Raw genomic sequence first — 114,970 nt, 5'->3', positions numbered from 1 at the left:
TGGGCCTGCTGTCGGTGCCCGTGCCCGCGATCCACTGCCAGTTGAGCTGGTTGTTGGCGACATCGGCGTCCACCAGCAGATCGAGGAAGTGCCGCGCGCCGCAGCGCCAGTCGAGGTACAGCGTCTTGGTGAGGAAGCTGCCCACGATCAGGCGGGCCCGGTTGTGCATCCAGCCCTCCCGCTGGAGCTGGCGCATCCCGGCGTCGACGATGGGATAGCCCGTGCGCCCTTCCCGCCACGCCGTGAGGTCCGCCGGTGAGCGGCGCCAGTCGTCGTGGTGGGTGCGGTAGTCCTCGGTGACCGCGCGCGGGCGGGCGGCGAGCACCTGGTGGTGGAAGTCCCGCCACGCCACCTGGCGCACGAAGTCCCGCGCGCCGGACGAATCCGCGCCCGCGCGCTGCACGAGCTCGGTGGCCGAGAGCGAGCCGAAGTGCAGGTGCGGGGAGAGCCGCGAGGTGCCGCCCGCGGCGAGGTCGTCGTGCCGCCTGCCGTAGTCGCGCACCGGGCCGTTCAGCCAGTCCCGGAGCAGTTGCCTGCCGGCACGCTCGCCACCGGCAGGCAGCTCGGGCGCGGTGGCGCCACGGCAGATGTCGGCCTGCCCCGGCACGGTGCCCGCGTCCAGCCGGGGCATCGAGAGGCGTGCGGGCGTGCCGAGCACCCCGCGTTTCGGCGCCGCCGACCACTGGCGGAAGTAGGGCGTGTAGACGGCGAAGTGATCGCGCCCGCTCGGGGTGATCGCGCCGGGCGGTACCACGGTGATCACCGTCTCGTGCACGTGCAGCGCCCGGCGCTCGGCCTCCAGCCGGTCGCGCAGGGCGTTCTCCCGCCGGTGGGAGTAGGCGCTGACGTCGGCGGCGATGTGCACCTCGGCGGCGCCGTGCTCGGCGGCGAGGAGCGCGACCTCCTCGGTCACGTCGCCGCGGCGGATCACCAGTCGCACCCCGAGTTCACGCAGGCCCTCGTCGAGGTCACGCAGGCACTCGGCCAGGAACGCCGCGCGATTCGGCCGGTTGTAGCGGCTGCCGATGATGGCGTCGTCCAGCACGAACAGCGGGATCACCCGGTCGGCGGAGGTCGCGGCCGCGTGCAGTACCGGGTTGTCGTGGACACGCAGGTCGCGGGTGAACAGGACGATCGCGACGCTCATGCCTCACAGCCCCGCCATCAGGTCGGTCTCCGTGATACCGGGACCCTGGCCCTCGCGGATGAACCACTCGGTGCCGAAGGCGACGCGGAAACCGTCGTCGGGCATGGCGAGGAAGAACGACTGCTCGCTGATCTGGCTCGCGTGCGCCCGCATGGCGCGGCGCTTGTGGTCGACGAACGCGGACACGTCGACGGCGGCCGTGATCACCGCTTCCGGCTTGCCGAATCCGGTCTCGTTCTCGATGTCGGGCAGCTCGAAGCCGGGATCCTCGTTCGCCGCGGCGAACTCGCGCATGCCACGCAGCATGTGGTCGCGGTTGATGGTGTGCTGGTAGACGCGGGGTGTTCCGGCCAGCTCGGCCGCGCGCATCCCCACCCGGTGCACCTGAATGTGGTCGGGGTGGCCGTAGCCGCCGTTGTCGTCGTAGACGGTGAGCACGTCGGCGGACTCGTCCCGGAGGATCGCCGCGAGCTTCTGCGCGGCGTCCTCGACCGGCGCGGTCCAGAACGAGCCGGGCGCGTCGTTGGCGGGCGTGCCCATCATCCCCGAGTCGACGTAGCCGAGGAACTCCACGCGCTCGGCGCCGAGAATCTCGGCGGCCGCGTGCGTCTCGGCGACCCGCCGCCGCCACAGCGGTTCGTCCTCGGCCAGGAACCCGTCCGGGACCTCGCCGTTCTCCCCGCGCGTGGCCACCACGAGCACCACGCGGTGTCCTTCGTCGGCGGCCTTTCGCATGACGCCGCCGCAGGCGATGCACTCGTCGTCGGGGTGGGCATGGAACGTGACAAGGGTGGCCATGCTGCGACCGTACCCACCCCGCCCTCGTGAGTGCCTACCCGCGTTCTAACTCGCGTGCGCACTCACGAGGGGATCAGATGGGGCGGGCCGGTTTCAGCGGGTCATGGCCCATCGACATCAGGCGGTGCCGCCACCTCGGCTCGCCCGCGGCGGGCTCTAGGTCGTCCCGGCGCTCCTGGTACACGCGGTCGACGACCTTCTCCATCACCTCGCGGTCGTCGCGGTCGAGGTCGGTCTTGCGCTTGCCGAGGATCTCCAGTACCCGCCGCCCGGTCTCCGGACCGGCCTGGTCGGGCAGGGCCTCCTCGTCCTGCGTGGCCGCCTCGGTGCGCAGCCACTCGCTCAGCTCACGCGAGCTCATGTTGACCACGCGGTGGAAGGCGTCCCACAGTTCGTCCGTCTCTTGATCCGCCATCTCCGATCACCTCCTCCGAACGTCAGCCCGGCAACGTCTCGCCGCCGAGCGCCGCGATGACCTCGCCGGTGTAGTACGACGACAGCCGCTCGGCCGCCAGGAAGACGAACGAGGGTGCCAGCTCGTCCGGTTCGGCCGGACGGCCGAGCGGGACGTGCTGGCCGAACTTCTCGACGTGCTCCGCCGACATCGTCGCCGGGATCAGCGGTGTCCACACCGGACCGGGCGCTACGCAGTTCACCCTGATCCCGCGCGGGGCGAGCACCTGTGCCATCGCGTAGGTCCACGCGTGGACCGCTCCCTTGGTCGCCGAGTAGTCGATGAGCTTCTTGTTGCCGCGCAACCCGTTCACCGATCCGGTGTTCACGATCGCGCTGCCCTCCGGCATGTGCTCCAGCGCCGCGGCGGTCACCCGGAAGTAGCTGTGGATGTTGACGTCGAACGTCCGGATCCACTGCTCCTCGGTGAGCTCCTCGAAGGACTCCAGTTCCTGCTGCGTCGCGACGTTGTTCACCAGGAGGTCGAGGCCGCCGAGCATCCGGACGGTGTCGTCGACGACCTGCCGGCAGTGCGCGCTGTCGCCGAGGTCACCGGGCAGCAGCACGCACCGGCGGCCCTCCTTGCGGACGAGCTCCGCCGTGTCCTCGGCGTCGGAATGCTCGCTCAGGTAGGCGATCGCGACATCCGCGCCCTCCTTGGCGAAGGCCACGGCGACGGCCCGCCCGATGCCCGAGTCGCCGCCGGTGACCAGTGCGCGCCTGCCGCGCAGCAGGTCACGGCCGGGGTAGTCGGCCATCGAGTCACGCGGCTGTGGCCGCATCTGCCCGGTCTCACCGGGCGGTTGCTGCTCCTGCGGTGGCTGGTTCACTCGCGTCGTCCTCCTTGTCCGGGCTGTTCAGTCCAGGAACTTGTCCGCCGTCACCGGCAGGTCGCGGATCCGCACACCAGTCGCGTGGTAGGCCGCGTTCGCGATCGCCGCCGCGGTTCCGACGATGCCGATCTCGCCGATTCCCTTGGTACCCATGGGATTCACGTAAGGGTCGTGCTCGTCGAGCCATTGGGCCTCGATCGACTCCACATCGGCGCAGGCCGCGATGTGGTACTCGGCGAGGTCGTGGTTCACGACGAAGCCGAACCGTTCGTCGAAGACGCTGTCCTCGTGCAGCGCCATCGACAGTCCCATCGTCATCCCGCCGATGAACTGGGACCGCGCGGTGCGCGGGTTCACGATCCGGCCCGCGGCGAACACGCCCAGCAGCCGCGGCACCCGGACCTCACCGGTGGCCGCGTGGACCCGCACCTCGGCGAACTGCGCACCGAAGGCACGCATCGCGAACCGGTCCGAGTGGGGATTGGCCGGCACGGTGGCGATTAACTCGTCGCCCGGCCCGGCATCGGCCCCGTACTTCTCCCGGAACGAGCGTGCCGCCTCGACGATCGCGGTTCCCCAGTTGGTGGTGCCGGACGAGCCGCCCGCCACCGGAGCCTGCGGCAGATCCGTGTCCCCGAGATGGAGGTGCACGTCCTCGGCCGGGACGCCCAGCGCGTCGGCGGCGATCTGGGTCAGGATCGTCCAGGCCCCGGTCCCGATGTCGACGGCGCCGATCAGCACCTCGAAGCTCCCGTCGCGGCCGAGCCGGACGGTGGCGGAGGTGCCGGGCGCCGAATGCACCGGATAGGTCGAGCTCGCGACGCCGGTGCCGGTCCACCAGCCGTCCTCGATGCGGGATCGTGGAGCCCGTTCGCGGCGCTGCCAGCCGAAGCGGCGGGCGCCTTCGTGCAGGCAGCCGACGAGGTCGCGGCTGGAGAACGGCAGCCCGGTGTCCGGATCGGTCTCCGGTTCGTTGCGGACGCGCAGCTCGACGGGGTCCAGCCCGCAGTCCTCGGCGAGCTCGTCCATCGCGACCTCGGGACCGAACATGCCCGGGCATTCGCCTGGGGCCCGCATCCACGACGGCACCGGCACGTCGAGTGCCGCCAGCCGGTGGGTGGTGCGCCGGTTGGGCGCGGCGTACGTCGTCCGCGCGGGCACGCCGGTCTGCTCGGCGAACTCCTTGATCCGCGAGGTCTGCTCCACCACGTCGTTGCCGATGGCGGTGAGCCTGCCGGCCGCGTCCGCGGCGAGCCGGACCCGCTGGATCGTCGGGGTGCGGTAGCCGGCGAGGGAGAACATCTGCTGCCGCGTCAGTGCCAGCTTCACGGGACGGCCGGGCATCCGCTTGGCGGCAAGCGCGGCCAGCACGATGTGCGCGTGCGCCGTGCCCTTGGAGCCGAAACCGCCGCCGACGTAGCGGGCGATCACCCGGATCCGTTCCTTGTCCAGGCCGAGCACGGGGGCCACCGCCTCCCGCATCGCGTGCACGCCCTGCGTCGAGTCGTGCAGCGTCAGGCCGCCCTCGTCCCACAGCGCGACCGTGGCGTGCGGCTCCATCGGGTTGTTGTGGTACATCGCGGTGGTGTAGGTGGCCGCCACGGTGTGCTCCGCCGCGCGCAGCGCCGCGTCGACATCGCCCTGGCCGGTGTCGGTCGGCAGGCTCGGGTTCACCACGTCCGGCCGGTAGAGGTCGTCGCGCTCCGGCGAGAGCGTGACGTCGTGCGGCTGCCGCTCGTAGTCGGCGCGCACGAGGCCGGCCGCCTGCCGCGCCGTCTCCGGCGTCTCGGCGATCACCGCGCCGATCAGCTGCCCGCGGAAGGCGACCTCGGGGGACTGCAGGATCTCCAGCTCGGGGTCGTGGCCGGTGGCCAGCAGGGGCGCGTTGTCCGGGGTGAGCACCGTGAGCACCCCGTCGAGGGCGGCCGCGTCGCCGGTGTGCATGGTCCTGACCCGGCCGCGCGCGATCGTGGCCTGCACCGGATGCACGTAGGCGGGCCGCTCGACCGGCTGCTCGAAGGCGTAGCGGGCGCGGCCGGTGACCTTCGCCGCGCCGTCCACACGCTCCCGGGCCTGCCCCATCGACCGCGGTCGCAGCAGCTCGGTCATCGCAGCTCCTCCCCGGCGAGCTCGGACAGCACCGACACCAGCGTGTTGCGCGCCATCGGCACCTTGAAACCGTTGTCCCGCAACGGCTGTGCGTCGGCCAGCTCGGCCTCGGCTGCGGCCCGGAACTCGTCGGCCGCGGGCGGGGCTCCGCGCAGCGCGGCCTCGGCGAGGGTGGCGCGCCACGGTTTGTGCGCGACCCCGCCGAGGGCGATCCGGACATCGCGGATCGTGCCGCCGGAGAGGTCGAGTGCCGCGGCCACGGAGACGAGGGCGAAGGCGTACGACGCGCGGTCACGCACCTTGCGGTAGCGGGAGCGGGCGGCCATCGGCAGCTCCGGCAGCTCGACGGCGGTGATCAGCTCACCGTGGTTCAGCACGGTGTCCCATTCGGGATGCTCGCCGGGCAGCCGGTGCAGGTCGGCCACCGCGACGGTGCGCTCGCCGTCCGGTCCCTGCACCCGCACGCCGGCGTCGAGCGCGGTGAGCGCCACGGCCATGTCCGAGGGGTGCACCGCGACGCAGTGCCGGGACGCGCCGAGGACGGCGTGGTAACGGCTGTAGCCCTCCAGTGCGGAGCAGCCCTGCCCCGGCTCGCGCTTGTTGCACGGTGTCGTGACGTCCTGGAAGTACACGCAACGGGTGCGCTGCAACAGGTTGCCGCCGGTCGTCGCGAGGTTGCGCAGCTGCCCCGACGCCCCGGCCAGCAGTGCCTGGGACAGCACGGGGTAGCGCTCGCGGACGTCGTGGTCGGCGGCCAGGTCGCTGTTGCGCACGGCCGCGCCGATCCGGAGACCGCCGCCGGGCAGCCGGTCGACCCGGTCCAGCGGCAGCCGCGTGACGTCGACGAGCAGCTCCGGCTCGGCTACGCCGAGCTTCATGTGGTCCACCAGGTTCGTGCCGCCGCCGAGGAAGGCCGCGCGGGGGTTCCCCGCGACGGTGGCGACGGCGCCGTCCGTGTCTTCGGCGCGGCGGTAGTCGAACGGGATCACCGTGACCTCCCCTCGGCGACGGCGGCGACGGCGGCGACGATGTTGGGATAGGCACCGCAGCGGCACAGGTTGCCGCTCATCCGTTCGCGGATCTCCCCGGCGTCGAGCGCGGGTGCGCCGGCGGTGTCGGTGATGTCGGTGATGTTGGCGGTGACCGCGCTGGGCCAGCCCCGCTCCGCCTCGTCGAGCACACCGGCGGCCGAGCAGATCTGGCCGGGCGTGCAGTAGCCGCACTGGAATCCGTCGTGGTCCAGAAACGCCTGGTGCAGCGGATGCAGCTCGTCCGTGCCTGCCAGGCCCGCGCTCGTGGTGATCCGCGCGCCGTCGTGCGCGACCGCGAGGGCCAGGCAGGTCGTCGCGCGCCGCCCGTCGAGCAGCACGGTGCAGGCGCCGCACTGGCCGTGGCCGCAGCCCTTCTTGGGCGAGGTCACGCCGAGCCGCTCGCGCAGGGCGTCGAGCAGGGTGACCCTGGTGTCGACGGCGAGCGTCCGGCGCGCACCGTCCACGGTGAGAGTGATCTCGGCTTCCATGGTGGCCCTCGCTAGTCGACGGGGACGTGTGGCAGGACGTGCTCGGCCCAGGCGTCGAAGAACTTGTCCTGCTCCTCGCCCATCTGCTGGACGTAGATCTCGTCGAAGCCGGCGTCGACGTACTGCCGGACCTGTTCGAGATGCCGCGCCGGGTCGGGACCGCAGGTGAACTTCTCCCGCACCATGTCCTCGCTGACGACGCCCGCCGCCATCTCGAAGTCGCGCGGCCGCGGCAGGATCGAGGGCAACGTGCCGGGCAGCAGCTCGGTCGGCCAGAGCCGGTGGGCCGTGCGGACGCCCTCCTCCTCGGTGTCTGCCCAGCAGACCTTCGTTCCGCCCTGGGCGGGGCCGGTGCCGCCGGCCTCGCGGTACTCCCGGACGAGGTCGGCGTTCGGGACGACGGTGCAGAAGCCGTCACCGAACCGGCCGGCGATCCGGGCGGCGCGCGGCCCGAACGCCGCGACGTTGATCGGCACCGGCTCGTCCGGGCGGGTGAACACGCGGGCGTTCTCGACCGTGAAGTGCTCGCCGCGGTGGGTCACCTCCTTGCCCTCGTGCAGTGCCCGGATGATCTCGATCGCCTCGGTCAGCATGTCGATCCGGACCGGGGGCGGGGGCCAGCGATCACCGGTGATGTGCTCGTTGATCGCCTCGCCGGTGCCGACGCCGAGCGTGAAACCGCCCCGGCACTGCACGCCCGCGGTCGCCGCGGCCTGTGCGATCACGGCGGGATGGGTCCGGATGAGCGGGCACGTCACGGCGGTGGTGATCGGCAGGTCGGTCGCCTCGGAGAGCGCACCGATGACCGACCAGACGAACGGGCTGTGGCCCTGCTCCCTGATCCAGGGATGGAAGTGGTCGGAGATCCACAACCGCCGAAAGCCCGCCTGTTCGGCCTTCTTCGCCTGCCGGACGAGTTCGTGTGGCCCGAACGTCTCGGTGGCGAGGAAGTAACCCATGCTCACCATGAGCCGTGCTTACCCGGCGGCCGGTCCGGTCAAACGGCGCCGGGCCGTGCTGCCCGGTGCTACTCGGTGAGCTCCGAGCGCAGGAAGCTCAGCGTCCTGGCGAGCAGTCGGGACACGTGCATCTGCGATATCCCGACCCGCTCGGCGATCTGCGTCTGGGTCATGTTCCCGAAGAACCGCAGCATCAGCACGCGACGCTCCCGCTCCGGGAGGCCGGCCAGCAGCGGTTGCAGCGACTCGTGGTAGTCGACGTGCTCGAGTTCCGCGTCGTACTCGCCCACGGTCTCGGCCAGCGGCAGTGTGCCGCCCTCGTCGTAGGCCGCGTCCATCGACACCGACTGGTATGCGTTGCCGGCCAGCAGTCCGTCCGAGACGTCCTCGGTCGTCAGGTCCAACTCGGCCGCCAGCTCGCTCGGCGTCGGCGCCCTGCCGAGCCGCTGGGCGAGCTTGCCGCTCGTCTGGCTGAGGGCGAGGTGAAGCTCTTTCAGCCTGCGCGGCACGCGTACCGCCCAGCTGGAGTCCCGGAAGTGCCTGCGGACCTCGCCCATGATCGTCGGTACCGCGAAGGCGACGAACTCCGTGCCGCGGTCCGGATCGAACCGGTCGATCGCGTTGAGCAGGCCCAGTCTGGCCACCTGCACGAGGTCGTCCCGTGCCTCGCCCCGGCCGACGAAGCGGCGGGCGATGTGCTCGGCCAGCGGCAGGCACCGCGTGACGATCTCCGCGCGTAGTTCCTCGTATCGGGGTGTCCTCGGCGTCAGGGTGGCCAGTTCGGCGAAGAGCGGCGCCACGTTCTCGTAGCCACCGTCTTGCTCGCTGTCCCCGGTACGCGGTTGCTCGTGCGGCGTCACGGCAACGGTTACCCGCCGATGTGCGGGCTCACACCACCGGCTCCCGTCGAGGGGCTAGCGCGCGTCGAGCGCGGCCACCGTGTCGCGGACCGCGGTCGCCACCTCCGGATGCCCCAGCGGCAACGGAGGATCGATCCGGTCCCGGTCGCCCCGGAAGCTCCGGGCGACGACCTCGACGGTGACACCGGCCGCTTCGAGCTCCCGCCTCCGGGTGGCCTCCTCCGGTTCGTGCCGGTTGCCGGGAGGGGCCGAGTTCCGCCCGTGGTCGACATCGGTGGCCTCCGGATCGACCAGCAGCAGCGAGCGAACCGTGTCGGGGTGCCGGCAGGCCAGGTCGAGCACCTCCAGGCTCGCCGGCCCGCTCGTGACGAGGTCGATCGGCGCACCGAGCGCACCGGGGTCGGAGAGCAGTTCCTCCGCTTCGGTGAGCGCGCCCTCGGTGGCCACCCGGCACCAGCCGATCTGCCGGTTCCGGCTCAGCTCCGCCCAGGTCGGCGGCACATCTTCGTGCTTGGCCTCCCCTGCCGGGTCGAGCACGAGAACCACCGGCGCCCCGGTCTCGCCCTGCCACACGAGGGCGGGGCCCTCAGCGCGCGGATCGGCCTGCTGGCCCGGCGCTCCGTGTGCGACCATCGTTGCTCCTCTCATCCCTCGTGGTCACTGGCTACCCATGGGGCGGGCGGTCATGCATGCCACGGCGAATCACCTCACTTCACGTCTACAAAGGACTTAACAGGAACTGAACACGTTCGGGGAGCACGCGGGGTGCTCTTGCGATGACCTCGCCGGGGCGCGTACCGTTGGGGCAGTGGTTGAGCAGACAGCCGCACCGGGGAGTGTCGGCCAAATTCTCTGGCGGGGCCTCCGGGGCATATCTGTACGCTCGACCCCTCGGTGTCCCAGCCGACTTCTCCGGGGAACCTCCGCGTAGACCGGAAGGCGGCAGCACTATGCAGAACCTGACGAGCACGGACATGGTGATCCAGGTCGAGCAGCGGCCGGCCGGGCTTGAGGTCACGCATGTGATCGGAGAGGTCGACATCGTCGCCGCGCCGGCCCTGCAGAGTTGCGTCGACGAGCAACTTCAGCGCGTCCGATCGCTGGTGCTCGATCTGGGGGAGACCCGCTTCTTCGGCGCCGCCGGCCTTTCGGTACTGGTGCACACGTCGACGGCCGCGCAGCGCAACGCCGTGAGCTGGGCTGTGACCGGCCCGCATTCGGTGCTGCGCCCGCTGCACGTCACCGGGCTCGACCGGTCACTTCCCGTGTTCCCGGACCTGGAGGATGCGATCGCGTCCGTCGGGGAGCAGTGTGCGGCCGTCCCGGCACAGCGCTGAGCAGGACGGCGCCTGAATCGATCAAGCGCATCGTCGGCCGTGGCACGGTCAGCCTCCCGGCCGGACGGCAACGTGCACGGCGCTCTCGCCGGGCACATCCCCCGCCAGCGTCTCGATGGCCCGCGCGGTCTCGGCGAGCTCGAAGGTGCGGGTGTGCATCTTCTCCAGGGGAAAGCGGCCGGACTCGATGATCCGGATCGCCTCGCCGTAGGCACGTGCGTCGACCCCGTAGGCGCCGACGAGCGTGATCGCCTTGTTGACGAGCAGGTCGGTGTCCATCGGCACGGTCCGGTCGCCCTTGAGGCCCGCCAGCACGACGCGGCCCCCGTGGCGTACGGCGCGCAGCGCGTCGATGACGGGCTCCGCGGCCAGCGGGGTGAGCTCGAGCACGACATCGGCGCCCGCGCCGCCGGTGAGGTCGGCGACCCGTTCCACGACGTCCTCGGCATCCGCCACGATCGTGTGATCGGCGCCGAAGTCGCGCGCCAGGTCGAGCTTCGCCCGGTCGCGTTCGAGCCCGGTCACGATGACGGTCCCGGCCCCGGCCGCTCTGGCGGCGATCAGCGAAGTGAGCCCGCGCTGCCCGCAGCCGAGGATCAGTACCGTGTCGCCGAGCCGGGTTCCGCCGAGCTCGCACGCCCAGCGCACGCCCGCGCCCAGCGGGTTGAACAGCACGGCCAGCTCGGCCGGGATGTCCCCGCGCACCTTGTGCAGGATCGAGTTCGGGTGCAGGTACACGTACTCGGCCAGGCCGCCCCAGAGACCCGGCTCCCGCTCCACCGGCGTGTAGCCGTGGCTGGCTTGCCGGTCGCCACAGGAAAGGTACTGCCCGCTCAGGCACCGCTCGCACGAGTGGCAGGGGACCATGATCTCCAGCGCGACCCGGTCGCCCGGCCGGACGCCCCACCGCCTCGCGGCGTTCTCGCCGACCTCCTCGACGATCCCGAGCGGTTCGTGGCCGGGGATCAGCGGGAACGTGAAGCGGTCGCCGAGGTGCCCCTTGTACTGCTCCACGTCGCTGCCGCAGATGCCGCACGCCTCGACCCGCAGCAGCCCGTCGTCGGCGCCGATGCGCGGGCGCGGGAACTCGCGGATCTCCAGGGCACGCGGTCCGGTCTGGACGGCGGCCCGCACCATCGGAGGCATCACACGCCGCCGTCGATCACGATGCTGTTCACCCTTGTGTAATCCACAATAGACTCCACAGACTCCACGTTCACCGCGCTGCCGAACCCGCTACCCACCGCGCCCACTGCGCCCACTGCATCGTCCCCTTCTCGCTCGTCGCTCCACGTCTGTCTAGTGCAATCCCACTGCGGCGGACCCGTGGTTTCCGGGAGGGGGAAACATTGCTGCGGCCGGGCGTGCGGCCCGGGTAGAAACGCCGGTGTCCAGTCCGACGCGCGCCAGCAGAGTGCCGTGTATCCGAAACGATGGGGTTTCCTCGTGGACGCAGCCGGCTTCGTTCCCGCCTCCGACCGCGGCCGGGTGCTCGCAGCCCTCCGCCGTCAGCTCGGGTACGTGCTCGCCCGCTCCCCGTTCTACGCGAGCCTGTTCGGTGCGCACGGCCTCGGCGCCCCGGCTCTCGCGGATCTGGGTGATCTCGGCCGTTTCCCGTTCACCACGAAGTCGATGCTGCGGCAGAGCCAGGCCGACGCGCCGCCGCTGGGCCGGCACGCCGCCGCGCCGCTGTCCGAGGTGATCCGGGTGCACGCCTCGACGGGCACCACGGGCACGCCGAGCTGGGTCGGTGTCACGGCCGCCGACTCCCGTTCGTGGACGGCGACGACCGCGGCGGCGCTGCGTGCCCAGGGGCTGTGCCGGGACGACGTCCTGGTGCACGGCGCCGGGCTCACGATGTTCGTCGGCGGCCTGCCGGTCCGGGACGCGGTCGAGGACATCGGCGCGACGATGATCCCGGTCGGCACGGGTGCCTCGGCGAAGGCGCTCCTCGCGATGGACTCCTTCGACGTGACCGTGCTGCACTCCACGCCGTCCTACGCCCGCTACCTCGCCGAGTACCTGCGCGAGAGCGGCCGCGACCCGAAGGACTTCGGGCTGCGCAGGCTGATGGTCGGTGGCGAGCCGGGCGGTGGCGAGCCTGCGTTTCGCGAGCACATCGAGCGGGAGTGGGGCGCCCGTGTCACCGAGGGGCTCGGCAACGCGGACATGGCGCCGATCCTGTTCGCCGAGCGGCCGGGCGCCGCGGGGATGCGGCTGACCGGCGGCGACCACGTGTTCGTCGAGCTCATCGACCCGGACACCGGTACGGTCCTGCCGCCAGAGCCCGGCGTGAGCGGCGAGCTCGTCTACACCGCGCTCGCGCGTGAATGCTGCCCGCTCGTGCGTTTTCGTACCCGCGACCGCGTGCACGTGACCGGGCTCGACAGCGACGGTGCCCCGCTCATCCGCTGCGTCGGCCGCACCGACGACATGCTGATCGTGCTCGGCGTCAACGTCTTTCCCGCCGCGGTGCGGGATGTCGTGCAGACCCTGCATCCGCGCACCTCGGGGGCGATGCAGGTGGTGCTGGAGCGGGCGGGCCCCCGGGTAGAGCCGCCGCTGCGCCTCGACGTGGAGTGGGGCGCCGCGCCCGGCGACCACGACACCCTGCGCCGCCTGCTGGAGAGCCTGATCAGGAACCGCCTCTCGGTCCCGGCGGAGGTCAACCTGGTGCCGCCGGGTTCGCTGGAGCGCTCCGAGATGAAGACACGGCTGACGCGAGTGAGCCGGGTGAGCACAGGAGGTTGAGGATGCTGACGACGAAGGCGGCGGTGCTCCGCGAGGCCGGCCCCGACAGGTGGTGGCGGGTGGAGGAGATCGAACTCGACGAGCCGAAGGCCGGTGAGGTCCTGGTCCGGTTCCTGGCCGCCGGCATGTGCCACTCCGACGACCACATCCGGTCGGGCGACTCGCCGGGACGCCTGCCGCTGGTCGGCGGGCACGAGGGAGCCGGGGTGGTCGAGGCGGTCGGCGCCGGTGTCACCCGGGTGGGTGTCGGCGACCACGTGATCTGCTCCTTCATCCCGGTGTGCGGCACCTGCCGGTACTGCTCGACCGGCAGGCAGAACCTGTGCGACGCGGGCGCGAACGCGATGACTGGCTGCCTGCCGGACGGCACGTTCCGGTTCCACTCCGGCGGCGAGGACCTGGGTGGGATGTGCGTGCTGGGCACGTTCTCCGAGCGCGCGGTGCTGTCGGAGACCTCGTGCGTGCCCTACGAGCCGGACCTGCCGCCGGAGCTGGCGGCGCTCGTCGGCTGCGGGGTCACGACCGGCTGGGGATCGGCCGTCTACGCCGCGGGTGTCCGTGCCGGGCAGACCGTGGTGATCTTCGGCATCGGCGGCGTCGGGATCAACGCCGTGCAGGGCGCCCGCTATGCCGGTGCGAAGCACGTGATCGCGATCGACCCAGTGCCGTTCAAGTTGGAGATGGCCAAGAAGTTCGGCGCCACGCACGCCCTCTCCGACCCGGCGCAGGCGCGGGAGCTGGTCGTGGAGCTGACCAGGGGGCAACTCGCCGAGCACGCGATCCTGACCGTCGGCGTGATGAACACCGAGGTCGTGCGGCAGGGGGCCGAGATGGTCGGCAAGGACGGCCAGGTGACCGTCACCGGCGTCGGCGACTACGAGCTGGGCGTGCCCGGCGGCCTCATGACGTTGTACCAGCGGCGTTTCCACGGAGCACTGTTCGGCAACGCCAACCCGCTCCACGACATCCCGCGGCTGCTCGGGCTGTACCGCTCGGGTGACCTGCGGCTCGACGAGCTGGTGACGCACCGCTACCGGCTCGACGAGGTCAACGACGGTTACCGCGACATGCTCGCCGGCAAGAACATCCGCGGCGTGATCATCCACGGGGAGTCCTGATGGTGAACTCGATTCTCGACCCGACCGGCGGCGCCGCGAAGGCCTCCGAGAACGCCGTGCTCGCCTCGCCGCGCGCGACGCTGCGGGGTGCGACGGTCGGCCTGCTGGAGAACACCAAGCAGAACGCGGCGCTGTTCCTCGACGAGGTGGGCAGGCTGCTCACCGACGAGTACGGCGTGGCCGCGGTGGTGGCCAGGACCAAGACGGCGTTCGCCCTTCCGGTGCCCGACGCGCTGCTCGACGAGCTCGCGACCAGCTGCGACGCCGTGATCACCGGTGTCGGCGACTGCGGCTCGTGCAGTGCCTCGGCCGTGGCCGACGGTGTCGCCTTCGAGCGGCGGGGCATCCCCGCCGCGGTCGTCTGCAGCGATGCGTTCGCCGTGACGGCCGACACGATGGCCGAGCTCAAGGGGGCGGCAGGCTACCGCTACACGACGACCGCCCACCCGGTGGCGGTGCTGACACCCGGGCAGGTGCGCGAGCGCGCGCGCCAGGCGCTGCCGGACATCGTGGCCGTCCTCACCGGGGGTGTCGCGTGAGCCCCGACCCCGACGTCGCCCAGGAGGCCATCGAGTACTGCTACGAGCGGGACTGGACGGACGGGCTGCCGGTGGTGCCCGCGTCCCGGCCGCGGGTGGACGCCTTCCTCGCCACCACCGGGCGCGCTCCCGGGGAGGTCATCGGCCGCAGCGAGCAGTTCGACCGGGAGTGCACCGTCGAGCAGGCGGCGATCAGCGCGGTCATGGCCGGCTGCCTTCCCGAGTACTTCCCGGTCGTGCTGGCCGCGTGGGAGGCGCTCATGCGCGACCGGGCGGCACGCGGCGGTGGCTGGCAGAGCACCAGCGGTCCCGCCCCGCTGCTCGTGGTCAACGGGCCCGTGCGGGCGGAACTCGGGTTCAACTGCGGCGGTGGTGTCTTCGGGCCCGGATTCCGTCCGAACGCGACGGTCGCAAGGGCGATCGGGCTCATCGTCCGCAATGCCTTCGGCATCCGGCCGGGCGTGCTGGAACAGGCCACCCAGGGCCTGCCAGGGCGGTGGTCGATCTGCCTCGGCGAGAATGAGGAGGAGAGCCCCTGGGCGCCGCTGGCCACCGAGGCGGGGCAGCCGCCGGACACCAGCGCGGTGTCGGCGATGCTGCTGCGCACGTGCGAGTTCGTCGACAACCGGCACACCCAGGACCCCGAGCAGATCCTGCACGACTTCGCGGACACCATCTCGCGTACCGGCTCGCTCATCTTCCGTGACACCTCGGTGGGCGTGGTGTTCAGCCCGGAACACGCCCAGCTGCTCGCCAAGGCCGGCTACGACAGGGCCGACGTGCAGGCGTGGTTCCTCGAGCACTGTGGACGGACTCGCGCGGACCTGCGCCGTGCCGGCAAGGACGGCGTCGGCGAGAACGGTGTCCGGCACGCCGGCGAGCCCGGCGGTCCCGGGGACGAGGAGTTCGAACGGTTCCTGCCGTCGACCCGGCACGTGCCGGTGCTCGTGGCCGGCTCACGGAACGCGGCGATGTCGATGGTCGTGCGGGTGTTCGGCGTGTGGTCCGGCGAGGCGGTTCCGGTGGGAGGCGCGAGATGATCGATGAGAACGGGCTGCGGGAGATGCGGGCGACGCTGCACAGGCGGCTCGGCGTCCTGGAGGCGGCGGCCGAGCTCAGCTCTCCTGGAGCGGGCTCATGACCGACCTGGACACCGATCCGTACTCCAAATCTGGTCCACTGTGGATGGAGGGGCGGACCGCGATCGTCACCGGCGGAGGGCTGTCCGGCTCCGCGGGCGGTGTCGGGTACGCGACGAGCTGCGTACTCGCCCGGCACGGTGCCCGCGTCGCCGTGGTCGACCGCGACCCCGAGGCCGCCGAGCGCACCGTGTCGGCGATCGAGGCGGCCGGCGGCGAGTCCGTGGTCGTCAAGGCCGACCTGACCCGTGACGGGGACTGCGAGAGCGCCGTCGCCGCTGCGGTCGGCCGGTTCGGCTGCGTGGACACGCTCGTCAACAACGCGGCGTCCGGCGACCGGGCGGGCCTGTTCGACACGACGCCGGAGCGCTGGGACGAGCTGATCGATCTCAACCTCAAGACGGCCTGGATGATGACCCGGCACGCGGCACCGGCGATGACCGGCGGCGGTGCGGTCGTCAACGTGTCCTCGGCCGCGGTGAACTCGCCGGGCCCTGGCAGCGTCTACGGCATCGGCAAGGCGGGTGTCGAGTACCTGACGCACGGCGCAGCCTCGACCCTCGGCCCGCTGGGCGTCCGGGTCAACTGCGTTCGGGTTGGCGCGATCTGGACGTCTATGGCGGCACGCGACCTGCCGGAGGAGGCGCGGGAGGCGCGCCGGAGGATGGTCGCGCTCGGTAGCGAGGGCACGAGCTGGGACATCGCCTACGCGGCGCTGTACCTGGCGAGCGACCGGGCCCGCTGGGTCTCCGGAACCGTGCTGGACGTCAACGGTGGCGGCCCGGCCGGGCGTGGCATGCCGAGCAGGTCGGCGCGGGCGGCAAAGGCGGAGCGGTCATGAACACCCCTGCCGCGCGGGTCGCGCTGGTCACCGGTTGCGGCAAGCGTGACGGGGTGGGGCAGGCGATCGCACGCGCCCTCGCCGCCGAGGGCACCGCGATCGTCGTGGCCGACCGGCTGCCCACCGGGGTGCCGAACCTGCGCCAGGAACGTCTCGGTGCCGGGGCGGGCGAGTGGCGCGGGATCGAGAGCCTGGTGGCGGCGATCACCGAGGAAGGCGGGGTCGCCTCGGGTGTCACCGGCGACATAGGTGACGAAGCCGACGCGCGCCGCATGGTCGACGAGGCGCGGGAGCGGCACGGCAGGCTGGACATCCTGGTCAACAACGCCGCCGCCCCGCAGGGACCGGACCGCCGGGACGTCGAGGAGGTGCCGGTCGAGGTCTGGGACCAGGTGCTGCGGACCAACCTGCGCGGGACATACCTGATGTCGCGGTTCGCGGTGCCGCTGATGCGGCGGCAGCGGTGGGGCCGGATCGTGAACATCTCGTCGATGGCCGGCCTCGTCGGCGCCCCGTACTCCACGGCTTACTCGGCGTCGAAGGCCGCGGTGATCGGGCTGACCCGGTCGCTGGCGATGGACGTGGCGGCGTGGGGCGTGACCGTGAATGCCATCTGCCCCGGCCTGGTGGGCACGAGCAGGGCGATCCTGAGCCTGGAACCGGACCTCGACGAGGCGGCCGAGCTCGCCAGGCGCGGCCGGTCGATCCCGGTCGGCCGGGTCGGCACGCCCGAGGACGTCGCCGCCGCGGCCCGCTACCTGGCGTCCGAGGACGGCGGGTACGTGACCGGCCAGACCCTCGCGCTCGACGGCGGCGGCCTCCAGCCCTTCCCCCTGCCGCGGCCCTCGTGAGTGCGCACGCGAGTTCTTACTCGTCTCCGCACTCACGAGGGGCAGGGGCGAGCGGCGGCGCGGTCACGACGTCCGCGGACCGCTGAACGCGCGCTCCCGTGCCCTGCCGTCCGGGCTGTCGTCGAAGAGGCGGGCGTCCTGATCGTGCTCGGCCGCGCCGTCCCGCTCCGGCTCCGGGGCGGGCCGAAGGAGGCGTTCGGTCCGCAGGTGCGGGACAGCCTCCGGGTGCTCGCAGCGGACCCACTGGACGAGGCGTTCGCGGACGAGGCAGCGCAAGTCGAACAGCGTCGGCGCGTCCACCGCGCTGACCAGGGCCCGGACCCGCACCAGCGTGTTGACGGCGTCGGTGACCTGCAGGACGCTCACCCGGCCGTCCCACAGTTCGGTGCCCTCGACGATCCGGTGCAGCTCGTCGCGCATCTCCTGTACCGGGATCGCCCAGTCCACGTCCATCTCGACCGTGCCGAGCAGCGCGGCGTGACGCCGGGTCCAGTTCTCGAACGGCTGCGACATGAACTGCGAGGTCGGGATCACCAGGCGGCGGTCGTCCCAGATGTGCACGACCAGATAGGTCAGCGTGATCTCCTCGATGCGGCCCCACTCGCCCTCGACGATGACCACGTCATCGAGCCGGATGGCGTCGCTGAAGGCGATCTGCAGGCCGGCGAAAACATTGCCGAGCAGCGACTGCGCTGCCAGTGCAGCGATGGCACCGATGACACCGGCGGAAGCGAGCAGGCTGGTGCCCGCTGCCCGGGCGCCGGGGAAGGTCATCAGCATCGCGCCGAACGCCAGCACCGCGATCGCGGCCACGGTGACGCGGCGGAGCAGGGTGATCTGCGTCTGCACCCGCCGGGCGTGCCGGTTGTCCCTGACGTCCACGTGGAGGCGGGACAGCGTCGTCTGCTCGACGACGATGAGCACGCCGGCCAGCAGCCATGCCCCGGTCGCGATGAGCGCCAGGGTCAGCGCGTGCGAGACCCAGCCGTGCCAGGCGAAGGCGGGCAGGGTCACCAGGACGGTGACCCTGAGGATGAGCAGGGCGCCGAACCAGCGCAGTGGCCTGCGGGTGTGCTCGGCCAGCTCGCCGAGCAACCGCGAGCGCCTGCCCATCCTGCGCAGCGTCCGCCGCAGCAGGTGCTCGGCACCGAGGAAGGCCACGAACACGGCGACGGCGACGGCGGCCGCTGAGACGAAGCGTACCCAGGCGTCGGACATCGATGTGCGCTCCTCCCTGTCGACACACACTCAGGGAGGCCTACCCACACGATCGAGGGGGCTCAACATCTAGTGGGTACTGCGGGCGCGGTAGGCGCGCATCTTGTGCCGGGCGCCACAGATGTCCATGCTGCACCAGACGCTGTTGCCCGCCGGCGAGCGATCGTGGAACACCCACCGGCAGTCGGCGTTGCGGCATGTCTTGAGCCGCGCGAGCGCTCCGGTGACCCCGGCGGTGAACAGTACCGCCAGCAGGGTGCCGAGCAGGCCGTCGATCCCGCGCACGTGACACGGCCGCAGTTCGGGCTCCCCGGCGGCGGTCCATCGCGGCCCGTCCAGCGTCTCCCGGGCGAGCCGGTCGAGCGCCGCGGACGTCGCCGCAGGATCGATGCCGCCGAGGTGGTCGCGGATGGTCTCGCGCGCCCGCACCAGCCGGGCGAGCTGCCGCTTGTCCGGTTCGACGGTGCCCAGCCGGTGCTCGCGCAGCCACGCCGCCGCGGTCGCGGGGGTGGCGAAAGCGTCCTCGGCGTACAGGAAACGGGCGGAGTTGCAGAAGTCCTCCAGCGAGCTGAGTTCACCGGGGGCCGCGGACCGGGAGAACGGCATCCCGCCATGTTACCATCTAATCCATCTAAACGGTAACTGAGTGAACGGGGTGCTGGGGTGCGCGACTGGGAACTTCCGGAGACACACGAGACCGCGGGCGGCATCGTCCGGTGGGCGCGCTGGGGAGCGGGACCGCCGGTGGTGCTGCTGCACGGAACGCCGTTCTCGTCGGTGGTGTGGCGCGACGTGGGCCGGGCGCTGGCCGAGCGGCACGAGGTCTTCGCCTGGGACATGCTCGGCTACGGCCGGTCCGAGATGGCCGAGGGGCAGGACGTCTCACTGCGGGCGCAGGCGGAGATCTTCGCGTCCCTGCTCGATCGGTGGGGACTGGACTCGCCCGCCGTGGTGGCGCACGACGTCGGCGGGGCGGTGTCGCTGCGCGCCCACCTGTTGCACGGTGCGCGCTACCGCGCGCTCGCGCTGGCCGACCCGGTCGCGCTGGCGCCGTGGGGCTCGCCGTTCTTCCGGCTGGTCGCCGAGCATTCCCCGGTCTTCGAGCAGCTACCGCCGCACCTGCACCGCGCGCTGGTGCGTGAGTACGTCGGTTCGGCGAGCGGTCCCGGACTGCATCCCGCGGTGCTCGACCGGCTCACCGAACCCTGGCTGGGCGAGCGCGGCCAGGCGGCGTTCTACCGGCAGATCGCCCAGGCCGACCAGCGTCACACGGATGAGATCGAGGACCGTTACGCGCGGCTCGAACTGCCGGTGCTCGTGTGCTGGGGCGCCGAGGACACCTGGATCCCCGCGGAGCGGGGGCGGCGACTCGCCGCGCTGATACCCGGGGCCCGGTTGCGGATCATCGAGGGCGCCGGGCACCTGGTCCAGGAGGACGCGCCCGGCCGGCTCACGGCGGCACTGACCGACTTCCTGCCCGGCTAGGCTGTGTCCTGCTCTGAGAGCCCGTCCCTTGATCCCATGCAGCCGCGGTGTTGTGCCTGGTCACCTCTCGTGAGTGCGCACGCGAGTTAGAACACTGTTACGCACTCACGACCGGTGACCTGCGGAACCAGTGGCGACGCGGCGCAGCCAGTGCACGTCCATCTTGCCGCTCGGGAGGCGCCGGATCTGCGGCACGAACACCACCTCGCGCGGGCGCTTGTACCCGGCGAGCGTGGCACCGACGTGCCCAATGATCTCCGCGCCGTCCACAGCTCTCCCCGGGCGGGTGGCCACCACGGCGACGATGCGCTGCCCCCAGCGCGGGTCGGGCACGCCGACGACGTTGGCGTCGGCGACCGCGGGGTGCTCGCCGATCACCTGCTCGACCTCCTCGGCGAACACCTTCTCCCCGCCGGTGTTGATGACCCGGCTGTCCCGCCCGAGCAGCACCAGCGACCCGTCCGCCTCGACGGTCGCCAGGTCACCGGCGACGACGTACCGCCGCCCGCCGACCGTCCGGAATGTCTGCGCCGTCCGGTCCGGATCGTCCAGGTAGCGGGTCGTCTCCGGGGCCGGCCCGGCGAGCCTGCCCACCTCGCCCGACCCGGGGGTGACATCGCGGCCCGCGTCGTCGATCACCCGGCAGTCCGGCAGCAGCTCGAACCGCGCCGTGACCGACCGCTCGCCACGGGTCGTCACCGACTTCGCGAACGGACCGCCCTCGGACGCGGCGAGCACGTCCTCCAGCGCGGCGTCGAAGTGCCGCAGCAGCCGTGCCTTCACCTCGGCGCTCCACAGCACGCCGACGCTGACGATCCTGGTGAGGCTGCTCAGGCCGTACGGCCGTCCCCGGTCTGCCGCGCGGTCGAGCGCGTCGGCGAGCGGCACGGCGAACACGTCGCCGACGAGGAAGATCTCGCGCACGTGGTGCCGCTCCGCCTCGCGGGCCAGCTCGTCCGGATCGTAGGAACGCGAAGGCAGGTACACGACCGTGGCACCGGTAAGCAGCGCGCCGAAGCTGGTGTAGACGCCTGTCGCGTGCATCAGCGGCGGCGCGACGAGCGAGGCGCGGTCCGGATCTTCGGCGAGTAGCTTGCGGACGGCCGAGCGCAGGCCTTCGAGATCATCGGGCAGCTCGATGCCGAGCGGCTGCAGGCCGTTGGCCGCCACGACGCCGAGCAGCCACCGATGCTGGGACAGCACCCCTTTGGGGCGCCCGGTGGTGCCGCCGGTGAACATCAGCCACTCGTCGTTGCCGGAGCGCTCCATGCGCGGCAGGGCGGGGACCTCCCGGACGACCCGGCCGTAGTCGTCGGCCTCCGCGGTGCCGGTGTCGCCGAGCCGGATCAGGGTCCGCAGTGCGGGCAGCCTCCCGGTCACCGCGGCCACCCGCTCGTCGAGGGCCGCGTCGAACACCAGTGCCGAGGCCCCGGCGTCGGTGAGCAGTTCGAGCAGTTCCCGTTCGCGGTAGCGGTAGTTGACGTTCACCGGCACCGCCCGCAGCTTCATCAGTGCCAGCACGGTCTCGACGTACTCGGGCCCGTTGAACAGCGCGATCGCGATCCGGTCGCCCCTGCCGAGCCCGTCCTCGGCGAACCGCCCCGCGAGCCTGCTCGCCCGCGTGTCCAGTTCGCGCCAGCTGCGGCGCGTACTCCCGTGGACGATCGCCACCCGCTCCGCCGCCTCGTCGGCGACGACTTCCAGCAACGTCGCGAGGTTGTCGTCCATGGCGATCCACTCCTCGTCGACGGCAGGCAGCGTACGGAGCGCACAGTCTGCCGCCGCGCGAGGCCGGGGGGCAACGGCCTCGTCCGTCAGCCGGAAGCCGGACCGAGCCGGTGGCGCAGCGCGCGGCGCAGCTTCGACGGCCAGGGAGCGGGCCGCACCCCGGCGTGCTCCAGCGCGTCGGCCAGGACGTGCAGGACGTCGTCGCCGGTCGTGTCCTCGAGCTCCACCTCGATCTCCCGCCACGTGTCGATGCCGATCGCCTCGTCCGCCTCGGCGGTCACGTGGTCGTCCGTCAATGTCGCGAGGGGACGGTTCTCGGCGTCGAGCAGGGGGTAGGCGTATCTGGTGCTCCTGATCCGGGCGATCGGCGTGAGCTCACGGTCGCCGATCCGGTCGCGTACGTGCTCGCGCAGCGCCTGCGGCACCGTCTCGGTGGACTGTCCGAGTGGTTCCTGGACCTCCTCCCGGTGACCGTCCGGCCGGGGCAGCTTCAGGTGCCAGCCCGCGTCGTGCCCGCCGGTGCGGCGGCGCACGGTGATGCCCGCCTCGGTCAGCCGGTGGTCCGCGGTGTCGAAGTAGGTGGCCTCCAGCGCCGACTTCACCGGGTCGCCCTGGCGGGCCACCGGGCCGACGCCGTCCAGCCGCGGAACCGGCCGGTCCAGGTCCAGTTCGAACTTCAGCTCGCGCTCGATCATGTGAGGTCATGGTACCGACGTGTGCCGGCCCGGGCCGGACGGCCGACAGCAAACGATTTCTTGACAAGGCAAGTTGTCGGTGCGACGGTGAGGACATGCACGATGTGACGGTGATCGACGACCCGGCGGCTGCCGAGGTCTCGCTGGACCCGATAAGGGCCCGGTTGCTCACCGAACTCGCCGAACCGGGGTCGGCCACGACGCTCGCCCAGCGGGTGGACCTGCCCCGGCAGAAGGTCAACTACCACCTGCGGGCGCTGGAGCGGTACGGGCTGGTGGAACTGGTGGAGGAGCGGCGCAAGGGCAACGTCACCGAGCGCATCCTGCGTGCCACGGCTCTGTCCTACGTCATCTCGCCGAACGTGCTCGGTGCCGTGCAGCCGGATCCGGAGCGCTCGCCCGACCGGCTCTCGGCCCGCTGGCTGCTCGCGGTCGCGGCGCGGCTGGTCCGGGACGTCGGTGAACTGATCGTCGGCGCCAGCCGTGCCCGCAGGCGGCTGGCGACCTTCGCCCTCGACGGCGAGATCCGGTTCGCCTCCGCGGCCGACCGCGCCGCGTTCGCCGACGAGCTGGCCGGCACGCTGACCACATTGATGTCGAAGTACCACGACGAGTCGGCGACGGGCGGGCGCGACCACCGGATCGTCGTGGCGGTGCATCCCCGGGTGCCGCGCGACGAGGAGCCCGGCTGACTCGTGAGTGCCTACGCGAGTTCTAACTCGCGTAGGCACTCACAAGTAGAGGGCCTCGATCTCGGCGCGGTACTTCTCCGCGATCGGCTTGCGTTTCAGCTTCATCGTCGGCGTCACCTCGGCGCCGCCCGGCTCCCAGAACGCGGGCAGGACCGTGAACTTCTTGACCTGCTCCACCCGCGCCAGCTTCTCGTTCGCCGCCTTGATGCCGGACTCCACGGCGGCGCGCAGTCCCGGGTCGGCGGCGAGCGCGGCGGGCGAGGTGTCGGCCAGCCCGTGCTCGGCCGCGTAGGCCGCGGCGGCGTCCGGGTCCAGGGTCACCAGCGCCACGACGTAGGGCCGGTTGTCGCCGATGGCCACGGAGGCGCCGACGAGCGGGCAGGAGACCTTGATCGTGTTCTCGATGTTCGCCGGGGACAGGTTCTTGCCCGACGCGTTGATGATGAGCTCCTTCTTCCGGTCGACGATCGTCACGAACCCGTCGGCGTCGACGGTCGCGACGTCACCGGTGTGCAGCCAGCCGTCGGCGTCGATGGTCTCCGCGGTCTTGTCCGGCTGGTTGCGATAGCCCTTCATCACCAGCGGCCCGCGCACCAGCAGCTCGCCGTCGTCGGCGAGCCGCATCTCCGTGCCCCGCAGCGGCTTGCCCACGGTGCCGATTCGGAACGCGCCGGGCCGGTTGGCCAGCGCGACCGCCGAGGTCTCCGACATGCCCCACACCTCGTAGACCGGGGTCCCGAGGGCGAGCACCCACTCCAGTGCCTCGGGGGCGATCGGCGCCGCGCCGGACGCCGCGAACCGGACCCGCTCCAGGCCGAGCTTGGCGCGCACCTTGCCGAGCACGAGCGTGTCGGCGAGCCGGTGGCGGGCGCGCAGCGCGGCGGGCACCGGCTCGCCCGCCGACTCCAGCCGGACCTTCCTGGTTCCCACGTCCAGTGCCCACGCGGCGAGCCGTCGCTTGGTGCCGTTCGGCTCCGCGGCGAGCGCGGCCTCGATCGTCGCCTTGACCTTGTACCAGACTTGGGGTACCGCGCCGAAGAACGTCGGCCGGGTGTCCGGCAGCGCCGCGATCAGCTGCTTCTGGTCGCTCACCGTCGTGATCTGCAGCCCGGTCACCAGGTTCTGGTAGTGGGCGCCCCAGCGGTTGGCGACGTGCGCGTCCGGCAGGTAAGACACCACGCTGTCGTCGCCGGTGATCGTCGCCAGGTCGAGCATCGCGTCGATCTCGGCGAGCATGTTGGCGTGCGTGAGCTCCACGCCCTTCGGGGGGCCGGTGGTGCCGGAGGTGTAGATGACGGTGAGCACGTCGTCGGGCCGCACGGCCTGCCAGGTCCGCTCGAAGTCGAACTCCGGAGCCGGCGTGGCCTCCAGCTCCGCCAGAGTCAGCGCGCCCTCGGCCGGGCCGTCGACGCAAACCAGCCGCTCCACCGCGGTGCCTGCCGCCGCGGCGGTGCGCAGCTTGGGCAGGAACTGCTCCTCGCAGATCACCACCCGGGCACCAGAGTCGCGCAGCACGTACCCGACCTGCTCGGCGGCCAGTGTGTTGTAGATCGAGAACGGCGTCGCGCCCGCGTGCACGGCACCGGTGTCGGCGAGGTGGAACTCCGGGCGGTTGGTGAGCATCAGCGCGACCGTGTCGCCGGGGCGCACGCCGAGGCCGGCAAGGCCCGTCGCGATGCCGCGCACCCGCTTCGCGTACTGCTCCCAGGTCACGGTCACCTGATCGCCGGGCGTGCGCAGCGCCACCGCGCCGGGTGCCCGCGCGGCGGTCTGCTGGAAGGCCGCGCACAGACTGCGTGCCGTGGGGACGTTCACGTTCATCGGGAACTCCACTCGTCGGGCGATGCGGACAAGGGTGAGCCGCGGGAACGCTATTGTCAAGCTGTCAATAACTTCATGATACTGACGACGCCACCCACCCCTACCGGGGCACGGTGGGGGAATGGGATGCTGTGGCCGGTTCGGACCAACTTGCGCGCTGGCGGAACCGACGGCCGGCGTGCGGCGTCATTGTGCTGAGGTCAGCGAGAACTGGGGGGAATGAGCGCGATGCCGGACAACGTCGACGCCAGCGAGCGCATGGTGGATGACTGGACCCGGCGTGTCCAGGAACAGGCTGAGCGCTACCAGGCGATGGCCGCCAGGGTGGAGGGCCTCTCGGTCACCGAACGCTCCCGGGACGGCGCGGTCGAGGTGACCATCAGCTCGAAGGGGCTGCTGACCAACCTGGTGATCGCGGAGAGTGCGCAGGGCAGGCGCATGGCCGAGGTGTCGGCGCTGATCATGCGCACCGTGCAGGCCGCGCAGGCCCGCATTCCCGAACTGCTGCAGCAGGCGATGGCGGAGACCATCGGCACCGAGGACCAGACGGCGAACAAGGTCTTCGAGGACGCCAGGAGGCAGTTCCCGGACCCGCCGGAGGACGAGCCTGCGCCCCCGGAGCCGCAGCGCGAGATGCGCTTCGGGCCCGAGGATGAGGAGCCGCCGCCGGCCGGCCGGCCGGGCGAGCCACCGAAACAGCCCCAGCCTCCTCCCCAGCCGCCGCAGGCACGGCCGCGCAGGCGCGCCGCGCCGGACGACGACGATGACGACTTCGGCGGACGCTCCATCCTGTCCTGATCTCTGCGGCCGGCAAGGGGGACCACATGGCACAAGGCGGTTTCGAGGTCGGCACCGACCTGGACGCGCACGCGGGGCAGCTCGACGGCTGTACCGACCAGCTGCGCCAGGCCGTCGACGCGGCGCGGCAGGTGAGCATGCCCACGGATGCCTACGGGATCCTGTGCCAGCCGTTCCGGATGCTGCTCGACCCGGTCGAGCAGTACGGCATCGACGCGCTGAACGAGGCGGTGTCGGCGATGGAGTCCGCTGCCGGCAAGGTCCGCAAGGCCGCGCAGCACTACCAGAGCACCGAGGACGACATCACCTCCACACTGCGGACAGGTGACTGATGGCCGACGGCAACCCGCTCGTCGCGGACGCGCCGCAGGACGGAGACGGCCCAGGCGCCCTGACCGGGGGCAACGGCGAGCACGGCTGGGCAGGCGGCATCGGCATCGCCGAGTCGGCGATCGACGCCTACAACGGCATCTCGGAGGGCAACTGGGTCGAGGGCGGCCTCGGTGTGCTCGGCCTCGCCGCGGAGGGCGCCGCCGCGGCGATCGACCCGTTCGGCTGGCTGATGTCCTCGGTCGCCTCGTTCCTGATGGAGCACGTGCAGCCGCTGAAGGACATGCTCGACTCGGTGGCGGGCGATCCGCCGGTGATCCAGTCGTACTCGGAGACGTGGTCCAACGTCTCGACGTCACTGGAGGAAACCCAGGTCACCTTCGCCAACGCGGTGAAGAACGGAACGACCGGCTGGACCGGTGAGGCCGCGGACGCCTACCGCGACTCCTGCAAGGAGCAGGAAGAGGCGATCAGCGGGGCGGCCACCGTCTCCGGCGCGATCAGCACCGTGGTGATGATCATGGGCGAGGTCGTCGCCTTCGTCAGGGAGACCGTGCGGGACCTGATCGCGGACCTGGTCGGCAAGCTGATCTCCTGGGTGCTGGAGACGGTCTTCTCGCTCGGCTTCGGCACGCCGGTCGTGGTGGCGCAGGCGGTCACCGCGATCTCCAAGTGGGCCACCAAGATCGCCGATCTGCTCAAGCGGCTCCTCGACACCATCCGCAGGGTCTCCCCGCTGCTCGGCAAGCTGGCCGATGTCTTCGCCAGCATCATCAAGGTGTGCGGCAAGATCGCCGGCAAGTTCACCGGCCTCGACGTGATCAGCACCAGGAACATCAAGCCGGGCGGCTTCTTCCAGGGCGGTGGCCCCGACATCCCGACGACCGGCGGCGGGTCCGGCTCCGGCGGGTCAGGGTCCGGTGGCTCCGATGGTGGCGGTGGCTCCGGTGGTTCCGATGGCTCCGGCGGCTCCGATGGTCCGGACTCCGGCGGATCGGACGGCTCCACCACGAACGTCTCCGGCGGCACGAACGGCGCGAACGGCACCGACACACCCTCGACCACCCGTGGCGGCAGCGGCAACGGCAGCGGCAACGGCAGTGCCGCCGGTGCCGCGGACACGCCACCGGTAACCCGGGGAGGCACGTCCGATCCGGACGGCTCGCCGGGCACCCGCGGTGGTGACGACGGCACGTCTGGGGGTGACATGCCGACGACCACCCGTGGCGGAAACAGCGATACGTCCGGTGTGGACAGCCCGTCGACAACCCGTGGCGACGGTTCGACGTCTGGTATGGACAGTTCGACGACAGCTCGCGGCGGGGACGGCGGAATGCCCGGCCCGGCCACTCCCACCACCGCTCGCGGCGACGGCGGAACGTCCGGTGTGGACACACCACCATCCACTCGAGGTGTGGACGGCGGTGCGAACGGTTCGTCCGGTGGCCCGGCCGGCCACAGTGGAGGATCGTCGAGTGCTTCCTCGTCGAACACTCCCGACGGATCCTCGCCGCGCGCCGGCGACGGTGGCCAGTCCGCGCCGGGCTCTCCGGCGCCGTCGCGGGCCGATTCGCCCGCCGCCGGCCACACCGGCGGCGGCGAGCACGGCGGGTCCGGAGCATCGTCGCCGGACGACGGCCAGCACAGCGCCGGCACGCCGAGCGCGGACACACCAGCCCCTCGTGGCGGTGGCGCCTCGGACGGCACGGCCGCGAGCGCGACCTCGCCCGCCGCGCCATCGGCGTCCGCGGCACCGCCACGCATGGGGGACGCCGGTCCGGCCGGGCTGCCTCCCCAGCGCGGCCCGGAGAGCGGCCCGGCCGGCACGTCGCCGCAGCAGGGACAGCCGGTGGCGGGCGGACCCCCCGGTGGCGGTGGTCAGGCGCCGGGCACCGCACCCTCGGGCGGCCGTCCCGGCAGTGGCGGAGGCTGGACGGGTACCCCCGGCGGTCCGGGGGCGCCCGCGCCGCGGACGCCGGAGGCTCCCGGCCGTCCCGGTGCCGCCGGGCAGTCCGGCGGCACCCCGCACGCCGTTCCCCGTGGCGGCCCGAGCGCTCCCGCGCAGCCCGGTCCGCCTGCGCACGCCCCGGGGCAGCGGCCCGGGGCCGGTCCGGACGGTCCCGACCGTGGCGCGCCGCCGAATCGTGGCGAGCAGCCCGGTCCTGGCCCGGACCACCGGGCCGACCCCAACGATCCGGGGAGTCCGCGGACGGAACCGGAACGCCTGACGCCGGACGAGGTCAACCAGCGTCACGCGGACAGCACTCCGGCAGGCAGCTCGTTCCACCGTGGCGACCCGGAAATGGGCGACCTGCCGCAGCGGGTGCGGCCCGATCCGGACGGCCGCTACACGGCGGACGTGCATGTCACGCCGGACGGGCACGCCCGCATCGGTGATCGCCTCTACACCCCGGAGGAGTTCGCCGAAATCCTGCGCCGCAACGGCGACTACGACGGCCGCCCGGTGCGGCTGATCGGCTGCGACGCGGGCTCCAACGACTTCGCCCAGCGGCTGTCACGGGAACTCGACACCGAGGTGCTGGCTCCGAACAAGCCGGCATGGACCGACTCGAACGGGCGTGTCTTCTCGTCCGACTACGAGATCGGCCCGGACGGCAAGGTACGGCCGAGGATCCCGCCGAACGGCGAATGGGACGTGCACCGGCCGGACGGCGCGAGCTCCCGGGCAGCCGACGACGGCTTCACCCCGGACACGGCCGATGCCGACAAGCACGACCTCGACCCGGACGACGCACGCGCGCGTGGCGACGACCCGGCTGCCGACGACTGGGAGGAGTTCGAGGTCGACTCGGACGACTCCAGGTTCGGCGAGCGGCTGGTGGACTACGACCGGCCGGGACACGACCGGCCGGATGCCGGGCCGCCCGACAATCCGTACAACCGCCCACCGGACTCGCCGCAGGAGATCGAGTCCGGCCCCCGTGGCAGGGACCGCACGGAACCCGGCGAGCTACCCGAGCCGGGCGAGGTGCGCACGGTCCCCAAGGTCCTCGAGGGGCACACCCTGCCGCCGGACCACACCCGGCTGGCCCCGAACACCGAGTACCACGTCACCAACAAGGCGAAGAACGGGGAGATCGCCTCGGAGACGCGCTTCTTCACCGACGAGCACGGCAAAATCAGGTGGGCGGAGCTGTCCCCGGGCACGGGGCGGCTGGACAGCGGCGGCAAGGCCCCGGCCAACCCGGACTTCAACTACCCGCTCCTGCCCGATGTGAAGTACCGGGTCGACAACTTCAACGACCCGACGAAGAAGTGGGACTTCCACACCGACGACCGGGGCCAGACCGAAGCGATGACGGGCCGGCCCGAGTACCGGGCCAAGGACGACGACTACCGGGACGACGGCGGCAAGTTCAGCGGGCAGGGCCGGGCGGGCCACGAGGGGCAGGCGGCGTACCGGAACGACCCCGAGCACGGCGAGGTCAAGTGGGCGGGCGGCCACTTCGCCGCCAACGAGTCCGGCGGCCCGCCCGGTTACGGCAACATGCACCCGCAGATGGCGTCGTCCAACAGCGGTCACGAACGCGACGGCTGGAGCAGGGAGGAGACCTGGCGCGCGCAGGAGGAAGAGCTCAAGGCCTATCACTCCCCGCCCGAGCGCGAGGTCGAACTGCTGCAGGCGGCTGCACCCCGCCGCGAGGCGGACGGCATCCCGGAAGAGGTGACGATGCGGTGGCGCATCACCGAGGTGGACTCCGAGACCGGGCAGCAGGTCACGAGGGTCTTCGAGCGGGTCTTCACCAACGTTCCGGAGAACGTCGATTTCGGAGTACCGGTGAGGCGATATGGCGAGTCCTGAGCAGCTGACACAGGACGTGTGCGACGCGCTCGCGGCGGCCGCGCCACGCGGCTGGCGGCGGGTCCGGCTCAGGGTGTGGGGCAGCGTGGTCACCTACCAGCTCGAAGCCACCGTGGCGATGGCCGACGGCAGCTCGCCCGTGCTGGAGCTGCCACCGCTGACGGGGACGCTGGCCGAGCTTCGGGCCCGGATGTACCGGCCGGGGAGGGGAACCTGGTTCTCCGCGAGGTTCGAGCTGCGTTCCGGCGAGCCGCCCGAGGCGGACTTCGACTACGACGGGGACCCGCAATGGTGGCCGGAGGTGCCGCCGTCGCTGTTCGCCCGCGACCTAGAGATCTTTCCCCGGGCCGACGAGCACGTTCCGGCGTGGCTGCGGGCGAGGCTCGACGAGGCGGCGCGCGGTGAGCGGCCCGTGCCCGGCGCGCCCGGGTGAGACCGTGGGCGGTACTAGTGTTCGGCGGGTACTGAGCGCCCCGCACCGAACTCAGGAGGATCAGACACGATGACCACGGGCACGCCGATGACCCCGCCCGAGCAGAACGAGCTGCTCGGGGAGATCACCACGCTGCTCGTCGATCACCTTCCCGAAGGCTGGCGGCGGCTGGTGATGGACTATCTCGTCGTCGGCAGGCACGTCAACGTCGCGGCGGGTGTGCGCATGGCCGATGGCTCGACGCGGCGCTGGAGCCCACCGAAGGAGTCGGCGCGGCTGTTCTCCAGCCTTCGGTCGGGCATGTACGTCGAGGGTCGCGGCACCTGGTACTCGCTGGAGCTGATCGTCGATCCGCCGGCCACCTACTCGGTCAGGTACAACTGGGACGACGAGCCCGGCTTCCGGTCGGCGCCGGACCCGGAGCACTTCCGGCTGGACCAGGAACGTTTCCCGCGCGACGAGGAGAACATGCCCGCCTGGTTCCGGGACAGGCTCGCCACTGCACCGCCTGCGGCCAACTGAGCACGAGAGGACGGGTCATGAGCCGGCCACCGGTGCCGCTGACTGCCGAGCAGCAGCAACAGCTCGTGCAGCAGATCGGCTACGCGTTCGCCACCGCCGCGCCACGCGGCTGGCGGCAGCTGCGTGCCGAGTACCGTGCCGTCGGCAGGCACATCGAGGTCGACGCGGTCATCACCGGTCCCGACGGAGTGCCGCGTCCGGCGCGGCCGCCCGAACCCGCCGTGCGACTCCTCGGCACCCTGCGGTCCGGGATGTACCGGCCCGGCCGCGGTACCTGGCTCGGCGCCGTCCTCGTGTTCGACCCGGCGGAGGGACCCAGGGCCGAGTTCGGCATCGATGCCGAACCCCGGTGGCGCCGTGTCCCGCCGCCGGTCGGCTTCCAGGACGAGCTGCGGTTCTTCCCGCGTGCCGACGAGTACATCCCGGACTGGTTCCGGCTGCGGGCCGGTCTGCCGGCGGCCGGCCCTGAGCCCGGGCTTCGGACGCCGCGGGTCTACGACGGCCTCGACGAGGCGGGCAGGCCGGTGGTCGAGCGCCCGCCGCTGGCTCCCGCGGAGCGCGATCGCGTGCTCGGCTACCTCGAGGCGGCGCCGGTCGTGCTCGCGGCGCGCAGTTACGACGACGACGTGTTCGATCCCGGCCGGCCACCGTCGGTGCCGCTGAACTTCCGTACCGACGGCACCTGGGTCTGGCCCGGTGCGGTCGCCTACTACCTGCGCGAGCACGAGGTCGCGCCCGACCCGGACCTGCTCACGCACATCCGCGCGCGGAACTTCACCGTGCCGGAGGTGGGCGAGCCGGCCAGGGAGCTGGCCGTGGCCGCGGTCACCGGGCAACCGTCCACTGAGGGCTGACCGCGACGGTCAGGATCAGCGCGAGGAACGGGGGCGAGCAGGTCGGCGAGGGCGCGGATTCCGGCGACCACCACGACCAGCGCGGCCATGCCGAGCACGAGCCCGCGCGGCAGCCCGGGTTCCGCCGTTCCGTGCCGGGAGCCGGGGCCGGCGGGCTCAGACAAGCCCGCTGGGATCCGCCGGCACGTCGACGGCATGTTTCCTGAGGGCGTCGAGTGGCACCACGTCGAGCGCCTGGATGTGGGTGGCGGCGAGCACCACGGGGGGCGCGGCGCCCGCCTCGTACGCCTCGAGCCACCGCGCGGCGCACACGCACCAGCGGTCTCCCGGGTTCAGTCCGGCGAAGCCGTACTCCGGCCGCGCGGTCACGAGATCGTTCCCGGCCGCCTGCTGGTGCGCGAGAAACTCCGCGGAGACGACGGCGCACACGGTGTGGTTACCGAGGTCCTCCGGTCCGGTGTTGCAGCATCCGTCGCGGTAGAAACCGGTCACTGGGTCGGTGCCGCACGCCTCAAGCTGTTCTCCGAGTACGTTGCGATCCGTTGTCATGTGTCAAGCCTGGCACGGACTCCATGGATCCGGCAGCGCGCCCCGCGGGGTTCCACAGCGTGCCCACGGGTGTCACACAGGCAGGTGGGCGAAGCTCTTCCCATGACGCACGAACACCACGGTCACGACCGGGGCCTCGCCTTCGATCTCGCCACCCTCGGCAGGCGGCGGGCTCTGCTGTTGTTCGGTGGGGCCGGCCTCGCCGCTCTGGCCGGCTGCACGAGCGGCTCCACCGGTGCGCCGGTGAGCGCGACCACCGCGGAGACCGCCGCGGGGTGTGCCGAGATCCCCGACGAGACCGCGGGCCCCTTTCCCGGCGACGGTTCCAACGGGCCGAACGTGCTCACCGAAAGCGGGATCGTCCGCAGTGACATCCGGTCGAGTTTCGGTGCCGCGTCGGGCGCCGCCCAAGGGGTGCCACTGACGATCACACTCGCGGTGCGCGATGCCGCGTCCGGCTGCGGACCGCTGCCCGGTGCTGCCGTCTACCTGTGGCACTGCGACCGGGACGGGGAGTACTCGATGTACTCGCGCAGTGTCGGCGACGAGAACTACCTGCGCGGTGTGCAGGAGACCGACGAGCAGGGCAGGGTCAGCTTCGTCAGTGTCTTTCCCGGCGCGTACGCCGGGCGCTGGCCGCATGTCCATTTCGAGGTGTACGCGAGCCTCGCCGAGGCGACGGCGGCAGGTGAGCCGGTCAAGACCTCGCAGCTCGCGCTGCCCGAGGACGTGTGTGCGGCCGTCTACGCGACCGACGGCTACGGCCAGAGCGTGCGCAACCTGGCGGGGATCTCGCTGGAGGCGGACAACGTGTTCGGCGACGGCTGGGAGGCCCAGCTCGCCACGGTCACGGGTGACGCGGAGTCCGGCTACACTGCCGAGTTGGAGGTGCCGGTCTAGGGCAGCCGGTCGAGCTGGGCGTTCACCGCTTCGGGTGTGAGGTTCGGCCTGCCACCGGCGTGACCGACCGTCGCGCCCGCGGCCGCGACGGCGAGCCGGGCCGCCTCGTGCACGGGCCCGTCGCGGGTCAGGGTCGCGGTGAGCGCCGCGACCAGGGCATCGCCTGCGCCCGTGGTGTCGACCACGCCGGTGTCGACGAGGGGCAGGAACTCCCGGCCACCGGGGTGGACGAAGACGTTGCCCGCTCCCGCGACCTCGAGCACGACCAGGGAGGGCCCCTCCTTCAGCAGTTCCCCGGCCGCCTGTATCCCCTCGTCCTCGGTGCGCACCGGGCGCCCGGCCAGTTGCCCGGCCTCACGCGCGTCGGCCCGCACGACGTCGGCGTTGGCCAGCAGCGGCGCGCGGTGGGCTGGATCTTCGATGGCGCCGTCCAGCACCACGCGCGCACCGGCGGCTCGAGCCAGCCGCGCGGCCGCGAGCGCCATGTCGGCCGGCTGCTGGAGCTGCACGACGACCGACTTGGCCGCGGCGATGGCCGTGCCGGACGCCGTCACGTCTCTCGTCGTGAGCAGGGTGCTCTCGGGGATGTGCTCGAGGTAGCGCCACTTTCCGTGGTCGTCGACGATGTCCACGATCAACGCGGTCTCGGTGCCGGAGCGGCGGACGGCGCTCGCCGTGTCGATCCCGTCGAGGCCGGCCTGCTCCAGCAGCTCGCCCGCCACCCGATCGTCGCCGGTGACGCCGAGCAGTGTCACGTCCATGCCGAGCTGCGCGAGCGCGACGGCCTGGTTGGCGCCCTTGCCGCCGAGCATCTCCCGGCGGAAACGCACGTCGGCGCTGCCACCGGCGTCCGGTGCGTCGAAGACACGGAGAACCAGGTCGCGGGCGATCTGCCCGGCGACGACGACATCCACCGGCATGCGTCAGCCGTACCCGCGTCCGCGCTTGGCAAACCGGCTCAGCGCCACGCGAACACGGGTTGCTCCAGGTGGGCGACCCTAGTGTGCCTGCCGTGCAGGGCGACCTCGCGGAACTGGTGCAGGATCGCCGCGGTCGGCGCGTGGACCAGCGTCCCGACGAGGGGCAGCTGGATCACCGGCCGGTCCGACTCGGGAATCCGGACGAACCGGGCCGGCACGTCGAGCTCCCGCAGCGGAATCCAGTGCACGCGTGCGACCTCGGCCGGGTTGGGCCGCACTCGCGGCGCGGCGCCCGCCCAGACGACCAGCGGTGTGATGACGTAGCCGGAGCGGGTCACGTAGTCGTCCAGCCTGCCGAGGACGTCCTGCTCACCGAGGCGGACCCCGAGTTCCTCGTGCAGTTCGCGCAGCGCCGCGCCTTCCACGTCCTCCCCTTCGTCGACGCGGCCGCCGGGCAGCGCGAACTGGCCCGCGTGTGCGCGCAGCATCGCGGCCCGCCGGGTCAGCCAGATGCCGGCCTCGCCGCCGTCGGCGACCAGGGCGACGGTGACCGCCGCGCGCTTGCCGGAGCCGGCCGCAGGCGTCGGCGTGAACCGCCGCAGCTGCTCGGCGACCTGGGTACGGAGCTCCGGCGGCATCGCTCCATCGTATGGCCCTCCGGTACGGGCATACTCGGGCCGTGAGCGGACTCGTGGTGATCACCGGAGGCAGCAGGGGTATCGGAGCGGCGACGGCGCGGCTCGCCGCGACCCGGGGCTGGGACGTGTGCGTGAGCTACCGGCAGGAGGCCGAAGCCGCGGCTGAGGTGGTGGCGGACTGCCGGACTGCCGGCGCGGCAGCGCTGGCGGTGCACGCCGACGTGGCGGTCGAGGAGGACGTGCTGGCGCTGTTCGACCAGGCGCAGGACCGGCTGGGGCCGTTGCGGGGCCTGGTCAACAATGCGGGGATCGTCGCCAGGCAGTCCCGTGTGGCGGACCTCGACGCCGCGCGGATCGGGCGGCTGCTCGCGGTCAATGTCGTGGGTGCGTTCCTGTGCGCGCGGGAGGCCGTGCGCCGCATGACGGAGGGCGGCGCCATCGTGAACGTGTCCTCGCGCGCCGCCGTCCTCGGTGCGCCCGGCGAGTACGTCGACTACGCGGCGTCGAAGGCGGCCGTGGACGCGCTGACGGTGGGGCTGGCGAAGGAGGCCGCCGAGGACGGGATCCGGGTCAACGCGGTCCGGCCGGGGCTGATCGAGACGGACATCCACGCCAGCGGTGGTGAACCCGGCCGGCCCGCGCGGATCGCGCCCACCGTGCCGATGCGGCGCCCGGGCACGGCGGCGGAGACGGCGGAGGCGATTGTCTGGCTGCTGTCCCCGGCGGCGTCCTACGTGACCGGGTCCTTCACCGATGTCAGTGGCGGCCGCTGAGTGCGGCGGCCACCGCTGGGAGCTACTGCTGCGGGATGAACAGGCCCAGCTTGTCGGTGACGTTGCGGGCGACGGCCAGCAGTGTCCGCACCGTCGCGAGGTAGGTGCGCACCTCCTCGTCGGTCGCCTGGCTGTCGCGGCCGACCGGGTCGTGGAGCTCGATGGAGCGGCGCCGGAGCAGGTCGACCTGGGAGAACTGGTGCCCGAACTGAGCGGCGACCGCCTGACCCGCGACGTGGTCGCCCGACCCGGCGGCGGGCCGGAGGCCCTGATGCGCGAGCAGCGCCGAGGCGATCAGCTGGGCGGCGTGCGAGAGCAGCAGGAAGGCGGACTGTGGCGCGGAGCTGGTGAGCTGCTCCGCAGCGACGATGTGCTGGGAAGCCAGTTCGAGGAAGGGAACGCTGTTCGCGGCCGGGCCGCCGACCAGGTTCATCCTTCCCGCGTCGACGAGTTCGGTGATGACCTCGCGGCCGTCGGACCACGGGGTTCGGGCCGCGGGCACCTGCCGTGGCCGCGCGGGAGCCACCTCCACGACGGGCCGGCCGGAGCGCTGGTGGGGAATCTGCCGGTGGTCCATCGGATGGTCGACGGTGTCGATGGAGAAGTGGACGAGGCACTTGAGCCGGGTCTGCGCACGCCGCGCGGCGGTGCCGAGTGTCGTGCGGTCCCTCGCCTGGCCGGGCGCGATGCCGATGAGCAGCTCGATGCTCTCCGGTGCGGGCCCCGCGAGCCCCGCGAAGCGCTCGGCCCACGCTCCGCCGATGACGATCCGGGCGACTCCCGCAACGCGGCCGAACTCCTCGCCGATTACCTGCGGCACGCCGTAGGTACAGCGGATCAGGTCCGTGAGCGGCGCGATCGCGGGCCCGCTCTCGGCGGCCCGCATCAGCCGGATGGTGCCGTCGACGCGGCTGGTCAGGAGGCCGGCGACCTCGAGCAGTCTGCTCTCCTTGTCCACCGAGGCCAGCGAGCCGCCCGCGTGCTCGGAGAGTTCGGAGAGGCTGAACGATCGGTGCGGGTTGAGCAGGGCCGCGGCGAGGATCCCGGCCTGCACGCGGGAGCGGAACACCGGTAGCAGTGCGGGTGCGCCCTGGGCGCGGCGTGCCGGTCCGGGCTTGACCGGGGCGTTGCTGGTCACGACGGCGTGACCGAGACGCGTGCGGCGGCGTGACGCGGCCGCTGCCGCGTCGAGGCGTTCGACAGGTACCCGCAGTACCACCGCCAGCCATTGCCGGGAACCGCGCCGGGGGATCTGATGCCCGCGTTCCCAGCGGGCGACCAGGTCCCGGGTGACGGTGGGCCTGCCGGACACGGTGGCGAGCTCGCGCGCGAGTGTGTACTGGCTGAGCCGGCACTGCTTTCGTGCGGACCGGATGAGCTGGGAGATCGGTTCGTCGGAAACTATTTCCATGATCGTGGCCCACCTTCCTCTGGTTGATTTCGACACTAGGCTCTTTTCGTGGCCGGGTCAGTCCGATTCGCGCACGGCGTACGTCGACTTCACGAACCCCTGCGCACGGGAAGATCCAGAATATGTGTTTCATAAATAGTCGGCCAAAACTCGTCCCCTGGTCCGGTTAACGATCACTGGTAAGTATTGAACGACACAGTCGCGCCAACCGAGGTTGCGCAAGAAAAAGGAGGAGGGAATGACTTTCACTGACCTCCTGATCGGAAGGGGATCCTCGATTCGATCCGCTCTCTCCGCGATCGACCGGCAGGGCCTCGGGGTCGCCTACGTCGTTGACGGTGAAGGAAGACTCGTCGGCGCGATCGACGAGGCCGACGTCCGCCGTGCGTTGCTGGAGGGTGCCGGTCTGGGGGCACCGGCCTATCCGCTGTCGCGAAGACCGCAGGTCACGGCCAAGCCGTCGGAGGGGCGCGCCGAGGTGCTGGACCTCATGCGGGTGCTCGGGCTGGCAGTGGTGCCGATCGTCGACGAGCAGGGAAGCCTCGTGGGAGTGCACGCGGAGCGGGAGTGCGTCGGCGTGCCGCGCCGCGAAAACTGGGCCGTGGTGATGGCCGGCGGGAAAGGAACGCGCCTCGCGCCATTGACGAAGAATGTGCCCAAACCCATGTTGCCCGTCGCGGGCCGGCCTATACTCGAACGCCTCGTGCTGCATCTGGTGGGCTCAGGAATCGAGCGCATATTCCTGTCCGTGAACTACCTCGGAAGCATGATCGAGGAGCACTTCGGCGACGGTTCGCAATTCGGCTGCGAAATCGGCTATCTTCGTGAGGAACTGGACTGCCCGCTGGGTACCGGCGGGTCTCTGCGGCTGCTCGTGGAAAGCGGAAATGAACCGTCGCATCCGATTCTGGTGATGAACGGCGACCTGGTGACCGAGTTCGCCGTCGGCGACCTGCTCGACGCGCACGTCAACCGGGACGTCGTCGCGACGATCGCGGTGAGCGAGTACCAGCACCAGATTCCGTTCGGCGTCCTGGAGACCGAAGGTGACCACCTGGTGCGGATGGTCGAGAAGCCGACCCCGTCGTGGGGCGTGAACGCCGGCGTCTACGTGCTCGACCCCAAGCTCCTCAGCCGGGTGCCGGCCGGCGAACTCTTCCCCATCACGGCGCTGTTCGACGACTGTCTCGACTGTGGCTGGCCCGTCGGCGTCTGGCCGATGCGCGAAGCGTGGCAGGACATCGGGCGCCCCAGCGAACTCGCCCAGGCAAGGGGGCAGCAATGACGTAGCGACCGGGATGGGCGGCGGTGCTGCGACAGGCTCGCTAGTCCGCGATCCTTGGTGCTTGACATCGACCGGTAGGCCATAGTCCGCCGGGGAAGCCTCGTCGAGGCGCAAGGAATGAAGTCAGTTGGGCGACGGGCGGGGCAAGTCGGACCGGTTGATCAGCCAAACGAAAGGCGAACGTGGTGTCCGATCTTGTGGGAACTCGCGTGCTGGTGACAGGCGCCGACGGCTTCATCGGGAGCCACCTCGTCGAGCGACTGGTCGGCGACGGTGTGCAGGTACGGGGACTCTGCTACTACAACTCGGCCGGGTCGTACGGTTTTCTCGACGCGCTTGCTGGGGACTGCCCGAGAAACCTGGAGTTGCTCCTGGGTGACGTGCGAGACGCGCGCCTGGTCCGCGACGCGGTGGCCGACGTGGACATCGTCCTCCACCTGGCAGCCCTGATCGGTATCCCGTACAGCTACCACGCCCCTCAGTCCTACCTAGAGACGAATGTGTTTGGAACGCTCAACGTCCTCGAGGCGGTGCGGGATGCCGGTACCGTCCGCATGGTGCAGACCTCGACCAGCGAGGTGTACGGCACACCGGATTCGGTGCCGATACGGGAGACTCACAAACTGAATGGCCAGTCACCGTATGCGGCGTCGAAGATCGGCGCCGATCAGATGTGTGGCGCCTACGCCTGCTCCTTCGATACGCCCGTGGTAACCCTGCGGCCATTCAATACGTACGGGCCAAGGCAGTCGCGCCGCGCGGTCATCCCAACGATCCTGAGTCAGCTCATGTCCGGTGTGGAAGAGGTTCACCTTGGCAGCTTGTCGCCTCGCCGTGATCTGACGTTCGTCCAGGACACCGTCCGTGGTTTCGCTTTGATGGCGGCGGCCGACCTCGAACCGGGTTCTGTGGTCCAGCTCGGAACCGGCGTGTCTGTGTCGGTCGCGGAGATTTTCGACCTGTGCTGTTCCGCCGTGGATGCGAAGGCGCGGGCTGTCACCGACGATCGCCGGGTCCGCCCGGAGGCGAGCGAGATACAGATTCTGCAGTCAGATCCGAGTAGAGCGCGAGCCTTGCTCGGCTGGGACACGTCGGTGAGCCTCCTGGACGGGCTCGGCAAGACTGTTCGGTGGTTGGCGTCGTCGGCCCGCACTGACGGCGTAACGGGATACCAGTTGTGATACCACTCATCGAGCCGCGCTTGCTTGGCAAGGAGCATACGTACGTCGGCGAATGCCTGGCGAGCGGCTATGTGTCCTCCGTCGGTTCATTCACAAAGCGTTTCGAAGACCAACTGGCTGGAATGACCGGAAGTCGCCACGCGGTTGGCTGCTCGAGTGGCACTGCAGCTCTCCACGTCTCGTTGCGTCTCGCCGGCGCGGAGCCAGGGCGGTTGGTAGCGGTGTCCGACTTCACGTTCATCGCGTCGGCCAATGCCGTCAGTTACACCGGTGCAGACCTGCTGCTCGTGGACAGCGAGCCACAAACCTGGAACATGAACAGCGAACTGCTGTTCGACCATGTCGTGGAGAACGCGCGGCTCGGGCGTCGTATTCCGGATATCGTCGAAGTGGTACATGTGCTGGGGCATCCAGCCTTCATGGAGCCGCTGATCGAGCTCCGCGACAGATTCGGCATCAAGCTGGTAGAAGATGCGGCCGAGGCCCTTGGCGCCAAATGGACGAGCAAGGCGGGAGATCGCATCGACGTCGGCTCGACGGGGACAGCGGGCTGTTTCTCCTTCAACGGCAACAAGATAGTCACCTCAGGCAGCGGTGGGATGATCGTCACCGACGACGAGTTCTTCGCCGAGCGGGCACGTCACTTGATCAACCAGGCAAAATCGCCGTCCGGCGGGTACGAACATGACACCATCGGGTACAACTACCGGTTGACGAACCTGCACGCCGCACTCGGCCTCGCTCAACTGGAACGGCTGGACGCCATTGTCCGCTCGAAGTGGGAGATTGCCCGGCATTACGAGAAGATGCTGGGCGGACTCGCAATGTCGATGGCGCCGCGCGCGAACTGGGCCGCCCCAACCTACTGGCTCTACTCGGTGCTGTTGCCGGCCGGGTGCAAGGAACTGGACGAGGTAGTCCGCGGCATGGCCTCGTCCGGCGTCGAGACGCGACGGCTTTGGCCGCCCTTGCATACACAGCCGCCGTATGCGCGCACACCTCGGCTCGGTGGAGACGTCAGCGAGGAGATCTACGCACACGGTATATCGCTACCGAGCTCCGTCGACCTGACAGAGGATCACCAAGGCGTGGTGGTCGCTGCACTTGAACGCGTCATCGTGTGACCGTATTGGAGAGAAATGCTGTACCGAAAACTAGGACGCTGGGGTGTCAAACTTTCGGCCGTCGGCCTCGGGAGCTGGTTGACCTACGGGGGAAGTGCAGCTGACGAGACGTCACGACGCTGTATCGAGCAGGCCTACGAGCACGGCATCAACTTTTTCGACACGGCGAACGAGTATCAGGGGGGCGAGGCGGAAAGGGCCTTGGGCCGTGCGCTGGACCGAATGCCGCGTGAGCGGCTGGTCGTGGCGAGTAAGGTCTGCCTACCTGTTGGCGACGGCCCGCTCGACCGCGGGCTGTCACGGAAGCACGTAACGGCTCAGCTGGACGCGTCACTGCGACGGCTGAATATGGACTATGTCGATCTGTATCAGTGCCACCGCTTCGACCCCGACACTCCGCTCGACGAAACGATACGCACTATGGATGACCTTATCCGTGTTGGAAAAATCCACTACTGGGGCGTGTCCGAATGGGCTGCCGATCAGATCGAGGCGGCTATGGCGCTCTGCGAAGCACACGGATGGAGCCCTCCGATCAGTGATCAGCCGCAGTACTCATTACTGTGGCGTGGAATCGAGCCCGAGGTCCTCCCGACCTGCAGGCGGCTTGGCATGGGGGTCATTGCCTGGTCACCGCTGGCCATGGGAGTCCTGACGGGAAAGTACTCCGACGCGTCCGATGCGCCAGTTGGCACGCGGGGCCAGGGTTCAGCAGGTCACTTCCTCGACAGGTACCTGCGGCGGCCGGACGTGTTGCCCGCGGTGGGGAGGTTTCGCGATCTTGCGGAAAGTACCGGCATCACGGCGGCGCAACTGGCACTCGCGTGGTGCATTCGGCAGCCAGGACTCACGACCGCCATCGTCGGGGCATCCAACACCGGACAGCTGGCGGAGAACGTGGCCGCTGTGGAACTGCAGATCGAAGACGAGGTTTTCGATGTGGCTGAGAAGGTACTGAAGTCCGCGGTAGTTGGTTGACGTGATGCGCAGAGTATGCGTCTTCACCGGATCGCGCGCCGACTATGGGCCCCTGTCGCCACTTATCCAGGTTCTGCGGAAGGACGAGGACGTCGAGCTGTCCGTCCTGGCCTCCGGTGGTCACCTGGTACCGGAGCAGGGCATGACGATTCGCGAACTGGTGGACGATGGACTCGATGTCGTTGAGCAGGTTGAGATGGTCCTGGCGAGCGACTCGGCGGGTGGCACGGCGAAGTCGCTGGGTGTCGGCATGATCGGTTACGTCGACGTGCTTGAACGACTCTCGCCTGAGCTGTTCGTGGTACTGGGGGATCGTTACGAAGCTCTCGGCGCCTGCCTGGTCGCGGTACTACAGGGCATCCCCGTGCTCCACATCGCGGGCGGGACGCTCACCTACGGTGCGGTGGACGACTCCATCCGGCACGCGATAACCAAGCTGGCGAGTCTCCACGCCACCTCGACGTCGGAGTTCCGGCAGCGGATCATCCAGCTCGGCGAGCATCCCTCTCGTGTCCATGAGGTCGGTGCGCTCGGGCTGGACACGGTGCGGACGATCGAGTTGCTCACCCGCGACGAGTTGTGCCGGCGACTCGGCTTGCCTCGGAAGAAATCGCTGTTCACGTTGACGTACCACGCGGAAACCGCAACCGCGGGCCACGGTGACAACGGAGCGCTGGCAATTGTCCAAGCGTTGGACTCGTTCCCCTCCACCTCGGTTGTGATCACCGGCTCCAACGTCGACTTCGGCGGACGGCAGATTGCCGCGATCTTCGGCCGGTATGCGTCCCGGCAGGCGGCACGCGTCAAGGTGATTTCGTCGCTCGGTCGCCTCCAGTACCTGAGCTTGCTTGCTCACTCGGACGTGGTGATCGGCAACTCGTCGAGTGCCCTCATCGAAGCTCCGGCTGTGCGCACTCCTACCGTGAATGTGGGCGGCCGTCAGGACGGCAGACCGCGGGCGCCCTCTGTGATCGACTGCGAACCAGGAGTGGATGCGGTCGTCGACGCCATTCGCCAGGCACTGACGGTGACACACCGCAAGTTGACAGCGGGAAGCCGGTCCCCATATGGGGACGGCAGGGCGTCCGCACGCGTGGTCGAATTGATAAAGAAGGCGGATCTTTCCTCTCTACGGAGGAAGGAGTTCTTCGATCTGCCCGGGGAATGGGTGGAGTATACATGAAGGAAATAACGAGATTGGTTGTGTTCGGCCATGGCGGCTTCGCGAAACGGATGCCGGCCGTTGTGGCTGATTTGAACGGTGCGGGCGCGAGTATCGAGCTGACGGGTTTCCTTGTCGAGGGCGACGACGCCACTCAGCGCGGCGAACACCGCATACTTGGATGCGACGAGCAGTTCGTCCGCTTCGATGCCCACTACGTGATAGCGATTGCGAATTCCGCCGTTCGAAACCGGCTGGACGATTTCGCTGTCCAGCTCGGTGGGCATGCGGCCACGATCGTTCACCCGAGAGCCTGCGTGGAGCCGTCGGAGCCGCTCGGTCAAGGGACGATCGTGTTGGCCGGCGCCGCCGTGAACGCCAACTCCGTCATCGGCCGCCAAGTGCATATCAACAACAACGTGGTGATTGGGCATGACGCCCACATCGAAGAGTACGCGACACTGAATCCCCTTTGCATGATCGGCGGAGCCGCGCATATCGGCAAGCGTGCGCTTATCGGAGCGGGCTCCGTCGTCCTCCCTGGTGTGCGCATCGGGAACGATGCGGTCGTCGGCGCTGGAGCGGTGGTCGTCCGGGATGTTCCGGTGAAGTGCCGCGTGGCCGGAAGCCCGGCACGCGAACTGACGCAGAGAACCTGAACGCGATCTGATGGCGGGATATGACGGCACGAACACCAAGGTAGATGGTCACCTCACCCGGACCGCCTTCCTGCGGAGACGCGTCGTCCTGGGCGGTGTTATGGCCGGCGTCGTTGGCCGGGTGCCGTTCACGGCGTCGTTCGCTCTGTTCGTGTTGGTCGGTGACGTGTCCGGTTCAACGGAGCTGGGGTTGCAGCTCGCCGGAGTGGTCAATGTGGCGGTGGTGCTGTCATCATCGTTCTGGGGATATCTGTCGGATCGACATGGGATCAAGCTCGCACTGATCCTGTCGAACCTGCTCAGTTGTGTCGTGTTCTTGCTGCTCCTGGCGGTATTTGCCGCGGAAGGAAACTCAGCTCTGCTGTTCGCTCTGGCGGCCGTACACGGCTGCGCACAAGCACCGCAGATCAGCGGATACCGCCTTCTGCTGATGTACTCGGTATCGAGCCGCTACAAGACCTACGCCAACAGCGTGGACGTGGTTTCGATGGAGACTGGCTTTGTGCTCGGGCCGCTGTCCGTGGTAGCGGCGGCGAAGTTCGTGGATATGGCCGTCATAATGGTGGTTCTCGCCGTTACTTCGGTCTTGATGGCTGTACTGGTGCAGCTGATGCCGGCTGGCCAGCGTTCCGAGCACAGAGGCAAGATCAAGGTACTACGCGTCCGGGGTGGGTGGACGACCATCTATGTCGCTGCGTCAGTTGGGGTCATGGCCGGTGTAGTCGAAGCGACCGGAGGCCTGCGCTTGATCGCGGATATGGGGGACGCGTCGGACGGTGGCTTGATTTCCATATCCCTGAGTGTCGGATGCCTGCTTGGCGGATTGATCAACTTCGTGACGACCGGCGCAAGGCCCGCCGTCAGGCTGAAGAGGGTTGGCGCCGCGGTCATCGGGATGTCCGTGGCATGTGGCGTCATGGGCGGCGTCATCTCTGCTCCGTCGATAATCGTGACCACGATCGTCTGCGGTATCTGCCTTGCGCCCGTGCATGCCGAGATCAGCATGATGATCATGCACGATATGCCCGTCCAGGTTCGCGCACACTGGTTGGCGACCTACAATGGTGTGCTTATCCTGGCAGCAGGGGCTGGTCGGTATGCGAGTGGCGTTGCCGCATCCTGGGATCTGGTGACGCCGGCTGTCCTCGGAGCTGCGGTTGTCGGGACATGTGCGTCTATAGCGGTGAGCATGCATCGGACGCGTCGAGCCTGACGTCCATCTTGCTCGTCCGCTCAGAGCAACTCGCCGGTATCGCCGAACAGTTCACGGGCGATCTGTCCATGTGTGACGAACCGGCACTTGCAGTTCGCCAGGATATGTTCAATCAACTGGCTGAGGAGGCGGATGCGATAGCCTCTCCCGATGCACTCCGGATGCATGGTGTAGGTCACGTGGCGCTTGTCACTCCTGGCGCTTTCGAACTCACCGATCCAGGTGTTCAGGACCGCGTTCGGATCGGCGAGCCGTCCACCGGTGTCTCGTTGGAAGCCGAAGAACGGCCAGTCGTCCAGGCTCCAGTGGACCGGAAACTCGACGAGTTCGCGATCGGCGACCGTCTCCACGTACGGGCGATCGTCGGTCATCATACTGCTATCGTAGAGAAAGCCGTGTTCGCTCAGCATGACAAAAGACTGGGGTGTCATTTCCCAGCCAGGCGACCTGTATCCCAGCGGGCGGAGTCCCAGGTGTTTCTCCATCGCCGCGAGGCCGCGTTCGATCTCGTCTCGCTGGCCATCGTCGTCGAGTTTGTCGTTCCATAGGTGATAGTGGCCATGATGTGCGACCTCGTGCCCGCGGTCGAGAATGTCGACTATTGCCTCGGGATGCATTTCGACAATCTCGCCCGGAACAAAGAATGTGCTCCGGATATCATATCTTTGAAGTACGGCCAGTATCCTCGGAAGGCCCCGTACCATACCGAACTTCGCTTCGGACGACGACGTCAGACGTCCGTTGAGACAGCGCCAGTCGAAGCCGACGTCCGCATCGACGTCGAACGTCAGGCTGACCGAGACGTCAGAGTCACCTAGCCACTCGGTGAGATTTCCGGATTTCATATGGACCCCTTGAGCGAACTCATGCGGAGAACTCGGCGAACCACGAGAGGATCACGTGCCTGTACCCGGTTCAGTGTAGCGCGCGTTCGCCGGAGATCGACGAGCCAGTACGGCTACGACCGATCGGCTATTTCCGCCAGATCGTCTGGTGATCGTACGGACGGTAGTTGCGCGTCCGTGGGAAGGGCGTGATGACAGCGGACGTCGCTCGTACGCACGACAGTGGGTGGAACCGGATCTGTAACGCAATTCTGTTCGGCCCGCCAGCATCGTGACAAAAAGGCGCAGTGTCCACGCTCGTACCGCTGCCTGTCGCTAAACGGCAAGGAATAGGACGGTCGGTCTATCGGACGGTCGATCGATGGCGCGGAGGAGACCAAGAGTGCCGTGTACGGGTGCGCCGGGCGAGACAGAACCTCGTCGGCGGAACCTTGTTCGACGATAACGCCGTTGTACATCACTGCGATTCGGTCACAAAGGGAGCGCACGATGCGGATGTCGTGACTGATCAAGACCAGTGCTATCTCACGGATCTGCCGTATCTGCTTGAGTGCGTTCACAACCTGTCCCTGCACGGAGACATCGAGTGCTGACGTCGGCTCGTCAGCGACGATCAGTTCCGGCGTGAGCGCGAGCGCCCTCGCGATCGCGACGCGTTGCAGCTGGCCACCCGACAGCTGGCTGGAGCGACGTGTTCGCACCTCTCGTGGCAGTCCGACGACGTCGAGCAACTCGTCGACCTTCCGCTGCCTGTGCCTCCGATTGCCATGGCGATTTACGACAAGTGGGTCCGCGATGATCGACTGAATGGAGAGATGTGGGTTGAGGGACGACTTGGGGTCCTGGAAAACAGCACTGACGCGCTGTGACAGCGGTCTGCTGCCCGTTACTTCATTGACCTGCAATGATCCTGCCGTCGGCTTCTGAAGACCGAGTAGTACCCTGGCGAGGGTTGTTTTTCCACTCCCGGACTCCCCGACTATGCCAAGACGTTCGCCTTTACGGACGTCGAGAGAGACATCGTCGAGTGCGAGCGTCTGGTGGTTACGAGCCCGGCGGCCGCCATACTGCACCGAGACGTTCTTCAGCCGCATCATCGGTCCGTGGTTCACGGGACAGAATGATTCGATGGATTCTTGCATGTATGCCATCGCTCACCTTCCGTAACTGGCTCGATCTTGGCGGAGCACGCCGAAAGGGCGGCAGGGCATCGGGTGACGAACCTGCATCCGGCTGGGTAGTGTCGTGGTGACGGCACGGCGCCATCGATCACGGCCACCGGATCGTCGGCCCGCTCTAGCGAGCGGCCGGCGGTCACCAGGCCGGACGTGTAGCGATGCATCGGCCTGGTGATCAAATCCGTCGTCAGTCCCGATTCGAGTAGCTGCCCGGCATACATGACCATTGCGCGGTCCGCGGTATGACGGATGACGCCGAGATCGTGGGACACGAGGAGCAGGCCCGAACCGGCGTCGATCGCGGCGTTCAGGAGTACGTCGAGGACCTGGGCCTGTACGGTCACGTCGAGTGCAGTCGTCGGCTCGTCCGCCACGATCAGTTCGGGGTAGCGAGCCAATGCGAACGCGATGAGTACCCGTTGACGTTGGCCGCCGGACAGTTGGTGCGGGTAGGAGGCCAGTATGCGATTCGCGTCGGGTAACCGGACCAGGTCGAGCAACTCGGTCGTGCTCCTGCAGGCGCCGAGCCTCGCTATCCGGGCGTACTGTCGGCCGATGGTGACCGATGGGTTGAGTGACGCCAGCGCGTCCTGGTATACCATTGCGACGGATGACCCCCGCAGCTTGCGCCGTTCCTTCTCCGGCAGTGCTACGACGTTTCTGCCGTCGATGTCGACGTGACCCGAGACGGTGCTCCCGCGGGGGAACAGCCCGAGAAGCGAGAGCGATATCAACGTCTTTCCTGAGCCAGACTCGCCGACGAGGCCGACGACCTCGCCAGCACGGATAGCGAAGTTTGCGGAGTCGATGACTGGAACATTCCCGTAGGAACGTGGAAATCGTATCGACAAGTTCGACACGGTGACCAGCGTCCGATCCTTCGACGGAACCCGCGGTTCCAAGGCCTGATTTGTCATGCACCACCTTCTATTCGTCGACCGAAATATGCGGAGAGTGAATAGAAAGTGATTACCGTCAGGAATACCGCCGCTCCGCCGGACGTGCTGATCCACCAGTGACCGCTGCCAACAAAGGCGCGCCCGTCGTTGATGATATTACCCCATGACGGTGCGGGAGGCTGGGTACCGACACCGATGAAGGAAAGTGCGGCCTCGAGCACGACGATCTCCGCCAGTACGGCGGTCGCGAACACGGCGAGGGGCACCATGAGATTTGCGCCAACCTGATACCCCATCAAACGTAGGTACCGGGTGCCGATGATCTTGGAGAACGTGACGTAGTCCTCGTTGAGTTCCTTCATCGCGGACGCTCGGACGAAACGCGCGAACGGTGGCGTGTAGATGATGCCGAAGATGACCATGCTCGTGACCGTGCCGCTCCCGAAGGCGGCAGCGAGAACCACCGCGAGCAGGATGCCAGGAAACGCCATCAGGATATCGAGAACTCGCATGATTGACTCGCCGATTATTCTTCTGGATGCTGCGGCGAACGACCCAAGCACGTAACCGCACAGCAGTGCTGCGGCCGTTCCGACGATACCGACAACGAAGGAAATTCGGGAGCCTTCGATGACCCGGGAGAAGACGTCCCTCCCGGATTGATCAGTGCCCAGTAGATGATCGGCTGATGGGCCCTGGAGAGATTCGCCGACCCCTATTTCGAGCGGATCGTAGGGAGACAGATAGGGCGCGAGTAGCGTGACAAGCACGAGTATGCCAAGGCCGATGGTGGCCGGCTGCGTCCACCAGGGTCGCGAGCGGCCTATTCCTTGTCCGGCAAGGATCGGTCGTGAGATGGTTGCGTCGGCTGGGTTGGCTTGATGGTTCGTCGATCTCGTCATTTCCGCGCCCGGGGGTTGATTGCCAGGTATGCCAGGTCGAGAACGAAGGAAATGATCAGGATGCCCATGGTTCCCACCAGTGCGACCGCGCGAGTGACGGCGAGGTCACCTTGTCGTACACCTTCGACCAGCAGGGTTCCGAGGCCGGGCAAGTTGAATATCTGCTCGATGATGATTGCGCCGGACAGCATGTAGCTTGCGCGGACACCCAAGAGGGTCAGAGGACCGGTTGCGGCGTTCTTGAAAACACTGGTGAGCACGCGCGTCGAGGAAAGGCCCTGACCCATTGCCGAGCGTACGTAGTCTCGGTCGAGCTCCTGAATCATTGACGACCGGACCTGGTTCGCCAGCGTCGCGGACAGTGGCAGCGCCAGCACTGTCGCAGGCATGATGATGTGCTCAAGCCACGGCAGGAAGCCGTTCGCCAGTGGTTGATACCCGCCGCTGGGCATCCAGCCGAGGTTCACTGCGAAAAGTTGGATGGCGATGATTCCGACCCAGAAGTCGGGAGCGGCGACCAGGACCGCGGCGCTGAGTCGAACCGACCGATCAGTGCCCTTGTTGGCACGCTTGGCCGCCAGGACCCCAGCGCTGACGCCGAGAACAGTCGCGATAAGGATGGCGAGTGTGGTGAGCTGGACGGTTACGGGAACCGCCTTGCCGACAAGCGTGCTCGCATTAACCGGTCTGGTGGTCGACTGCCCGAGATCGCCTTGTAAGGCCCCGGCGATGAACCTGACGAACCGCAATGGCATCGGATCGTCGAGTCCGTGTTGCTGCACAAACGTCGCCCGTTGCTCGGGAGTCGCAAAGGGACCGAGTGCTGCGGTCACGGGGTCGGCAGGTGCTTGGTCTATTCCCCAGAAGACGATGAACGCCACACCGATGAGCACAAGCAAGGACGCGGAGAGCCGACCCAGGATCAGGCTGGCTACACCGGACCAGGCTGATCTCGAAGGACGGCTGAGCGACGCGTCATATACGGACGCCAAGTAGATCCACTCCTTGGGGAACGGTGGGTGCGAAGTTCTCCAAACCGTCCAGCCAGGCGGCAGTGATATCTCGATGATGTAACGGGAAGATAGGTGCCTCGTCGGCGATGATCTGCTGAACCTGGCCGTACAGATCAGCTTGATCAGCGGCTTGTTCTGTGGCCGTCGCCTGATCAAGCAGCTGACTCACGGAGCCGGCGGCCGCGTTGGTCCAGCGTGCCATGCTTTCAGGAATTGCACCGGTGTACGACCACCTGATCAACATGTCGGCGTCGTAGCCGCCGAATATCGACGGATCGGTTACGGTGAGCCAGGCGTCAAAATCGCCCGCGAAAACTCGCGGCACGAGCGACTCCGTCTCGCCCTGTTCGATCTTGACGTCGAATCCGGCCTGCTGCAGAGACGCTTGTAGGAGTGGTATCTGTGCGCTGAGCCAGCCTAGATTCGAGACGAGTAGTGTGAAGCTCGGTCTGGCTTCTCCGGTGCTGCCGAGAAGTGATTTGGCTTTATCCACATCAAACCGGTACTCCGTCTTTGGTCTCCGGAACATCGGATGGTCTTCTGGAAGGTACGATACGGCCGGACGTGCTTTGCCGAAGAACACGCTTTGCGTAATACTCTCGCGGTCGACCGAGTAAAGGAAGGCTTGCCGTGTGCGCTTGTCCGCGAATGTCGGTCGCGACGTGTTGAAGATTATGAGCGACTGGTTGAAACTGGGCACGGTCCCGGTCGTGACGCCGCTGCTGTCAGCTGACCGGACATCCTGGTAAGCGATGTCGTTCATCGCAGTAACCTGCTGACTCTGCAGTGCGGCGAGGCGAGCGGTGTCGTCGAGAATCACGCTGCATTTGATCTGCGGGACATTGGCCTGTAGCGGCCCGTTGTACCGGGCGTATTTCGTGAGCGTGACCTGCTTGTTGTCCGCGGAGAACGCGTCGAGTCGGTACGGGCCGGTGCCTATCGGCTTCCGGGCCAGTTCCTCGGCCGTTGCGTCGGCGGCCGTATGTTCCGCCATGACTTTGACGAGAGCAAGTCTTTCGGTCAGCAGTGTCCACGGCTTCTTCAGTTTGATACGGAGGACCTGCCCGTCGACGGCGGCAGCCTTGTCGAAGGCTGTCAAGAAAACAGCGAGAAGCGACGACGTGGCGGGATCGAGAACTCGGTTGATGCTGTACGCGACGTCGCTGGCTTTGACCGGACGTCCGTCGTGGAACGTCGCGCCAGGCCGGATTCTGACATGATAGGTCGTCGGGTCGATCTGTTCGGGAGGCCCGACGGCCAGTTGCGGCACGAGTTTGTTCATGTTGCCGCGTTCAAGGCCGTAGAGTCCCTCGAAAAGATAGTGCACGACAGAGATCGATCCGATCGTGTCGGCGGTGTGCGGGTCCAGCCCCTGGATCGTGTTCGCAAGGCCGACAGTGATCTCCGAGGGGTCTGGAAGGCTGGCTGCTTCTTCAGAACCGCAGGCGGAGAGTAGCGGCGTGGTGGCCGTGGCGCCGAGGAGTACGGCCGCCGTGCCCAGCACGAATCGTCGGCGATCCAGCGAGACCGGAACCCTGTCGTCAGCGGTCATGGTGTTCTCCCGGTATGGATTGGCAGGCCGATAGCGGATCGCCGCCATCGAGGGACCGGTCGGCGAGCGTTTCGGTAATTGAACCATATGTTTCAGATCCTGGCGATAGTAGATGTCGGGTGTACGGCAGTCAAACATCGGTGACGCCTAGGGAGTTCTGGCTGCATCTGAGGTCCTGCCGCTGGGTGGATCGGGCAGATGACGGTCGTTCGTGCTCGACCGCGACGTCGGCGAAGACCTGGTTGTCGCGCGCTTGACGGGTCGGAACGACCGTGGACGACGCGCTGCTCGATCTCTGTAGCGCAAACGCGATGTGGTCGAACGGGCAGGGTTGTGGCGGCGCTTGCCGACCGCCGGAGCGACAGGCGGGAATCGAGACGGGTGTCCACTACCTGACGGAGGGGCGGCCAGGTATAATGAAACGTACGTTTTGCTTGTGGTGACGCGCAGCCGCTGCCTGCGAGCCCTGGGTCGTCGGAAGGCCGGCCAGCGCCCGTTCGTCGGCCTTCCCATGCGGTGGCCGTCGATGTTGTTACTTCTTGTAGTGCGACTGGAGCTGATGATTAGGATGAAGGTTCTGGTAACGGGTGCCTCAGGGCGAGTCGGCGCCAACATGGTCAAGCGGCTGGTCCGTTCAGGATGCGCTGTGCGGGCGATGATCCAGCCGGAAGACCCGCAGGGTAAGAAGCTGACGGATATGGCCGGACTGGATGTCGTCGAGGCCGACCTGGGGGACCAGTCCGCACTCGATTCCGCGTGCCGAGGTGTCACCCACATCGTTCACCTCGGGGCCCAGTTGGTTCGACGGGACACACCGGTCGACAGGTTCTACGATGTCAACGCGTTCGGCACTCTGCGTCTACTCGAGGCTGCCGTTCGCAACGGCGGAGTCGAGAGGTTCGTGCTGGCGAGCACGGACGGCACGTATCGTCCGGGAAACCCGCCGGAGGTGCCGTTGACGGAACGGTCGCCGCAGGAGCCCGCTGACTACTACGGCACCAGCAAGCTGCTGGGTGAGATCATTCTGCGTAACCACAGCGCGCAGTACGGAATACCATTCTCAATAGTGCGGTTCGCGACGGTGGTCAGTCCAGAAGAAGCACTTTCGCGATTTCGCCTGTACTCGATGCGGGCATTGTTGAGTCGGGCAAAACTGGAGAAGGACAGCAATATCTGGCAGTTGTTCGATGGTCGCCCCGGGTTGAGTCGGATCCTGGACGAGTCTGTCGGTGACGCGGGTCCAGATACCGCGGTGGGCTTCACCGGCCCCGATGGCGAGCCATGGAGCTTGCACATGGTCGACGTGCGTGACGCGGTCGACGGAGTTTACCGTGCTCTTGTGGATCCTGCCGCACTGGGCGGCGTTTTCAACATTGCGGGGGAAAGTCCGACCTCGCACGAGGAAGGTGCATCGGCGTTGTCCGAGGTTTTCGCGGTGCCCAAAATTATGGTCGGAATGCCGATGACCTGGCGCCTTGAAGTCAGTATCGAATCTGCCCGGAAGAAAATAGGTTACCAGCCGAAGTATGGCTTTCGGGAGATGGTTGAGGTCGCCCGCGCAGCCGCATTGGACACCAGTGTCGACGTGGACTTCATTCCAGCGCGGTTGTGAACCTGCCTGGACCTTCGGTCGGCTTTCGAACCCAGCCATCAGGTTGACGAGGTGATTATGAGCGGGGCCGGAGAGCCTTCGACGACCGGGCACGCACTGCCGGGGGACGCCACGCTGGTGGAGATAGCGGGAGCTCGTGGGCCGACGCTCGCCCTGCTGGGCGGGGTGCACGGTGACGAGGACGAGGGCGTGCTCGCCGTCCGCCGTGTGTTGCACGAGTTGGAAGGCAGGCCGTTGACCGGGGCTCTCCGGGCAGTCGCTCCGGCGAACCCACATGCCTGGGCGGCGTACAGTCGCACCAGTCCGTTGGACGGCGCCAATCTGGCCCGCAGCTTCCCGGGTGATCCGCGCGGTGCGCCTACTGACGTCCTGGCCGCAGGCATCGCCGAGGAGGTTATCGGTGGTGCGGACCTCCTGATCGACCTGCATTCCGCGGGAGTGCGCTACGAGATGCCGTTCTTCTGCGGGTATGTCGCGAACACGGTTGCGGAGGTGGCTTCCCGGCGGGCGGCAGAGGCGTTCTCCGCACCGCTGATCTGGCGGCATCCGGCCAGCTCGCCGGGCCGGAGCCTGTCTGTTGCCGCGGACCGGGGTATCCCGGCGGTCTACGTGGAATGCTCCGGGGGAGGGGCGATTCGAGCTCGTGAGCTCGACGGCTACGTGACAGGCGTGCTGGCGGTGATGGCGGAGTTCGGCATGTTGGCGACGGACGCGGTCCCTGACCGCAGGCCTGAGCGTCGTGTCGTTCATGGCAGGGGGGACCTCGACCAGGGCGCACAGTCCAAGCATCATGGTTTCTTCGTAGCGACCACGGCCGCGGGTGCTGAACTCGGTGCAGGCTCCGAGGTCGGACGGATCTACGGCTACGACGGCGCGCTTCTCGATGTCGTTCGCACCGATCAGCCGGGCGTCGTGATGTTCCTGCGTCGGCAGGCGCGGACGCAGGAGGGTGATGTGCTGTTCGTGCGGGCGGATCTCGACGAGGCCGGGAAGGACACGTCATGGGCACCGGTCGGGGGCTGAGTCGTTTCGCGGCCGACCTGCCGCGGGTGCGGGAGTTCGTCACCCTTGGTGAGGGCGACACACCGTGTCTTCGGTTGGACAGACTGGCCCGGCAGTTGGGAGTTGGCACGATCTCCGCGAAGATGGAGTCGCTGAATCCCACCGGTTCGTACAAGGACCGCGTTGCTGCGATGTCGCTGTCTCTCGCCCATGCTCGTCGCGGTTGGATCGCTACATCCTCCGGCAACGCCGGTGTCGCGTTGGCTGCCTATGGCGCCCGTGTCGGCTTGCCAGGATTCCTGTGCCTGGTCGCCTCCGCGCCGCTGGAGAAGCGGCTGGCACTGATGCCGTATCCAGTTGAGGTGGTGCCGGTTCACGGTATCGGCCGGGCGGCGGTGGGGACAGCCGAAAGTGAGCTGTTCATCCATGTCCGGCAAGCGGCGGACCGGCACGACCTGTACCTGGGGATAACCGCGCATGCCTTCAACCAGGAGGGAATGCGTGGTATCGACACGATTGGCTACGAGCTGGCGGAACAGGTGCCGGACGCCTCCGTGGTGTATGTGCCGACGGGTGGCGGGGGCCTGCTCACGGCGGTCGCTCGAGGCCTGGAACACCGGGGATTGCCCGCCAGGGTGATCGCTTGCCAACCGGTAGGTTGCGCTCCGATTGCGCGATTCTTGGCAGGGGAACTTTCGACGCCCGAGATCGAGCGCTGCGAAAGTGATATCTCGGCGTTGCAGCTACCCCATCCACCAGATGGTGCGTTGGCTGCGGCGGCCGTTGTGCGCTCGGGAGGTTGGGGTACGGGGGTGTCCGACGCCGCGGTGCTCCGGGCGCAGCGGCTACTCGCCGGGACGGAGGGCGTGTTCGTCGAACCGGCGTCGGCAGCGGCACTAGCCGCGCTCATTGAGGACCTGGGCACGGGCAAGCTGGGTGAGAACGACCACCCTGTGCTCATCCTGACCGGCACGGGATCGAAGGATCTGCGGCGTTTCACCGACGACGCGCGAGGGCTTTGCGATGCCGAGCTGAATGCGATTCCCGCACGGGTCGACAACTGGGTGGCGGGGTTGAGCGACAGAGCCGGTTGACGCGTTCGGTGCCCACCCGCCGGCCGTGGGACCCGCCCGGGCGCCTTTGCTGCGCCCGCCAGCCGTCGACCCGACGTCGGGCGCAGCCACGATACGGAGTGGTCAGAAGCGATCGCGCGGCTCGCGGAGACGTTGTCATCGCGGTGACGGGGCTGGAGCGGCTTACTTAGCGGAACCGCAGCAGGACGCTGTATCCGTTCGAGAGCAGCGACTTTCGCTCCTCAACGGGCATAGGTGGAACGTTTCGCCGCAACGTTTCGTCACATGAGCGCCTGGTTGACTGCATGAAACTACTATTTTATTCTGAAGTACATGGCTCATGTCGGGCCGTGTCGCGTACCGGAAGGTGGCGTAGAGTGATCGACAAGTGCGAACGATGACCCGGCCTTGGCGGCGAACCGCGCTCGTGACGGGCGGTGCTACGGGTATCGGCGCGACGATCACTGCGCGTCTGCTCGCAGAAGGCTTCAACGTCTATGTCGTGCAGCGCACCGAACACGAGGCTCGCATAGGCGAGAAGGTCTTTCGTGACTGCGCTGACGCCGACCGTGTTCGCGTCGGTGCTCATGACCTGGCGCAGGACGGTTGTGCGACCGCGGTGATGGAGTGCTACGGATCGTTCAACGGTCTGGATGTTCTGGTGAACAACGCGGGGGTGACCGGAGAAGCAGCGGTCGGTGCACTGGATTCCTTTGACGACGAGCGTATCGACCTTGTTCTCGATACCAACTTGAAGGCGCCACTACGTCTGACGAGAGAGGCTTTGCCCCACCTGTCTCGTGACGGTGGCGTGGTCGTCAACATCGGGTCGACGGCGGGTGTCCTGGCCCAGGCTCAGGCGGCGGCGTACGTCGCGAGCAAAGCCGGTTTGGCGGGGCTGACTCGCGCGTTGGCGTGTGACCTCGGCGAGCGCGGCATACGGGTGGTCTGCATCGCGCCTGGCGACGTCGTGACAGCCACGAGTCGTACCGACAGCTTCCTGGCAACACGTGCGGCCGCTTCGTTCCGCAAACGCTCGCCGCTCGGCCGCTCCGCGCAGGCCGAGGACGTCGCGAATGCGGTGATCTGGGCGGTGTCCGAAGATGCTGCCTACATAACAGGTTCGACGATCTTCGTGGACGGCGGCTCAACGGCCTACTGACCGCTGTGCTCCGCGGGCTCCCGGCCGCGCCACAGTGCGCCGCCGAATCGGTTGGCGTGGTGGCCGTGAACCGGCAGTTCGGCAGCGTAGAGGAGGCCGCCGCCGGCCGACGGACGATAGTTCGCGGTCGTGATATAGAGCGTGGACAGATCGGGACCACCGAATGTGCAACTCGTGGTGTAAGGCGTAGGAACCTCGACCGTCGCCGTGACCTGGCCGGTGTTCGCGTCGAGGCGGCAGACCTGCCCGAGCCCCCAGACGGCGAGCCAGATGTCGCCTTCCGCATCGACGGTCAGGCCGTCCGGCAGTCCGGCCTTCGCGGGAACCGAACAGTGAATTCGGGACTCACCCAGTTCGCCCGAACCCATATCGTACTCCCGTGCAATGACCGTTCCGGCCGTACTGTCCACGTGGTAGAGAATGTCACCCCCTGGCGACCAATCCATACCGTTCGACATGCCCAGGTGACGTACCTTGGCAGCGATGCCCTGCTCATCGAGGCGATACAAGGTGCCGCGCTGACTGCCGTCTCGTCCAGCCGATCCGGCCCAGCAGCGGCCGCGCTCGTCTATCGCGGAGTCGTTCATGGTTATCGAGTCGGTTGCGTAGACATGGAGCTTCTGTTCGACCGTACCGGTACTGGCATGCAGCCAACCGAAACCGGTGCTCGTCACGGCAAGGAGCTTCTGGTGTGGCCCTAGCCCGATCGACGTGGTCTTCCTGGAAAGCGCGATCGTCGAATCGACACCGTCGAGGTTCTTGTTGAACAGCTGTTGTCCCGCGATGTCGACCCAGTAGAGGCCTGCCTGGTCATCCCACAATGGTGATTCGCCGAGATGTGCAACTGATCGAGTAACGGCTGCGGCATGGAGTACCGCGTCCTTGGCTAGCCGCTTAGTCACTGGGCTTCCCGCAAGTGAAGTGAGCCGGCTGCTCGACGTTTCTCATTGCCGTCCAAGTATATGTTTCGAAACGATGATCCAATTCGCATCAGCCGGATTGCGGGGTGTCGCCAGCCCGGGCCGACGCGATCTGGCCGGCTATCTGCCGTAGCGCGGCGCCGACCTTTCCGATGTCTTCCACCGCGAAGCGGGCCGCCGGTGCGCTGAGGCTGATCGCGGCCGGCAGGCGGGTGCCGAGGATCGGGACCGCCACGCAACGGCCGTCGAGCTCGTTCTCCCCGTCATCCACCGCGTGGCCGACACGGCGCACCTTGGCGAGCTCGGCGAGGTAGTCCCGCACCGTGGTGATCGTGGCCGAGGTGCGCTCGGGCATGCCGGTCTGCTCCAGCATGGAGCGGACCCGCTCCTCGGGGAGATGGGCGGCGATGGCCTTGCCCAGCGCCGTGGAGTGCAAGGGGTCGCGGTGACCGTTGGACGCCGCGAGGCGCACGCTCCGCCTGCTCTCGATGATGTCGAGGTAGATGACCGAGTCACCGTCCAGGATGCCGAGGTTGGTCGTCTCCTCGAACTCGTCCCGGAGCTTCTCCAGCCACGGCCTGGCGCGCTCGCGCAGCAACTCCAGATGGCGGGACTGCATGCCGACGAAGCCCAGTCCGAGCCGGAAGGCGCCGGCGTCGGTGTCCCGCTCGACATACCGGTGTGCCTCCAGGGTCCACAGGTACCGAAAGGCCGAGGACTTCGGCAGCGACGTCGTCCTGGCGACCGAGTTCAGCGACACGCCGTCGACCGACTCCTGCAACAGGTTCAGGATCGAACAGACGCGTTCGACGGCGCGAACGGTGTAATCGCGATCCTCCTCGTCCTCGGAGGGGATGTCGTCAGGATCTTGCTTCCGACGGCGTGACAGCGGACCCACCTCGTTTCAGAAGACGGCCGGACCTGTCGAGCACGGGACCGCGGGACGGGGCGTCCGGCTTCGCTCGGACAAGGCTGGGGCGAAGAGATACAGCGGTTTCACTATATGGAACCAGGTCACCGCTGGCAAGGTCGCGGGGCATGTACAGCAGCCCGCGAATCGGTAAACTGCATTGGTCTTCATATTAGTTGCGTTGCGTCGAATGGGTGTTGCCATTGTCGAAAATGCTGCTGGCTGTGTGTTGACGACCAACCGCGAGTCGTCTACGTTTGTGAATTCTTGGTTCCGACGCATGAAATCTGCGCACCGTCTGTAGTCGACACCGGCTTCCGGCGGGCGCGCGGGACACCTCGTGGAGGCAGGGGTGTCCCGGCTATCGGCCTCCTGAGAACGATGACGAACTTACCGCTCGCGCGCTTTCCCTACCTCGTCTCCGACGATGTCGGCGAGACCCGTGAGACATTGACGCAGCTCTTCGGAGAGCACCTGCTGGAACTGCTCCGAAAAGGTGACCACATCAACGCGCGCGTCAACGCGGTGCGGTTGGTGGACGTCGTGCTACTGGTGGCCGGACTCGGCTGCGCGGTCCGGCTCAACCCGGCCGGCCCGCGAGCCTTCTACATCGTCGTCATCCCCATGGAGGGGCACGGAACGTTCTTCCTCGACGGGAAGCGGTTCCAGGTGTGCCGCGGTGTCGGTATCATCGTCTCACCGGAGGTCTCGCTGGACGTGCGCCTGTCCGCCAACTTCCGCGCCACGGTGCTTCGCATCGACGAGGACGCGGTGCGGCACGTCCTCGCTCGCAGGTTGGGCTTCTGGCCGCCGTTCCCCGTCGCGTTCGACCCGCTGATCGACATCACCAGAGACGAGGCGCTCGACTGGTACCACGAGGTGACCGACTGCATCACCGACCTCGACGACCCGGACGGCCTGCTGCACGCCTCCGACGAGCTGATCAACAGAATGGACCGCGTGCTCGTCGGGCGCCTCGTGGCCGCACAGTCACACGAGTACTCCAATTTTCTCGGTACGGCGGACGAGCCGCCCGCGTCCTCGCACGCGGTCAGCTTCGCGCTGGGACTCATGCACGGGCGCCCGACGCTGTCGATGGAGGACTTCGCGACCCGCGCGGGCGTCAGCGTGCACGCCTTGTACGAGGGGTGCCGGCGGCACTTCAACATCAATCCCAGTGAGTACCTGCACAAGATCAGGCTGCGCAACGTGCACAGTGACCTCGAGAAGGCGCGGCCGGGCAGCGTGTCGGTGCGCGAAGTGGTCGCCGGCTGGGCGCTGTTCTACAGCGAGCGCTTCCTCGTGGACTACTACGCGCTCTTCGGCGAGTCGCCCGAGGACACGGCGAGGCGCTGACGCCCCGGTCAGTTCCGCTTGGTGACGAACGTGCCCTTCGACTTGAGCGTGATCACCAGCCCGCGTTCACGCAGTATGTCGGTGGCGTGCCGCACGGTGCCGAGGGCGACCCCGTACTCCTCCGCGAGCGCCCGCTCGCCGGGCAGCCGGCTGTTGGCCTCCCATTCGCCACTCTCGATGAGGCCCGCGAAATGGTCCGCCAGGAGCTCATAGGTGTAGCCCGGCTTGTTGTCCGGGTTGAACTTAGGACCGCTCATCAGATCACCATAGAACGGTGCTGAGCTGCCCAAACACGTGAACCGCGGCAATCTGCGGCGTAGTGCGCTACACCGCGGCCGCTCAGCATGTACGATTCTTTCGAGATAGCGGTTTCGAAACGCGGTCGCCGCCGCCACCCCTCCCGGGTGTAGTGGCGCTCCGCCGAGGGGGGAAGCTGCACCTGCCTCTGCACGTGCGGCCAAGGAGGGTTCGTGGAGCCTGATCTACCGGCCAATCCGCTGTCCGTCGAGCTGACGTTCAGCCACCGGCGGCTCTGGTGGCAGGCCGGCCACGGCAGCAGGCCGGAGCGATGCGAGGTCTCGGCGGACGTCTGGCAGCACGACGTGGTGCCGGACGGTCTGCGGCACGTCGGCGACATCTCGCTGGTGCTCACCGACGCCGCGCAGAACCTCGACACCGCCCAGTCGGTGGTGCTGGGGGAATGGGTGCCGCGGTTCCTGCGGGAGGCGGTGGCCGACCGCGAAGAGCGCCGCCTCGAACCGGCGCTCGAGGCGGCGATCAGTCCAGGCCCCGCCCTCGTGGTGATCGTCCGACGCATCCGCCTCGCCGAGCCGTGGCAGGGGCACGGTCTCGGCGTCGCGATTCTCGCCAGCTCCCTGCGGTCACTGTCCCGGATCGCCCGGATGGCGATCTGCCGCCCCCTGCCTGCGGACTTCGCGGCCGAGGGCGCCGACGCGGTGTCGGCCGAGCGGAACGCGGTTCGCGCGGTGGCGACGCTCGAACGCATCGGCTTCTGGCGCTGGCGTGGCGTGCATGTCATCGACCTGCGCAGCCGGTCCCTGCTCGACGCGCGAACCGAACTGCTGCACCGCTGGTGGCCGAAGGGCGGCTAGTGCCCGCCTGGCCACCGCTCGTGAGTGCTCCCGCGAGTTCTAACTCGGGTCAACACTCACGAGCGTCGACCCCTGGCTAGCCGACCGCGCCGTTGGTGCGCTGCTCCGGGACCGGGTTCGTGGTGATCTGATCCGCCACGTCGATCAGCACCTTGGCCGCCTTCTCGACGTCCTTGAGCGTGAATCGGGCCGACGGCGCACTGATGCTGAGCGCTGCGGGCAGGTGGGTGCCCAGCAGTGGCGCGGCGACGCACCGGCCGTCGGAGGCGTTCTCCCCGTTGTCCACGGCGTAGCCGAGCCGACGCACCTTGGCCAGCTCGTCCAGGTATGCCTCGATCGAGGTGATCGTGTTCGCGGAGTGCTGCTCCATCCCGGTTCGCTCCAGCAGGTCACGAACCCGCGCCTCGGGAAGCTGGGCCGCGATGGCCTTGCCGAGCGCCGTGGAATGCAACGGGTCCCGGTCACCACGGGACGCGGCGAGGCGCACCTTGTTCCGGCTCTCCACGATATCCACGTAGATGATGTGGTCGCCGTCGAGCAGGCCCAGATTCGTCGTTTCCTCGAACTCGTCGCGCAGATTCTCCAACCATGGCCGCGCCCGTTCGCGCAGTACTTCGAGATGGCGGGATTGCATGCCCACGAATCCCAGTCCCAGGCGGTACAGCCCGGTCTGCTCGTCCCGCTCGACGTAGCGGTGAGCCTCGAGTGTCCAGAGGTAACGGAACGCCGAGGACTTGGGCAGGTCGGTGGCCTGGCCGACCTCGATCAGGGACACCCCGTCAATGGACTCCTGCAGCAGGTTCAGGATCGAGCAGACGCGTTCCACGGCGCGAACGGAGTAATCGCGCTCCTCGCCCGTGGTCTTCTCGTCGGCCTCGTCGTTCTGCCCCTGGTTTCGACGCCGTGGCAGCGTAATCACGTCCCCTCGGGATTGGATCATGTATTTCAGAATCCTAGCGTGCTTACCCTCTTCGAAGCAGGGGGCCAGAAATGCCCTGGCATCGCGCCGTCCCCGTTCCCCGCCGGAAACGGCCCCTTGACGGTCCCATGCCACCCCCGTAACTTGGCTGTGGAAACGATCCGCGTGTTTCATTGTACGAAACAAGCCCCGGGTCGTGGCGGTGCGGGCCGATTCCCCGCAGACTTCACGGAGGAGACGTGACTCCATGAGCAAAGCGGCTCAACTGCTCGCGCGTTCCAGCGCCTTGCGGCAACGAGCGCTTGCCAGGACGCCGGGCGGAGTGCATTCCAACGTCCGGCTCTCCGGTTCCCAGGTCTTCATCGACCACGCCAACGGCGCGTGGCTGTACGACGTGGACGGTGAGAACTACGTCGACTACCTGCTCGGGCAGGGTCCGAACTTCCTGGGGCACGCGCCACAGCCGGTTCTCGACGCGGTGACCGCGGCCTGCGGCCGTGGCCTGATCTACGGGGGCCAGCACCGCCTCGAGGTGGAGGCCGCCGAGGTCGTCTGCTCCTCTCTCGGCTGGGCGGACATGGTGCGCTTCGGCGTATCGGGCACCGAGTCGGTGCAGGCGGCGCTGCGGCTGGCCCGCGCGGCGACGGGCCGTACGACGGTCGTCCGGTTCGAAGGCCACTACCACGGCTGGCTCGACAACGTGCTGCTCGCCGACAGTGGCGGCGCCTGGGGGGTCGCCAGCGCCGGCCAGCTGCCCAGCCACCTGCAGGACTTCGTCCTGCTGCCGTGGAACGACACCGAACGGCTCGCCGAGGTGCTCGACGAGCGCGGTGAGGAGATCGCCGCGGTCATCATGGAACCGGTCATGATCAACGCGGGGGTCATCGAACCGCGCGAGGGCTACCTCGAGACGGCGCGCGAGCTGTGCTCCGAGTACGGCATCGTGCTGATCTTCGACGAGGTGATCTCCGGGTTCCGCCTTGGCATCGGCGGAGCCGCCGGGCGCTATGGCATCGCACCCGACCTCGCCACCTACGGCAAAGCGATGGCGGGCGGCTGGCCGGTGTCGGCGCTCGCCGGGCGAGCCGGCCTGATGGGCCGTTTCGGCGGCGGCGAGGTCAACCACTCCGGCACCTTCAACGGCTCCGTCATGGCGATGGCGGCGGCCCATGCCACGGTCTGCTACCTGCGCGACAGCCCGCCGTACGACTCGATCACCGAGCACGGCACCGCCCTGATGGCCGGCCTGCGCGACCTCGGCGCCGTGCACGGGCTGCCGCTGCGGGTGGAGGGTCTGCCGATGGCCTTCCACGTCTCCTTCGGCGAGGCCGACGTCACCGACTACCGCTCCCTGCAGAAGCTGGACCTCGCGCGCTACACGCAGCTGTCCGCCTCCCTCATCGACCACGGGTTGTGGGTCGCAGGCCGCGGCGTCTGGTACGTCTCCGCACGGCACGGCCCCGAGGAGCTCGAAGCCGCACTGACCCGGTTCGACAAGACACTCACCGATGGGGCGTGACATGACCCGGCCACTCGGCACCGCCGAAGACCGTGACGGCAACACCGCGATGTTCTCCCCGTGCCGGCGTGCGGGTGACCTCGTCTTCGTGTCCGGACAGGCCTCCGTGGACGGCGGGCGGATCGTGCCCGGCACGTTCGAGGAGGAGATGCGCCGCTCGATCGAGAACGTACGCCGCATCCTGGCCGGAGAGGGCCTGGAACTGTCCCATGTGGTCCGGGTCGGCGCCTACGTGCGCGACGCGGGCGACCTGCCGGAGTACAACCGGATCTACCTCGAGTACTTCGGCGAGCCGCTGCCCGCGCGCACCACGATCACCAACTGCCTCGGTGACCGGATCAAGTTCGAGCTCGATGTCGTCGCGTACGGGAGGGCCTGACATGCGCTTCGCCACCCTCGGCCTCTTCCACGAGGCCAACACGTTCTCCCCGGTCGCGGCCGACCTCGACATGTTCCAGGACGGCGGAGTGCTGCGCGGCAAGGAGATCGTCGAACAGTACGCCGGCTCGTCGGCGACCATCGGCGGTTTCCTCGCCGCCGCGGAGACGTTCGGTGTCGAGGTGGTGCCCCTCGTGTTCGCCTTCGTCACACCGGGAGGACCCGTCACCGCGGACGCGTTCGAGACCATCGTCGGTGAGATGCTGGGCAGGCTCGCCGAAGAGGGCCCGTGGGACGGCGTGCTGCTGAACGTGCACGGAGCCGCGGTCGCCGAGCACTTCCCCGACGCCGACGGCGAGATCGCGGCCAGGGTGCGCCGTGTCGTCGGTCCGGGCGTGCCCGTCGGCGCCGTGCTGGACATGCACGCCAACGTGTCGCGCAAGCTGCTCGACGCGCTCACCGTGACACTGGTGTACCAGACCAATCCGCACGTGGATCCTAAGGACCGGGCGATCGACTGCACGGCCCTGATGGTCTCCACGGTGCTCGGGGAGGCTCGGCCGGAGCAGGCGCTGGTTCAGCTCCCGCTGGTGGTCAACATCGCGCGCCAGGACACCGGCGAGGAACCGATGGCTGGCCTCGTCGCGAAGGCGGCCGAGATCGCACGACGCCCCGGCATGCTCTCGGCCAGCGTCGTGGAGGGCTTCCCCTACGCCGACGTGCCGCACATGGGCATGTCGTGCATTGCTATCCACGACGGCGACGAGGTCGCGGCGGCCGCGGCCGCGCAGGAGCTCGCCTCGGCGGTCTGGGAGCGGCGCGCGGAACTCCAGGCGTGTGAACGCACGGTCGAGGAGGCGCTCGACCTGGCCGAAAGCGAGCCGGCGGGCCCCGTGGTGCTGCTCGACGCCGGGGACAACGTCGGGGGTGGTGCGCCGGGGGACTCGACCGTGCTCCTGGACGCGGCCGTGCGGCGCGGGCTGCGCTCACTTGTCCAGACTCTCGTGGACGCGGAGTCGGTCCGGACCTGCATGGCCGCCGGCGCCAGGTCCGTGGTCCGGTTGCGCGTCGGCGGGTGCCGGCCGCACTCACCCGGCCCGCCGGTGCCCGTCGAGGGCCGGGTCCGTGTGCTCTCCGACGGCCTGTTCGAGGAGCCGAGTCCGAGGCATGGCGGCTTCCGGTTCTTCGACGCGGGGCCGACAGCGGTGGTCGAGACGACCGACGGGCACACGCTGGTGCTCAACTCCCGGCCGGTCCTCAACGCGAGCCTGCACCAGTTACTCAGCGTCGGCGTCGATCCGGCGGATCACCACGTGGTGGTCGCGAAGGGCGTCAACTCGCCGCGCGCGGCATACGGGCCCATCGCGTCGCGGATGGTCGTGGTGGACACCGACGGCATCACCGCGATGAACCTCGAACGGTTCCGCTACCTGCATCGCCGCCGGCCGATGTACCCGTTCGAACCGCCCACCGCCGGACCGGCGGGCCGGGCATGAGGCTGATGCGCGTGGGCGTGCGCGGCGCCGAGCGGCCGGTGGTGCTCACCGACGACGGCGAGCACCACGACCTCTCCGGGATCACCACCGACATCGACGCCTGATTCCTCGCCGCGGACGGCCCCCGGCGGGCACTCGCCGCGCTGGACAGGGGCGAGCTGCCGCCGCTCGATGTCACTGGCGAGCGGATCGGTTCGCCGATTGCCAGGCCGGGTGCGGTGCTGTGCATCGGCCAGAACTACGCGGCGCACGCGGCCGAGTCCGGTGCCGCCCCGCCCACCGAGCCGATCCTGTTCCACAAGTCGCCGAACACCGTCGTCGGCCCTCACGACGAGGTGCTCATCCCGCGCGGTTCGACCCACACCGACTGGGAGGTCGAGCTCGGGGTCGTGATCGGCAGGCCGGCGCGGTACCTGGAGTCGCCTGCGCAGGCGCGGGACTGCATCGCGGGTTACCTGACCTCCAACGACGTGTCCGAGCGGGATTTCCAGCTCGGCCGCCCCGGCGGTCAGTGGGCCAAGGGCAAGTCCTGCGAGACGTTCAATCCGCTGGGCCCCTGGTTCGTGCCCGCCTGCGAGGTCACCGACCCGCAAGCGCTTGCCCTCCGTTCGTGGGTCAACGGCGATCCGCGCCAGGACTCGAAGACGGCCGACATGATCTTCCCGGTCACGGAGATCATTCTCCACCTGTCCCGCTTCCTGGTCCTCGAACCGGGCGACCTCGTCAACACCGGGACGCCGGAGGGGGTCGCCCTTTCCGGCAGGTTCGGCTACCTCCGCCCCGGCGACGTCCTGGAGGCCGAGGTCGCCGGGCTGGGCAGGCAGCGAACGGTCTGCGGTCAGGCCTGACGTAGCGACCGGTGCCCAGCTCGCCGGGCAACTGGCCGGCATCGGCGGATCCCGGCACGCGCGGGTGGCCCCGGCGAGCTCGCCGTACGCACGCGACGCCCCTCTTTCACGGCGCGGCCGCCGTGGTGTTCCCCGGCAGCACGGCGGAGGTCGCCGAGATCCTCCGGTTCGCCACCCGCCGCGGGGTTCCGGTCGTACCGCGTGTGGCGGGGTCCGACCTGTGCGCGGGCACGTCCCGCTCGCGGGCGGGATCGTGCTCGTGCTGACCCGGGTTGAACCGGATCGTCGAGGTCAGCACGGAGGAGTTGCTCGCCAGGGTGCAGCCGGGCGTGGCCACGGCACGGCTCGCCGACGTCGCGGCCGTCGCCGGGCTGCTGTACGTACCGGACCCGGGCAGCCGTGCGGTGTCCACCGTCGGTGGCCGGATCACCGCGCAGGGTGGAGCGATGCGGCAGTTCACCGCTAGGCTGGCCCGACGGCCGTGGCTCGCAACTTGCCAGCGGCAATTTGTTGCCGGTGCCTGGTACCCGTGATTTACTCAGTGGACTGCCCAGGGTGGCGACTCGTCGGCGATCTGCAAATTGCTTATCGCAAAGTGCACCCTTTTGGAGGTATGACTTACCGGGTAGGTCCACAAGAGTGGTGAGTGAGGAGGTGCAAGGGGAGTCTCCGGGCGATCGTCCTGACGACCGCTTCCCCGCGTGACCAATGACTCGACCGCTCGATCGTTTCGAACTGTTCCACTCGCGCGATCTTGACGTCACGCGGGATCAGGTCGGCCGGATTTTCGGCCCGCATCGCGTGGAGCTCGCGGGCCGGGAGACCAGGCTGGACGCCAGGATGCACTCCAAGCGGTTGCAGACCGTCGGCCTGAACTACGTGGCCTACGGCGGTGCGGTGCGCATCGACCTGGGAGAACTGCGGACCTTCTTCATCATCCAGGCTCCGCTACGCGGCAACGGCCTGGTGCAGCACGGCCCGGCGCGGGTCTACACGGATCCCGGTTTCGTCTCCGTGCTCAACCCGACCATGCCGCTGAGCATGCGGTTGTCCGCGGACGCGGAACTGGTGCTGCTCCGGATCGAGCGGACGGCAATGGAGACGTTGCTGTCCGACCTTCTCGGCAGGTCGCTGCCGTGGCCGATCGAGTTCCACCCCGGAATGGACGTGACCACCGGCTATGCCCGGAGCTGGTACAACTACCTCCTGTTCTGCGTGACGGAGGTCAACCGCCCTGGTGGCCTCCTGACGCATCCGCTGGCAATCCGGCAGATGGAACGGAGCCTGCTGACCAGCCTGTTGCTCGCCCATGCGAGCAACTACACGGCCCTGTTACAGGGCGACCTGTGTCCCGCGCCGTCGCGTGCGGTCAGCCAGGTCGTCGACCTCATCGAGCACCACCCCGAGCAGTCACACACCATGGGGAGCCTCGCCAGGAAAGCCGGGGTCAGCGTCCGGGCTCTGCAGAAGGGATTCCGGCGGCACCTCGACACGACTCCGAGCGAGTACCTGCGCACGGTGCGGCTGCAGCGCGCGCATGACGAGCTCCGCGCGGCCCAGCCCGACACGATCACCGTCGGCGAGGTCGCCGGCCGCTGGGGCTTTGTGCACCTCGGCCGATTCGCCAGCACATACCGGCAACGTTTCGAAGAAGTCCCCTCACAGACCCTGCATCGATGACCATGAGCTATGACGAAGCGCGCAGTGCGCGAAATGGACAGAAGAGGCCGCCGGCGGGATCGCCGTGGCCTGCCCCGCGTTCCAGCGTCGAGGACAGGTCTCCCACGGACGGTGGGAAGCCGTCGTCGGAGCACGACGAGGTGGAGCCGATCTGGACGCTCGTGCGGCGTGCCAGGCGGCAGCGGGGCCTTACCCAGTACGAGTTGGCCGACGTACTGGTCAACCTGTCGCGAAATCGCGGCCTGAGCCGGCACGAAGTCGCCCGGTGGGAACGCGGGAAGCGCGTTCCCGGCCCGTACTGGCAACGCTGGCTCAGCGCCGCCCTGGGTGTGCCGGCGGAGCAGTTGCTCGCGGCCGCGCGCCGAGGGCGCAGGCTCCGCTGACGCCGGAACGGCTCCCGCTTTCGCGAGCCTCGGCGCGTTCGTGCACCCGCTGATCACGCCGCGCGCGCCGGACCTGACCAGTCGCTCACCGCGCAGGCGTCCACGATCTGCACACCACCGACAGCGCGTTCGACCTCGTCGTCGCGTACAGCAAGGCCGTGCTCGCCGAGATCGTCCGGCGCGAGGACCTTGCCCGGCAGTCCGCTGCACGATCGTCGGGTACGAACGTCAGTTGCTGTTCGACGAACACGGCGAAAATGATCTGGGACTGGTTCCCGAATCCGAACGCCATCGCGTCATGCTTCCAATGCTGCCGGATTGACACCGGACGATAACAATTGCGCTGACGTCCCGTTCCTGCTGCGCCTCGCCCGGCCCGGGTACGAGGGCGCGTTCCGCTGCCACTGGCCCTACCAGGACGAAATCATGCGGAAAACCGCCGAGAACAGAGCCATTACGGTGAACTTCCGGCAGTGAAAGATTTTTCTTTGCTCGTCCGGAGAGAAAGCGCAAAATCGCCGGGGCATTGACGTCATCGTCGGGCCTTGCAACTGTCATATCAGGTGACGGAACATCCCCTGCGAGGTGGCCAGTGCCGAACCTGCCCGCCAACCCACTCTCGATAAGGCTGTCCATCACGCACGAGCGGCTGTGGTGGCACATCGACGACGAGGACCATCTACCGGAGCGCTGGGACGTGTCGGCCGACGTCTGGGAACTCGACCGCTGTCCCGAGGCGGTGCGGCATGTCGGTGACATCTCGCTCGTCATCGCGGACCTGCACCGGGACCGCAACCTGCTCGACTCGGTGGCCCTCGGCGAATGGGCGCTGGAGTTCATCGCCGAGACGGTCCTCGACTCCACCGACGGCAGGCTGCATCCGGAGCTCGACGCGCGGCTGCCCGCCGGGCCGTCCCGGATGGTCATCCTGCGGCACATCTCGCTCACCACCGAGTGGCGCGGGCACGGCCTCGGCGGTCCGCTCATCGCCGGAGCCCTGCGGACCCTGGCGCCCACCGCACGGCTGGCGACGTGCCGCGTGTCGCCGCTGGACTTCCGGTCCACCTGCCCTGACCGCGTTTCGGCCGAGCTGGCCAGCGTGCGCATGGCCGGGATGCTCGAGCGCATCGGCTTCCACCGCTGGCGCGATGTGCACATCGTCGACCTGCACAACCCGGCGCTGCTGGAGGCGCGGATGAGTCTGCTCGACCACTGGTGGCCCTCCCAGCACGACCCGTGTCCGTGAGGCGGATCAGGCCACGAGCTCCCGCGCGGCGCGTTGGAGCAGCTCCGGGGTCCGCTCCGGCGGCAGTGCCTGTTCGCGCAGCCGCTCCCAGTACCTCCGGAACTGCCGGAGCTCGTCCGGTCGCTCGTAGCAGAGCCAGTCCACCGCGCTCTCGAGACAGGCGGCCCCTGGGTGACCGTCGAGCTCGGCAGGCATGTCCATGAGCGAGAAGCCCCCTTCCGCGGCGGGTATCCCGGCTTCCGTGGGCAGGATCTGCAGCGTGACGTTGGGCCGCACGGCGTGCTCGGCGAGGTGCGCGAGCTGGGCACGCATGACCTCGGCGCCGCCCGCGACCCGGCGCAGGACGTGCTCGTCGAGCACCACCTGGATCTCGGTGGGCTCGGTGCCGCCGAGGATCGCCTGCCGCCCCGGCTGGAGCGCGCACCGGAGCTCGGCCCAGCTTGGTTCGGTGGCGCGCAGGACGGCGTCGGTGTACGGCGGCGTCCGCAACAGTTCGGGCACCGCATACGAGGCGTAGTGGCGGATCGTGATCGCTGACGCCTCGAAGGACAGGAACAGTTCCAGCCCGCGCAGTCGCTTCCGGGTGTCCTTTTCCTTCGGCAGCAGCTCTCGCCACCACTCGCCCTTCGCCGCCGCCTCGGTCACGAGCCGCTGGTAGTGCGCGACGTGTTCCGAGCGGCCGAGGGCGGGCAGCAGGGCCGCCACGTGGTCGGTGTTGAACAGCCGCACCGCGGCCTCGAGGTGCCCGACGAGTGACTTGCCGCTCCAGCCGGCTCTGGCTGCGAGCTGTTCACGGGAGAAGCCCCGCTGTACCCGCATGTTCGTGATGTGCTCGCCCATCCACTTGGTCGTCACGAGGGGAGTGGCTCCGAGCAAGGCGTCACCTTCCGGCATCGGGGTGAGCGCGGGGCTTCACCCGGATAGGCCACGCCGCGGCGTAGCGCGCTACATGGCAGCGTGCTACGGTCGGACGTGGCTATAGGTAGGACCGTTCATCCGTAACCGTAGCCCCCGGTGACGCGGCCGCTGCGGGATTCCCGTGAAGCACGGCCGCGTCGCCGGGTTCCCAGACCAGTACCGAGACGAGCGGCGGGGCGGGCTCAGTCCGGTCCGGCTGCCAGGTCGTCGATGAAAGCGCGTGAATGTTCCGAGGTGAGTGCCTGTTCCCACAAGCGATCCGACTTGTCGCGGAAGATGTCGACCTGTTGTGCCTTCTCGAAGAAGGCGCCCTCCACAACCGTTCCGACGAAGGCGGCGCCGGGGTGACCCTCGAGTTCCGGCGGCATGGTCATCAATGTGAAGCCGCCGTCGGGGCTCGCCGGGGCGCCCGCGGCGCTGCTCAGCACGCGGATCTCGATGTTCGGCCTGCGGGTCAGCTCAGCGAGCCGCCGCAGCTGCTCGCGCAGTACGGCGGGGCCACCTGCCTCCCGGTGCAGTGCTGCCTCGTCGATCACGCACCGCAGGACGCAGGGCTCCTCGCGGTCGAGCACCTCGCGCCGCCGCCTGTTCCGCAGTTCGAGCCGGGTCGCGATCTCGTCGTCGGGCGACCCGGGCCCGGCCGCGCGGAGGACCGCTTCGGCGTAGTCGGTGGTCTGCAGCAGCTCCGGCACCAGTTGGGTGCTGTAGACGAACATCCACACGGCGGAGGTCTCGAAGCCGAGGAAGAGTTCGTACCACTCCGGCAGAAGCTCGCCGGGGAACTCGTCCCACCAGTGCCTGCGGTTCTTCGCGCGCTCGACGAGGGAGGCGAAGTAGCCGGCCCGGCTCTGGTGGCCGTAGTAGGTCAGCAGTACCTCGATCTTGTTGACCGCGGGGAAGTTGCGGCCGGACTCGACGTGCCCGAGGGCGGCCGGCGACTTGTCGACGCGCTTCGCCGCCTCCGTCCGCGAAGGGTTGTGGCTGCGATTGCGCATGGTGGCGAACTCGGAGCCGACCCACCTCCGCACCACGATGGGACACGCTTCGACCAAGGCGTCACCTTCCCGCTATCGGGCAAGCGTGCACACTTCACCCGAATAGGCCACACCCAGGATGTAGCGGGCTACGTTGTAGCGAGCTACATTGGTTGTGGCTACTGGTTGCAGTCCTGACACCTGTAACCGTAGCCGCCGGTGACGCCGGCCGTGGGTACCCCCTGGATCACGGCCGCGTCGCTGAGCAATCCGTTTCCGGGTGGTCTATCGGTCTGGGGAGGCCCATGTTCGGCAGGGACCGTGGAAGCCGCGGCTGACATCGGACCCGAGGTCGAGTGCGCGGAGTGTGCGATCCCACGGCGCTGGACGCCGCCGGACGTGCTCTGGCTCGCCGACTCTCGGGGCGAGGTGTACTGCCGTGAATGTCTCGACGTCCTCGAACTGCTGGGGCAGTTGCTGGCCCGGGCATCCGGATGGCTTCAGGAAGTCGAGGACGAGCTGTGGAACTGAGGGAAGGTGAGCCCCGGGAGCGCCCGGGATATCCGGAAGGGGTCCGACTGTGGAGCGCGGCACTCGATGTGCGGGTAACGGCCCTGGACGCCGGCGACGCCTGTTTCCGGCTGGCACTTCGCCACCCGTACCACCGCCTCGGCGACGTGCCGGAGCTCTACCGGGCCGAGTCGATCGGGCCGTACGCCGGCGAGCTGACCCCGGACGAGCGGTGCCTGCTCGAACTCGACTATCCCCGCGGGGTGTTGCCGCACGCGGACGACCGGGCGCCGCACGGGCGTTTCGAACAGGCGCATGTGGCCGACTACGTGCAGGCGCTGCTGCTGGCCCACGAACGCCTGCTCGATCCGCCCGACGAGCGGGCCGGGCGGCGGCTCGCGGCCCGGCGGGCGCTGCGGCCAGAGGTCCGGCTGCACGTCTGGCGGGTCAGGTACCGGGCGCTGTTGCTCGCGGGTGCCGACCGGGCATCTGCGAGGGCACGCGCGGGCGAGCTCGCCGCGACGATCGTGGACTACGCCGGGCGACCGCTCGCGCGGGTCGTCCACGTGCGACCGGAGGGCGAGCCCGCCGGTACGTCTGCCGTGCGGGCGCTGCTGGCGGACTACGAGGCGGCCGGAACCGATGGCCCGGCCGAGACGGCCGGGCTGCTCGCCCGGTCGGCCTGCGACCTGTGGCGGGCGTTCCTGGGCCGCGCGACCGGGCGCGTCCTGTCAGTGCCCGGCGGGTGAGCGCGTTTCCGATTCGGTATGGGCCAGGGCCTGGCATGTGGGCGTCGGGTGGCCGGTGTAGTCGGCGACGTGGCCTTCGAAGAGGACGGTTCCGCCGTGCCTGCCGGGCCCGGGACCAAGGTCGATCAGCCAGTCGGCCTGTCGAATGACGTCAAGGTTGTGCTCGATGACGACGACCGTGTGGTCCTGCTCGACGAGGCTGTCGAGGACGTGCAGGAGCGTGTCGATGTCGTTCATGTGCAGCCCGGTTGTCGGCTCGTCGAGCACGTACGTGGTGGGCCGCGTTGCCTGCCGGAGCTCTTTGGCGATCTTGACCCGTTGGCACTCTCCTCCCGACAGCGTGCTCAGGGACTGGCCGAGGCATAGGTAGCCCAGGCCGACGGCGGTCAGCTGTCGCAGGGCTCGGGCGATGCCTTCGTCCGGCAGCTGGACGATGGACTGGCCGACGGTGAGGTCGTCGACATCGGCGATCGACAGGCCGTTCACGGTGTGGGCGAGGACCTCCGGGGTGAAGCGGCGGCCGTGGCAGGTTTCGCAGACGACCTCCTGGCCGTCCATGAACGCCAGGTCGGTATAGATGACGCCGAGCCCCTTGCAGTCGGGGCAGGCGCCCTCGGAGTTGGCGCTGAACAGGCCGGCGGGGACGTGGTTGTGCCTGGCGAACAGCTTGCGGATCGCGGGGGCGATGCCGGTGTAGGTGATGGGGGTGGAGCGGCGGTTGGTGCTGACCGGCTTCTGGTCGATCACGGTCGCGTCGTGCTGGGCCAGCAGCTCGTCGGCGAGGCTGGACTTGCCGGAGCCTGCGACGCCGGTGAGGACGGTCAGCACGCCTGTGGGGAACCGCACGGTGAGGTGCCGCAGGTTGTTGCGGTCGGCGCCCGCGACGGTGAAATGGCCCGTGGCGGGACGTGGGGCGAGCTTGAGCGGCCGGTGCCGGGCCAGGGCTCGCCCGGTCGGCGTGCCGGCGTCGCGAAGCTGGGCGAAGGTGCCTTGGAACACGAGCTGCCCGCCGCCCGCACCCGCGTCAGGCCCGATCTCGATGACCTGGTCCGCGTGAGCCATGACGGCGGGGTCGTGCTCGACGACGAGGACGTTGTTGCCGCTGTCGCGAAGCCGCTCCAGGAGCTCGATCACGGATTCCACATCGGTGGGATGCAGTCCCACGGTCGGTTCGTCGACCACGTAGGTCATCTCGGTGAGGCTGTACCCGAGGTGCTTGACCGTCTTGATCCGTTGTGACTCCCCGCCGGAGAGCGTCGTGGTCGCCCGCGAGAGCGTGAGGTAGCCGAGCCCGATCGTGATCATCGCATCCAGCCGGGCCGTCAGTGCCGCGACGACGGGCGCGACGCGGGCGGAGGTGATCGTGCGAACGAGGCCGGCGAGCTCGGTGATCTCCAGGCGGGGCATCTCGCCGATGGTGTGGTCGAGCACGGTGGCCGTTCGCGCGGCCTTGTTGAGCCGGTCGCCGGCGCACTCGGGGCAGGTCTCGGCCTTGGTGAACCGGCGGATCGTGTCCTGCTTGCGCTCCGACAAACTGTCCGAGGTGTGCAGGTAGATCCGCTCGAACCGCTCGACGACCCCCTCGTACTCCTTGGGAGGCTTACGGCCCAGTTTCGCCGCAGCCCGGCCGCCGTACAGCAGCGCCTCGCGTTCGGCCCGGCTCCACTGCCGAAGCGGGGTATCGGCGTCGAAGGTGCCGATGTCGGCGTACTGGGAGTACCAGTAGCCACCGTTACCGAACCCTGGCAGCCGGATCGCGCCGTCGGCGAGGGACCTGTCGAGATCCAGAAAGCGCTCGACCGCGCTGACCACCACCTCCCCGAGGCCCGAGCAGGTCGGACACATGCCGGCGGGCTCGTTGAAGGAGAAGTGGTTCGACTCGCCCAAATGCGGCCGGCTGAGTCGGGAGAACAGCAGCCGCAGGTAGGTCCAGGTGTCCGTGACCGTGCCGACGGTCGAGCGGGCGTTGCCGCCGCCGATCCGGCGCTGGTCGATGACGACCACCGGGGTCAGCCCCTCGATGTGCTCGACGTCCGGCCGGGTCCACTTCGGCAGCCGGTTCCGCGCGAAGGGCGGGAACGTCTCGTTGAGCTGGTACCCCGCCTCGGCGGCGATCGTGTCGAACACCAGCGACGACTTGCCCGAACCCGACACGCCGACGAAGACGACCAGCCGGTTACGCGGGACGTCGACGTCCAGGTCGGCCAGGTTGTTCGTGCGGGCCCGGCGAAGGGTGATGGTTCGCTCTGCCATGACCGGCAGGCTACGAGCAGATGTGGCCACATCCTGACCGCAACCGGTGCGATGATGGGGTGATGGCGGACGTCACCGAGCGCATGCTGGCCCTGCTGTCGGCCTTGCAGACGGGCCGGTCGTTCAGCGGGGAGGAACTGACCCGGCGGCTGGGCGTCAGCCCGCGGACCCTGCGCCGGGACGTCGATCGGCTACGCGGGTACGGCTATCCCGTCGAGACGCAGCCAGGCCCGGGCGGCTTCTACCGGCTCGCCGCAGGCCGGACGATGCCGCCGCTCGTCCTGGACGACGACGAAGCGGTGGCCACCCTGCTGGCACTCGCTTCGCTCGCCGCCGTCGGGCCGTCCACGGAAGGAGGGATCGACGATGCCGCGACCCGGGCCTACGGAAAGCTCGACCAGTTCCTGCCCGCCCGGCTGCGCCCCCGCGTGACGTCCATTCGCGCCAGCCTGGAGACCAGCCCCCAGCGGGCTCCGAACGTGACCGCCGACCGCTTCGGCCTCGTCGCCGAGGCCATCGCGCACCAGGAGACGATGACGTTCACCTACACGAACGCCCGTGGAGAGCGGACGGATCGGCGGGTGGAGCCATATCGGCAAGTTCACCATCTCCTCCGCTGGTACCTGCTGGGCTGGGACGTCGAACGTGAGGACTGGCGTGTGTTCCGCCTCGACCGGCTCAGCGAGCCCAGGCGAACCGGCCACCGCTACGCGGCGCGGCCACTGCCCGCCGACTCAGCAGCCGAGTACCTGCGGCAGGGACTCAACAAGGACAGGCAACCGGTGAGCCTTCTGGTCAAGGCCCCTGCCGCGGACGTCATCGACGCTCTGAAGTTGCAGGACGCCGAGATCCACTCCACCGGCGACCGGCAGACCAGCGTCAGCCTCGCGCTCGACTCCTGGCAGTGGCTGGTTCTCAACCTCGCCTTCCTGGACGCGGACTTCCAGATCAGCGCGGGAGCGCAGTTCACAGCCGCCTGCCGAGCATTCGGTGAACGACTCCTGGCCGCGACCTCCGCGACCTCCGCGACGGCCGCGGCACCGTAGGTCACTCGACTACCGGAGCAGTCGCGCGACTTCACCTCCGGAGCTATGCCTGTGGCGCGGGCTGGCGTATCGTGAAATGTGAAGCTATCGAAAATGATTTCATGTTTTGGGCTTGCCGGGCGCCCTTGCCCCCTCCGTGGGCGTCGCGGCATCTGGGGAGTGCCCCGGCGCCGAGCCCCCAGCGGTGCCGGGGCACTCATCACTCAGCCCGCCGGGCGTGCCCAGCTACCGGGGCGCTGGCGTGGTACGGCGCGCGGCCCGGCGCCGCGCAGCACCTCGAGGCGTTCGGAGCCGGGCCACCCGTTCACCCAGCTCGATCCGGTCACCGATTTCGCCTTCTTCTTCAGCGGCGCGAGCATGCGGGACACCTCGCGGTAGGAGCGGACCGAGGAACCGGCGCAGACGAGCGTGGCGAGCGAGATCGTCACCGGAAGCCCCTCGGCCGCCCAGCGCGTGTCCAGCAGCCGGTCGGCCATGGCTGTGATCTTGTCGACACCGCAGGCGATGAGGAAGTCGTCGCCGCCGACATGGCTCACCGTGATGTCGCCCAGTGCGGCGCTGATGTCGGTGAGCCGCCGGCCCAGCGAGCGGATGAGGTCGTCCCCGGCCGCGAATCCGACCGTGTCGTTGACCTTCTTGAACGAGTCGACGTCCAGCCAGCCGACGACCACCGGCTGGTTCGCGCCGATGCGGCGGTCGACGTCGCGGGCGACGGTGTCGCTTCCGGGCAGCCGGGTCAGCGGGTTGAGCGCCGCGGCCTCCTCGATCTTCACCTCGGCCATGCCGCGCACGATCTCGTTGACCAGCACGACGCCCTCGCAGCGGCCGTCCTCGTCGATCACCACGATGTCGTCGCTGGTGCGGTTCCAGTCCGCGTCCGCCACCAGGTCGAGCAGCTCGAGCGCGCCGGCGCCCTTGCGGATGACGTGTGGCGGGTCGGCCAGTCGCGCGGCCGGGCGGTTGGCGTGCAGAGCATGCCCGAACGGCCCGGTGACGGCGAGCAGGAACCGGGTTCGATCGATCGACCACTGTGGACGGTCGTGCTCGTCGACGCCGACGATCCCGGTCGGCGCCTCCTGGTCGACCAGCACCGTGCGGATCTGCTCGGACGTCGCGTCGGCAGGCAGGGTCGTGGCGGGCCGCAGGAAGTCGTCCACGCGGGGAGTCGCGGCCGGCGTGCCGGAGGGTGCTCCGGGCCGGGTCTCGGGTGTCGCCAGTGTGATCGTTCCGGCCGGCACCATGCCGTCCCGGGCGGGCGCGAACAGGTTTCCCTGTGCGATGCGGATTCCGAGCCGCCGCACGGTGTCGAGCTGGGCCTCGGTCTCGATGCCCGTGGCGACGAGGCGCAGGCCGGTGCGCGCCGCGTAGTGCACCAGCGATTCGACCAGTGCGACCGTCGCCATGTCGTCCGGTAACCGCCGCAGCGCGGTGCGGTCCAGCTTCACGAGGTCCACTCTGGACTCGGCGAGCAGGTTGAGCGGAAGATCACCGGCACCCAGCCCGTCGAAGGCCAGCCGGAATCCCAGCTCGCCGAGGCGGCGCAGGCCGGCGAGCAGGTGCGGTGACGGCACACCGTGAAAAGGCGGGCCGACCTCCAGCACGACCTCGCGGGGGCGGCGACCGGTACGGGCGAGCGCCTCGTGCAGCGGGTCCAGCGCCGCGGGGGTCGCGGCGACGGTGTGCGCGGTGAGGTTGAGATGCACGGGGAGCAGGGACGCGTGCGGTGCCTCCGTCAGAATGGCCCGTGCGGCGAGACCCGCGTCGACCTCCGCCAGCCTGCCCTGCCGCAGTGCCGAGCCGAGCAGATCACGTACCTGCCCCGAGGCGGGGCGGGCCAGGGCCTCGACCGCGATGACGCTGCCGGTGTGCAGGCTGTACAGCGGCTGGAAGGCGAAGCGGACCTGGTTCAAGGCGACTCCCACGCCTGCGTGCTCGGCTGTTGTCTTCTCGGACTGTCTTCTCGATCGCGGCAGAAAAGTAGCCCGATACTTGCACGGGGCAAGGCCGGAAATCAAGGTGGCGCATTCCGCGTCGCGGTTTCTAGTCCATCCAGTTGAAGTTCCGCTGAACGATCACCGATCAGTGCTGACATGCGGTACCTACTCGTGAAATGTATTCGCGTATGGACTCGTGGACTCGACGGGACGTGCTGCGCGCGGGCGGGGTGGCGGCCGTCGCGGGAGCCGGGCTTCTCGGCGGCGCCGCCGCGGCCGACACCGGACCGTTCGCATACGGGGTCGCCTCCGGCGATCCGCTGCCGGACGGCGTGCTGCTGTGGACGCGGGTGACACCCTCGGCAGGCGCGGCACCGGGGTCCGGCGCGGGCCCGGACGTGCGGGTGGGCTGGGAGGTCGCGCTCGACGACGGCTTCCGGACGTTGCTCGCGACCGGAACGGTGCCGACCGGAGCGGCCCGTGACCACACGGTCAAGGTGGACGCGCGCGGGCTCGCTCCCGCCACCTGGTACTGGTACCGGTTCCGGCTCGGTGGTTCGGTGTCGCCGGTGGGCCGCACGCGCACCGCGCCCGCCGCGGGCAGCGCGGTCGACCGGCTGCGGCTCGGGGTCGTCTCGTGCGCGAACCTGCAGGCCGGCTACTTCGCGGCATATGGCCATCTGGCCGCGCGGGAGGATCTCGACGCGGTGCTGCACCTCGGGGACTACCTCTACGAGTACGCGCCGGGGGAGTACCAGGCGCGTGACGTGGTCGTCCGGCCGCACGACCCGCCGGCCGAGCTGACCACGCTGGAGCACTACCGCCGCCGGCACGCGCAGTACAAGGCCGATCCGGATCTGCGGGCGTTGCATGCCCGGCTGCCGTTCATCACCACCTGGGACGACCACGAGTCCGCCAACGACGCCTGGTCCGGTGGCGCGGAGAACCACACCGAGCCCGCAGAGGGCAGCTGGACCGCACGACGGGCGGCGGCGCAGCGCGCCTATGCCGAGTGGATGCCGGTGCGCTACGAGCCGGGAACGCGGTTGTACCGGAGGTTCGGTTTCGGCGCCCTGGCGGAACTGTCGATGCTCGACCTGCGGACCTACCGCAGCCGACAGGCCGCGCACCCGCTCGACCCGGCGATCGGCGACCCGGCCCGTACGATCACCGGCGCCGAGCAGCTGCGCTGGCTCCGGGACGGGCTGGTGACCACGCAAGCGCAGTGGAAGCTGGTCGGCAACCCGGTGATGATCGCACCCGTCCGGTTTCCGTCCACACTGTCCACCAGGCAGCTGCGAGCGCTGTCCCGGCTCACCGGGCCGGTCGAGGGCGTGCCGTACAACGTGGACCAGTGGGACGGCTACACCGCCGACCGCGCCGAACTGTTCGGGGCGCTGCGTGAGTACGGGGTACGGGACACCGTCTTCCTGACCGGCGACATCCACTCGGCGTGGGCGGCGGAGCTGCCCGGCGACCCGCTGACCTACCCGCTGAACCGGAACTCGGTCGGCACCGAGCTCGTGTGCACGTCGGTGACCAGCGACAACCTCGACGACATCCTGCGAGTGCCGCCACGCACCGCCTCGCCCGCCGTGGAGGCGGCGGTCAGGGCGAACAATCCGCACGTCAAGTACCTCGACTTCGACTCGCACGGTTACTCGGTGCTCGAGGTCAGCCCGGCGCGGGTGCAGATGGACTGGTTCCAGCTCGCCGAGCGGACCGACCCCGCCAGCGGTGCGCGGCATGCCGTCTCCTTCGCGGTCCGCGCCGGAACGCAGCGGGTCGTCCGAGTCCGGGAACCGCTGCGGTAAATCGCGAGTCCCGCATTCCTGCCTGCGAGTTCCGCATTCGCTGTCGCGTGCGGAATTCGCGGGTCCGAATGCGGAATTCGCGGGTCCGAATGCGTAACTCGTAACGAACTGCGGTTGGGAATCGATATGCAATGGTGACCTGTTCGCCGGGAGGCTGCGATGCGGGACCGCACTGTGGGGTTTGCCGCAAAGGGCTTGCGGGGTAGCCGATTTTCAGTAGCCGGAAGGCGGGTGAGCGGTTTCGCTCACCCAAGGTGCCGGTGTGGTGCGGATCGGGTGATCGTCGCGGCGGGACAGGGCCGCACACCGGGGGTGCCCGAACGGGCACTGCCAGTGCTTTTCCGCGCGGTTGTTGATCGATGCGCAACGCGTTGCTGAATACGCTACGAACTCGACCGGCCGTGTGGTGTCAGGCTCACGGACTAAGAAAGCCTCGAAAGTTGCACCCAGGGCAACCTTGGGTGGTGGTCGCTGGGCCAAACGAGTGAGACCGTGGTCATGCCCACCAGAGCGCCAGGATTGCTGTCAAGGGTCCAACAGTGACCGGCCACCGCAGCGCGACTACCACCCGGTATGCGGTCTTCGGGCGGTTCCCGAACACGTGTGCGCGCTGCGCTCAGCGGTGCGGATCGCGTCCGGCGAAGTTATACGAGGGGTGAAACCGCACGTCACGCCATCGACCCATTGATTGGGTGCGCCCCTGCTCAATAGATTGACTGCAGGCGGTTCTCGCGGAGATCAACGTGGATGCACTGCGGAGGCCGTCGAAGTCGGGGTGAAGGATCGGGTAGCGTCGGGGCGGCCCTGCTCGATGTCCGGACAGCGCGCGAGGCGCGCGCCGGGCCACGAATTTTCACCGGCTGCGGACCGCGAAGCCGCGCGCGTCCGTGTGTGACTTTTTCGGCTCAATGGCTGCGGTGCGTGCGCGCCGTATTGCGGGTGAGGAGGAAACCGAATAGTGCCGTGACGCCGTGCCGCGCGGGACGCCAGCGCGCGTTCTGAAAAAGACCTGTGTATCCGGCCGCACCTGGAGGAAACGCAATGAACAATTCAACGCCCGGCCAAACGGACGTACCATCGGCTGGAACGGCCGATGCCGACGGAATCCAAGCTCATCCGGCGCAGGAGTTCGGTACCGACCCGCTGCTCGTCCGGGACACCGACCACTACACCAACGAGTACGTCAAGGGCTTCGTCGAGAAGTGGGACGACCTCATCGACTGGAAGAAGCGCTACGAGAGCGAGGGCCGGTTCTTCGTCGACCTGCTCAAGTCCCGTGGCGTGAAGTCCGTCCTGGACGTGGCCACCGGCACCGGTTTCCACTCGGTGCGGCTCATCGAGGAGGGCTTCGACACGGTCAGCGTCGACGGCAGCCCGGAGATGCTGGCCAAGGCGTTCGAGAACGGCATGAACTACGGCGGGCACGTCCTGCGTGTCGTGCACGCCGACTGGCGCTGGCTCAACCGCGACGTGCACGGTGAGTTCGACGCGGTCATCTGCCTCGGCAACTCGTTCACCCACCTGTTCTCCGAGCGGGACCGCCGCAAGGCGCTGGCGGAGTTCTACGCCGTGCTCAAGCACGACGGCGTGCTGATCCTGGACCAGCGCAACTATGACGCGATCCTGGACAACGGCTTCTCCAGCACGCACAGCTACTACTACTGCGGCGAGGAGGTCGTCGCCGAGCCCGAGCACATCGACGAGGGCCTGGCGCGGTTCCGGTACAGCTTCCCGGACAAGTCGCAGTACCACCTCAACATGTTCCCGCTGCGCAAGGACTATGTCCGGCGGCTGCTGCGGGAGGTCGGCTTCCAGCGGGTCGAGACCTTCGGCGACTTCCAGGAGACCTTCGCCGCCGACGAGCCCGACTTCCTCATCCACGTCGCGGAGAAGAACTACCTGAAGACAACGGACGACCGGCTGAACTACTCCGCCGCGGTCAATGTCGCGCGGGACTACTACAACTCCAACGACGCGGACAACTTCTACTTCAACATCTGGGGTGGCGAGGACATCCACATCGGGCTCTACGAGACGCCCGACGAGGCGATCGCGCCGGCGAGCCGCCGCACCGTGGAGCGGATGGCGAGCAACCTCACGTTCACCAAGGACACCCGCGTGCTCGACATCGGTGCCGGTTACGGTGGCGCGGCGAGGTATCTGGCCAAGACGTACGGCTGCAAGGTCACCTGCCTCAACCTCAGCGAGGTCGAGAACGACCGCAACCGCCAGTACAACGCCGAACAGGGCCTGGACGGGCTGATCGACGTGGTCGACGGGTCCTTTGAGGACCTCGACTTCGAGGACAACCACTTCGACGTCGTCTGGTCGCAGGACGCCATGCTGCACAGTGGTGACCGGCTGCGCGTGCTGCAGGAGGTCGCCAGGGTGCTCAAGCCGAGCGGTGACTTCATCTTCACCGACCCGATGTCCTCGGACGACTGCGAGAAGGGCGCGCTGCAGCCGATTCTCGACCGCCTGCACCTCGACACCATGGGCTCGCCCGCGTTCTACAAGCGCGAGCTCGGCCGGCTGGGCATGAACACCGTCACGTTCGAGGACCACACGCCGCAGCTGGCGACCCACTATGGTCGGGTCCTGCAGGAGACCGAGCAGCGTGAGGCGGAGATCTCCCAGAACGTCAGTGCGGAGTACCTGTCGCGGATGAAGGTCGGCCTGCAGCACTGGGTCGACGGCGGCCGCGGCGGCAACCTCGCGTGGGGCATCTTCCACGCGCGTGCCTGACAGACGTGCCGCACTGACGCGGAACACACCGACGAGACTGACGAAACCGACCATCGTTTCCGACAGATAGGGCGCCATTGTGACTGCTAACCGAAGGTTGTTCACCAGCGAGTCCGTGACCGAGGGTCACCCGGACAAGATGTGCGACGCGATCAGCGACACCATCCTGGACGCGATGCTGGCCGCCGACCCGCGCAGCCGCGTCGCGGTCGAGTCGCTGATCACGACGGGCCAGGTGCACATCGCGGGCGAGGTGACGACCGAGGCATACGTCGACGTTCCCGCCCTGGTCCGGGAGAAGGTCCTGGACATCGGCTACGACTCCTCGGCCAAGGGCTTCGACGGCAACTCCTGCGGCGTGAACGTCGCGATCGACGCGCAGTCTCCGGACATCGCCCAGGGCGTGGACACGGCGTACGAGTCGCGGCTGGAGAACGCGCTGGACGACCTCGACAAGCAGGGCGCCGGTGACCAGGGCCTGATGTTCGGCTACGCGTGCTCGGACACGCCGGAGCTGATGCCGATGCCGATCGCGCTGGCGCACCGCCTCTCCCGCAGGCTGACGGAGGTCCGCAAGAACGGCACCATCCCGTACCTGCGTGCGGACGGCAAGACCCAGGTGACCATCGAGTACAACGGCGACCAGCCCGTCCGGCTGGACACCGTGGTGATCTCCAGCCAGCACGCCGAGGGCATCGACCTCGACTCGCAGCTGGCGGTCGACCTCAAGCAGAAGGTCATCACCCCGGAGATCGAGTCGCTCGGGCTCGACGCCGAGGAGCCGAAGCTCCTGATCAACCCGACGGGCCGGTTCGTCGTCGGCGGCCCGATGGGCGACGCGGGCCTGACCGGCCGCAAGATCATCGTGGACACCTACGGCGGCATGGCGCGGCACGGCGGTGGCGCCTTCTCCGGCAAGGACCCGTCCAAGGTGGACCGTTCCGCGGCGTACGCGACGCGGTGGGTCGCCAAGAACGTGGTGGCGGCCGGCCTCGCCGACCGGGTCGAGATCCAGGTGGCGTACGCGATCGGCAAGGCGGCTCCGGTTGGCCTGTTCGTGGAGACCTTCGGCACCGAGAAGGTGGCGCCGGAGAAGATCCAGGCCGCGATCGACGAGGTGTTCGACCTTCGCCCGGCCGCGATCATCCGCGACCTGGACCTGCTCCGCCCGATTTACGCGCAGACGGCGTCCTACGGGCACTTCGGCCGGGGTGACCTCGACCTGCCCTGGGAGCGCACGGACCGTGCCGCGGCGCTCAAGGACGCGGCGAAAGCCTGAGTGGGCCGCGTTCTCCGTTTTCGGCTCCACATCCACGACCTGCGGTGGTGCGCCCGGTGGGCGCACCCCGCCGGGCGTGTGCGGAGCTTCCTCTTGCCTACGAGATCGAGGAGTGTGCCCGAATGCGCATCGCGGTAACCGGTTCGATCGCTACCGACCATCTGATGTCCTTCTCCGGCCGGTTCAGCGATCAGTTCGTCGCCGACCAGCTGGAGAGCGTCTCGCTGTCCTTCCTGGTCGAGCAGTTGGACATCCGCAGGGGCGGCGTGGCCGCGAACATCGCGTTCGCGCTGGGGCGGATGGGCCTCTCGCCGGTCCTGGTCGGCGCGGTCGGCAAGGACTTCGACGACTACCGTGCCTGGCTGGACCGGCACGGCGTGGACACCAAGTCCGTGCATGTGTCGCCCGACAAGCACACGGCCCGTTTCCTGTGCACGACCGACGAGACACAGAACCAGATCGCGTCCTTCTACGCGGGAGCGATGAGCGAGGCCAGGGAGATCGAGCTGCAGACCGTCGCCGACCGGGTCGGCGACCTGGACCTCGTGCTCATCGCACCGAACGACCCCGAGGCGATGCTGCGCCACACCGAGGAGTGCAGGCAGCGTGGCTTCACGTTCGCGGCCGACATCTCGCAGCAGCTGGCCATCATGCCGGGTGAGGACGTCCGCAACCTGGTCGACGGCGCCGCCTACCTGTTCACCAACGAGTACGAGAGTTCGCTGCTGCGCAAGCACACCGGCTGGTCGACGGACGAGGTGCTCGAACGCGTCGGCAGCTGGGTCACCACCTACGGCGGCAAGGGCGTGCGGATCGAGGGCAAGGGCCACGACCCGGTGTCCGTCGATGCCGTGCCCGGCGTCGACGAGGTGGAGCCCACCGGTGTCGGCGACGCCTTCCGGGCGGGCTTCCTGTGGGGCCTGAGCTGCAAGATGAGCATGGAACGGTCCGCGCAGGCCGGCTGCGTGCTCGCCGGGATCGTGCTCGAGTCCGTGGGGCCGCAGGAGTACCGGCTGGACCGTTCGGACTTCTCCAACCGCGTGGCCAGAGCCTACGGCAGTGACGCCGCGGCCGAGATCGAATCAAAGCTGCGAGTGTGAATATGGAGAGTGCGTTTCTCACCGAACTCGACCGGCGGGTGCTGGTCGCCGACGGTGGAATGGGTACCGCGCTGCAGGCCCATGACCTGACGCTGGACGACTTCGCCCAGCTCGAGGGCTGCAACGAGATCCTCAACGAAACGCGTCCCGACGTGGTGCGGTCGGTGTACCGGGAGTTCCTCGAGGCGGGTTCGGACGCGATCGAGACGAACACGTTCGGTACGAACCTGGCCAATCTCGCCGAGTACGGCATCGAGGACCGGATCCGTGATCTCGCGGAGAAGGGGGCCGTGCTGGCGCGGGAGTGCGCCGACGAATTCTCCACCCCGGACAAGCCGCGGTTCGTGCTCGGCTCGATGGGGCCCGGCACGAAGCTGCCCACGCTCGGGCACGCGCCGTACACCGCGCTGCGGGACGCCTATGTCGAGAACGCGCTCGGGATGCTCGAGGGCGGTATCGACGTGGTCCTGGTGGAGACCTCGCAGGACCTGCTCCAGACCAAGGCGGCGATCGTCGGCGCCAAGCGGGCGATGGCGCAGGTGGGCCGGCGCGTGCCGATCATCGCGCAGGTCACCGTGGAGCAGACCGGCACGATGCTGGTCGGCTCCGAGATCGGGGCCGCGCTGACGGCGCTCGAACCGCTCGGTATCGACCTGATCGGGATGAACTGCGCGACCGGTCCCGCGGAGATGAGCGAGCACCTGCGGGTGCTCGCACAGCATGCGCAGGTGCCGATCTCGGTGATGCCCAACGCCGGGCTGCCCGAGCTCGGCCCGAACGGCGCGGTGTACCCGTTGCGGCCGCACGAGCTGGCCGAGGCGCTGGCCGGATTCGTCACCGACTTCGGTGCGCGGCTGGTCGGTGGCTGCTGCGGCACCACCGGCGAGCACGTCCGTGCGGTGGTGGAGGCGGTGGCCGACCTGCCACCGAAGGTGCGGGAGCCGGAGATTGTTCCCTCGGTGTCGTCGGTGTACCAGGCGGTGCCGTTCGAGCAGGACGCCTCGATCCTCAACGTCGGCGAGCGCACCAACGCCAACGGTTCGAAGGCGTTCCGCGAGGCGATGCTGGAGGAGCGCTACGCCGACTGCGTCGAGATCGCGAAGTCGCAGACCCGCGAGGGCGCGCACATGCTGGACCTGTGCGTGGACTACGTGGGCCGCGACGGGACCAGGGACATGCGGGAGCTGGCGTCGCGGCTCGCCACGGCGTCGACGCTGCCGGTCATGGTCGACTCCACCGAGCCGGACGTCATCCAGGCCGGGCTGGAACATCTCGGTGGCCGGTGCGCGGTCAACTCGGTGAACTACGAGGACGGCACCGAGCCGGGCGGCCGGTTCCAGCGGGTGATGGAGATGGTGGTCGAGCACGGCGCGACCGTGGTCGTCACCTGCATCGACGAGGAGGGCCAGGCGCGCACGGCGGACTGGAAGCTCGGCGTCGCCGAGCGCATGATCGAGGACCTTACGACCAACTGGGGTCTCGACAAGTCGGCGATCATCATCGACTGCCTCGTCTTCCCGATCACCACGGGGCAGGAGGAGGTCCGCAGGGACGGCATCGAGACGATCAACGCGATCCGGGAGCTGAAGCGACGGCACCCGGACGTGCAGACCACGCTCGGCCTTTCCAACGTCTCGTTCGGGCTCAACCCGGCGGCGCGCCAGGTGCTCAACTCGGTGTTCCTGCACGAGTGCCGGGAGGCCGGGCTCGACTCGGCGATCGTGAACTCGTCGAAGATCCTCCCGATGAACAAGATCGACGAGGAGCAGCGGCAGGTCGCGCTCGACCTGATCTACGACCGGCGCACCGCGGAGACCGAGGGCGAGGACGCCTACGACCCGCTGCAGAAGCTGATGTCGCTGTTCGAGGGCAAGACGACCTCCTCGAGCCGCGAGTCGCGGGCCGAGGAGCTGGCCAAGCTGCCGTTGTTCGAGCGGCTGGAGAAGCGCATCGTCGACGGCGAGCGCAACGGGCTCGACGAGGATCTGGAAGCGGCGATGCAGGAGAAGCCGCCGCTGCAGATCATCAACGAGAATCTCCTCGCGGGGATGAAGGTCGTCGGCGACCTGTTCGGCTCGGGTCAGATGCAGCTGCCGTTCGTGCTCCAGTCGGCGGAGGTGATGAAGGCCGCCGTCGCCCACCTTGAGCCGTACATGGAGAAGGACGACTCCGGCGGGAAGGGCAAGCTGCTGCTCGCGACGGTCAAGGGCGATGTGCACGACATCGGCAAGAACCTCGTGGACATCATCGTGTCCAACAACGGCTACGACGTCGTGAACATCGGCATCAAGCAGCCGATCAACGCGATCCTCGAGGCCGCCGAGGAGCACAAGGTCGACGCCATCGGCATGTCCGGCCTGCTGGTCAAGTCCACGGTCATCATGAAGGACAACCTGCGGGAGATGAACTCGCGCGGCCTCGCGCAGAAGTACCCCGTGATGCTCGGCGGCGCGGCGCTGACCCGCACGTTCGTCGAGAACGACCTCGATGAGGTGTACGAGGGTGACGTCCGCTACGCCAAGGACGCCTTCGAGGGGCTCAACCTGATGGATCGCCTGATGGCGATCAAACGGGGGGAGACGCCGGAGGAGGACGCGGCGGAGCAGGAGAAGAAGGCCGAGCGCAAGGCGCGGCGGGAGCGTTCGCTGCGGATCGCCGAGAAGCGCAAGGCGGAGCAGGGCGACGAACCGAGCGTCGAGGACACAACGAGGTCCGATGTGGACGCCGATGTGCCGGTACCGACGCCCGCGTTCTGGGGCTCGAAGGTGGTCAAGGGTGTTCCGGTCGCCGACTACCTTTCGCTGCTTGACGAGCGCGCCACGTTCTTCGGTCAGTGGGGCCTGCGTGGCGCGAAGAAGGGCGAGGGACCGTCCTATGAGGAGCTTGTCGAGTCCGAGGGAAGGCCGCGCCTGCGGGCGTGGATCGACGAGCTCTCGACGGCCGGGATCCTGCAGCACGCGGCACTGGTGTACGGCTACTTCCCGTGCATCTCCGAGGGCAACGACCTGATCGTGCTCGACAAGGACGAGCCGGACGCACCCGAGCGGCTGCGGTTCCGCTTCCCGAGGCAGCGGCGGGACCGGCGGCTCTGCCTCGCCGACTTCTACCGTTCGCGGGAGAAGGCGGAGGAGACCGGCGGCGTGGACGTCCTGCCGCTGCAGCTGGTCACGATGGGCCAGCCGATCGCCGACTACGCCAACGAGCTGTTCGCCAGGAACGCCTACCGGGACTACCTGGAGATCCACGGCATCGGCGTGCAGCTGACCGAGGCGCTCGCCGAGTACTGGCATCGCCGCATCCGGCAGGAGCTGCAGTTCTCCTCCGGTGCGTCGGTGGCCGCGGAGGACCCGGACGACGTGCAGCAGTTCTTCAAGCTCGGCTACCGGGGCGCGCGGTTCTCCCTGGGCTACGGTGCGTGCCCGGACCTGGAGGACCGGGCGAAGATCGTGGACCTGCTCGAGGCCGAGCGGATCGGGGTGGAGCTGTCCGAGGAGTTCCAGCTGCACCCGGAGCAGTCCACGGACGCGATCGTCGCGCACCATCCGGAAGCGAAATACTTCAACACCTGACAGATCACGACCGTTGCACAACCCCGCAACAAGGGAAAGGAAGCCATGAGCGCGAAGTTGCAGAAGGTGGGCGGCCTCGAATTCGCCGTCGCCGACCTGAAGCTGGCCGAGGCCGGCCGGCACCAGATCCGGCTGGCGGAGCACGAGATGCCCGGTCTGATGGCGACTCGCCGGGAGTTCGCGGATTCGAAGCCGCTGAAGGGCGCCCGGGTGGCGGGTTCGCTGCACATGACGGTGCAGACCGCGGTGCTGATCGAGACGCTCGTCGAGCTCGGCGCCGAGGTGCGCTGGGTCTCCTGCAACATCTTCTCCACCCAGGACGAGGCCGCCGCGGCCGTCGTCGTGGGCCCGAACGGCACGCCGGAGAAGCCCGAGGGCGTCTCGGTGTTCGCCTGGAAGGGCGAGACGCTGGAGGAGTACTGGTGGTGCACCGACCAGCTCTTCCAGTTCGGTGACAAGGGCCCGAACATGATCCTGGACGACGGCGGGGACGCGACCCTGCTCGTGCACAAGGGCGTCGAGTTCGAGACCGCGGGTGCCGTGCCCGAGACCGCCGAGGACGACCCGGACGAGTACAAGGTCGTCCTGGCCACGCTGCGGAAGAGCCTGGCGGCCGACACGAAGCGGTTCACCAAGATCGCCGAGGAGATCAAGGGGGTCACCGAGGAGACCACCACCGGTGTGCACCGGCTCTACGAGTTCGCGAAGTCCGGGGAGCTGCTGTTCCCGGCGATCAACGTGAACGACTCGGTGACCAAGTCGAAGTTCGACAACAAGTACGGCTGCCGGCACTCCCTGGTGGACGGGATCAACCGGGCGACCGACACGCTGATCGGCGGCAAGGTCGCCGTCATCGCCGGTTTCGGTGACGTCGGCAAGGGCTCCGCGGAGTCACTGCGCGGCCAGGGCGCCAGGGTGATCGTCACCGAGATCGACCCGATCTGCGCGTTGCAGGCCGCGATGGAGGGCTACGAGGTCGCCCGCATCGAGGACGTGATCGAGACGGCGGACATCTTCATCACGACCACCGGCAACTTCAACATCATCACCGCCGACCACATGGCGAAGATGAAGCACCAGGCCATCGTGGGCAACATCGGCCACTTCGACAACGAGATCGACATGGCCGGCCTCGAGAAGACCCCGGGCATCAAGAAGGTCGAGATCAAGCCGCAGGTGCACGAGTACGTCTTCCCGGACGGCCACTCGATCATCGTGCTGTCCGAGGGCAGGCTGCTCAACCTCGGCAACGCCACCGGGCACCCGAGCTTCGTGATGTCGAACAGCTTCACCAACCAGGTGATCGCCCAGATCGAGCTGTTCACCAAGCCGGGCGAGTACGACAAGCAGGTGTACGTGCTGCCCAAGCACCTCGACGAGAAGGTCGCCCGCATGCACCTCGACGCGCTCGGCGTCAGGCTGACCGAGCTCACCAAGGAGCAGGCCGACTACATCGGTGTCGACGTGGCGGGCCCCTACAAGCCCGACCACTACCGCTACTGATCCTCGCGTCGTGTCCGCGCCCTGTGCACGCGTGAGCGCGTCGCAGGGCGCGGACGGACGGTCCTTAACCGCGGACACGACGAGAAGGAACGCATGAAAACCATCGCACTCGAGCTCGTTCCACCGGACCTCGACGGCGGCGTCGAGCAGGCGGTCGAAGTGAGTCGCAAGGTCACCGACAGCTGCCGCGCCAGCGGCATGACCGGCCAGATCAAGCATCTGATGATCCCCGGCATGATCGCCGAGGACGACGACCGCCCGGTCGAGATGAAGCCGAAGATGGACACGCTGGACTTCTGGAACGCGGTACGGCCCGAGTTCGGCGACGTACGTGGCCTCTGTACCCAGGTCACCGCCTTCGACGGCAAGGACCGGCTCACGCAGCGGCTGCGCACGCTGCTGGACGCGGGGATGGACGGCATCACCTTCGTCGGGGTGCCGCGCACGATGAGCGACGGCGACGGTCCGGGGATGGCACCGACCGACGCGCTCGCCGAGTTCCAGGGCCTCGTGGACAACCGTGGCGCCATCCTGATCCCGACCCGCGACGAGGAGCAGGGACGCTTCGGGTTCAAGTGCGATCGCGGCGCCACCTTTGGGATGACCCAGCTCCTCTTCTCCGACGCCATCGTGGAGTTCCTGACCGACTTCGCCAAGCAGACCCCACACCGGCCGGAGATCCTGCTCTCCTTCGGCTTCGTGCCCGGCGCCGAGGCCAGGGTGCGGCTGATCGACTGGCTCATCCAGGACCCGGGCAACGACCTGGTCAAGCAGGAGCAGGAGTTCGTCGCCAAGATCGCGGAGCGTTCCTTCGCCGAGCGCAAGCGCGAGCTCGTCGACCTGTACAAGCGGGTGATCGACGGGGTCGCCGACCTCGGCTTCCCGCTGAGCATTCACCTGGAGGCGCCCTACGGCCCCTCCAAGCCCGCCTTCGAGACGTTCGCCGAGATGCTCGATTACTGGTCGCCGCTCACGGCGAGGTGACCGAGCCGGACCGGGCCGGTGGCGGCCGCTCAACGGCGAGCGGCCGCCACCTTCTTGCGCGTGGCCCGGTCAGATCGCGGTGGCCAGGGCGCCGGTGCGGTACACCTGCGGGCTGACGCCGCGCACCCGTTTGAAGGCGGAGCTGAACGCGAACGCGCTCCCGTAGCCGACCTTGCGCGCCACCGCACCGACCGTCGTCTCGGGCTCGCGCAGCAGGTCGGCGGCGAGCGTCATCCGCCAGCCGGTGAGGTACGCCATCGGGGCCTCGCCGACCAGGTCGGTGAAGCGACGGGCCAGCGTGGCGCGGGAGACCCCCGTCCGGTCAGCCAGTGTCGCGACGGTCCACGGCGCCGACGGCTCGGCGTGCACCAGCCGCAGGGCGCGGCCGACCACCGGGTCACCGTAGGCCCGGTACCAGGCGGGCGCGCCCGCGCCGGGACGATCGAACCAGGTCCGCAGGACGGCGACGAGCAGCAGGTCGAGCAGCCGGTCGAGGACCGCGTCCTGGCCCGGCAGGTCCTTCGTGATCTCCGCGCCGAGCAGGGGGAGCAGCGGGCAGTCCCACGAGTCCTCCCGGACGACGAGCAGCGTGGGCAGCGCCTGCAGCAGCCGCCTGCTGACCTCACTGTGCAGCTGGTAGGTGCCGACGAGCAGCACCGTCGGGCTGTCCGGGTCGTCGCCCCAGGTGCGGACGCCCAGATTCAGCGACTCGCACAGGTCCGTGCCGGAGATGCTGGTGCTGCGCGCTCCTGGGTGGATCACCACGGTCGGCCGGCTGCCCGGCTGGTCGGAGACGGTGTATGGCTCCGGGCCGCGTACCACGGCGACGTCACCTGGCCGGATCCGCACCGGGTCGTCGCCTTCGGTGGTCACCGATGCCTCGCCGCGCACCATCGACAGCAGCGTGAGCGGTGCCCGGTCCCGCACGCGGATGCTCCACGGCGGCACCAGGACCGACCGCAGCAGGAACGCCCCGCGTGCTCTCGGCCCGTCCAGCAGCCCGGCGAAGGCGTCCATGCGCTCAGCTTAGAAGCGGTCGTGAGTGCATAACAGTGTTCTAACTCGCGTGCGCACTCACGAGCTTGGACGCACGCGTATGCGGCCGAGCCGATCAACGATGGCGACGACGTGCCGTGGCCGCTTGAATCTGGTTCCACGACGGGAACCGGGCCAGGGGAGTCAGGGAGTCACGAGCCATGATCGACGAAGTCCTCTTCATCCTGACGCTGCTCGCCGCGCTGGGGTCCGCCCTGGTGGCGGGCGTGTTGTTCGCCTTCTCGAGCTTCGTGATGCGGGCGTTCACCCGGCTGCCCGCCGCGCAGGGGATCGCGGCGATGCAGTCGGTCAACCGCACCGTGCTCACGCCGTCGTTCCTGGTGCTGTTCGCCGGAACCGGCGTGCTGTGCGCTGTCCTCGCGGTCTGGACGCTGGTGCGGTGGCCGGGTGTGAGCGCGATCTGGCTGCTCGCGGGTTGCGTCCTGTATGCGTTCGGCACGTTCGTCCTCACCGGCGCCGTGCACGTTCCGCGCAACAACGCGCTGGACGCCGTCGATCCGCGCAGCGCGGCAGGGGAGGCGGCGTGGGGCCGCTACGTTCCCGGGTGGACCGCCTGGAACCACGTGCGCACGCTGGCTGCCCTCGCCGCTTCGGCTTCGTTCATCGTGGCGCTCGCGTGAGCGGGCCGGACGGGACTCCGGCCACCGCCTGAGCGCGTCCGGTTCCGGCGGGAATGCGGATGCGGCCACGCGGGTTGCCTTATCCGTAGGGGCAGCTTCTCGGGAGGTCGTGGTGCGAGGGATTCGGGCGCGGGACGGGCGGCGACCGCTGTTGCGGACCGGCTGTGGGCGTGAGGTGGCGGTGACCCGGTTACGGGTGGCCGGCGGTGCGGACACGATCGATCGGATCACGCTGAGCATCTCGTGCCAGGACCACGACGGTGACCGGATGTGGACGAGCATGACGCCGGCCGAGGCGCGCCGCCTCGCGCACCGGTTGCTCGACGAGGCGGGCCCGCCGGGGCCGGGCGGCTGAGGGGCGGCTGGACGCCCCGGTCGCGCCGTGCCGATGATGGGGGCATGGGCACCGACCGTTCGTCCTCGTCCGGGAAGCGGCCGGCCGGTCACGGCCATGGGCATGGCCACGGCCACGGCCACCGACATCGCGGCGGCCTGCGGGGCGCCCTCGCCGAGCTGTTCCGCCCGCACAGTCACGATGCCGCCGACTCGTCCGACGCCGCACTGGAGGCGTCGGCCGAGGGCATCCGGGCGCTCAAGATCAGCCTGGTCGCGTTGTTGGTCACCGCGCTGCTGCAGGCGGCGGTCGTCGTGTTCTCCGGTTCGGTCGCGCTGCTCGCCGACACTATTCACAACTTCTCGGACGCGCTGACCGCGCTGCCGTTGTGGGTCGCGTTCGCGCTGAGCCGCCGTGTGGCGTCCAGGCGATACACCTACGGCTACGGGCGTGCCGAAGACCTGGCCGGCATCTTCATCGTGCTCATGATCGCGCTGTCGGCGTTCGTGGCAGGCTGGGAGTCGATCCAGCGCATCGGCCACCCGAGGGAGATCCAGTCGGTCGGGCTGGTGATCGCCGCCGGGGTGATCGGGTTCGCCGGCAACGAGCTCGTCGCCAAGTACCGGATCGGCGTCGGCCGCAGGATCGGTTCGGCGGCGCTGGTCGCGGACGGCCTGCACGCGCGCACCGACGGGCTGACCTCACTGGCCGTCGTCGCCGGGGCCGTCGGCGTCCTGCTGGGCTTCCCGCTCGCCGACCCGATCGTCGGGCTCGTCATCACGGCCGCGATCCTGCTCGTGCTGCGCGGTGCCGCGCGGGACATCTATCGTCGTCTGATGGACGCCGTCGACCCGGAGCTGGTCGAGCGGACCGAACGGATCGTCGCCGGAACACCCGGAGTCCTGGAGTCGGAGTACGTCCGCCTGCGCTGGCTCGGGCACAAGCTCCGTGCCGAGATCGGGATAGCGGTGGACTGCGGAAAGTCGGTGGTCGAGGGACACGACATCGCGCAGGAGGTCCGGCACCGCCTGCTGCACGCCCTGCCCAAGCTGCGCGACGCGACCGTGCACGTGAGCCCGTACAGCGACGACGCCAGGGACTTCCACGCCACGGTCGCCCACCACTTCCACCGGACGGGCCCGTGAGCCCCGGCGGTATGTTCGGCTCCTGAAGGAGAGGTGAAACGGTTGGCGCAGCCGTGCGTGTTGCTGAAGTACGGGGAGCTGATCCTCAAACGCCGCAACCGCGGCAGGTTCGAGCGGCACCTGCTGCGCAACGTCGAACGGACCGTCGCCGCCGACGGCGCGCGGGTGCGCATATCCCCGCGGGACGGCGTGCTCGTGCTGCGCGCGGGCCTGCCGCAGGATGAGCTGCTGGCGCGGGCGCGCCAGGTGCTCGGGGTCAGCGTGGTACAGCCGGCACTGCGGGCCGCCAAGACACCGGAGGACGCGACCGCCGCGGCGCTGCGGCTGCTGCGGGAGCGCTTCGGCGCGCCGGGAGACGGCACCCGGCGCCGGTTCGCGGTGCGGGCCCGGCGCAGGCACAAGGGATTTCCGCTGACCTCCGAGCAGCTCGCCGCCCATGTCGGCAAGGCCGTGTGCGACGAGTGGGGCTGGCCCGTGGACCTCGACGAGCCCGAGGTCGAGATCGTGGTCGAGGTCGACAAGCACGAGGTGTTCGTCTCGCTCGACCGGCACCGTGGCCAGGGCGGGCTTCCCGTGGGCTCGAGCGGCCACGCGCTCGCACTGCTCTCCGGTGGTTACGACTCGCCGATCGCGGCCTACCGGGCCATGCGGCGCGGGCTGCGCTGCGACTTCGTCCACTTCACCGGCGCGCCCTACACCGGGCCCGCCTCGGCCTACAAGGCGTACGCGCTGGTTCGCGGGCTCGACCGGTTCCAGGGTGACTCCCGGCTGCATGTGGTCCCGATCGGCAACGCACAGCGGGCGCTCGCGACCGCTGGCGCGGGCCAGTTGCAGGTCGTCGCCCAGCGCAGGCTGATGGTCCGGGCCGCGGAACTGCTCGCCCAGCGGCTCGGGGCGCGGGCGCTGGTCACCGGCGACAGTCTCGGGCAGGTTTCCAGCCAGACGCTGAGCAACCTCGCGACCATCGAGCAGTCGTGCTCGATGCCGTTGCTGCGGCCGCTGCTGGCGTGGGACAAGGAGGAGATCATCGCCGAGTCGCGCAGGCTCGGTATCGCGGAGATCTCCGCCCTGCCGGACGAGGACTGCTGCTCGCTGCTGACTCCGCCACGGGTGGCCACGCGCACCACGGTCGCGCAGCTGGAAGGCGTCGAACGCAGGCTCCCGTTCGACGACCTGGTGCGGGCAGTGCTCGACGAGGCGCAGGTGCTCTGAACTGGCGAACTGACATTTGTCACCGCCACCCGGTGACGTCACCGCCTACCGCCGCACTCCTCGCAGGGGTGAACGTGTCCGTATGACGCAAGAGAAGGCGACCGCGGACACGGTACTGGAGATACGGGCCGTACATCACCGCTACGGGCGCGCGCTCGCCCTGGACGGAGTCGACCTGCGGCTGGTGGCGGGGGAGTGCGTGGCGCTGCTCGGTCCGAACGGGGCGGGCAAGACGACGCTCGTCAACCTGGTCAACGGGCTGCTGCCCGCGCAGGCGGGCCGGGTCCGCCTCGCCGGGGGCGACCCGCGCGACGCGGCCACCCGGCGGCACCTCGGAGTCGTCCAGCAGTCCCTCGGATTCCCGGACACGCTGAAGGTCGGCGAGCTCGTCACCGGGGCCGCCGTGCGTGCGGGCATGCCCCGCGCGGCCGCCGCGCCGGTGCTGGCCGAGCTGGGGCTGACCGACCTCGCGGGCCGCCGCGCGGCCCGGCTCTCGGGTGGGCAGAAGCAACGCGTCCAGCTCGCGATGGCGCTGGTGTCCGATCCCGCCCTGCTCGTGCTGGACGAGCCGACGGCCGGGCTGGACGTGCCGGCCCGGCGGCGGTTCTGGCAGATCCTGGCGCAGCGCCGCGCCCGCGGCACGGCGGTGCTCGTCACGACACACCTCATCGCCGAGACGGCGGCCATCGCCGACCGGGTGGTGGTGCTCGACCACGGCAGGGTCGTGGCCGCAGGCAGCCCGGCGGCGCTGGCCGCGCGGCTGCCCGACCGGACGGTGATCGCCCGCACCTCCCTTGGCCCGGCCAGGCTGGCCGGGCTGCCCGGTGCCGTATCCGTGCGCGAGGACGGCGACCACGTGCGGATCGGCACCCGGGCACCGGAGAGCCTGCTGCGCGTGTTGCTCGCCGAGGACCCGGAGCTGAGCGATCTCCGGGTGGAGGGTGCGGGCCTGTCCGACGCGGTGGTCGGCCTCACCGAGCCGACGGAGCCGACCGAGCCGACTGGCTCAACTGAGCAGACTGGAAAGGTGGGGGTCCGGTGAACGTACGGGTGCTCGGCGTCGAGGTCCTCGACGAGCTGCGGGGGATCGTCCGCGAACCGGCGGCCCTCTTCTTCGCGGTCGTCATGCCGGTCGGGTTCTTCGCCCTGTTCAGCTCGCTGTTCGGTGAGCCGACGATGCTGGCCACGTTCGGCACCTTCGGGGTGCTGGCCGTGAGCCTGATGAGCCCGGGCATCGGCGTGGCCCGAGACCGCGAGCTCGGCTGGTCGCGGGCGAAACGGGTGTCCGCGGTGCCGGTAGGCATCACGCTGGCGGCCAAGGTCGTCGCCGCCCTGCCGTATGCCGTCGGTGTCCTGCTGGCCATGACCGTCGCCGCCGCGCTGACCGGCTCGCTGGACGCCTCCGCCGGGGTGCTGCTGCGGGTCGGTGGCGTGCTCGTCCTCGGGGCGCTGCCGTTCGCGCTGCTCGGGATGGCCGTCGGTTTCCAGGCGGGCACGAACGCGTCCTCCGCGATCCTCAACGCGATCCTGCTGCCGTCGGCGGTGCTGTCCGGACTGTGGATGCCGCTGGAGATCCTGCCGGGCTTCGCCGCGTCGCTCGCGCCGTTCCTACCGACGTATCACCTCGCGCAGCTCGCGCTGGCGCAGTTCGACGGGGGCGGCGGCGCGGGCCACGCGCTGGTGCTGGCCGGGATGACCGCGGTGACGGCGGCGCTCGCCGCGGTGTCCTATCGTCATTCCCGGCTATGAACGGATCCCGCGGGCACGTCTCGAACCTGGTGCACCTCGTGTACCTGGTGTTCCCGGCGTTCCAGCCCCTCTTCGACCCGGACGCGGGCTGGCCGGACTGGCTGCTCGTCGCCGGGATCATCGGCACCTTCGTCCCGCTGTACGTGCTGGCGATGCGGCGACCGGCGTGGTCGCGCTGGCTGTGCACGGTGCCGGCGACCGTCATCGGCGTGGCCGCCACCCCGTTCAACGCCGGGGCCGCGGTGCTGTTCGTCTACGCGGCCGCGGTCGCCGCCGTCTCGGAGTCGCGGCGCACGGCGCTGCGCTGGTTCGCGGGACTGACCCTGCTGGTGAGCGTGCTGACGGTGGTGTCGCCGGTGCCGATGCCGTGGCGGCTGTGGGGCCTGATCCCGCCGCTGGTGTTCATCTGGATCATCGGGCTGACCCGGCTGGAGGACGCCGACCGCGAGCGTGACGCCGCCGAGCTGCGGTTGCGCAACGCGCGCATCGAGCACCTCGCGGCGGTCTCCGAACGCGAGCGCATCGCCAGGGACCTGCACGACCTGCTCGGCCACTCGCTGACCGCGGTGGTGATGCGGGCACAGCTCATCGGCGTGGACCCGGCCAGGGCACGCACGGAGGCGGCGGAGATCGAGCGGACCGCCCGGGAGGCGCTCACCGAGGTCAGGGCTGCGGTGAGCGGCTGGCGGCAGGCGAGCCTGGACGAGGAGCTGGATGCGGCCCGCACGGCGCTGGTCGGCGCGGGTGTGCGGCTGCTCGTCCGCCGCGATGACGATCTCGTGCTCGTCGGCTCCACCGAGCACGCGCTCGCGCTGGCGCTGCGGGAGGCCGTGACGAACGTGGCCAGGCACGCAGGCGCGCGCACCTGCCGGGTGGATATCGGCGCGCACGACGGCGAGCTGCGGCTGGTGATCGCCGACGACGGGGTCGGCGGGCAGGCTGCGGAGGGCAACGGTCTCGCGGGCATGCGCGAGCGCGTCACCGCGCTCGGTGGCCGCGTGCTGCGTGCCGGCACCGCGGGCACCACCGTCACGATCGCCGTTCCGCTGCGCGTGGCAACCTGACGTGGTGCTGACCGTGGTGCTGGCGGAGGACCAGGAGATGGTGCTGGGCGCGTTCGCGGCCCTGCTCGACCTCCAACCGGACATCGAGGTGCTGGCGACGGCGGTCGACGGCGACGAGGCGCTCGCCGCCGTCGAGCGGCACCGGCCCGACGTTCTGCTCACCGACATCGAGATGCCGGGGCGCAGCGGGCTGGACGTCGCGGCGGAGCTGCGCACGCGAGGCAGCCCCACCCGGGTCCTGATCGTGACGACGTTCGCCCGCAGTGGCTACCTGCGGCGGGCGATGGAGCTCCAGGTGGCGGGCTACATCCTCAAGGACTCGCCCATCGCCGAGCTGGCCACGGCGCTGCGCCGGGTGCACGCGGGCGAGCGGGTGGTCGCCCCCGAGCTGGCGCTGGCCGCGTGGGACCACGGGGATCCACTCACCGACCGGGAACGGGAGCTGCTCGGGGAGGTGGCCGAGGGAGCGGCGAACGGCGATATCGCCCGCAGCCTGCATCTCGCCGAGGGGACCGTCCGCAACTACCTGTCGACCGCGATGGCCAAGCTGGGCGCGCGCAACCGGACAGAGGCGGTGCGGATCGCCCGGGACCGTGGCTGGCTCTGACCGGGCGTGTTGCCCGCGCGCGCCGCGGGTAGGTAGTACCAGTGGTGAACGCGGACGGCGTTTCGTACTCTTCGCATTCACCCGACGACAGGAGGATCGAGAATCGTGGTGTCGGTCGCAGGCGGGCCCGGCAGCGGCCAGGGGGTGCCGCGCCGCCTCGTACGGGTTCGCGCGCGCCGGTAGCGAAGGAAACTGCTGTGGACGGGATACGCCGGGAACGGCTGTGGCGTGCGGTGACCGACAGCGCCGGGGGCGACTGGGCGCGGGGAGTCTGCCAGGTGTGCGTCGCCGTGCTGACCGGTGTGGCGTCCGCGGCGCTCAGCCTGCGCACCGAGTCCAGGGCACAAGAGTTGCTCGCCGCGAGCGACGGATGGGGAGCGAGGCTGGAGGAGGAGCAGTACACGCTGGGCGAGGGCCCCGGCGTGGCCGCCTTCGCCACCGGCGGGCCGGTGCTGGTGGCCGACCTGGCCGCCGACCAGGCGCGGTGGCCAGGGTTCGCGGAGGCCGCGCTCTCGTCGGGTGCCGCGGCCGCCTTCGCGTTCCCGATGCAGGTGGGCATGATCCGCCTTGGCACGCTCGCGCTCTACAGGCGCAGGCCCGGCGGGCTGGCCGCGCAGAGCCTGACCGACGCGGTCGTGCTGGCGGACCTGGCCACGACGGCGCTGCTGCGGCAGACCGAGAACGACGAGCTGGCCGGGCTCGACGCGCTGCGGCCGGTCAACTCGTATCAGGACGTGAACGTGGCCACCGGGATGCTCGCCGCCCGGTTGCGGATCAGCCTGGACGACGCCTTCGCGCGGTTGCGGGCGCACGCGTTCATGGAGGGACGTTCGGTGCTGGACGTGGCGCAGGATGTGGTGCAACGGCGGATCAGTCTGGAGTTTCCGGCGGAGTGAGTGATCGTGGCGATCTTTTCGGGTGGGATGGTGGCCGTATGCTGTCCGGTGTGCCCGAACAGGACGGTTTCGGCGAAGTGCTGAGCGACATCACCGGCGGCCTCGTCGCCGGGCGGGACAGCAGCACGCTGCTGCGGCTGGTCACGGACGGTTGCGCGGAGCTGCTGGGCGTCGCCGCGACCGGGGTGATGCTGGTGGACCCCCGCGGTGGCGTCGAGGTGGTGTCGGCTTCGGACGAACGGGCCCGGTTCGTGGAGGTGCTGCAGAGCCAGGTCGAGCAGGGACCCTGCCTCGACTGCATCCGCGAGGCCGACGTGGTGAGTGTGGAGGACCTGGAGCGGGAACAGCGGTGGCCGGAGTTCGTCTCGGCCGCGCTGGAAGTCGGCTACCGGGCGGTGCACGCGCTGCCGCTGCGCCTGGGCGGGCGGGCCGTCGGCGGCTTGAACCTGCTGCACACGGCGGCCGTGCCGTTTCCGGCCGAGCAGCGCAGGTGGGCGCAGGCTCTTGCGGATCTTGCGGTGCTGGGGCTGTCCCAGGAACCGGACGTGAACCGCAGGGCGGAACGTCTCGCCGAGCAGACGATGACCGCGCTGAACGACCGGGTGGCACTGGGCCAGGTCGTGGGTCTCGTCGCAGGCTCGCTCGACATCTCGCCGGAGCGGGGTCGTGCGCTGGTGGAGGCTCACGCGAGCCACCGCGACGTACCGCTTCGGGAGTTCGCGCGGTCGGTGGCCGAGGGCGAGGTGAGTTCCGCGGAGATCGAGAGCGTGCCGCGGGCGCGAGAGCGGCCTGGTCACCGCTCGTGAGTGGCTACGCGAGTTAGAACTCGCGTAGCCACTCACGAGGTTGACGGGTCATTCCCAGTCCGGGTCGTCCTGCGAGTGCGCGGCGGCGTTGACCGCCTCGGCGATCCGGGCGGCCTCGGTTTCCTGGTCGCCGGGGCAGTCGTGGAGGTGATCCTGGGCCTGGGGAGTGTCGTAGCCGTTCCAGGCCCGCAGGACGCCGACCGCCTCGGCGCGCGCGCCTCGTTGCGCGAGAGCGCGCGCCAGCCGAGTCGCGGTGCGCTCGGCACTGTGCGGTGTCATCTCGTCCACGATCCTCCTGCGCCACGCCGGGGACAACGGCGGGGGCCGGTGCGAGGTCCGCCGCATTTCCCACTTTCGTGGTGAGCGTTGTCCGCGCTGCCTGGCGTGCTTACACTGGACACTGCGGTTCAGCCCGTAGCCGCCGTCACAAGTTCCTGGCAATCCAGGGTGCGTGCGGCGAGAGGGCTTCGTCGAGAGACGTGTGTTCTCGCCGCTACCGCGTCCCTGGGCGGACGTGAAGAAGGCGAGCATCGTGACGACTATCGAATCGGCCCTGAGGCAGCAGACCGGGACGGTCCCGCGCCCGCGCAGCGCCGGTGATCTCGTGCCCGGTGGTCCGGAACTACGGTCGAGTGTGCGACGACCGAGGGCCGGAGCCGTCGTACTCACAGTCCGCGGCGACGTCGATCTGCTGACCGCAGCCGAGTTCGCGGAGACGGTGCGTGGCAGGCTGCGGGACACCGACGACGTACTCGTGCTGGATCTCTCCGGCGTCGGCTTCCTCGGCACGGCCGGGTTGGCCGTACTGGCGGAGGTGCACGACCACGCCGAGCGACGCGGCCACCGGCTCCGGGTCGTCGCCGGCGGGAATCGCTCCGTGCTGCGTGCGCTGACGGCGGGCGGCCTGCATCGGCGGCTCGACCTCAGCCCGTCCGTCGACCTGGCCGTGGACACTCCGTAGTCGCCGGCGTCGCCGGCGTTGCGCCGTCCGGGTGGCTTGTATCACACGCCGCGCGGCGGCAGCCCACCGTACGTGCGGAAATCTGTACCGTCGCGGCCGTGGGGTATCTCCGGTCGCGCATTACTTCTTGGTTCACGCGTCTGTACCTGACGCGTGCCCGGAAAAAGGGCCTCGACCTGTCGAAAATGGCTCTCCTTCCGGATTCGGCTCTGCTGCCGCTGAAGCGAGACGGGCTGGACCCGGTGCCGGAGCTGGGGCGTACCCGGGAGCGGGAGCCGGTCAGCAGGCTGCCGATCCCGTTCGGGATGAACGTGTGGCTGGTGACCGGGCACGAAGAAGCCAAGGCCGTGCTCAGCAACACCAAGCAGTTCAGCAACGACTTCACCAATCTCGTCGGGACGGCGGGCGCGGCCGACGAGCAGAACCCCGGCGGGCTGGGCTTCGCCGACCCGCCGGACCACACGCGCCTGCGCCGTCTGCTGACTCCGGAGTTCACGATGCGGCGGCTCTCGCGGCTGCGGCCGGGCATCGACGCGATCGTGCAGGAGCAGCTCGATGCGATGGCGAAGGCCGACGGTCCGGTGGATCTCGTCGACTACTTCGCGCTGCCCATTCCGTCGCTGGTGATCTGTGAGCTGCTCGGCGTGCCCTACGAGGACCGCGAGGAGTTCCAGCACCTGAGCATGGCGCGGTTCGACCTCTTCGGAGGTGCCGGGGCGTCGCTGGGTGCGATCTCGGAGTCGCTGACGTACCTGCTGGGCGTCGTGCACAAGCAGCGCGAGAACCCCGGCGACGGGTTGCTGGGCATGATCATCAAGGAGCATGGCGACGAGGTCAGCGACCGGGAGCTGGCCGGGCTCGCCGACGGCGTGCTGACCGGCGGGTTCGAGACGACGGCGAGCATGCTCGCGCTCGGTGCGCTCGTGCTGCTGCGGGATCCGGAGTCGTTCAAGCTCGTTCGGGAGGACGATGACTCCATCGCCGCGTTCGTCGAGGAACTGCTGCGGTACCTGACCGTCGTGCAGGTCGCGTTTCCCCGGTTCGCCCGCGAGGAAGTGGAGGTCGCGGGCACGACGATCGCGGCGGGCGACGTGGTGCTCTGCTCACTGAGCGGGGCGAACCGGGATGAGGTGCTCGGCACGGACATGGAGCGGTTCGACCGCGATCGCGCCCCGGCGCCGCATCTCGCGTTCGGCTACGGCGCCCACCGTTGTATCGGTGCCGAGCTGGCGCGGATGGAGCTGCGTGCCGCGTATCCGGCTCTGGTGCGGCGATTCCCCGACATGCGCCTGCAGGTTCCGCCGGAGCAGCTCGAGTTCCGGAAGGCGTCGATCGTGTACGGAGTCGAGTCACTACCGGTTCTGCTGGACTGAGCGCGGCACCTACCGGAGCGCTCGTGAGTGGCTGCGCGAGTTAGAACTCGTGTGCGCACTCACGAGTCCTGGGCCGCGCGGAGAGCGGCGTGCACGCCGTCGTCATAGCGTAGGGCCGAGGTGACGCGGCCCCCGGCGACCTTGAACAGCGTCGCGGTGCGGACCGGAGCCGCGCCCGGGTCGGCGCCGGGATTGTCCGGCCAGGTCGCATCCTGTTCCACAACGACACGGTGCTCGTCGATCGGGTGCCAGGCCACGGCTTGGAGGCGGATACCCGCGTGGTGGATCCAGTCGACGAGGTGGTCGGCGCCGACGCGGGTGCCCTTCGGCCCGCCGATCTCGATGTCCGGATCGGCGATCCGTCGTGCCGCGCCGATGTCCCGCTGGTTCACGGCCCGGTGCCATTCATGGACGGGCGCCCAGTCCTTGCCCATGCTCCTCCGTCAACTCTGTGCGATATGCATATATATTGCATGCGTATCGCATGTGTCTGTCAAGCGCCGCGGAGGGAGTTCGCGCGATGGACGTCGGCGAAGGGCCCGGCCGGACGTTGTTCCAGTTCGTCAGATACTGGGCTCGCCGGTGGCCTCGCACGGACGATGTGGATCGCGGCAACGGCCGGGACGTCCTGGTGACGGAGGCGGTGCTCGCGCGCCGGGCCGGTACCGGAGCGACGGTGAACGACGTGGCGGACGAGCTCGGTATCGATCAGTCGGGCGCCAGCCGCCTCGTCGCGCAGGCGGTGCTACGCGGCTACCTGTGCAAGGCGGCCTCGCCCGAGGACGCTCGCCGTCGTGTCCTGCTCATCACGGACAAGGGGGTCGAACTGCTGACGGCGGCGCACGACTGGCAGGAGTCCGTCTTCGCCGAACTGACCGCCGACTGGTCCGAGGAGGAGGTGCGCTCCTTCCATCGCTCGATGGCACGGCTCATGGCGCGGTGTCACGGCAAGTAAGAATGTCCGCTTCCGGTCAGAACGCTGGTTGCTCCACGGTCGCCCAACTAGGGTCATTGAAACGTTTTTGTCCAGGCAGTAGGAGCAGCCATGCGTCAGCGTCGCGCGATCGCGATCCCCCTCGCCTCGGCCCTGTGTCTCGTTCTCACCGGAGGCCTCCTCGCGAGTCCGGCGGCAGGCGGCGAGCGGGGGCACCCACCCCAGAAGCCGGGTCTGCTCACCGTCAACGACGACACGGCCGCTCTGAACGTGGAGGGACCGCCCGTATTCGGCTGGTTGCCCCGCGACCGTGACCCGGGTGAGGTGCAGACCGCCTACCAGCTCAAGGTCACCGACCCCGGCGACGGCACGGTCCTGTGGGACAGCGGGCGGGTCGATTCGGCCGAACAGTCCTACGTGCCGTACCAGGGTGCCGGGCTCGCGCCCGGCGAGGACTACCGCTGGACCGTCCGCACCTGGGACCGCACCGGCCAGCGATCCCCCTGGGCGGATCCGGCCACGTTCGAGACCGGGATCGGCGACGCCGGCTGGGAAGGCGCACAGTGGATCCGCCGGGACACCGGGGAGGCGGACGACTACACCCTCGCGCGCACCCGGATCGAGGTCGGTGCGAGCCCCGTCGTGCGGGCCCGCGCCTACACCGCGGCGAACCACACCTACGAGCTCTTCCTGAACGGCGCCCGCGCCGACCGGGGTGCCTCGTTCGGCTATCCGGGTGAGGGCTACTACCAGGCCGCGGACGTGACCGACCTCGTCGACTCCGGGCAGCCGCTGGCGATCGGCATCCGGTACCACTGGTACGGCGGGGGCCAGGGTCGCCCGGCCGCCCAGCGCGGCCTGCTGCACAAGCTCGTGATCGAGCACGCGGACGGCACCCGCCGGGTCGTCGGCACCGACGGCGACTGGCGCGTCACCCGTGACACGCGGTTCGTCGCGGACGCGCCGCGCCGCAACGGCGAGGGCGACCGCGTGGACCAGCAGGACGCCCGCGGCATCATCGACGGCTGGTCGCTGCCCGCTTTCGACGACTCCGGCTGGCAGGGGGCGAACGCGCTCGGCGCGCACCCCACCGAGGCGTTTCCGCACCTGATCGGCCAGGAGACGCGGCTGACCGAGACCGAGGTCCCGGCCGTCGAGCTGCTGACCGCCGACGACGGAACGGTCGTCGCCGACTTCGGCAAGGTCATCCCCGCGCGGCCGCAGGTGCGCTTCGACGAGGGCGTCGCGGGCCGGGCGATCCCGCTGCGCACCGGCTACGAGCTGACCGGCGACGGGCGGGTCGCCACGTCGACGCTGGCCACGCAGGGCACGAACATGGACTTCCCGTACACGCAGGCGGACGGCCCGCAGGACTACCGGGCGTTCACGCACCTCGGCTTCCGCTACCTGGAGATTCCCGGTGCCGGCGAGGGCATCGCGCTGGACGACGTCTCGGCCGTCGTCGTGCACACGGCCGTGCCCGCAGGCAGGCAGGCCGCCTTCCGCAGTTCGGACCACACGCTGAACGAGGTCTGGGACATGATGCAGCGCTCGGCGCTGTACTCCGTGCAGGAGCAGTTCGTCGACACCCCGACCCGGGAGAAGGGCCAGTTCCTCGGTGACGCGGCGGCCATCTCCTACGCCACGATGCAGGGCTTCGCCGAGCGCGACGCCACCCAGCAGGCGATCCGCGAGTTCCTCGCGTCGCAGCAACGGTTCTGGTCGGCCGGCGACAGCGCGGGCCGCTACAACGCCGTCTACCCCAACGGTGACGGCAAACGCGACATCCCTGACTACACCGAGATCTTCGTCGACTGGGTGTGGCGCTACTACCAGGTGACCGGTGATCGCGGGCTGCTCGCCGAGGCCTATCCGGCGATCCGCGCGACGGCCGACTACGTGCTGCGCCACATCCCCGAGAGCGGCCCCACCGCCGGACTCGTGACCGACCTCGCCGGTGGCAGCGGGCCGTATCGCTACGGCATCGTCGACTGGCCCGCCCCGGGCCGCTTCGGCTACGACATGGACACCGCCGCCCGGACGACGATCAACGCGCTCGGCGTCGAGGTCCTGCGCCGTACCGCGGACATGGCGCAGGTGCTGGACCGGCCCGACGCCGAGGCCGCGCCGTACCGGCAGGCCGAGGCCGCGCTGACCGACACGATGAACGCCAAGCTGCGCGCGGGGGACGGCACCTACGTCGACGGCCTGCGGGGCGACGGCACCCAGAGCGAGCACCGGGGGCAGCACTCCACCTCGTACGCGATCGCGTTCGGCGTCGCGCCCGAGCGGGACTACCCGCGCCTCGCCGAGCACCTGGCCGGAATGGGCATGCGGCAGGGGCCGATGACGGCGCACTGGCTCCTACGCGCACTGTCCGAAGCGGACCGTCCCGAAGCCGTGCTGGACCTGCTCACCGACCGCGACGACCTCGGCTGGGCCAACATCCTCGACCAGGGTGCCACGTTCACCTGGGAGGCGTGGACGCTCGATCCCGGTACCAACTTCAGCCAGTCACACGGCTGGGGCGCGCAGGCCGCCGTGGACGTCGTCGAGACGCTGCTCGGCATCCGGCCCGGCACGGCGGGCGGCGCGACGGTGACCGTCCACCCGCCCGCCACCGGTCTGGACCACGCAAGGGGCACCGTGCACACCCAGCGCGGCCCCGTCGCACTGGACTGGGTGCGCACGCCACACGGACTGCGCGCTCGGCTCGACGTCCCCGTCAACGCCACCGCACACGTCGAACTGCCTGTGGCCGATGGCACCGACTACCGCGCGGTGGGCAGGACCGACGCGAAACGGACCGGCACCGAAGGCGACCGGGTGCTCTTCGAGGTCGGCTCGGGCACCACCACGTTCGTCCCCGTTCCGGCAGCAGGAAGGTAGAGCACGATGACCGACGAGACGACCACCGGCGGTGGACTGTCCCGGCGCGGCTTCCTCGCGACCGGAGCCGCGCTCGCGGCCGCGGCGGCGCTGCCACTGGGCACGGGCACCGCGGTGGCACAGGGCCGCACCGGCCGGGACGCCTTCGCCGCCGCGTTCACGTCGCCACCACGCGACGTGCAGGCGAAGTTCCGCTGGTGGTGGCCGCACGGCATGGTCGCCCCCGCGGAGATCCGCCGGGAGATCGACACGATCGCCGACGCTGGTTTCGGCGGCGTGGAGATCGCCGACGTCCATCACAGCGCCGAGGAGCCGCTCGATCCTGCCGGTACCGGGTGGGGTACCGCGGCCTGGGTCGCGGGCCTCGACGCGGCCCTCGACCAGGCCCGCCGCCGCGGCGTCGTCGTCGACGTCACCATCGGCCCGGCCTGGCCGGCCGCCGTTCCGTCGGTCACGCCGGACAGCGACGGCGCGGTGAAGGAACTGGCCCACGGCAGCGTCGCCGTCGAGCCGGGGCAGACCTACTCCGGCCCGCTGCCGCCGGCGCACGTCGCGGCGGCGGACGGTGTGCGCAGGCAGGAACTGTTCGCGTTGCAAGCAGCGCGGCTCGGCCCCGGCAGCACCCCGACGGACCGGCGACCGGAACTGGTCGCCGGCTCGGTCACCGACCTCACCGGCCGGGTGCGCGACGGCATGATCTCGTGGACGGCTCCGGACGAGGGCACCTGGCTGCTCATCGCGTACTGGCTGCGGGGCTCGGGACAGCGGCCCGAACGCGGCCCGCACACCGAGCCGGTGTCCTATGTGGTCGATCACTTCGGCCGCGCCGGAACGAGCGCCGTCATCGAGTTCTGGGAACGGCACATCCTCACGCCCCGGATCCGGGGCCTGCTGCGTGACAACGGCGGAGCGATGTTCGAGGACTCCATCGAGATGGAGACCGACGCCACGTTGTGGACCCCGCGGATGCCTCAGGAGTTCGAGGCCCGGCTCGGCTACTCGCTGATGCTGTACCTGCCGGTGATCGTGCAGGAGGACGAGGACCCGGTGTTCGAGTTCGACACCGGTGTCTCCGGCCGGGTCCGCAACGACTTCAACGAGGTGCTCAGCCAGCTCTACATCGACGAGCACCTGCTACCGCTGCAGGACTGGCTGCACCGGCTCGGGATGCGGCTGCGCATCCAGCCGTACGGCCTGCAGACCGACGCGGTCGCGAAGGCATCGCTGGTGGACATCTCCGAGGGGGAGTCGCTCGGCTTCAAGAACCTCGACGACTTCCGCTCACTCGCAGGCGGCCGGGACATGGGCGGCAAGACGATTCTCTCCAGCGAGGCCGCCGCGGTTTTCGGCGGTTCGTACAGCGTGACCTGGGAACGGGCGTTGCGCACGATCGGCCGGGAGTTCTCCGCCGGGGTCAACCAGGCCGTCCTGCACGGCTTCTCCTACGCGGACGCGCCCGGCGCGCAGTGGCCCGGCTTCGCCGCGTTCACGCCGTACGACGGCGGCGTCGGGTACAGCGAGTCGTGGGGCCCCCGGCAGCCGACCTGGCGGCACGCCGACGGCCCCGCCGGCTACCTCGCCCGCAACCAGCTCGTCCTGCAGGCCGGTGTCGCCCGCTGCGATGTCGCCTTCCTCCGGCAGAAGGGCTACGCCGGGTCCGGCTTCGGTGCCGCGTGGTTCACGCCCACCGGGGTACCGCTGGGCTGGACGCACGAGTTCCTGAGCCCACGGCTGCTGGACCTGCCGAGCGCGCGGGTGGCGGACGGCAGGCTCGCCCCGGACGGACCGGCGTACAAGCTGCTCGTCTTCGAGGGGGATGCCTTCTCCGGCCGGATCAACACGATGCCGGTCGCCGCGGCGCAGCGGCTGCTCGAGTTCGCCAGGGCGGGACTGCGGATGATCGTGGTCGGGCCGTGGACCGAGCCGACGGTGCCCGGTGTCGCCGGACCGGGTGAGAACGAGCGGCTCAGGGACATCTTCGGCGAGCTGCTGGCGCAGCCGGGCGTGCACCGGGTCGACGACCGGCCCGGCATTCCCGACGCGATCAGCGCGCTCGGTGTCGAGCCCGACGTCCGCTACGCCGAGAGCTCCCCGTTGCTGCACGCGCGCCGCCAGGATCGGGACGCCACGTTCTTCTACTTCGTCAACGGCTCCGGCACCGTCGAGGTCGACCACGACGTGCGGCTTCCCGGTGCCGCCGGGTCCACGGTGCCCTACATCCTTGACGCGTGGACCGGCGACGTGCGGCGGCTGGCGCGCTACACCGAGCGGGACGGCACGGTGGACGTGCGTGTCACCCTGCGTCCCGGCGAGTCGACGATCATCGCGCTCGCCCGGCCGACCTGGGCGGGCGACACCCCGGGCCGCCGGTTGCACGTGGTCGGCAGCGAGGCGGCCGAGGTGCGCTTTCGCGGCCGCGACCTGGTGATCCGCGACTCCCGCGCGGGGATCTTCGCCACCACGCTGTCGAACGGGCGCACGGTACGCGGGCGCATCGACGAGGTCCCGGAGGAGCGCGCTCTCACGTCGTGGCGGCTGCGGCTGGAGGACTGGAGGCCGGGGGCCTCGGCCACCGAGACGGTCCGGCACCGGCACGAACGTGACCTCACCGAACTGCTGCCGTGGTCACGGATTCCCGGGTTCGAGGACGTCTCGGGCGTCGGCCGGTACACCACGACGGTGGACCTGGAACCGCAATGGACCGGTGGCCACGGTGCGTATCTGGACCTCGGCGCCGTGACCGACACGGCCCGCGTCCGGGTCAACGGAGCCGCGCTGCCGCCGGTCGACCCGATGAATCCCGCCGTCGACGTGGGCCCGCACCTGCGCCGTGGCCGCAACCTGATCGAGGTCGAGGTGGCCGGAACGCTGATCAACCGGTTGCGCGTGAGCAGGCCCGACGTCTACGGCGCCGTGCGGCGGCAGGACTGCGGCCTGCTCGGACCGGTCCGCCTGCGGCCGTACGGGGAGGCGGTCGTCGGGTAGCCGGGACGTCCGCCGCGTGTTACGTTCACTCAGTGAGTGAGCCACTGAGCAACAAAACGGTCGCACGCCCCAGCGTGGTCGATGCCGTTGCCGACAGCCTGCGCGCGGAGATCCTCTCCGGCGGCTACCCGCCGGGGCAGTACCTGCCGCCCGCGCGTGAGCTCGCCGAGCAGTACGGCGTCACCCGCACGTCGCTCAAGCACGCGCTGATGCGGCTCGCCCAGTCCGGCCTGCTGGAGACGAAGCACGGCGTGGGCACCCGCGTGCGGGACTACGAGCGCGAGGGCGGCATCGACCTGTTGCCGATGCTGGCCGCCGCGGACGCGGCCGGCTGGACGCGGGCGATCTTCGAGGTGCGGGCGGAGATCGGCGCGCTGATTGCGGTGCGTGCCGCCGAGCACGCCACCGAGCGGCAGCGCGAGCGACTGGAGGCGCTCGCGTCGCGGGTACGCGACGCCCCGGACGCCGACACCGCACAGATCGCCGAGTGCGAGTGGCACCGGGAGCTCGCCAGGGCCAGCGGCAACCGGGTGTACCCGCTGCTGATGAACGTCGTGCTGGACACCTACCTCCGGCAGCGGCAGGTGCTGCGCGGCCCCTTCGTCGACCCCGTCGCCGCGGCCGACCGGCTCGAACCGCTCGTGCGGGCCGTGTGCACCGGCGCGGCACGCGAGGCCGTGCGGGCGAGCGCGGCGAGCTACCTGGAACTGACCGGCAGGCTGATGATCGAGAGCATGGTCTCGGCAGGAGGTGCGCGATGACGGTGACCACCCGCAGGCACACGACCTTCAGCGAGGTGATGGCCGCTCCCGGCGACCGGGACTGCCGCCTCGAACTCGACGTGGCCGTGCCCGAGGTGCTGCACCCGCTCGCCGACGTGCGGGCGGACCTGCGCGGCCGGGTGCGTATCCCGGGGCTCGCCGACGATCCGCACGCGTCCGGTAGCCTGCACATCGCGCCGCTGACCCGCCGGCGCATCCGCTACCGGCTCACCTTCACCGCCCTCGACGGGCGCGTACTGCACCTGGACGGCTGGAAGTCGATCGACCTCCGCCACCCGGTGCGCTCCATGACGACGCTGCCCGCCACCGTGACCGACGGCGCGGGCACTGTCGTGATGGAGGTGCTGCTGCGCTTCCACCTGCGCCGTGACCTCTGGCCGATGCTGCGCACCTTCCGTCTCCCCAGCCCAACGCGGACCTCGCGGGACCGGCTCGCCCCGCGCTGGAACGGCGAGCCAGGCAGGCTCGAGGTCTGGTACACCACCCTCACCGATCCCGCCACCGGGACCGGGTTCTGGGTACACCACGAGCTGGTCGCGCCTGCCGGCGGCGGCACGCCGTACCTGCACGGCTGGGCGGCGGCGTTCCCGCCGGCAGAGGCACCGGCGTTCACCAGGTTCGGCCCGCATGACTGGCAACCGCCGCGGCCGGGGCACGTGCTGGAGACGCCGGGCGCCATTGCCACCGCGGACCGGCTGACCGGCAGCGCAGGGGACATCGACTGGGATCTCCGGGCGGAGACCGCTTCCGGGCCCCTGTTCACGTTTCCGCGCTGGGCCTGGGACACCGGACTGCTGCCCGGCGCGCAGATCGTGCCGCAGCCCGCGGCACGCTTCCACGGAACCATCCGGCACGGCGGACGCGCGGTGCGGCTCGAAGGAGCGCCCGGCGCCACCGCGCACATCTACGGGCACGGCAACGCGCGGCGCTGGGCCTGGCTGCACGCCGACCTCGGTGGCGGCGACGTGGCCGAGGTGGTCGCCGCGGTGTCCACCCGGCCCGGCCTGCGCCGCCTGCCGCCGCTGCCGTTCGTGCGGCTGCGCGTCGAAGGGCGGGACTGGCCCGGCGGGGACACGCTGCTCGCCGCGCTCCGCCTGCGTGCCGAGATCGACCTGCCCACCTGGCGCGTATGGGGCCGCATCGGCGACCACCGGCTGCGGATCGAGGTCACCCAGCCGCCGGAGGCCACGGTCGCCGTCGACTATGCCGACCCGGACGGCAGCGCGGCCGTGTGCCGCAACTCCGAGCGTGCCGACGCGCACGTGCTGCTGGAGCGCCGCAGCGGTGGCCGGTGGCGGCCGTTCCGGGAGTGGCACCTCTTCGGCACCGCGCACGCGGAAGTGGGCGGCCGTGCGTGAGCAGGCCGCCGGTGTTCCGCAGGACACCGCACCGCCGCGGGCGCTGACCGCGACGATGGGCGCCCTGCTCGGCATCGACGATCCCGCACACGCCCGCGCGGTGGCCACCAGGCTCGATGCCCTCTGTGCCGGCTTTCCCCTGGCGGCGCGGGCCGGGCTGCACGCGGGCGCGGGCCTGTTCGACGCGGCGGCCGTCCTGCTCACCGGGCGGCGGCTCGACCGGCTGGACGCCGGGCAGCGCGACGCCGTGTGCCGTGTCGTGGCCGCCCGCCCGGCCGTCGCCGCGCTCGTCGACGCGCTCAAGATGCCGGCGTTGCTGGCCTCCGGAGCGCCCGGGCCGCCCTCCCGGCCCGCGATCGTCCGTCCCGACCCCGAGCTGGACTGCGTTCCCGCGGGGGAGTGGCCCGCGTGCGGCACGGCCGACGCGGTCGTGATCGGCTCCGGCGCGGGCGGTGCGATGGTCGCGCGCGAGCTGGCGCGCGCCGGGCTCTCCGTGGTGATCGCCGAGGAGGGCCGCCGGTTCGGCGTGGCGGACTTCCGCGACCGGACCCCGGCCGAGCGGTTCGGCGAGCTCTACCGCGACGGCGGAGCCACGGCGGCGCTCGGGCTGCCTCCGGTGCTGCTGCCGCTCGGCAGGGCCGTCGGCGGCAGCACGCTGGTCAACTCCGGGACCTGCTACCGGCCCCCGGCTCAGGTGCTGGAACGCTGGCGCAGGCACGCCGGGGTAGGGCTGGTCGACCGGTTCGACGACCTCGTCCCCGAGGTCGAGCGGACGCTGCGCGTCGCCGAGCAGCCGATGGACGTGCTCGGCCGCAACGGGTTGCTCGCGCTGCGCGGAGCGGAACGGCTGGGCTGGCAGGCCGGCCCCCTGCGGCGCAACGCACCCGGCTGTGGCGGTTGCTGCCAGTGCGCGGTGGGCTGCCCGCGCAACGCCAAGAACGGCGTGCACCTCAACGCGCTTCCGCAGGCCTGCGCCGCCGGGGCGCGGATCGTCTCCGAGCTGCGGGTGGACCGGGTGCTGGTCGAGCGGGGCCGCGCGGCGGGGATCACCGCGCGGCGCCCCGACGGCACCAGGGTGGAGATCCTCAGCCCGCTCGTCGTCGTGGCCGCGGGCGCCACCGAGACGCCGCCGCTGCTGCGACGCTCCGGCCTGGGTGGGCATCCGCACGTCGGCCGCAACCTCGCACTGCACCCGGCGGTCAGCCTGGCCGGGCGCTTCGCCGAACCCGTCGAGTCATGGCGGGGGGTGCTGCAGAGCGTCGGCATCGAGCAGCTGCACGGTGAAGGCATCCTGCTGGAGGCCACGGCGGCGCCGCCGGGGATGGGCACCTTCGTGCTGCCCGGTGTCGGCAGCGGCTTGCGGGCCGAGATCGACGGCTCCGCCCACCTGGCCACCCTCGGCGCCATGATCGCCGACGCGCCGTCAGGGCGGGTGCACGGCAGCGGCCGGGCACTGCTGCGCTACCGGCTGGCCCGCCGGGACGAACGCACGCTCCGGGCCGCGATGTGTGCCATCGGCGAGGTGCTGTTCGCCGCGGGGGCGACCGAGGTGCTCACCGGGCTGGCGCGGCATCCGCGCGCCGCCGACATGGCGCAGCTGCGCCGGATCGCCGAGCAGGTCCCGCCCGGCCAGCTGCACCTCGCCGCGTTCCACCCTTCGGGGTCGGCGCGGATGGGGGCCGACGCGCGGACGAGCCCGGTGGACGCCGGGGGACGGCTGCGGGGCGTTCACGGTGTCTACGTCGCCGACGCGTCGGTGCTGCCCAGCTGCCCGACGGTGAACCCGCAGATCACCATCATGGCGATGGCGCTGGCGATCGCCGAGAGCGTCGTGCGCGACGCCGGTTGAGCCTGCTGCCATCATCGGAGCCGTGACAGCGAGTTCGTGGCCCGCGAGGCTCGCCGTGTACGGCACGCTGATGCGGAGCGCATCGGCGTGGAAGCTGCTGGAGCCGCTGGTCGCCGGGCACGAGGGCTCGTGCGTGCTGCCCGGCACGCTCTACGACACCGGCCGCGGGTACCCGGCGTACCGCCCGGGGGAGGGGCCCGGCGTTCCGGCCGAGCTGGTGCGGCTGCGCGATCCGGCGACCGCGCTGCCGGTGCTCGACGACTACGAGGGCGAGGAGTACCGGCGCGTGCGGTGCACCGTGGGCGGAACGTCCTGCTGGGTCTACGTGTGGACACCCCCGGTCACCGGAATGTCACTGCTGCCCCACGGCTGGCTCGGTCGGCTGCGCGGGGCGTGGGGTTGAGCGGGAGGCGCTACATCGGAAGGGCACGGTCGGTGTGCTGCACGCTCACCCAGTGGTCGGTGGTGAACTCCTCGATCGCCCACGGGCCGCCGAAACGGCCGATGCCGGACGCCTTCTCACCGCCGAACGCGGTGTTCGGCTCGTCGTTGATCGTGGTGTCGTTCACGTGCGTCATGCCCGCCTGCGTCCGTAGCGCGAACTGGACTCCGCGTTCGAGATCGCGCGTGAACACGCCACTGGAGAGGCCGTACTCGGTGTCGTTGGCCAGTTGGAGCGCATGCTCGGCGTCCTCGGCGCGGACGACCGTCGCCACGGGGCCGAAGACCTCCTCCGCGGCGGTGGCGACATCGTTGCCGCCGGTGAGTACATGCGGCGGCAGTACCTGTCCTGTCGGGCCCCCCGGCTCACCGGAGGTCAGCAGGTCGGCGCCATCGGAAACCGCGCGGGAGACCTTGTCGCGCACCGACTCGACCTGACCGGCGTTGATGATCGGCCCGATGTTCGTCGCCGGATCACGCGGGTCGCCACAGCGCAGCTCCCGCGAGCGCGCCACGAGCCGGTCCACCAGCTCGTCGTGCACGGCCCGGTGCGCGATCACCCGGTTCGTCGCCATGCAGACCTGGCCCTGGTGGAAGAACGAACCGAACATCGCGGCGTCGGTCGCCCGGTCCAGGTCGGCGTCGTCCAGCACGACGAGCGGACCGTTGCCGCCGAGTTCGAGGCACAGTTTCTTCAGTGCCGCCTTCTCGGCGATGCCCCGGCCGACGGGGGTGGAGCCGGTGAACGACACGACGGCGGACTGCTCGTGCGTGACCAGCGGGTCGCCCACATCGCCGCTCCTGCCGACCAGCACGTTGAGCAGCCCGGCGGGAAGGCCGGCCTCCTCGTAGATCTTGGCGAGCAGCAACCCGCCGGTGACCGGTGTGTCGCCGGCGGGCTTGAGCACGACGGCGTTGCCGACCGCCAGCGCGGGCGCCACCGAGCGGTTGGACAGCTGCATCGGGAAGTTCCACGGGCTGATCACGGCCACCGTCCCGACCGGTTGCCGGTACACCCGGTTCTCCTTGCCGTCGATGAGCGCCGACGGCAGGATCCGGCCGGTGACCCGTGCCGGGTAGGACGCCGCCTCCAGCAGCACGGCCCGCACTGCCAGCCATTCCCATTCCGCGCGCGGCCGGATCGCCCCGGTCTCGGCGATCAGCCAGTCGACGATCTCGGCGCGGCGTTCCTGCATGATCTCCGCCGCCCGGACGAAGACCTCGGCGCGGGTGGACGCCGACGCAGCGGCCCAGTCGCGCTGGGCCCGTGCGGCGGCCTGGTAGGCCGCGTCGACGTCGGCCGCGCCTGCCTGCGGGATCTCGGTGAGGGTCTCCCCGGTGTAGGGATCCACGTCGGCTGCCACCGAACCGGCGCTGCCCGCCTGCCACCGGCCGGCGAGCGGCATCCGGTCGAATCCCTGGTACGGAGCGGGCGAGCGCTCGGCGGAAGACACGGCTCCTCCTCACGTCGGCTTCGGTCTGCTGGAGCTACCGAGCCGGATACCCGGGCGGTGGTCTGCCGAATCCCGGAGTCGAGGGGTGCCGGAACGAGCGTTGCCCGGGTCGCGTTGATGGGGCGACCCGGGCAACGTGCTCCTACCTGCTTACTTGCCGATGTCGGAGCGCGCGGCCGCGTTCATGATGCGGCCCTTCTCCTTGCCGGAGATGACGCCGTCGGCCACGAGCGAATCGGTCACCCGGTCGACGTGCTTGACGAACTTGCCGTGGTTCGCGTACTCGCCGTTCTCGTCGATCAGGTCGTTGATCGTGCAGCCGTTCCCGGTGTCGACGTTGGCCACGGTGCTGTCGTGGGTGCCGATGACCACCGTCTCCCGGATGTCCGAACCGGGGCAGGCGTCTGATCCCGACTCGACGACGGTGAAGCTCGTCGAGCCGATCTCGGAGGTGTTGCCGGCGTTGTCGGTTGCCCGGTAGGTCACCGTGTGCTCGCCGAGCTCCTCGACCACCACCGGCTCGGTGTAGGGCTGGAACCCGGCACCGCCGAGGTCGTACTCGACGGTGTCGACGCCGGAGTCGGCGTCGTGTGCGGTGACGGTGACGGTGGCGGAGCCGAGGTAGT

104 protein-coding genes and 2 pseudogenes (1 of these 106 cut by a window edge) are annotated in these 114,970 nt (G+C 69.5%); 67 read left to right on the top strand and 39 right to left on the bottom strand.

The annotated features are described in order from the left end of the window. The 10 genes from JAP66_RS19890 to JAP66_RS19845 form a co-directional block, all read right to left on the bottom strand. On the bottom strand, window positions 1-1,147 hold the 5' portion of the coding sequence (locus JAP66_RS19890; RefSeq protein ID WP_199433302.1) for a cryptochrome/photolyase family protein. It extends 218 nt beyond the left edge of the window; only the first 1,147 of its 1,365 coding nucleotides appear in the window; the start codon lies at window positions 1,145-1,147; the stop codon falls past the left edge of the window. A 3-nt stretch (window positions 1,148-1,150) separates the two neighbouring features. Further along, window positions 1,151-1,945 carry a PIG-L family deacetylase gene (locus JAP66_RS19885; RefSeq protein ID WP_199433301.1) on the bottom strand — a complete coding sequence of 265 codons (795 nt, stop codon included), beginning with the start codon at window positions 1,943-1,945 and terminating at the stop codon, window positions 1,151-1,153. 73 nt (window positions 1,946-2,018) lie between these two features. Then, entirely contained in the window at window positions 2,019-2,360 is a 342-nt protein-coding gene (locus JAP66_RS19880; RefSeq protein WP_199433300.1) for a DUF3140 domain-containing protein, read from the bottom strand. Window positions 2,361-2,382: 22 nt separating this feature from the next. Then, window positions 2,383-3,228, bottom strand: coding sequence for an SDR family oxidoreductase (locus JAP66_RS19875; protein WP_199433299.1), 846 nt, complete (start codon window positions 3,226-3,228; stop codon window positions 2,383-2,385). A 27-nt stretch (window positions 3,229-3,255) separates the two neighbouring features. Then, the gene (locus tag JAP66_RS19870) at window positions 3,256-5,340 is read right to left on the bottom strand and encodes a xanthine dehydrogenase family protein molybdopterin-binding subunit (RefSeq protein WP_199433298.1); all 2,085 of its coding nucleotides are present in this window, start codon (window positions 5,338-5,340) and stop codon (window positions 3,256-3,258) included. Further along, entirely contained in the window at window positions 5,337-6,329 is a 993-nt protein-coding gene (locus tag JAP66_RS19865; protein ID WP_199433297.1) for an FAD binding domain-containing protein, read from the bottom strand. The genes JAP66_RS19870 and JAP66_RS19865 overlap by 4 nt, the downstream gene beginning before the upstream one ends. After that, on the bottom strand, window positions 6,326-6,859 hold the full coding sequence (locus JAP66_RS19860) for a 2Fe-2S iron-sulfur cluster-binding protein (RefSeq protein WP_199433296.1): 534 nt from the start codon (window positions 6,857-6,859) through the stop codon (window positions 6,326-6,328). The genes JAP66_RS19865 and JAP66_RS19860 overlap by 4 nt, the downstream gene beginning before the upstream one ends. Window positions 6,860-6,870: 11 nt before the next feature. Further along, window positions 6,871-7,827, bottom strand: coding sequence for a TIGR03557 family F420-dependent LLM class oxidoreductase (locus JAP66_RS19855; RefSeq protein ID WP_199433295.1), 957 nt, complete (start codon window positions 7,825-7,827; stop codon window positions 6,871-6,873). Between the two features lie 59 nt (window positions 7,828-7,886). Then, window positions 7,887-8,678: a SigB/SigF/SigG family RNA polymerase sigma factor gene (locus JAP66_RS19850; RefSeq protein WP_199433294.1), complete on the bottom strand. Its 792-nt coding sequence runs from the start codon at window positions 8,676-8,678 to the stop codon at window positions 7,887-7,889. 54 nt (window positions 8,679-8,732) lie between these two features. Next, entirely contained in the window at window positions 8,733-9,311 is a 579-nt protein-coding gene (locus JAP66_RS19845; RefSeq protein ID WP_199433293.1) for a hypothetical protein, read from the bottom strand. A gap of 317 nt (window positions 9,312-9,628) precedes the next feature. Between JAP66_RS19845 and JAP66_RS19840 the strand changes: the two genes are divergently transcribed. After that, window positions 9,629-10,015, top strand: a complete 387-nt coding sequence (locus JAP66_RS19840; RefSeq protein ID WP_199433292.1) for an anti-sigma factor antagonist — start codon at window positions 9,629-9,631, stop codon at window positions 10,013-10,015. 48 nt (window positions 10,016-10,063) lie between these two features. Here the strand turns inward: JAP66_RS19840 and JAP66_RS19835 are convergent, their stop codons facing one another. After that, window positions 10,064-11,152, bottom strand: a complete 1,089-nt coding sequence (locus tag JAP66_RS19835; protein ID WP_235999166.1) for a zinc-dependent alcohol dehydrogenase — start codon at window positions 11,150-11,152, stop codon at window positions 10,064-10,066. Window positions 11,153-11,461: 309 nt separating this feature from the next. On the opposite strand from JAP66_RS19835, the gene JAP66_RS32965 reads away from it, so the two are divergent. The 6 genes from JAP66_RS32965 (at window position 11,462) to JAP66_RS19805 (ending at window position 17,254) form a co-directional block, all read left to right on the top strand. Next, the gene (locus JAP66_RS32965; protein ID WP_199433290.1) at window positions 11,462-12,766 is read left to right on the top strand and encodes a phenylacetate--CoA ligase family protein; all 1,305 of its coding nucleotides are present in this window, start codon (window positions 11,462-11,464) and stop codon (window positions 12,764-12,766) included. A 2-nt stretch (window positions 12,767-12,768) separates the two neighbouring features. Further along, window positions 12,769-13,884, top strand: coding sequence for an NDMA-dependent alcohol dehydrogenase (locus tag JAP66_RS19825; protein ID WP_199433289.1), 1,116 nt, complete (start codon window positions 12,769-12,771; stop codon window positions 13,882-13,884). Then, window positions 13,884-14,423 (top strand): UGSC family (seleno)protein, encoded by a 540-nt coding sequence (locus tag JAP66_RS19820; RefSeq protein ID WP_199433288.1) that lies wholly within the window; start codon window positions 13,884-13,886, stop codon window positions 14,421-14,423. Before JAP66_RS19825 ends, JAP66_RS19820 begins: the two co-directional genes overlap by 1 nt. After that, complete coding sequence (locus JAP66_RS19815; RefSeq protein ID WP_199433287.1) at window positions 14,420-15,463, top strand: hypothetical protein; 1,044 nt, start codon at window positions 14,420-14,422, stop codon at window positions 15,461-15,463. The genes JAP66_RS19820 and JAP66_RS19815 overlap by 4 nt, the downstream gene beginning before the upstream one ends. A gap of 97 nt (window positions 15,464-15,560) precedes the next feature. Then, on the top strand, window positions 15,561-16,403 hold the full coding sequence (locus JAP66_RS19810; protein ID WP_235999165.1) for an SDR family NAD(P)-dependent oxidoreductase: 843 nt from the start codon (window positions 15,561-15,563) through the stop codon (window positions 16,401-16,403). Continuing rightward, entirely contained in the window at window positions 16,400-17,254 is an 855-nt protein-coding gene (locus tag JAP66_RS19805; protein WP_199433286.1) for an SDR family NAD(P)-dependent oxidoreductase, read from the top strand. The genes JAP66_RS19810 and JAP66_RS19805 overlap by 4 nt, the downstream gene beginning before the upstream one ends. A 63-nt stretch (window positions 17,255-17,317) precedes the next feature. On the opposite strand, the gene JAP66_RS19800 is transcribed toward JAP66_RS19805, so the two are convergent. Together JAP66_RS19800 and JAP66_RS19795 are read right to left on the bottom strand one after the other, a co-directional pair. Next, window positions 17,318-18,472 (bottom strand): mechanosensitive ion channel family protein, encoded by a 1,155-nt coding sequence (locus tag JAP66_RS19800; RefSeq protein WP_199433285.1) that lies wholly within the window; start codon window positions 18,470-18,472, stop codon window positions 17,318-17,320. A gap of 69 nt (window positions 18,473-18,541) precedes the next feature. Continuing rightward, window positions 18,542-19,078, bottom strand: coding sequence for a CGNR zinc finger domain-containing protein (locus tag JAP66_RS19795; RefSeq protein ID WP_199433284.1), 537 nt, complete (start codon window positions 19,076-19,078; stop codon window positions 18,542-18,544). A 57-nt stretch (window positions 19,079-19,135) separates the two neighbouring features. Here JAP66_RS19795 and JAP66_RS19790 point away from each other — a divergent pair, with 57 nt between their 5' ends. Next, window positions 19,136-19,957, top strand: coding sequence for an alpha/beta fold hydrolase (locus JAP66_RS19790; protein WP_199433283.1), 822 nt, complete (start codon window positions 19,136-19,138; stop codon window positions 19,955-19,957). A 105-nt stretch (window positions 19,958-20,062) separates the two neighbouring features. Here the strand turns inward: JAP66_RS19790 and JAP66_RS19785 are convergent, their stop codons facing one another. Continuing rightward, on the bottom strand, window positions 20,063-21,685 hold the full coding sequence (locus JAP66_RS19785; protein ID WP_199433282.1) for an AMP-binding protein: 1,623 nt from the start codon (window positions 21,683-21,685) through the stop codon (window positions 20,063-20,065). A gap of 86 nt (window positions 21,686-21,771) precedes the next feature. Beyond that, complete coding sequence (locus JAP66_RS19780; RefSeq protein WP_199433281.1) at window positions 21,772-22,380, bottom strand: CYTH domain-containing protein; 609 nt, start codon at window positions 22,378-22,380, stop codon at window positions 21,772-21,774. Window positions 22,381-22,475: 95 nt separating this feature from the next. On the opposite strand from JAP66_RS19780, the gene JAP66_RS19775 reads away from it, so the two are divergent. Then, window positions 22,476-23,072 carry an ArsR/SmtB family transcription factor gene (locus JAP66_RS19775; protein ID WP_199433280.1) on the top strand — a complete coding sequence of 199 codons (597 nt, stop codon included), beginning with the start codon at window positions 22,476-22,478 and terminating at the stop codon, window positions 23,070-23,072. A 39-nt stretch (window positions 23,073-23,111) separates the two neighbouring features. Here the strand turns inward: JAP66_RS19775 and JAP66_RS19770 are convergent, their stop codons facing one another. After that, window positions 23,112-24,893, bottom strand: a complete 1,782-nt coding sequence (locus tag JAP66_RS19770) for an AMP-dependent synthetase/ligase (RefSeq protein ID WP_199433279.1) — start codon at window positions 24,891-24,893, stop codon at window positions 23,112-23,114. Between the two features lie 228 nt (window positions 24,894-25,121). Here JAP66_RS19770 and JAP66_RS19765 point away from each other — a divergent pair, with 228 nt between their 5' ends. The 6 genes from JAP66_RS19765 to JAP66_RS19740 all read left to right on the top strand — a co-directional run bounded on the left by JAP66_RS19765 (window position 25,122) and on the right by JAP66_RS19740 (window position 31,653). Next, window positions 25,122-25,691 carry a YbaB/EbfC family nucleoid-associated protein gene (locus JAP66_RS19765; RefSeq protein ID WP_199433405.1) on the top strand — a complete coding sequence of 190 codons (570 nt, stop codon included), beginning with the start codon at window positions 25,122-25,124 and terminating at the stop codon, window positions 25,689-25,691. A gap of 26 nt (window positions 25,692-25,717) precedes the next feature. Further along, window positions 25,718-26,023: a type VII secretion target gene (locus JAP66_RS19760; RefSeq protein WP_199433278.1), complete on the top strand. Its 306-nt coding sequence runs from the start codon at window positions 25,718-25,720 to the stop codon at window positions 26,021-26,023. Beyond that, complete coding sequence (locus tag JAP66_RS19755) at window positions 26,023-29,844, top strand: DUF8616 domain-containing protein (RefSeq protein WP_199433277.1); 3,822 nt, start codon at window positions 26,023-26,025, stop codon at window positions 29,842-29,844. The genes JAP66_RS19760 and JAP66_RS19755 overlap by 1 nt, the downstream gene beginning before the upstream one ends. Then, a complete protein-coding gene (locus JAP66_RS19750; RefSeq protein ID WP_199433276.1) occupies window positions 29,831-30,277 on the top strand; it encodes a hypothetical protein in 447 nt (148 codons plus the stop codon). Before JAP66_RS19755 ends, JAP66_RS19750 begins: the two co-directional genes overlap by 14 nt. Before the next feature lie 69 nt (window positions 30,278-30,346). Continuing rightward, window positions 30,347-30,799, top strand: a complete 453-nt coding sequence (locus tag JAP66_RS19745; RefSeq protein ID WP_199433275.1) for a hypothetical protein — start codon at window positions 30,347-30,349, stop codon at window positions 30,797-30,799. 17 nt (window positions 30,800-30,816) lie between these two features. Beyond that, window positions 30,817-31,653 (top strand): ferredoxin, encoded by an 837-nt coding sequence (locus JAP66_RS19740; protein ID WP_199433274.1) that lies wholly within the window; start codon window positions 30,817-30,819, stop codon window positions 31,651-31,653. Between the two features lie 156 nt (window positions 31,654-31,809). On the opposite strand, the gene JAP66_RS19735 is transcribed toward JAP66_RS19740, so the two are convergent. Continuing rightward, window positions 31,810-32,202: a DUF2237 family protein gene (locus JAP66_RS19735; RefSeq protein ID WP_199433273.1), complete on the bottom strand. Its 393-nt coding sequence runs from the start codon at window positions 32,200-32,202 to the stop codon at window positions 31,810-31,812. Window positions 32,203-32,304: 102 nt separating this feature from the next. Between JAP66_RS19735 and JAP66_RS19730 the strand changes: the two genes are divergently transcribed. After that, a complete protein-coding gene (locus tag JAP66_RS19730) occupies window positions 32,305-33,102 on the top strand; it encodes an intradiol ring-cleavage dioxygenase (RefSeq protein WP_199433272.1) in 798 nt (265 codons plus the stop codon). Here the strand turns inward: JAP66_RS19730 and JAP66_RS19725 are convergent. Next, window positions 33,099-34,022 carry a PfkB family carbohydrate kinase gene (locus tag JAP66_RS19725; protein WP_199433271.1) on the bottom strand — a complete coding sequence of 308 codons (924 nt, stop codon included), beginning with the start codon at window positions 34,020-34,022 and terminating at the stop codon, window positions 33,099-33,101. The genes JAP66_RS19730 and JAP66_RS19725 overlap by 4 nt on opposite strands. 38 nt (window positions 34,023-34,060) lie before the next feature. Continuing rightward, on the bottom strand, window positions 34,061-34,660 hold the full coding sequence (locus JAP66_RS19720; RefSeq protein WP_199433270.1) for an NUDIX hydrolase: 600 nt from the start codon (window positions 34,658-34,660) through the stop codon (window positions 34,061-34,063). Window positions 34,661-34,701: 41 nt separating this feature from the next. Between JAP66_RS19720 and JAP66_RS19715 the strand changes: the two genes are divergently transcribed. Beyond that, a complete protein-coding gene (locus JAP66_RS19715; protein WP_307849632.1) occupies window positions 34,702-35,433 on the top strand; it encodes an SDR family oxidoreductase in 732 nt (243 codons plus the stop codon). 22 nt (window positions 35,434-35,455) lie between these two features. On the opposite strand, the gene JAP66_RS19710 is transcribed toward JAP66_RS19715, so the two are convergent. Then, complete coding sequence (locus JAP66_RS19710; RefSeq protein ID WP_199433268.1) at window positions 35,456-36,844, bottom strand: helix-turn-helix domain-containing protein; 1,389 nt, start codon at window positions 36,842-36,844, stop codon at window positions 35,456-35,458. Between the two features lie 214 nt (window positions 36,845-37,058). Between JAP66_RS19710 and JAP66_RS19705 the strand changes: the two genes are divergently transcribed. The 7 genes from JAP66_RS19705 to JAP66_RS19675 all read left to right on the top strand — a co-directional run bounded on the left by JAP66_RS19705 (window position 37,059) and on the right by JAP66_RS19675 (window position 44,446). Further along, on the top strand, window positions 37,059-38,129 hold the full coding sequence (locus tag JAP66_RS19705; RefSeq protein ID WP_199433267.1) for a nucleotidyltransferase family protein: 1,071 nt from the start codon (window positions 37,059-37,061) through the stop codon (window positions 38,127-38,129). Between the two features lie 185 nt (window positions 38,130-38,314). Further along, window positions 38,315-39,310, top strand: a complete 996-nt coding sequence (locus JAP66_RS19700; protein WP_307849631.1) for a GDP-mannose 4,6-dehydratase — start codon at window positions 38,315-38,317, stop codon at window positions 39,308-39,310. A gap of 20 nt (window positions 39,311-39,330) precedes the next feature. After that, window positions 39,331-40,434: a DegT/DnrJ/EryC1/StrS family aminotransferase gene (locus JAP66_RS19695; protein ID WP_210770409.1), complete on the top strand. Its 1,104-nt coding sequence runs from the start codon at window positions 39,331-39,333 to the stop codon at window positions 40,432-40,434. 15 nt (window positions 40,435-40,449) lie between these two features. Continuing rightward, the gene (locus JAP66_RS19690) at window positions 40,450-41,412 is read left to right on the top strand and encodes an aldo/keto reductase family protein (protein WP_268963268.1); all 963 of its coding nucleotides are present in this window, start codon (window positions 40,450-40,452) and stop codon (window positions 41,410-41,412) included. Window position 41,413: 1 nt separating this feature from the next. Beyond that, window positions 41,414-42,595, top strand: coding sequence for a UDP-N-acetylglucosamine 2-epimerase (gene neuC / locus JAP66_RS19685; RefSeq protein ID WP_307849641.1), 1,182 nt, complete (start codon window positions 41,414-41,416; stop codon window positions 42,593-42,595). Further along, window positions 42,592-43,233: a NeuD/PglB/VioB family sugar acetyltransferase gene (locus JAP66_RS19680; RefSeq protein ID WP_199433263.1), complete on the top strand. Its 642-nt coding sequence runs from the start codon at window positions 42,592-42,594 to the stop codon at window positions 43,231-43,233. Before neuC ends, JAP66_RS19680 begins: the two co-directional genes overlap by 4 nt. A 10-nt stretch (window positions 43,234-43,243) precedes the next feature. Then, window positions 43,244-44,446, top strand: a complete 1,203-nt coding sequence (locus JAP66_RS19675) for an MFS transporter (protein ID WP_199433262.1) — start codon at window positions 43,244-43,246, stop codon at window positions 44,444-44,446. A gap of 20 nt (window positions 44,447-44,466) precedes the next feature. Here the strand turns inward: JAP66_RS19675 and JAP66_RS19670 are convergent, their stop codons facing one another. The 6 genes from JAP66_RS19670 to JAP66_RS19645 all read right to left on the bottom strand — a co-directional run bounded on the left by JAP66_RS19670 (window position 44,467) and on the right by JAP66_RS19645 (window position 50,835). Continuing rightward, the gene (locus JAP66_RS19670) at window positions 44,467-45,291 is read right to left on the bottom strand and encodes a polysaccharide deacetylase family protein (RefSeq protein WP_199433261.1); all 825 of its coding nucleotides are present in this window, start codon (window positions 45,289-45,291) and stop codon (window positions 44,467-44,469) included. 113 nt (window positions 45,292-45,404) lie between these two features. Next, window positions 45,405-46,442 carry an ABC transporter ATP-binding protein gene (locus JAP66_RS19665; RefSeq protein WP_199433260.1) on the bottom strand — a complete coding sequence of 346 codons (1,038 nt, stop codon included), beginning with the start codon at window positions 46,440-46,442 and terminating at the stop codon, window positions 45,405-45,407. Continuing rightward, window positions 46,400-47,386, bottom strand: coding sequence for an ABC transporter ATP-binding protein (locus JAP66_RS19660; RefSeq protein ID WP_199433259.1), 987 nt, complete (start codon window positions 47,384-47,386; stop codon window positions 46,400-46,402). The genes JAP66_RS19665 and JAP66_RS19660 overlap by 43 nt, the downstream gene beginning before the upstream one ends. Then, complete coding sequence (locus JAP66_RS19655; RefSeq protein WP_199433258.1) at window positions 47,383-48,270, bottom strand: ABC transporter permease; 888 nt, start codon at window positions 48,268-48,270, stop codon at window positions 47,383-47,385. The genes JAP66_RS19660 and JAP66_RS19655 overlap by 4 nt, the downstream gene beginning before the upstream one ends. Then, window positions 48,267-49,262, bottom strand: coding sequence for an ABC transporter permease (locus tag JAP66_RS19650; protein ID WP_268963267.1), 996 nt, complete (start codon window positions 49,260-49,262; stop codon window positions 48,267-48,269). Before JAP66_RS19650 ends, JAP66_RS19655 begins: the two co-directional genes overlap by 4 nt. Next, window positions 49,246-50,835, bottom strand: coding sequence for an ABC transporter substrate-binding protein (locus JAP66_RS19645; RefSeq protein WP_199433256.1), 1,590 nt, complete (start codon window positions 50,833-50,835; stop codon window positions 49,246-49,248). Before JAP66_RS19645 ends, JAP66_RS19650 begins: the two co-directional genes overlap by 17 nt. 436 nt (window positions 50,836-51,271) lie before the next feature. Here JAP66_RS19645 and JAP66_RS19640 point away from each other — a divergent pair, with 436 nt between their 5' ends. The 4 genes from JAP66_RS19640 to JAP66_RS19625 all read left to right on the top strand — a co-directional run bounded on the left by JAP66_RS19640 (window position 51,272) and on the right by JAP66_RS19625 (window position 55,684). Then, window positions 51,272-52,447: an NAD-dependent epimerase/dehydratase family protein gene (locus tag JAP66_RS19640; protein WP_199433255.1), complete on the top strand. Its 1,176-nt coding sequence runs from the start codon at window positions 51,272-51,274 to the stop codon at window positions 52,445-52,447. Between the two features lie 57 nt (window positions 52,448-52,504). Next, complete coding sequence (locus JAP66_RS19635) at window positions 52,505-53,470, top strand: succinylglutamate desuccinylase/aspartoacylase family protein (protein ID WP_235999164.1); 966 nt, start codon at window positions 52,505-52,507, stop codon at window positions 53,468-53,470. Then, entirely contained in the window at window positions 53,449-54,543 is a 1,095-nt protein-coding gene (locus JAP66_RS19630; RefSeq protein ID WP_199433253.1) for a pyridoxal-phosphate dependent enzyme, read from the top strand. Before JAP66_RS19635 ends, JAP66_RS19630 begins: the two co-directional genes overlap by 22 nt. Window positions 54,544-54,919: 376 nt before the next feature. Next, entirely contained in the window at window positions 54,920-55,684 is a 765-nt protein-coding gene (locus JAP66_RS19625; RefSeq protein ID WP_235999178.1) for an SDR family NAD(P)-dependent oxidoreductase, read from the top strand. On the opposite strand, the gene JAP66_RS19620 is transcribed toward JAP66_RS19625, so the two are convergent. Both JAP66_RS19620 and JAP66_RS19615 read right to left on the bottom strand, forming a co-directional pair. After that, a complete protein-coding gene (locus tag JAP66_RS19620; protein WP_199433251.1) occupies window positions 55,678-56,586 on the bottom strand; it encodes an SMP-30/gluconolactonase/LRE family protein in 909 nt (302 codons plus the stop codon). The genes JAP66_RS19625 and JAP66_RS19620 overlap by 7 nt on opposite strands. Window positions 56,587-56,674: 88 nt before the next feature. After that, window positions 56,675-57,493, bottom strand: coding sequence for an IclR family transcriptional regulator (locus tag JAP66_RS19615; protein WP_199433403.1), 819 nt, complete (start codon window positions 57,491-57,493; stop codon window positions 56,675-56,677). Between the two features lie 402 nt (window positions 57,494-57,895). Between JAP66_RS19615 and JAP66_RS19610 the strand changes: the two genes are divergently transcribed. Then, window positions 57,896-58,870, top strand: a complete 975-nt coding sequence (locus tag JAP66_RS19610; RefSeq protein ID WP_199433250.1) for an AraC family transcriptional regulator — start codon at window positions 57,896-57,898, stop codon at window positions 58,868-58,870. 8 nt (window positions 58,871-58,878) lie between these two features. Here the strand turns inward: JAP66_RS19610 and JAP66_RS19605 are convergent, their stop codons facing one another. Next, complete coding sequence (locus JAP66_RS19605; RefSeq protein WP_199433249.1) at window positions 58,879-59,127, bottom strand: GntR family transcriptional regulator; 249 nt, start codon at window positions 59,125-59,127, stop codon at window positions 58,879-58,881. 213 nt (window positions 59,128-59,340) lie between these two features. Between JAP66_RS19605 and JAP66_RS19600 the strand changes: the two genes are divergently transcribed. Next, window positions 59,341-59,982, top strand: coding sequence for a hypothetical protein (locus JAP66_RS19600; RefSeq protein ID WP_199433248.1), 642 nt, complete (start codon window positions 59,341-59,343; stop codon window positions 59,980-59,982). 76 nt (window positions 59,983-60,058) lie between these two features. On the opposite strand, the gene JAP66_RS19595 is transcribed toward JAP66_RS19600, so the two are convergent. Further along, complete coding sequence (locus tag JAP66_RS19595; protein WP_372448993.1) at window positions 60,059-60,892, bottom strand: IclR family transcriptional regulator; 834 nt, start codon at window positions 60,890-60,892, stop codon at window positions 60,059-60,061. A 256-nt stretch (window positions 60,893-61,148) separates the two neighbouring features. Here JAP66_RS19595 and JAP66_RS19590 point away from each other — a divergent pair, with 256 nt between their 5' ends. From JAP66_RS19590 to JAP66_RS19555, 8 genes and pseudogenes are all read left to right on the top strand, one after another. Beyond that, window positions 61,149-62,420: an aspartate aminotransferase family protein gene (locus JAP66_RS19590; protein WP_199433246.1), complete on the top strand. Its 1,272-nt coding sequence runs from the start codon at window positions 61,149-61,151 to the stop codon at window positions 62,418-62,420. Between the two features lies 1 nt (window position 62,421). Next, window positions 62,422-62,799, top strand: coding sequence for a RidA family protein (locus tag JAP66_RS19585; RefSeq protein WP_199433245.1), 378 nt, complete (start codon window positions 62,422-62,424; stop codon window positions 62,797-62,799). Between the two features lies 1 nt (window position 62,800). After that, window positions 62,801-64,294: a M81 family metallopeptidase gene (locus JAP66_RS19580; RefSeq protein ID WP_199433244.1), complete on the top strand. Its 1,494-nt coding sequence runs from the start codon at window positions 62,801-62,803 to the stop codon at window positions 64,292-64,294. Next, window positions 64,291-65,142, top strand: a pseudogene (locus JAP66_RS19575) (fumarylacetoacetate hydrolase family protein). Before JAP66_RS19580 ends, JAP66_RS19575 begins: the two are co-directional and overlap by 4 nt. 11 nt (window positions 65,143-65,153) lie before the next feature. Next, window positions 65,154-65,675, top strand: a pseudogene (locus tag JAP66_RS19570) (FAD-binding oxidoreductase). A 175-nt stretch (window positions 65,676-65,850) separates the two neighbouring features. Continuing rightward, on the top strand, window positions 65,851-66,822 hold the full coding sequence (locus JAP66_RS19565; protein WP_199433243.1) for an AraC family transcriptional regulator: 972 nt from the start codon (window positions 65,851-65,853) through the stop codon (window positions 66,820-66,822). Beyond that, complete coding sequence (locus JAP66_RS19560; RefSeq protein ID WP_235999162.1) at window positions 66,819-67,205, top strand: helix-turn-helix transcriptional regulator; 387 nt, start codon at window positions 66,819-66,821, stop codon at window positions 67,203-67,205. The genes JAP66_RS19565 and JAP66_RS19560 overlap by 4 nt, the downstream gene beginning before the upstream one ends. 592 nt (window positions 67,206-67,797) lie before the next feature. Next, window positions 67,798-68,451, top strand: a complete 654-nt coding sequence (locus JAP66_RS19555; RefSeq protein ID WP_199433242.1) for a hypothetical protein — start codon at window positions 67,798-67,800, stop codon at window positions 68,449-68,451. 6 nt (window positions 68,452-68,457) lie between these two features. Here JAP66_RS19555 and JAP66_RS19550 read toward each other — a convergent pair whose 3' ends face one another. Further along, entirely contained in the window at window positions 68,458-69,306 is an 849-nt protein-coding gene (locus JAP66_RS19550; RefSeq protein ID WP_210770408.1) for a helix-turn-helix domain-containing protein, read from the bottom strand. Between the two features lie 245 nt (window positions 69,307-69,551). Then, window positions 69,552-70,421 (bottom strand): DUF5753 domain-containing protein, encoded by an 870-nt coding sequence (locus JAP66_RS19545; RefSeq protein ID WP_199433240.1) that lies wholly within the window; start codon window positions 70,419-70,421, stop codon window positions 69,552-69,554. 243 nt (window positions 70,422-70,664) lie between these two features. On the opposite strand from JAP66_RS19545, the gene JAP66_RS19540 reads away from it, so the two are divergent. Beyond that, window positions 70,665-70,874, top strand: a complete 210-nt coding sequence (locus tag JAP66_RS19540) for a hypothetical protein (protein ID WP_199433239.1) — start codon at window positions 70,665-70,667, stop codon at window positions 70,872-70,874. Continuing rightward, window positions 70,865-71,602: a hypothetical protein gene (locus JAP66_RS19535; protein ID WP_199433238.1), complete on the top strand. Its 738-nt coding sequence runs from the start codon at window positions 70,865-70,867 to the stop codon at window positions 71,600-71,602. Before JAP66_RS19540 ends, JAP66_RS19535 begins: the two co-directional genes overlap by 10 nt. Here the strand turns inward: JAP66_RS19535 and JAP66_RS19530 are convergent. Continuing rightward, window positions 71,585-73,855: an ATP-binding cassette domain-containing protein gene (locus JAP66_RS19530; protein ID WP_199433237.1), complete on the bottom strand. Its 2,271-nt coding sequence runs from the start codon at window positions 73,853-73,855 to the stop codon at window positions 71,585-71,587. The two genes, JAP66_RS19535 and JAP66_RS19530, sit on opposite strands and share 18 nt — an antisense overlap. A 62-nt stretch (window positions 73,856-73,917) precedes the next feature. On the opposite strand from JAP66_RS19530, the gene JAP66_RS19525 reads away from it, so the two are divergent. Further along, a complete protein-coding gene (locus JAP66_RS19525) occupies window positions 73,918-74,901 on the top strand; it encodes a helix-turn-helix transcriptional regulator (protein ID WP_199433236.1) in 984 nt (327 codons plus the stop codon). A 203-nt stretch (window positions 74,902-75,104) separates the two neighbouring features. Here the strand turns inward: JAP66_RS19525 and JAP66_RS19520 are convergent, their stop codons facing one another. Then, window positions 75,105-76,811, bottom strand: a complete 1,707-nt coding sequence (locus JAP66_RS19520) for a GGDEF domain-containing protein (RefSeq protein ID WP_210770407.1) — start codon at window positions 76,809-76,811, stop codon at window positions 75,105-75,107. A 212-nt stretch (window positions 76,812-77,023) separates the two neighbouring features. On the opposite strand from JAP66_RS19520, the gene JAP66_RS19515 reads away from it, so the two are divergent. From JAP66_RS19515 to JAP66_RS19485, 7 genes are all read left to right on the top strand, one after another. Beyond that, entirely contained in the window at window positions 77,024-78,649 is a 1,626-nt protein-coding gene (locus tag JAP66_RS19515; protein ID WP_235999161.1) for an alkaline phosphatase D family protein, read from the top strand. 1,041 nt (window positions 78,650-79,690) lie between these two features. Then, on the top strand, window positions 79,691-81,394 hold the full coding sequence (locus JAP66_RS19510) for a glycine/sarcosine N-methyltransferase (protein ID WP_199433233.1): 1,704 nt from the start codon (window positions 79,691-79,693) through the stop codon (window positions 81,392-81,394). Window positions 81,395-81,473: 79 nt separating this feature from the next. Then, a complete protein-coding gene (metK, locus tag JAP66_RS19505; RefSeq protein ID WP_199433232.1) occupies window positions 81,474-82,673 on the top strand; it encodes a methionine adenosyltransferase in 1,200 nt (399 codons plus the stop codon). A 122-nt stretch (window positions 82,674-82,795) separates the two neighbouring features. After that, complete coding sequence (locus JAP66_RS19500; protein WP_199433231.1) at window positions 82,796-83,773, top strand: carbohydrate kinase family protein; 978 nt, start codon at window positions 82,796-82,798, stop codon at window positions 83,771-83,773. A gap of 2 nt (window positions 83,774-83,775) precedes the next feature. Beyond that, window positions 83,776-87,342, top strand: coding sequence for a methionine synthase (metH, locus tag JAP66_RS19495; protein WP_199433401.1), 3,567 nt, complete (start codon window positions 83,776-83,778; stop codon window positions 87,340-87,342). 45 nt (window positions 87,343-87,387) lie between these two features. Then, complete coding sequence (ahcY, locus tag JAP66_RS19490; protein ID WP_199433230.1) at window positions 87,388-88,845, top strand: adenosylhomocysteinase; 1,458 nt, start codon at window positions 87,388-87,390, stop codon at window positions 88,843-88,845. Window positions 88,846-88,938: 93 nt separating this feature from the next. Then, window positions 88,939-89,829, top strand: a complete 891-nt coding sequence (locus tag JAP66_RS19485; RefSeq protein WP_199433229.1) for a mycobacterial-type methylenetetrahydrofolate reductase — start codon at window positions 88,939-88,941, stop codon at window positions 89,827-89,829. Window positions 89,830-89,898: 69 nt separating this feature from the next. Here the strand turns inward: JAP66_RS19485 and JAP66_RS19480 are convergent, their stop codons facing one another. Continuing rightward, on the bottom strand, window positions 89,899-90,846 hold the full coding sequence (locus JAP66_RS19480; RefSeq protein ID WP_199433228.1) for an AraC family transcriptional regulator: 948 nt from the start codon (window positions 90,844-90,846) through the stop codon (window positions 89,899-89,901). Window positions 90,847-91,025: 179 nt separating this feature from the next. Between JAP66_RS19480 and JAP66_RS19475 the strand changes: the two genes are divergently transcribed. From JAP66_RS19475 to JAP66_RS19430, 10 genes are all read left to right on the top strand, one after another. Beyond that, window positions 91,026-91,505 (top strand): anthrone oxygenase family protein, encoded by a 480-nt coding sequence (locus JAP66_RS19475; protein ID WP_199433227.1) that lies wholly within the window; start codon window positions 91,026-91,028, stop codon window positions 91,503-91,505. A gap of 112 nt (window positions 91,506-91,617) precedes the next feature. Continuing rightward, a complete protein-coding gene (locus JAP66_RS19470; RefSeq protein ID WP_199433226.1) occupies window positions 91,618-91,860 on the top strand; it encodes a hypothetical protein in 243 nt (80 codons plus the stop codon). 44 nt (window positions 91,861-91,904) lie between these two features. Continuing rightward, window positions 91,905-92,984: a cation diffusion facilitator family transporter gene (locus JAP66_RS19465; RefSeq protein WP_199433225.1), complete on the top strand. Its 1,080-nt coding sequence runs from the start codon at window positions 91,905-91,907 to the stop codon at window positions 92,982-92,984. 42 nt (window positions 92,985-93,026) lie between these two features. Continuing rightward, window positions 93,027-94,196 carry a tRNA uracil 4-sulfurtransferase ThiI gene (gene thiI / locus JAP66_RS19460; protein WP_199433400.1) on the top strand — a complete coding sequence of 390 codons (1,170 nt, stop codon included), beginning with the start codon at window positions 93,027-93,029 and terminating at the stop codon, window positions 94,194-94,196. Window positions 94,197-94,278: 82 nt separating this feature from the next. Further along, window positions 94,279-95,238 carry an ABC transporter ATP-binding protein gene (locus tag JAP66_RS19455; protein ID WP_199433224.1) on the top strand — a complete coding sequence of 320 codons (960 nt, stop codon included), beginning with the start codon at window positions 94,279-94,281 and terminating at the stop codon, window positions 95,236-95,238. Further along, on the top strand, window positions 95,235-95,945 hold the full coding sequence (locus JAP66_RS19450) for an ABC transporter permease (protein WP_199433223.1): 711 nt from the start codon (window positions 95,235-95,237) through the stop codon (window positions 95,943-95,945). The genes JAP66_RS19455 and JAP66_RS19450 overlap by 4 nt, the downstream gene beginning before the upstream one ends. Next, entirely contained in the window at window positions 95,942-97,009 is a 1,068-nt protein-coding gene (locus JAP66_RS19445) for a sensor histidine kinase (protein WP_199433222.1), read from the top strand. Before JAP66_RS19450 ends, JAP66_RS19445 begins: the two co-directional genes overlap by 4 nt. A 4-nt stretch (window positions 97,010-97,013) precedes the next feature. Next, window positions 97,014-97,616: a response regulator transcription factor gene (locus JAP66_RS19440; RefSeq protein WP_199433221.1), complete on the top strand. Its 603-nt coding sequence runs from the start codon at window positions 97,014-97,016 to the stop codon at window positions 97,614-97,616. A 197-nt stretch (window positions 97,617-97,813) separates the two neighbouring features. After that, complete coding sequence (locus tag JAP66_RS19435) at window positions 97,814-98,512, top strand: GAF and ANTAR domain-containing protein (RefSeq protein ID WP_307849630.1); 699 nt, start codon at window positions 97,814-97,816, stop codon at window positions 98,510-98,512. A gap of 50 nt (window positions 98,513-98,562) precedes the next feature. After that, on the top strand, window positions 98,563-99,318 hold the full coding sequence (locus tag JAP66_RS19430; RefSeq protein WP_307849629.1) for a GAF domain-containing protein: 756 nt from the start codon (window positions 98,563-98,565) through the stop codon (window positions 99,316-99,318). Between the two features lie 48 nt (window positions 99,319-99,366). On the opposite strand, the gene JAP66_RS19425 is transcribed toward JAP66_RS19430, so the two are convergent. Further along, window positions 99,367-99,606 (bottom strand): hypothetical protein, encoded by a 240-nt coding sequence (locus JAP66_RS19425; RefSeq protein ID WP_372448990.1) that lies wholly within the window; start codon window positions 99,604-99,606, stop codon window positions 99,367-99,369. A gap of 244 nt (window positions 99,607-99,850) precedes the next feature. Here JAP66_RS19425 and JAP66_RS32215 point away from each other — a divergent pair, with 244 nt between their 5' ends. Both JAP66_RS32215 and JAP66_RS19415 read left to right on the top strand, forming a co-directional pair. Beyond that, window positions 99,851-100,279 (top strand): STAS domain-containing protein, encoded by a 429-nt coding sequence (locus JAP66_RS32215; protein WP_199433219.1) that lies wholly within the window; start codon window positions 99,851-99,853, stop codon window positions 100,277-100,279. Between the two features lie 119 nt (window positions 100,280-100,398). Continuing rightward, window positions 100,399-101,652: a cytochrome P450 gene (locus tag JAP66_RS19415; protein WP_307849640.1), complete on the top strand. Its 1,254-nt coding sequence runs from the start codon at window positions 100,399-100,401 to the stop codon at window positions 101,650-101,652. Window positions 101,653-101,711: 59 nt separating this feature from the next. Here JAP66_RS19415 and JAP66_RS19410 read toward each other — a convergent pair whose 3' ends face one another. Beyond that, window positions 101,712-102,086, bottom strand: coding sequence for a nuclear transport factor 2 family protein (locus JAP66_RS19410; protein WP_199433217.1), 375 nt, complete (start codon window positions 102,084-102,086; stop codon window positions 101,712-101,714). Window positions 102,087-102,172: 86 nt separating this feature from the next. On the opposite strand from JAP66_RS19410, the gene JAP66_RS19405 reads away from it, so the two are divergent. The 7 genes from JAP66_RS19405 to JAP66_RS19375 all read left to right on the top strand — a co-directional run bounded on the left by JAP66_RS19405 (window position 102,173) and on the right by JAP66_RS19375 (window position 112,852). Then, window positions 102,173-102,607, top strand: a complete 435-nt coding sequence (locus JAP66_RS19405) for a MarR family winged helix-turn-helix transcriptional regulator (RefSeq protein WP_199433216.1) — start codon at window positions 102,173-102,175, stop codon at window positions 102,605-102,607. A 90-nt stretch (window positions 102,608-102,697) separates the two neighbouring features. Beyond that, the gene (locus JAP66_RS19400) at window positions 102,698-105,475 is read left to right on the top strand and encodes a family 78 glycoside hydrolase catalytic domain (protein WP_199433215.1); all 2,778 of its coding nucleotides are present in this window, start codon (window positions 102,698-102,700) and stop codon (window positions 105,473-105,475) included. Between the two features lie 6 nt (window positions 105,476-105,481). Further along, window positions 105,482-108,460: a glycosyl hydrolase gene (locus JAP66_RS19395; RefSeq protein ID WP_199433214.1), complete on the top strand. Its 2,979-nt coding sequence runs from the start codon at window positions 105,482-105,484 to the stop codon at window positions 108,458-108,460. A gap of 32 nt (window positions 108,461-108,492) precedes the next feature. After that, window positions 108,493-109,221, top strand: coding sequence for a FadR/GntR family transcriptional regulator (locus JAP66_RS19390; protein WP_199433213.1), 729 nt, complete (start codon window positions 108,493-108,495; stop codon window positions 109,219-109,221). After that, window positions 109,218-110,600: a tocopherol cyclase family protein gene (locus JAP66_RS19385; RefSeq protein WP_199433212.1), complete on the top strand. Its 1,383-nt coding sequence runs from the start codon at window positions 109,218-109,220 to the stop codon at window positions 110,598-110,600. The genes JAP66_RS19390 and JAP66_RS19385 overlap by 4 nt, the downstream gene beginning before the upstream one ends. Continuing rightward, window positions 110,593-112,449, top strand: a complete 1,857-nt coding sequence (locus JAP66_RS19380; RefSeq protein ID WP_199433211.1) for a GMC family oxidoreductase — start codon at window positions 110,593-110,595, stop codon at window positions 112,447-112,449. Before JAP66_RS19385 ends, JAP66_RS19380 begins: the two co-directional genes overlap by 8 nt. Window positions 112,450-112,471: 22 nt before the next feature. Next, window positions 112,472-112,852, top strand: a complete 381-nt coding sequence (locus JAP66_RS19375; RefSeq protein ID WP_199433210.1) for a gamma-glutamylcyclotransferase family protein — start codon at window positions 112,472-112,474, stop codon at window positions 112,850-112,852. 10 nt (window positions 112,853-112,862) lie between these two features. On the opposite strand, the gene JAP66_RS19370 is transcribed toward JAP66_RS19375, so the two are convergent. Further along, window positions 112,863-114,344 carry an aldehyde dehydrogenase family protein gene (locus tag JAP66_RS19370; protein ID WP_199433209.1) on the bottom strand — a complete coding sequence of 494 codons (1,482 nt, stop codon included), beginning with the start codon at window positions 114,342-114,344 and terminating at the stop codon, window positions 112,863-112,865. Window positions 114,345-114,494: 150 nt separating this feature from the next. Next, window positions 114,495-114,970, bottom strand: a 476-nt coding sequence (locus tag JAP66_RS19365) for an OmpL47-type beta-barrel domain-containing protein (RefSeq protein ID WP_372448989.1), incomplete at its 5' end; no start/stop codon positions are given.

Origin of the sequence: Qaidamihabitans albus, from assembly GCF_016464705.1 — a bacterium.
Classification (GTDB): domain Bacteria; phylum Actinomycetota; class Actinomycetes; order Mycobacteriales; family Pseudonocardiaceae; genus Qaidamihabitans; species Qaidamihabitans albus.
This window is presented reverse-complemented; position numbering and strand designations above follow the sequence as displayed.

Excerpts from the sequence above, each read along its gene's own strand:
- JAP66_RS19885 (WP_199433301.1), bottom strand. The coding sequence starts at position 1,945 with ATGGCCACCCTTGTCACGTTCCATGCCCACCCCGACGACGAGTGCATC.
- JAP66_RS19880 (WP_199433300.1), bottom strand. The coding sequence starts at position 2,360 with ATGGCGGATCAAGAGACGGACGAACTGTGGGACGCCTTCCACCGCGTG.
- JAP66_RS19870 (WP_199433298.1), bottom strand. The coding sequence starts at position 5,340 with ATGACCGAGCTGCTGCGACCGCGGTCGATGGGGCAGGCCCGGGAGCGT.
- JAP66_RS19860 (WP_199433296.1), bottom strand. The coding sequence starts at position 6,859 with ATGGAAGCCGAGATCACTCTCACCGTGGACGGTGCGCGCCGGACGCTC.
- JAP66_RS19855 (WP_199433295.1), bottom strand. The coding sequence starts at position 7,827 with ATGGTGAGCATGGGTTACTTCCTCGCCACCGAGACGTTCGGGCCACAC.
- JAP66_RS19845 (WP_199433293.1), bottom strand. The coding sequence starts at position 9,311 with ATGGTCGCACACGGAGCGCCGGGCCAGCAGGCCGATCCGCGCGCTGAG.
- JAP66_RS19840 (WP_199433292.1), top strand. The coding sequence starts at position 9,629 with ATGCAGAACCTGACGAGCACGGACATGGTGATCCAGGTCGAGCAGCGG.
- JAP66_RS19835 (WP_235999166.1), bottom strand. The coding sequence starts at position 11,152 with ATGGTGCGGGCCGCCGTCCAGACCGGACCGCGTGCCCTGGAGATCCGC.
- JAP66_RS19825 (WP_199433289.1), top strand. The coding sequence starts at position 12,769 with ATGCTGACGACGAAGGCGGCGGTGCTCCGCGAGGCCGGCCCCGACAGG.
- JAP66_RS19820 (WP_199433288.1), top strand. The coding sequence starts at position 13,884 with ATGGTGAACTCGATTCTCGACCCGACCGGCGGCGCCGCGAAGGCCTCC.
- JAP66_RS19810 (WP_235999165.1), top strand. The coding sequence starts at position 15,561 with ATGACCGACCTGGACACCGATCCGTACTCCAAATCTGGTCCACTGTGG.
- JAP66_RS19805 (WP_199433286.1), top strand. The coding sequence starts at position 16,400 with ATGAACACCCCTGCCGCGCGGGTCGCGCTGGTCACCGGTTGCGGCAAG.
- JAP66_RS19800 (WP_199433285.1), bottom strand. The coding sequence starts at position 18,472 with ATGTCCGACGCCTGGGTACGCTTCGTCTCAGCGGCCGCCGTCGCCGTC.
- JAP66_RS19795 (WP_199433284.1), bottom strand. The coding sequence starts at position 19,078 with ATGCCGTTCTCCCGGTCCGCGGCCCCCGGTGAACTCAGCTCGCTGGAG.
- JAP66_RS19785 (WP_199433282.1), bottom strand. The coding sequence starts at position 21,685 with ATGGACGACAACCTCGCGACGTTGCTGGAAGTCGTCGCCGACGAGGCG.
- JAP66_RS19780 (WP_199433281.1), bottom strand. The coding sequence starts at position 22,380 with ATGATCGAGCGCGAGCTGAAGTTCGAACTGGACCTGGACCGGCCGGTT.
- JAP66_RS19775 (WP_199433280.1), top strand. The coding sequence starts at position 22,476 with ATGCACGATGTGACGGTGATCGACGACCCGGCGGCTGCCGAGGTCTCG.
- JAP66_RS19770 (WP_199433279.1), bottom strand. The coding sequence starts at position 24,893 with ATGAACGTGAACGTCCCCACGGCACGCAGTCTGTGCGCGGCCTTCCAG.
- JAP66_RS19765 (WP_199433405.1), top strand. The coding sequence starts at position 25,122 with ATGCCGGACAACGTCGACGCCAGCGAGCGCATGGTGGATGACTGGACC.
- JAP66_RS19760 (WP_199433278.1), top strand. The coding sequence starts at position 25,718 with ATGGCACAAGGCGGTTTCGAGGTCGGCACCGACCTGGACGCGCACGCG.
- JAP66_RS19755 (WP_199433277.1), top strand. The coding sequence starts at position 26,023 with ATGGCCGACGGCAACCCGCTCGTCGCGGACGCGCCGCAGGACGGAGAC.
- JAP66_RS19750 (WP_199433276.1), top strand. The coding sequence starts at position 29,831 with ATGGCGAGTCCTGAGCAGCTGACACAGGACGTGTGCGACGCGCTCGCG.
- JAP66_RS19745 (WP_199433275.1), top strand. The coding sequence starts at position 30,347 with ATGACCACGGGCACGCCGATGACCCCGCCCGAGCAGAACGAGCTGCTC.
- JAP66_RS19740 (WP_199433274.1), top strand. The coding sequence starts at position 30,817 with ATGAGCCGGCCACCGGTGCCGCTGACTGCCGAGCAGCAGCAACAGCTC.
- JAP66_RS19735 (WP_199433273.1), bottom strand. The coding sequence starts at position 32,202 with ATGACAACGGATCGCAACGTACTCGGAGAACAGCTTGAGGCGTGCGGC.
- JAP66_RS19730 (WP_199433272.1), top strand. The coding sequence starts at position 32,305 with ATGACGCACGAACACCACGGTCACGACCGGGGCCTCGCCTTCGATCTC.
- JAP66_RS19725 (WP_199433271.1), bottom strand. The coding sequence starts at position 34,022 with ATGCCGGTGGATGTCGTCGTCGCCGGGCAGATCGCCCGCGACCTGGTT.
- JAP66_RS19720 (WP_199433270.1), bottom strand. The coding sequence starts at position 34,660 with ATGCCGCCGGAGCTCCGTACCCAGGTCGCCGAGCAGCTGCGGCGGTTC.
- JAP66_RS19710 (WP_199433268.1), bottom strand. The coding sequence starts at position 36,844 with ATGGAAATAGTTTCCGACGAACCGATCTCCCAGCTCATCCGGTCCGCA.
- JAP66_RS19690 (WP_268963268.1), top strand. The coding sequence starts at position 40,450 with ATGCTGTACCGAAAACTAGGACGCTGGGGTGTCAAACTTTCGGCCGTC.
- JAP66_RS19680 (WP_199433263.1), top strand. The coding sequence starts at position 42,592 with ATGAAGGAAATAACGAGATTGGTTGTGTTCGGCCATGGCGGCTTCGCG.
- JAP66_RS19675 (WP_199433262.1), top strand. The coding sequence starts at position 43,244 with ATGGCGGGATATGACGGCACGAACACCAAGGTAGATGGTCACCTCACC.
- JAP66_RS19670 (WP_199433261.1), bottom strand. The coding sequence starts at position 45,291 with ATGAAATCCGGAAATCTCACCGAGTGGCTAGGTGACTCTGACGTCTCG.
- JAP66_RS19665 (WP_199433260.1), bottom strand. The coding sequence starts at position 46,442 with ATGGCATACATGCAAGAATCCATCGAATCATTCTGTCCCGTGAACCAC.
- JAP66_RS19660 (WP_199433259.1), bottom strand. The coding sequence starts at position 47,386 with ATGACAAATCAGGCCTTGGAACCGCGGGTTCCGTCGAAGGATCGGACG.
- JAP66_RS19655 (WP_199433258.1), bottom strand. The coding sequence starts at position 48,270 with ATGACGAGATCGACGAACCATCAAGCCAACCCAGCCGACGCAACCATC.
- JAP66_RS19645 (WP_199433256.1), bottom strand. The coding sequence starts at position 50,835 with ATGACCGCTGACGACAGGGTTCCGGTCTCGCTGGATCGCCGACGATTC.
- JAP66_RS19635 (WP_235999164.1), top strand. The coding sequence starts at position 52,505 with ATGAGCGGGGCCGGAGAGCCTTCGACGACCGGGCACGCACTGCCGGGG.
- JAP66_RS19630 (WP_199433253.1), top strand. The coding sequence starts at position 53,449 with ATGGGCACCGGTCGGGGGCTGAGTCGTTTCGCGGCCGACCTGCCGCGG.
- JAP66_RS19625 (WP_235999178.1), top strand. The coding sequence starts at position 54,920 with ATGACCCGGCCTTGGCGGCGAACCGCGCTCGTGACGGGCGGTGCTACG.
- JAP66_RS19610 (WP_199433250.1), top strand. The coding sequence starts at position 57,896 with ATGACGAACTTACCGCTCGCGCGCTTTCCCTACCTCGTCTCCGACGAT.
- JAP66_RS19605 (WP_199433249.1), bottom strand. The coding sequence starts at position 59,127 with ATGAGCGGTCCTAAGTTCAACCCGGACAACAAGCCGGGCTACACCTAT.
- JAP66_RS19590 (WP_199433246.1), top strand. The coding sequence starts at position 61,149 with ATGAGCAAAGCGGCTCAACTGCTCGCGCGTTCCAGCGCCTTGCGGCAA.
- JAP66_RS19585 (WP_199433245.1), top strand. The coding sequence starts at position 62,422 with ATGACCCGGCCACTCGGCACCGCCGAAGACCGTGACGGCAACACCGCG.
- JAP66_RS19580 (WP_199433244.1), top strand. The coding sequence starts at position 62,801 with ATGCGCTTCGCCACCCTCGGCCTCTTCCACGAGGCCAACACGTTCTCC.
- JAP66_RS19565 (WP_199433243.1), top strand. The coding sequence starts at position 65,851 with ATGACTCGACCGCTCGATCGTTTCGAACTGTTCCACTCGCGCGATCTT.
- JAP66_RS19560 (WP_235999162.1), top strand. The coding sequence starts at position 66,819 with ATGACCATGAGCTATGACGAAGCGCGCAGTGCGCGAAATGGACAGAAG.
- JAP66_RS19530 (WP_199433237.1), bottom strand. The coding sequence starts at position 73,855 with ATGGCAGAGCGAACCATCACCCTTCGCCGGGCCCGCACGAACAACCTG.
- JAP66_RS19525 (WP_199433236.1), top strand. The coding sequence starts at position 73,918 with ATGGCGGACGTCACCGAGCGCATGCTGGCCCTGCTGTCGGCCTTGCAG.
- JAP66_RS19515 (WP_235999161.1), top strand. The coding sequence starts at position 77,024 with ATGGACTCGTGGACTCGACGGGACGTGCTGCGCGCGGGCGGGGTGGCG.
- JAP66_RS19510 (WP_199433233.1), top strand. The coding sequence starts at position 79,691 with ATGAACAATTCAACGCCCGGCCAAACGGACGTACCATCGGCTGGAACG.
- JAP66_RS19500 (WP_199433231.1), top strand. The coding sequence starts at position 82,796 with ATGCGCATCGCGGTAACCGGTTCGATCGCTACCGACCATCTGATGTCC.
- metH (WP_199433401.1), top strand. The coding sequence starts at position 83,776 with ATGGAGAGTGCGTTTCTCACCGAACTCGACCGGCGGGTGCTGGTCGCC.
- ahcY (WP_199433230.1), top strand. The coding sequence starts at position 87,388 with ATGAGCGCGAAGTTGCAGAAGGTGGGCGGCCTCGAATTCGCCGTCGCC.
- JAP66_RS19485 (WP_199433229.1), top strand. The coding sequence starts at position 88,939 with ATGAAAACCATCGCACTCGAGCTCGTTCCACCGGACCTCGACGGCGGC.
- JAP66_RS19480 (WP_199433228.1), bottom strand. The coding sequence starts at position 90,846 with ATGGACGCCTTCGCCGGGCTGCTGGACGGGCCGAGAGCACGCGGGGCG.
- JAP66_RS19475 (WP_199433227.1), top strand. The coding sequence starts at position 91,026 with ATGATCGACGAAGTCCTCTTCATCCTGACGCTGCTCGCCGCGCTGGGG.
- JAP66_RS19465 (WP_199433225.1), top strand. The coding sequence starts at position 91,905 with ATGGGCACCGACCGTTCGTCCTCGTCCGGGAAGCGGCCGGCCGGTCAC.
- JAP66_RS19455 (WP_199433224.1), top strand. The coding sequence starts at position 94,279 with ATGACGCAAGAGAAGGCGACCGCGGACACGGTACTGGAGATACGGGCC.
- JAP66_RS19445 (WP_199433222.1), top strand. The coding sequence starts at position 95,942 with ATGAACGGATCCCGCGGGCACGTCTCGAACCTGGTGCACCTCGTGTAC.
- JAP66_RS19410 (WP_199433217.1), bottom strand. The coding sequence starts at position 102,086 with ATGGGCAAGGACTGGGCGCCCGTCCATGAATGGCACCGGGCCGTGAAC.
- JAP66_RS19405 (WP_199433216.1), top strand. The coding sequence starts at position 102,173 with ATGGACGTCGGCGAAGGGCCCGGCCGGACGTTGTTCCAGTTCGTCAGA.
- JAP66_RS19400 (WP_199433215.1), top strand. The coding sequence starts at position 102,698 with ATGCGTCAGCGTCGCGCGATCGCGATCCCCCTCGCCTCGGCCCTGTGT.
- JAP66_RS19395 (WP_199433214.1), top strand. The coding sequence starts at position 105,482 with ATGACCGACGAGACGACCACCGGCGGTGGACTGTCCCGGCGCGGCTTC.
- JAP66_RS19385 (WP_199433212.1), top strand. The coding sequence starts at position 109,218 with ATGACGGTGACCACCCGCAGGCACACGACCTTCAGCGAGGTGATGGCC.